The 114113-nt window shown below is 63.7% G+C and carries 107 protein-coding genes (1 of these 107 running past the window's edge); 35 read left to right on the forward strand and 72 right to left on the reverse strand.

The genetic code is table 11. The features are described from left to right. Positions 1–34: 34 nt before the first annotated feature. Both SAJA_RS00005 and SAJA_RS00010 read right to left on the reverse strand, forming a co-directional pair. A complete protein-coding gene (locus SAJA_RS00005) occupies positions 35–325 on the reverse strand; it encodes a hypothetical protein (RefSeq protein ID WP_123656603.1) in 291 nt (96 codons plus the stop codon). Between the two features lie 11 nt (positions 326–336). Then, a complete protein-coding gene (locus tag SAJA_RS00010) occupies positions 337–2637 on the reverse strand; it encodes an acyl-CoA dehydrogenase (RefSeq protein ID WP_123656604.1) in 2301 nt (766 codons plus the stop codon). A 256-nt stretch (positions 2638–2893) separates the two neighbouring features. On the opposite strand from SAJA_RS00010, the gene SAJA_RS00015 reads away from it, so the two are divergent. Then, a complete protein-coding gene (locus SAJA_RS00015) occupies positions 2894–3553 on the forward strand; it encodes a TetR/AcrR family transcriptional regulator (protein WP_123656605.1) in 660 nt (219 codons plus the stop codon). Positions 3554–3575: 22 nt separating this feature from the next. Here the strand turns inward: SAJA_RS00015 and holB are convergent, their stop codons facing one another. The 9 genes from holB to fabD form a co-directional block, all read right to left on the reverse strand. Continuing rightward, the gene (gene holB, locus SAJA_RS00020) at positions 3576–4565 is read right to left on the reverse strand and encodes a DNA polymerase III subunit delta' (protein ID WP_123656606.1); all 990 of its coding nucleotides are present in this window, start codon (positions 4563–4565) and stop codon (positions 3576–3578) included. Next, positions 4562–5200, reverse strand: coding sequence for a dTMP kinase (gene tmk, locus SAJA_RS00025; RefSeq protein ID WP_123656607.1), 639 nt, complete (start codon positions 5198–5200; stop codon positions 4562–4564). The genes holB and tmk overlap by 4 nt, the downstream gene beginning before the upstream one ends. After that, entirely contained in the window at positions 5200–6204 is a 1005-nt protein-coding gene (mltG, locus tag SAJA_RS00030) for an endolytic transglycosylase MltG (RefSeq protein ID WP_123656608.1), read from the reverse strand. The genes tmk and mltG overlap by 1 nt, the downstream gene beginning before the upstream one ends. A gap of 21 nt (positions 6205–6225) precedes the next feature. Next, a complete protein-coding gene (gene pabC / locus SAJA_RS00035; protein WP_123656609.1) occupies positions 6226–7041 on the reverse strand; it encodes an aminodeoxychorismate lyase in 816 nt (271 codons plus the stop codon). Then, a complete protein-coding gene (locus SAJA_RS00040) occupies positions 7034–8437 on the reverse strand; it encodes an aminodeoxychorismate synthase component I (protein WP_245963177.1) in 1404 nt (467 codons plus the stop codon). Before SAJA_RS00040 ends, pabC begins: the two co-directional genes overlap by 8 nt. After that, complete coding sequence (gene fabF / locus SAJA_RS00045) at positions 8434–9675, reverse strand: beta-ketoacyl-ACP synthase II (RefSeq protein WP_123656610.1); 1242 nt, start codon at positions 9673–9675, stop codon at positions 8434–8436. The genes SAJA_RS00040 and fabF overlap by 4 nt, the downstream gene beginning before the upstream one ends. A gap of 100 nt (positions 9676–9775) precedes the next feature. Next, positions 9776–10015, reverse strand: coding sequence for an acyl carrier protein (gene acpP, locus SAJA_RS00050; protein ID WP_006912784.1), 240 nt, complete (start codon positions 10013–10015; stop codon positions 9776–9778). Between the two features lie 97 nt (positions 10016–10112). Then, complete coding sequence (gene fabG, locus SAJA_RS00055; RefSeq protein ID WP_123656611.1) at positions 10113–10862, reverse strand: 3-oxoacyl-ACP reductase FabG; 750 nt, start codon at positions 10860–10862, stop codon at positions 10113–10115. A 39-nt stretch (positions 10863–10901) separates the two neighbouring features. Then, positions 10902–11855, reverse strand: a complete 954-nt coding sequence (gene fabD, locus SAJA_RS00060) for an ACP S-malonyltransferase (protein WP_123656612.1) — start codon at positions 11853–11855, stop codon at positions 10902–10904. A 128-nt stretch (positions 11856–11983) separates the two neighbouring features. Here fabD and SAJA_RS00065 point away from each other — a divergent pair, with 128 nt between their 5' ends. From SAJA_RS00065 to SAJA_RS00085, 5 genes are all read left to right on the forward strand, one after another. Beyond that, positions 11984–12451 (forward strand): NUDIX domain-containing protein, encoded by a 468-nt coding sequence (locus SAJA_RS00065; protein WP_123656613.1) that lies wholly within the window; start codon positions 11984–11986, stop codon positions 12449–12451. Further along, a complete protein-coding gene (gene mnmA, locus SAJA_RS00070; protein ID WP_123656614.1) occupies positions 12448–13605 on the forward strand; it encodes a tRNA 2-thiouridine(34) synthase MnmA in 1158 nt (385 codons plus the stop codon). The genes SAJA_RS00065 and mnmA overlap by 4 nt, the downstream gene beginning before the upstream one ends. Further along, the gene (locus tag SAJA_RS00075; RefSeq protein WP_123656615.1) at positions 13602–14204 is read left to right on the forward strand and encodes a DUF489 family protein; all 603 of its coding nucleotides are present in this window, start codon (positions 13602–13604) and stop codon (positions 14202–14204) included. Before mnmA ends, SAJA_RS00075 begins: the two co-directional genes overlap by 4 nt. 148 nt (positions 14205–14352) lie before the next feature. Beyond that, positions 14353–17091: an aconitate hydratase AcnA gene (gene acnA / locus SAJA_RS00080; RefSeq protein ID WP_123656616.1), complete on the forward strand. Its 2739-nt coding sequence runs from the start codon at positions 14353–14355 to the stop codon at positions 17089–17091. Between the two features lie 118 nt (positions 17092–17209). Then, positions 17210–17509, forward strand: a complete 300-nt coding sequence (locus SAJA_RS00085; protein ID WP_123656617.1) for a hypothetical protein — start codon at positions 17210–17212, stop codon at positions 17507–17509. 105 nt (positions 17510–17614) lie between these two features. Here the strand turns inward: SAJA_RS00085 and SAJA_RS00090 are convergent, their stop codons facing one another. Beyond that, positions 17615–19087, reverse strand: a complete 1473-nt coding sequence (locus SAJA_RS00090; RefSeq protein ID WP_123656618.1) for an AMP nucleosidase — start codon at positions 19085–19087, stop codon at positions 17615–17617. Positions 19088–19217: 130 nt separating this feature from the next. On the opposite strand from SAJA_RS00090, the gene SAJA_RS00095 reads away from it, so the two are divergent. Continuing rightward, on the forward strand, positions 19218–19610 hold the full coding sequence (locus SAJA_RS00095; RefSeq protein WP_123656619.1) for an EF-hand domain-containing protein: 393 nt from the start codon (positions 19218–19220) through the stop codon (positions 19608–19610). A gap of 3 nt (positions 19611–19613) precedes the next feature. On the opposite strand, the gene SAJA_RS00100 is transcribed toward SAJA_RS00095, so the two are convergent. Continuing rightward, positions 19614–20675 (reverse strand): dipeptidase, encoded by a 1062-nt coding sequence (locus SAJA_RS00100; RefSeq protein ID WP_123656620.1) that lies wholly within the window; start codon positions 20673–20675, stop codon positions 19614–19616. Positions 20676–20809: 134 nt separating this feature from the next. Here SAJA_RS00100 and SAJA_RS00105 point away from each other — a divergent pair, with 134 nt between their 5' ends. Genes SAJA_RS00105 through SAJA_RS00115 form a run of 3 tightly spaced genes read left to right on the forward strand, consistent with a single transcriptional unit; the run spans position 20810 to position 26273 of the window. Beyond that, entirely contained in the window at positions 20810–21688 is an 879-nt protein-coding gene (locus SAJA_RS00105) for a hypothetical protein (protein WP_123656621.1), read from the forward strand. A 2-nt stretch (positions 21689–21690) separates the two neighbouring features. Then, positions 21691–23139: a Y-family DNA polymerase gene (locus SAJA_RS00110; RefSeq protein ID WP_123656622.1), complete on the forward strand. Its 1449-nt coding sequence runs from the start codon at positions 21691–21693 to the stop codon at positions 23137–23139. 2 nt (positions 23140–23141) lie between these two features. After that, positions 23142–26273: an error-prone DNA polymerase gene (locus tag SAJA_RS00115; RefSeq protein WP_123656623.1), complete on the forward strand. Its 3132-nt coding sequence runs from the start codon at positions 23142–23144 to the stop codon at positions 26271–26273. A 15-nt stretch (positions 26274–26288) separates the two neighbouring features. On the opposite strand, the gene SAJA_RS00120 is transcribed toward SAJA_RS00115, so the two are convergent. Further along, complete coding sequence (locus tag SAJA_RS00120; RefSeq protein WP_123656624.1) at positions 26289–27119, reverse strand: aldo/keto reductase; 831 nt, start codon at positions 27117–27119, stop codon at positions 26289–26291. A 98-nt stretch (positions 27120–27217) separates the two neighbouring features. On the opposite strand from SAJA_RS00120, the gene SAJA_RS00125 reads away from it, so the two are divergent. The 4 genes from SAJA_RS00125 to SAJA_RS00140 are packed head-to-tail and all read left to right on the forward strand — an operon-like array spanning position 27218 to position 29657. After that, a complete protein-coding gene (locus SAJA_RS00125; RefSeq protein ID WP_123656625.1) occupies positions 27218–27535 on the forward strand; it encodes an MGMT family protein in 318 nt (105 codons plus the stop codon). A gap of 54 nt (positions 27536–27589) precedes the next feature. Continuing rightward, positions 27590–28147: a DUF421 domain-containing protein gene (locus SAJA_RS00130; protein WP_123656626.1), complete on the forward strand. Its 558-nt coding sequence runs from the start codon at positions 27590–27592 to the stop codon at positions 28145–28147. Positions 28148–28199: 52 nt separating this feature from the next. Beyond that, entirely contained in the window at positions 28200–28565 is a 366-nt protein-coding gene (locus tag SAJA_RS00135) for a putative quinol monooxygenase (RefSeq protein ID WP_123656627.1), read from the forward strand. Between the two features lie 36 nt (positions 28566–28601). Then, positions 28602–29657, forward strand: a complete 1056-nt coding sequence (locus SAJA_RS00140) for an alpha/beta hydrolase (protein ID WP_123656628.1) — start codon at positions 28602–28604, stop codon at positions 29655–29657. 44 nt (positions 29658–29701) lie between these two features. Here SAJA_RS00140 and SAJA_RS00145 read toward each other — a convergent pair whose 3' ends face one another. Both SAJA_RS00145 and SAJA_RS00150 read right to left on the reverse strand, forming a co-directional pair. Further along, positions 29702–30151, reverse strand: coding sequence for an EF-hand domain-containing protein (locus SAJA_RS00145; protein ID WP_184999674.1), 450 nt, complete (start codon positions 30149–30151; stop codon positions 29702–29704). 22 nt (positions 30152–30173) lie between these two features. Further along, on the reverse strand, positions 30174–32114 hold the full coding sequence (locus SAJA_RS00150; protein WP_123656630.1) for a metallophosphoesterase family protein: 1941 nt from the start codon (positions 32112–32114) through the stop codon (positions 30174–30176). A 144-nt stretch (positions 32115–32258) separates the two neighbouring features. Here SAJA_RS00150 and SAJA_RS00155 point away from each other — a divergent pair, with 144 nt between their 5' ends. Beyond that, complete coding sequence (locus tag SAJA_RS00155) at positions 32259–33554, forward strand: Nramp family divalent metal transporter (protein WP_123656631.1); 1296 nt, start codon at positions 32259–32261, stop codon at positions 33552–33554. Here SAJA_RS00155 and SAJA_RS00160 read toward each other — a convergent pair. Further along, a complete protein-coding gene (locus tag SAJA_RS00160) occupies positions 33551–34774 on the reverse strand; it encodes an MFS transporter (RefSeq protein ID WP_123656632.1) in 1224 nt (407 codons plus the stop codon). The genes SAJA_RS00155 and SAJA_RS00160 overlap by 4 nt on opposite strands. A gap of 136 nt (positions 34775–34910) precedes the next feature. Here SAJA_RS00160 and typA point away from each other — a divergent pair, with 136 nt between their 5' ends. From typA to SAJA_RS00185, 5 genes are all read left to right on the forward strand, one after another. Further along, positions 34911–36740, forward strand: a complete 1830-nt coding sequence (gene typA, locus SAJA_RS00165; RefSeq protein WP_123656633.1) for a translational GTPase TypA — start codon at positions 34911–34913, stop codon at positions 36738–36740. A 370-nt stretch (positions 36741–37110) separates the two neighbouring features. Then, positions 37111–38733 (forward strand): GNAT family N-acetyltransferase, encoded by a 1623-nt coding sequence (locus SAJA_RS00170; protein ID WP_123656634.1) that lies wholly within the window; start codon positions 37111–37113, stop codon positions 38731–38733. Between the two features lie 2 nt (positions 38734–38735). Further along, positions 38736–39491: an SIR2 family NAD-dependent protein deacylase gene (locus SAJA_RS00175; protein ID WP_245963178.1), complete on the forward strand. Its 756-nt coding sequence runs from the start codon at positions 38736–38738 to the stop codon at positions 39489–39491. A gap of 365 nt (positions 39492–39856) precedes the next feature. Beyond that, a complete protein-coding gene (locus SAJA_RS00180; RefSeq protein ID WP_123656636.1) occupies positions 39857–41320 on the forward strand; it encodes an NfeD family protein in 1464 nt (487 codons plus the stop codon). Positions 41321–41334: 14 nt separating this feature from the next. Next, positions 41335–42105, forward strand: coding sequence for a slipin family protein (locus tag SAJA_RS00185; protein WP_123656637.1), 771 nt, complete (start codon positions 41335–41337; stop codon positions 42103–42105). On the opposite strand, the gene SAJA_RS00190 is transcribed toward SAJA_RS00185, so the two are convergent. Together SAJA_RS00190 and SAJA_RS00195 are read right to left on the reverse strand one after the other, a co-directional pair. After that, complete coding sequence (locus SAJA_RS00190; RefSeq protein ID WP_123656638.1) at positions 42102–42734, reverse strand: CoA pyrophosphatase; 633 nt, start codon at positions 42732–42734, stop codon at positions 42102–42104. The two genes, SAJA_RS00185 and SAJA_RS00190, sit on opposite strands and share 4 nt — an antisense overlap. Further along, complete coding sequence (locus SAJA_RS00195; protein WP_123656639.1) at positions 42727–43065, reverse strand: type 1 pili tip component; 339 nt, start codon at positions 43063–43065, stop codon at positions 42727–42729. Before SAJA_RS00195 ends, SAJA_RS00190 begins: the two co-directional genes overlap by 8 nt. Positions 43066–43204: 139 nt before the next feature. Here SAJA_RS00195 and SAJA_RS00200 point away from each other — a divergent pair, with 139 nt between their 5' ends. The 3 genes from SAJA_RS00200 (at position 43205) to SAJA_RS00210 (ending at position 44627) form a co-directional block, all read left to right on the forward strand. Continuing rightward, positions 43205–43465: a hypothetical protein gene (locus SAJA_RS00200; RefSeq protein ID WP_123656640.1), complete on the forward strand. Its 261-nt coding sequence runs from the start codon at positions 43205–43207 to the stop codon at positions 43463–43465. 90 nt (positions 43466–43555) lie between these two features. Continuing rightward, positions 43556–43876 carry an SCP2 sterol-binding domain-containing protein gene (locus tag SAJA_RS00205; protein ID WP_123656641.1) on the forward strand — a complete coding sequence of 107 codons (321 nt, stop codon included), beginning with the start codon at positions 43556–43558 and terminating at the stop codon, positions 43874–43876. Between the two features lie 4 nt (positions 43877–43880). Next, entirely contained in the window at positions 43881–44627 is a 747-nt protein-coding gene (locus SAJA_RS00210; protein WP_184999675.1) for a class I SAM-dependent methyltransferase, read from the forward strand. Here SAJA_RS00210 and SAJA_RS00215 read toward each other — a convergent pair. From SAJA_RS00215 to SAJA_RS00295, 17 genes are all read right to left on the reverse strand, one after another. Next, positions 44616–45146 carry a gamma carbonic anhydrase family protein gene (locus SAJA_RS00215; protein WP_184999676.1) on the reverse strand — a complete coding sequence of 177 codons (531 nt, stop codon included), beginning with the start codon at positions 45144–45146 and terminating at the stop codon, positions 44616–44618. The genes SAJA_RS00210 and SAJA_RS00215 overlap by 12 nt on opposite strands. Before the next feature lie 12 nt (positions 45147–45158). Beyond that, on the reverse strand, positions 45159–45821 hold the full coding sequence (gene tsaB, locus SAJA_RS00220; protein WP_123656643.1) for a tRNA (adenosine(37)-N6)-threonylcarbamoyltransferase complex dimerization subunit type 1 TsaB: 663 nt from the start codon (positions 45819–45821) through the stop codon (positions 45159–45161). Then, a complete protein-coding gene (gene yoaA, locus SAJA_RS00225; RefSeq protein ID WP_123656644.1) occupies positions 45818–47746 on the reverse strand; it encodes a DNA repair helicase YoaA in 1929 nt (642 codons plus the stop codon). The genes tsaB and yoaA overlap by 4 nt, the downstream gene beginning before the upstream one ends. Further along, positions 47743–48351 (reverse strand): tetratricopeptide repeat protein, encoded by a 609-nt coding sequence (locus tag SAJA_RS00230; RefSeq protein ID WP_123656645.1) that lies wholly within the window; start codon positions 48349–48351, stop codon positions 47743–47745. Before SAJA_RS00230 ends, yoaA begins: the two co-directional genes overlap by 4 nt. Before the next feature lie 11 nt (positions 48352–48362). Next, on the reverse strand, positions 48363–50807 hold the full coding sequence (gene mrcB, locus SAJA_RS00235; protein WP_123656646.1) for a penicillin-binding protein 1B: 2445 nt from the start codon (positions 50805–50807) through the stop codon (positions 48363–48365). Between the two features lie 78 nt (positions 50808–50885). Next, entirely contained in the window at positions 50886–51629 is a 744-nt protein-coding gene (gene phoU / locus SAJA_RS00240) for a phosphate signaling complex protein PhoU (RefSeq protein ID WP_123656647.1), read from the reverse strand. A 22-nt stretch (positions 51630–51651) separates the two neighbouring features. Beyond that, positions 51652–52554 (reverse strand): phosphate ABC transporter ATP-binding protein PstB, encoded by a 903-nt coding sequence (pstB, locus tag SAJA_RS00245; RefSeq protein ID WP_245963179.1) that lies wholly within the window; start codon positions 52552–52554, stop codon positions 51652–51654. A 9-nt stretch (positions 52555–52563) separates the two neighbouring features. Next, a complete protein-coding gene (gene pstA, locus SAJA_RS00250) occupies positions 52564–53397 on the reverse strand; it encodes a phosphate ABC transporter permease PstA (protein WP_123656648.1) in 834 nt (277 codons plus the stop codon). Between the two features lie 10 nt (positions 53398–53407). Further along, the gene (pstC, locus tag SAJA_RS00255; RefSeq protein ID WP_123656837.1) at positions 53408–54373 is read right to left on the reverse strand and encodes a phosphate ABC transporter permease subunit PstC; all 966 of its coding nucleotides are present in this window, start codon (positions 54371–54373) and stop codon (positions 53408–53410) included. Between the two features lie 126 nt (positions 54374–54499). Next, positions 54500–55558: a phosphate ABC transporter substrate-binding protein PstS gene (gene pstS / locus SAJA_RS00260; protein ID WP_123656649.1), complete on the reverse strand. Its 1059-nt coding sequence runs from the start codon at positions 55556–55558 to the stop codon at positions 54500–54502. Positions 55559–55840: 282 nt separating this feature from the next. Further along, the gene (locus SAJA_RS00265; protein WP_123656650.1) at positions 55841–57238 is read right to left on the reverse strand and encodes a putative porin; all 1398 of its coding nucleotides are present in this window, start codon (positions 57236–57238) and stop codon (positions 55841–55843) included. Positions 57239–57373: 135 nt separating this feature from the next. Next, positions 57374–58711, reverse strand: coding sequence for a phosphate regulon sensor histidine kinase PhoR (gene phoR, locus SAJA_RS00270; protein ID WP_123656651.1), 1338 nt, complete (start codon positions 58709–58711; stop codon positions 57374–57376). Between the two features lie 60 nt (positions 58712–58771). After that, a complete protein-coding gene (gene phoB / locus SAJA_RS00275; protein WP_123656652.1) occupies positions 58772–59467 on the reverse strand; it encodes a phosphate regulon transcriptional regulator PhoB in 696 nt (231 codons plus the stop codon). 75 nt (positions 59468–59542) lie between these two features. Next, a complete protein-coding gene (gene pepN / locus SAJA_RS00280; protein ID WP_123656653.1) occupies positions 59543–62152 on the reverse strand; it encodes an aminopeptidase N in 2610 nt (869 codons plus the stop codon). 34 nt (positions 62153–62186) lie between these two features. Further along, positions 62187–63308, reverse strand: a complete 1122-nt coding sequence (locus tag SAJA_RS00285) for a beta-ketoacyl-ACP synthase III (RefSeq protein ID WP_123656654.1) — start codon at positions 63306–63308, stop codon at positions 62187–62189. 76 nt (positions 63309–63384) lie between these two features. Further along, positions 63385–64800: an alpha/beta hydrolase family protein gene (locus SAJA_RS00290; protein WP_123656655.1), complete on the reverse strand. Its 1416-nt coding sequence runs from the start codon at positions 64798–64800 to the stop codon at positions 63385–63387. A gap of 26 nt (positions 64801–64826) precedes the next feature. Further along, positions 64827–65117 (reverse strand): hypothetical protein, encoded by a 291-nt coding sequence (locus SAJA_RS00295; RefSeq protein ID WP_123656656.1) that lies wholly within the window; start codon positions 65115–65117, stop codon positions 64827–64829. A gap of 72 nt (positions 65118–65189) precedes the next feature. Here SAJA_RS00295 and SAJA_RS00300 point away from each other — a divergent pair, with 72 nt between their 5' ends. Next, positions 65190–65711, forward strand: coding sequence for an alpha/beta fold hydrolase (locus SAJA_RS00300; RefSeq protein ID WP_245963180.1), 522 nt, complete (start codon positions 65190–65192; stop codon positions 65709–65711). Between the two features lie 278 nt (positions 65712–65989). Here SAJA_RS00300 and SAJA_RS00305 read toward each other — a convergent pair whose 3' ends face one another. Then, positions 65990–67033, reverse strand: a complete 1044-nt coding sequence (locus SAJA_RS00305; RefSeq protein WP_123656657.1) for a quinone-dependent dihydroorotate dehydrogenase — start codon at positions 67031–67033, stop codon at positions 65990–65992. Positions 67034–67128: 95 nt separating this feature from the next. Here SAJA_RS00305 and dusA point away from each other — a divergent pair, with 95 nt between their 5' ends. From dusA to SAJA_RS00320, 3 genes are all read left to right on the forward strand, one after another. Next, the gene (gene dusA, locus SAJA_RS00310) at positions 67129–68154 is read left to right on the forward strand and encodes a tRNA dihydrouridine(20/20a) synthase DusA (RefSeq protein WP_123656658.1); all 1026 of its coding nucleotides are present in this window, start codon (positions 67129–67131) and stop codon (positions 68152–68154) included. 84 nt (positions 68155–68238) lie between these two features. Next, positions 68239–68724 (forward strand): peptidylprolyl isomerase, encoded by a 486-nt coding sequence (locus SAJA_RS00315; RefSeq protein WP_123656659.1) that lies wholly within the window; start codon positions 68239–68241, stop codon positions 68722–68724. Positions 68725–68738: 14 nt separating this feature from the next. Next, positions 68739–69563 carry a UDP-2,3-diacylglucosamine diphosphatase gene (locus SAJA_RS00320; protein ID WP_184999677.1) on the forward strand — a complete coding sequence of 275 codons (825 nt, stop codon included), beginning with the start codon at positions 68739–68741 and terminating at the stop codon, positions 69561–69563. A 624-nt stretch (positions 69564–70187) separates the two neighbouring features. Here the strand turns inward: SAJA_RS00320 and SAJA_RS00325 are convergent. The 16 genes from SAJA_RS00325 to leuC all read right to left on the reverse strand — a co-directional run bounded on the left by SAJA_RS00325 (position 70188) and on the right by leuC (position 87450). Then, positions 70188–70994: a ferritin-like domain-containing protein gene (locus SAJA_RS00325; protein WP_123656661.1), complete on the reverse strand. Its 807-nt coding sequence runs from the start codon at positions 70992–70994 to the stop codon at positions 70188–70190. Then, complete coding sequence (locus SAJA_RS00330) at positions 70991–72196, reverse strand: O-succinylhomoserine sulfhydrylase (protein ID WP_123656662.1); 1206 nt, start codon at positions 72194–72196, stop codon at positions 70991–70993. The genes SAJA_RS00325 and SAJA_RS00330 overlap by 4 nt, the downstream gene beginning before the upstream one ends. 210 nt (positions 72197–72406) lie before the next feature. Continuing rightward, positions 72407–73918: an amidophosphoribosyltransferase gene (gene purF / locus SAJA_RS00335; RefSeq protein ID WP_123656663.1), complete on the reverse strand. Its 1512-nt coding sequence runs from the start codon at positions 73916–73918 to the stop codon at positions 72407–72409. A gap of 36 nt (positions 73919–73954) precedes the next feature. After that, the gene (locus tag SAJA_RS00340) at positions 73955–74500 is read right to left on the reverse strand and encodes a CvpA family protein (RefSeq protein WP_123656664.1); all 546 of its coding nucleotides are present in this window, start codon (positions 74498–74500) and stop codon (positions 73955–73957) included. 102 nt (positions 74501–74602) lie between these two features. Continuing rightward, a complete protein-coding gene (locus SAJA_RS00345) occupies positions 74603–75430 on the reverse strand; it encodes an SPOR domain-containing protein (RefSeq protein WP_123656665.1) in 828 nt (275 codons plus the stop codon). Further along, positions 75427–76677: a bifunctional tetrahydrofolate synthase/dihydrofolate synthase gene (folC, locus tag SAJA_RS00350; RefSeq protein ID WP_123656666.1), complete on the reverse strand. Its 1251-nt coding sequence runs from the start codon at positions 76675–76677 to the stop codon at positions 75427–75429. Before folC ends, SAJA_RS00345 begins: the two co-directional genes overlap by 4 nt. Next, a complete protein-coding gene (gene accD / locus SAJA_RS00355) occupies positions 76674–77648 on the reverse strand; it encodes an acetyl-CoA carboxylase, carboxyltransferase subunit beta (RefSeq protein WP_123656667.1) in 975 nt (324 codons plus the stop codon). Before accD ends, folC begins: the two co-directional genes overlap by 4 nt. Next, on the reverse strand, positions 77645–78526 hold the full coding sequence (gene trpA / locus SAJA_RS00360; protein WP_123656668.1) for a tryptophan synthase subunit alpha: 882 nt from the start codon (positions 78524–78526) through the stop codon (positions 77645–77647). The genes accD and trpA overlap by 4 nt, the downstream gene beginning before the upstream one ends. Then, positions 78523–79779: a tryptophan synthase subunit beta gene (trpB, locus tag SAJA_RS00365; RefSeq protein WP_123656669.1), complete on the reverse strand. Its 1257-nt coding sequence runs from the start codon at positions 79777–79779 to the stop codon at positions 78523–78525. Before trpB ends, trpA begins: the two co-directional genes overlap by 4 nt. Further along, positions 79776–80408, reverse strand: coding sequence for a phosphoribosylanthranilate isomerase (locus tag SAJA_RS00370; RefSeq protein WP_123656670.1), 633 nt, complete (start codon positions 80406–80408; stop codon positions 79776–79778). Before SAJA_RS00370 ends, trpB begins: the two co-directional genes overlap by 4 nt. Before the next feature lie 45 nt (positions 80409–80453). Next, positions 80454–81257 carry a tRNA pseudouridine(38-40) synthase TruA gene (gene truA, locus SAJA_RS00375; RefSeq protein ID WP_123656671.1) on the reverse strand — a complete coding sequence of 268 codons (804 nt, stop codon included), beginning with the start codon at positions 81255–81257 and terminating at the stop codon, positions 80454–80456. A gap of 3 nt (positions 81258–81260) precedes the next feature. Further along, positions 81261–83114 (reverse strand): motility hub landmark protein FimV, encoded by a 1854-nt coding sequence (locus tag SAJA_RS00380; protein ID WP_123656672.1) that lies wholly within the window; start codon positions 83112–83114, stop codon positions 81261–81263. 72 nt (positions 83115–83186) lie between these two features. Beyond that, a complete protein-coding gene (gene leuB / locus SAJA_RS00385; RefSeq protein ID WP_123656673.1) occupies positions 83187–84263 on the reverse strand; it encodes a 3-isopropylmalate dehydrogenase in 1077 nt (358 codons plus the stop codon). A 340-nt stretch (positions 84264–84603) separates the two neighbouring features. Next, positions 84604–85248 (reverse strand): 3-isopropylmalate dehydratase small subunit, encoded by a 645-nt coding sequence (gene leuD, locus SAJA_RS00390; RefSeq protein ID WP_123656674.1) that lies wholly within the window; start codon positions 85246–85248, stop codon positions 84604–84606. Positions 85249–85252: 4 nt separating this feature from the next. Next, complete coding sequence (locus tag SAJA_RS00395; protein WP_123656675.1) at positions 85253–86044, reverse strand: class I SAM-dependent methyltransferase; 792 nt, start codon at positions 86042–86044, stop codon at positions 85253–85255. Next, entirely contained in the window at positions 86041–87450 is a 1410-nt protein-coding gene (leuC, locus tag SAJA_RS00400) for a 3-isopropylmalate dehydratase large subunit (protein ID WP_123656676.1), read from the reverse strand. The genes SAJA_RS00395 and leuC overlap by 4 nt, the downstream gene beginning before the upstream one ends. Positions 87451–87566: 116 nt before the next feature. Between leuC and SAJA_RS00405 the strand changes: the two genes are divergently transcribed. Continuing rightward, entirely contained in the window at positions 87567–88472 is a 906-nt protein-coding gene (locus SAJA_RS00405) for a LysR family transcriptional regulator (protein WP_123656677.1), read from the forward strand. A 218-nt stretch (positions 88473–88690) separates the two neighbouring features. Here SAJA_RS00405 and SAJA_RS00410 read toward each other — a convergent pair whose 3' ends face one another. Genes SAJA_RS00410 through prmB form a run of 3 tightly spaced genes read right to left on the reverse strand, consistent with a single transcriptional unit; the run spans position 88691 to position 91646 of the window. Beyond that, the gene (locus SAJA_RS00410; protein ID WP_123656678.1) at positions 88691–89605 is read right to left on the reverse strand and encodes a nuclear transport factor 2 family protein; all 915 of its coding nucleotides are present in this window, start codon (positions 89603–89605) and stop codon (positions 88691–88693) included. After that, positions 89605–90705: a chorismate synthase gene (gene aroC, locus SAJA_RS00415; protein WP_123656679.1), complete on the reverse strand. Its 1101-nt coding sequence runs from the start codon at positions 90703–90705 to the stop codon at positions 89605–89607. Before aroC ends, SAJA_RS00410 begins: the two co-directional genes overlap by 1 nt. A 2-nt stretch (positions 90706–90707) precedes the next feature. Further along, complete coding sequence (gene prmB, locus SAJA_RS00420) at positions 90708–91646, reverse strand: 50S ribosomal protein L3 N(5)-glutamine methyltransferase (RefSeq protein WP_245963182.1); 939 nt, start codon at positions 91644–91646, stop codon at positions 90708–90710. Between the two features lie 130 nt (positions 91647–91776). Here prmB and asd point away from each other — a divergent pair, with 130 nt between their 5' ends. Next, positions 91777–92652, forward strand: a complete 876-nt coding sequence (gene asd / locus SAJA_RS00425; protein ID WP_123656680.1) for an archaetidylserine decarboxylase — start codon at positions 91777–91779, stop codon at positions 92650–92652. 8 nt (positions 92653–92660) lie between these two features. On the opposite strand, the gene SAJA_RS00430 is transcribed toward asd, so the two are convergent. Together SAJA_RS00430 and efp are read right to left on the reverse strand one after the other, a co-directional pair. Then, complete coding sequence (locus tag SAJA_RS00430) at positions 92661–93602, reverse strand: EF-P lysine aminoacylase GenX (RefSeq protein ID WP_123656681.1); 942 nt, start codon at positions 93600–93602, stop codon at positions 92661–92663. Between the two features lie 7 nt (positions 93603–93609). Further along, entirely contained in the window at positions 93610–94182 is a 573-nt protein-coding gene (efp, locus tag SAJA_RS00435; protein ID WP_123656682.1) for an elongation factor P, read from the reverse strand. Positions 94183–94259: 77 nt separating this feature from the next. Here efp and epmB point away from each other — a divergent pair, with 77 nt between their 5' ends. Next, positions 94260–95303, forward strand: coding sequence for an EF-P beta-lysylation protein EpmB (gene epmB, locus SAJA_RS00440; protein ID WP_123656683.1), 1044 nt, complete (start codon positions 94260–94262; stop codon positions 95301–95303). An 882-nt stretch (positions 95304–96185) separates the two neighbouring features. On the opposite strand, the gene lolD is transcribed toward epmB, so the two are convergent. Together lolD and SAJA_RS00450 are read right to left on the reverse strand one after the other, a co-directional pair. Continuing rightward, positions 96186–96899, reverse strand: coding sequence for a lipoprotein-releasing ABC transporter ATP-binding protein LolD (lolD, locus tag SAJA_RS00445; RefSeq protein ID WP_123656684.1), 714 nt, complete (start codon positions 96897–96899; stop codon positions 96186–96188). Then, positions 96892–98142 carry a lipoprotein-releasing ABC transporter permease subunit gene (locus SAJA_RS00450; protein WP_123656685.1) on the reverse strand — a complete coding sequence of 417 codons (1251 nt, stop codon included), beginning with the start codon at positions 98140–98142 and terminating at the stop codon, positions 96892–96894. Before SAJA_RS00450 ends, lolD begins: the two co-directional genes overlap by 8 nt. A 129-nt stretch (positions 98143–98271) precedes the next feature. On the opposite strand from SAJA_RS00450, the gene SAJA_RS00455 reads away from it, so the two are divergent. The 5 genes from SAJA_RS00455 (at position 98272) to SAJA_RS00475 (ending at position 104463) form a co-directional block, all read left to right on the forward strand. Continuing rightward, the gene (locus tag SAJA_RS00455) at positions 98272–99309 is read left to right on the forward strand and encodes an agmatine deiminase family protein (protein ID WP_123656686.1); all 1038 of its coding nucleotides are present in this window, start codon (positions 98272–98274) and stop codon (positions 99307–99309) included. Positions 99310–99323: 14 nt separating this feature from the next. Beyond that, positions 99324–100190: a carbon-nitrogen hydrolase gene (locus SAJA_RS00460; protein ID WP_148070946.1), complete on the forward strand. Its 867-nt coding sequence runs from the start codon at positions 99324–99326 to the stop codon at positions 100188–100190. 84 nt (positions 100191–100274) lie between these two features. Further along, entirely contained in the window at positions 100275–103745 is a 3471-nt protein-coding gene (gene mfd, locus SAJA_RS00465) for a transcription-repair coupling factor (protein ID WP_123656688.1), read from the forward strand. 56 nt (positions 103746–103801) lie between these two features. Further along, positions 103802–104035, forward strand: coding sequence for a hypothetical protein (locus SAJA_RS00470; protein WP_123656689.1), 234 nt, complete (start codon positions 103802–103804; stop codon positions 104033–104035). Beyond that, on the forward strand, positions 104032–104463 hold the full coding sequence (locus SAJA_RS00475) for a type II toxin-antitoxin system VapC family toxin (RefSeq protein WP_123656690.1): 432 nt from the start codon (positions 104032–104034) through the stop codon (positions 104461–104463). Before SAJA_RS00470 ends, SAJA_RS00475 begins: the two co-directional genes overlap by 4 nt. A 17-nt stretch (positions 104464–104480) precedes the next feature. On the opposite strand, the gene SAJA_RS00480 is transcribed toward SAJA_RS00475, so the two are convergent. The 12 genes from SAJA_RS00480 to rnc form a co-directional block, all read right to left on the reverse strand. Beyond that, the gene (locus SAJA_RS00480) at positions 104481–105227 is read right to left on the reverse strand and encodes an S-methyl-5'-thioinosine phosphorylase (protein ID WP_123656691.1); all 747 of its coding nucleotides are present in this window, start codon (positions 105225–105227) and stop codon (positions 104481–104483) included. Position 105228: 1 nt separating this feature from the next. Beyond that, a complete protein-coding gene (locus SAJA_RS00485; RefSeq protein ID WP_123656692.1) occupies positions 105229–105819 on the reverse strand; it encodes a hypoxanthine-guanine phosphoribosyltransferase in 591 nt (196 codons plus the stop codon). Further along, positions 105819–107102, reverse strand: coding sequence for a mechanosensitive ion channel family protein (locus tag SAJA_RS00490; protein WP_123656693.1), 1284 nt, complete (start codon positions 107100–107102; stop codon positions 105819–105821). Before SAJA_RS00490 ends, SAJA_RS00485 begins: the two co-directional genes overlap by 1 nt. Continuing rightward, the gene (gene nagZ / locus SAJA_RS00495; protein ID WP_123656694.1) at positions 107099–108127 is read right to left on the reverse strand and encodes a beta-N-acetylhexosaminidase; all 1029 of its coding nucleotides are present in this window, start codon (positions 108125–108127) and stop codon (positions 107099–107101) included. The genes SAJA_RS00490 and nagZ overlap by 4 nt, the downstream gene beginning before the upstream one ends. Further along, positions 108124–108609, reverse strand: coding sequence for a CYTH domain-containing protein (locus SAJA_RS00500; protein WP_123656695.1), 486 nt, complete (start codon positions 108607–108609; stop codon positions 108124–108126). The genes nagZ and SAJA_RS00500 overlap by 4 nt, the downstream gene beginning before the upstream one ends. Then, positions 108609–109943 (reverse strand): 23S rRNA (uracil(1939)-C(5))-methyltransferase RlmD, encoded by a 1335-nt coding sequence (gene rlmD / locus SAJA_RS00505; RefSeq protein WP_123656696.1) that lies wholly within the window; start codon positions 109941–109943, stop codon positions 108609–108611. Before rlmD ends, SAJA_RS00500 begins: the two co-directional genes overlap by 1 nt. Continuing rightward, a complete protein-coding gene (locus tag SAJA_RS00510) occupies positions 109940–110584 on the reverse strand; it encodes a hypothetical protein (RefSeq protein WP_123656697.1) in 645 nt (214 codons plus the stop codon). The genes rlmD and SAJA_RS00510 overlap by 4 nt, the downstream gene beginning before the upstream one ends. Beyond that, positions 110581–111480, reverse strand: a complete 900-nt coding sequence (cysM, locus tag SAJA_RS00515) for a cysteine synthase CysM (protein WP_123656698.1) — start codon at positions 111478–111480, stop codon at positions 110581–110583. Before cysM ends, SAJA_RS00510 begins: the two co-directional genes overlap by 4 nt. Positions 111481–111553: 73 nt before the next feature. Continuing rightward, on the reverse strand, positions 111554–112318 hold the full coding sequence (locus SAJA_RS00520) for a pyridoxine 5'-phosphate synthase (protein WP_184999679.1): 765 nt from the start codon (positions 112316–112318) through the stop codon (positions 111554–111556). Continuing rightward, complete coding sequence (recO, locus tag SAJA_RS00525; protein ID WP_184999680.1) at positions 112318–113055, reverse strand: DNA repair protein RecO; 738 nt, start codon at positions 113053–113055, stop codon at positions 112318–112320. Before recO ends, SAJA_RS00520 begins: the two co-directional genes overlap by 1 nt. Before the next feature lie 63 nt (positions 113056–113118). Further along, positions 113119–114024, reverse strand: coding sequence for a GTPase Era (era, locus tag SAJA_RS00530; RefSeq protein ID WP_123656700.1), 906 nt, complete (start codon positions 114022–114024; stop codon positions 113119–113121). After that, positions 114021–114113, reverse strand: partial view of a ribonuclease III gene (gene rnc, locus SAJA_RS00535; RefSeq protein WP_123656701.1) — the 3' portion only. It continues 615 nt past the right edge of the window; only the last 93 of its 708 coding nucleotides appear in the window; its start codon lies beyond the right edge, outside the window; it ends in the stop codon at positions 114021–114023. Before rnc ends, era begins: the two co-directional genes overlap by 4 nt.

A 114113-nucleotide genomic window follows, 5' to 3' on the forward strand; every position in this document is an offset into this window, starting at 1 on the left:
ATCAGCCTCAGATCGCTCGGTGAGCCGCTTGGTTTCAGTCGGGCGAGATGGTATCTAGGGCGTTCGCGGATAAAAAGTTGGAGCGAGCGTTTGCGGTCTTTTCGAAGGCGTCCGAAGCGCGGTCAAGAGCGAAACCACAAAAGCCGTGGCGCCACGGTCTGATAAACGAAACCGTGCTCAACCCGCCATCTGGGTCATCTGCGTAACTCTGCGGATAGTCCGGAAAGAACGAAGCCAACACGCCACAAGACGCCTTCATGACCTTGCTCATTATCGGCAGACACAAAAAAGCCGGCACGATGATCGTGCCGGCTCGAACGGTCATGGTGCCTGCGGTCAGTCGTTGGCAGCTCGGGCCAATGCGGGTTCAGCCATCGTCTCATCATCGTTGGCGTCTTCTGAGCCGAAACGGGTCTTGACCGGAATATCGCTTAAGCTGTCCAGGTAGTAATCGTCCTTGTCGAACACATCGACCTGAATCGCGTCCAGCCGGGCTTTTTCGGCGCGCTTGATCTGCTCGGCCTCGTCGTTCGTCACGATGCCGGCCTTCACGGCCTCGGGCACGGCCTCGAGCAGGTTGGCGGCCTTGATCTGCTTCTTGTGCAGGGCCTTCTTGATCTTGAACGTCGGTGCCTGTGCCTCGCAGACCAGGCGCCAGGCGTGGAGCAGACGCCCCATGCCGGGCGACTCTGGCAAGGGCGAGCCCAGGCCGCCCAGAGCGATACGCTGGTACTGCTCGCCGGGTGACTGGATTGCTGCGGCCGCCGCGCGGTCTTCGCTGTCGCTCGGGCCGTTCGACAACGGGTTGATGCGCAGGAAGAAACGGCCCGGATATTTCAGGATCCAGCCGATCGGGCCACCGAAGTTGCCGTAGATGCCGTCAAAGGCCTGCTGGATCTGTAACAGACTGTATTTCATGGCCCAGTGAACGACCGGCAGGTCCTCCTTGCGCGCGCCCTCGGCCTGAAAACGGCGCAGAGTGGTGATCGAGAACACCATCCAGGACAGCGCATCGGCAAAGCGGCCCGACAGCTTGCCGCGCTGCTTGAGCTTGCCGCCGACGAAGAACATGGCCAGGTCGGTCAGAAAAGCGAAACGCGAGGAGGCCCAGCCCAGTTTCTTGAAGTAGCGCGCTGTCTCGTCGTCCACCGGTGCCTTGACCGTTGCCCCACGGGTGATGCCGCGCACGATACCGCGGCCGAAATTGGTGACGCTGTGACGCATCCATCCGAGAATGGCTTTTCGAAACGCATCGACGTCGTCGTTCTGCACGGCTTCCAGTGTGGGCAGCGCATACGGATGGCATCGCACCGCCCCCTGGCCGAAGATCATCAGCGTGCGGGTCAGGATGTTCGCGCCTTCAACGGTGACCGCCACCGGCGCGCTCTTGTAACCATCGCCCAGGATATTGTTCGGGCCCTGCATGACGCCGGCGCCGGCCATCACGTCCATGCCGTCGATGAGACAGGATTGGCCAAGTTCGGTCGTCTGCTGCTTCAGAATCGCCGATATCACCGGCGGATGATGGCCGCGATCCACGCCGGCACAGACATAGATGCGCGAGGATTCCATGATGTAGGCTAAGGCTGTCGTGCGTGCGATCTTGGCGCTCACGCCTTCCATCAGGCCGACCGGGATATTGAACTGCTCGCGCACGATGCTGTACGGGCCGACCGCCGATGCTGCGGCCTTGGCTGAAGCCACGCCGCCGGCCGGCAGAGACACCGCGCGCCCGCCGCCGAGCTGCTCCATGAGCATGCGCCAGCCCTGGCCGGCCATGTCGGGGCCGCCGATGATGTGATCGACCGGGGCCACCACGTCTTCGCCGAAGATCGGGCCGTTGTCGAACGCGCCGATCGGCAGGTGATGATCGCCCAGATACAGGCCGTCCATGCCTTTTTCCAGCAGAATGACCGAGATGCCGGGCAGCTCGCCCTTGCCCAGTAGGTTGTCCGGATCATGCAGCTGACAGGCCAGGCTGACCAGATTGGCTATAGGCGCCAGCGTGATATAGCGTTTGGCGAAGTTCAGTTTGACCTTGATCTCGCCGTCTTCGTCCTTGAAGACACGGCCTTCAGCCTTGATCGAGGCCGCATCGGAACCGGCTGTGGGCTCGGTCAGGCCGAAACAGGGCACCAGCTCGCCCGTGGCCAGACGCGGCAGGTAATGGTCCTTCTGCTGCTCCGTGCCATAGGCGATCAACAGTTCGGCCGCGCCCAGCGTGTTGGGGATGACGATCAGCGTACCGACCGGGCCCAGCTGCGAGGTCTTCATCATCACCGAGCTGCGGCCCAGCGTGGAGAAGCCCGACCCCCCGTATTCCTTGGGGATGATCAGCCCGAAAAAGCCTTTTTCGCGCAGGAACGACCAAGTGTCGTCGTCGATACGCCGGGTATTGCGAAGTTTCCAGCTGTCCACGCGATGCAGAAGCTCTTCGACCGGCCCATCCAGAAACGCCTGCTCCTCGCTGGACAGCGCCGGGTAGGCTTCACCCATCATGGATTGGAAATCAGGGTTACCGGAAAAGAATTCGCCGTCGATCCAGACCGAGCCGGCCTCGAGTGCCTGGCGCTCCGTGTCGGAAATACGCGGCAGAATCTGTGCGTCCTTGATGTACTTGAGTGTGCGAGCGAACATTGACAACCTCCAGGCGGACCGGGACGTATGAACGGTGTGCAGCGGTTTTTACAGCACGTAAAAACGAAACACGCTTTCATTCAGATTACGCCGCCTCGTCGCCGAGGCCAAGAACAATAGAAATTACCCTTTGTTCATTGCCCGTCGTGCCGGCGAGTTATATCGCGTGCAATTATCGTGTTGTTTAAACGTCGTATGAGCGCCGCCCTCGAATTGCTAGATTCTCGCGTCAACGCGTAACGAACATTACTCTGCGATGCATCGCCCTGCCCTGAACAGCCAAGAACGAGAAGCCGTGCTCACGGCGATTGATCCCGATACGCGCAACCGTATCGAGCAGGCGGCGCGCGAGCTTTTCGCCGGCCGTGAGTTTCATCGGGTCAAGCTCATTGATATCGCACGCAATGCCCGGATCAGTCTGCAGACGCTCTACAAATACTACGGCAACAAGGAAAACGTACTGTTCGCCAGCCTGGAGACCTGGCTGGCAACGCTGGCCCAGCGCATGCTGGATCATCTACAGGGCATCGAGAATTATCGTGATCGGCTGCGCAAGGTGTTCTGGGTGCTGCTGGATTACTTCGAGCGCAACCCGGAAGTCGCACAGATCATTCTGAGTTCGGTCTATCTCAACACCTGGCGTGACGACGACACGTTTCGCCAACCCGAACTGATGTCGGTGTTTCTGGACGTGATTCGTGAAGGCCGGGCAGCCGGTGTGCTGACGACCGAGGTTAACGAGGTCGAGATCTCGGATTTCATCTGGGGCGTGGCCAATCGCAATGTCGCGATGTGGCTGATGCGCGGCCGGCGCGACAGCCTGGCTGATAAATCCGGCGCGCTATTCGATATGTTGTGGCGGGCGATCGCCAGCGAGGCCGTGCTGGCCCGGCGTTACGGCGGGCCAGCCAACTGACACGCTGTCTCCGGATGCCTTGCTACGCCGATGAAATACCGGCGACGCGCTGGCCCAGGTCGATGAACAGCGCTTCCAGCGTCAGCTGCCAGTCGGCGTTGGTATCCACGCGACGCCCGACAGTGGTCACGCTCTGACTCCAGGCTGACAGGTGAGCCGCCCCCAATCGACGAGCGACGTCTTCGGCTGCCGGGTCGAGCCCCGTGGCCGGCGCCGCACCGACGGCCAGACTCATCAGATCGTTAGTCCGGCGATATAGCCAAGCGGTCCAGGCCGCGCGATCAGCATCGGCGGCCCGTTCGGCCACGGTGATCGGGTTGGCCCGGCGTTGCAGCAGTTTGCAGAGGTCAGCGTCCCAGGCCTGTTGCCGGCCGCGCGCCTCGCCGGCCTCGGCACGGGTCAGCAGCATCGGGGCCCGCAGGCGATCCGAGCTTTCCTGATCGTGTGCAATGCCCTGTGCCTCGAGCCAGGCCCGTGCCATGTCGGGTTCAGCGGCAGGCAGGCGCCAGAGCTGGCAACGGCTACGAATGGTCGGCAACAGCGCGGACAGGCGATCGGTCACGAGCAGGATATGACAGCCGGCCGGCGGCTCTTCCAGTGTCTTGAGCAGGCTGTTGGCCGCACTGGGGGTCAAGGCATCGGCCGGATCGATCCAGCCAATACGCCCGGCATCGTACTGCGGCGTCAGATGCAGCGCATGGGCAAAGCGTCTGACCTGCTCGACCTTGATCTTTTTACCCGTATCCTCGGGCACGAGTCGCGAAATATCCGGATGCGTGGCGGCCAGGCGTTGGCGACAGGCCGCACAACGCCCACAGGCATCGCGATTGTCATCCGGGGCGCGACATAACAAGGCGGCCACCACGCGTTCGGCAAACACACGCTTGCCGATGCCCGGCGGGCCACAGACAAGCAGGCCGTGCGCCACGCGCGCATCGCCCAGGGCGCGACGCATGGGCGCCCACATCGCGTCGTGCCACGGCAGGCGCGGATCCAGGCTCGTATCACTCATCGGTCAAGCCAGGCCATGATTCGTGTCGTGAGCGTATCGCTCAAGGCATCACGCGGCTGGGTGGCATCGATGATGGCATAGCGCTCCGGCGCCTGTGCCGCGCGTGATAGATACGCCTGTCGCACGGTGTCATGAAACTGGCGTGCCTCGGTGTCAAAGCGGTTGCCCTTGCCACGCTCGGCCGCACGCGCCAGGCCCACGTCGACGGGCAGATCCAGCAAGAGCACGCCGTCCGGACGCCGCTGTTTCTGCACGAGACGCTCGAGTGCCGTCACGGCCTCGTCGCCGAGCCCGCGGGCCGCGCCCTGATAGGCAAAGCTGGCATCGGTGAAACGATCACAGAGCACGATCTGGCCGTCTGCCAGCGCCGGCTCGATGACCTCAGCCAGATGGGCGGCGCGGGCCGCGAACATCAACAACAGTTCGCTCATCGCCGGCATGGGCAGGCCATGATCCCCCATCAGTACGCCGCGGATAGCTTCACCCAGCCTCGTGCCGCCGGGTTCGCGCGTGGTGTGCACTGGGTACCCCGCGGCCTGTAACCGCTCGGCCACGGCCTGTATCTGTGTGGATTTGCCGGCGCCCTCCCCGCCTTCAAAGCAGAACAGCCCGCCGGGGCCGTGGGTGTCGGGCATCACGAGCCTCCCAGTTGATATTTCTGCACGGCGCGATTATGCGCGGCCAGGGTTGCCGAAAAAACATGCGAGCCGTCTCCGCGCGCCACGAAATACAGCGCATCGCCGTCGGCCGGGTGCAGCGCGGCCTTGATCGAGGCCCGCGAGGGCATGGCAATCGGCGTCGGCGGCAGCCCTTTGCGGGTATAGGTGTTATAGGGCGTGTCGCGCCTGAGATCGGACTTGTGAATGTTGCCGTCATAATCGGCAATGCCATAGATCACGCTGGGGTCCGACTGCAGGCGCATGCCTTGAGTCAGGCGCCGGCTGTAGACTCCGGCGATGCGCTCACGCTCGTCGCCTTTAGCGGTTTCTTTTTCGATGATCGAGGCCAGTGTTAGCGCCTCGTAAGGGGTATCGACGACGGTATCTTCGGCCCGTTCTGCCCAGGATTTGGCCAGAAACGTCTGCATGGTGTTGTAGGCTCGCTTCAAGAACGCGATATCGCTCGTGCCGCGCGGAAACATATAGGTATCGGGCATGAAACGCCCTTCGGGATCCTCGCCGGGGTGGCCCAGTGCTTTCATGATCTCGGCCGGGCTGTCGTCGGCCAGTTGATGATCGATCGCAGCGTCGGCGGCAACCGCGGCCACGATATCGGAGAACCGCCAGCCCTCGACCAGCGTCAGTCGGCGCTGGCGGATACGCCCGGACACCAGCTGGTGCAACAGGGTGGCCGGCTTCTGAGCGGCCGGCACGAGATATTCGCCGCTTTTGATACGGGTGGCCTGACCCGTCAGACGGGCATAGAGCGCCAGATATCGCATATCACGCCCATGGCGCACCACGCCCTGGGCCTTGAGCTTGGCGGTCAGTTTCGTGAACGAAGTCCCCGGCGTGATCTCGATCAACTCCGGCTCGGCGTTGGCTAGAGGCTGTTCGAAAAACCGATAAAGATCGGCACCGACGAGGCCCGCGGCCAGTACCAGACACACCGAAAGAATCGCGATAAGGCGTTTGAACAAGCGATGTGCTCCGTCAGACAATCAAGCGGTGGCCGCGAGCCATGCGGCGGCCCGGCGCGCCATGGCCGGGCTGTGTTCGAATCGATTCTCACCGATGCGTGACACGGCAATCGCCCCGCCGATCGAGTTGCAGGCAATGGCCGCGCAGAAGTCGGCGATGCTTGCCGCATGGATATCGACTTCGACCACAGGCCGGCCGGCTTGTTCCGCGGCCTGCATCAAACGCGCCCGAGTCGCGCCAGCGATGCCACAGCGCGCCAAGCCCGGCGTATGCCATAAGCCGGCCGGGTCCATGAACAACAGGTTACGCATGGTCGTGGCAACGAGCCGGCCCTGGGTGTCGGTCATCGCCAGATCCGGGGCCGCACTGGCCCCGGCTTCGCGCCGTGCCCAGACCTGTTCCAGCCGGTTCAGATGTTTCACGCCGGCAAACAGCGGCTGGCAGGCCAGACGCGTGGCCGCGATATCCAGCGCCAGGGTGTCCGGCGGGGTTGGCATTCCCGGGGTAAAGGCGATGATCACCCGCGGACGGGCCGGCACGGGCGGCGTGTAACCGCGCCCGCCGCTGCCGCGCGTGACGGTGATCTTGGCCACACCGGTGTCACCGGCCTCGATCAGCTGGCCGAGTTCGGCATCAAGCCAGGCGGCTGATGGCCCCCGGATATCGAGGGCGGCGCAATCGTGTGCCAAACGCTCGTATTGAAAGACCCGAGCCACGACCTGGCCGTTGTCGATGGCCAGGGTGCGAAAAACACCGTCGCCATAAGCCAGGCCGCGATCATCGGCCGCCACGAACGTCTGGGCCTGCCCGTCGATGCGCAGACGCGGCTCAGGCATAAGACGTGCCGTTGCGATCGACAAATGCCCGCAGCACGCCGGTCGCCTTGTGGCGGGTTTCCTCGAGCTCGGCCTCGGGGATCGAGTCCGCCACGATGCCGGCACCGGTACGCAGCACCAGCGCCTGGCCCGACTGGGTGAGCGAGCGAATCACGATATTGGTATCCAGACGCCCACAGCGCGATAGATAGCCGAACGAGCCGGTATAAGCGCCGCGTCCGGTAGCCTCGAGCTCGCCGATGATCTCCATGCAGCGCACCTTGGGGCAGCCCGTGATCGTGCCCCCGGGAAACACGGCCCGCAACGCCGCGCCCGGGCCAATATCCGGCTGCAGGCGCCCAAAAACGTTGGACACGATATGGTGTACGTGGGCATAGGATTCCACGGTCATCAGTTCGTCGACGGCGACCGTGCCCGGCTGACAGACGCGGCCGAGATCGTTTCGCACCAGATCGATGAGCATGACGTGCTCGGCGCGCTCTTTCGGGTGCGCAATCAGCTCATCGCTGCTGCGGCTGTCGTGGGTCGGATCGCTCGTGTCGTATCGTCGCCGCGTGCCGGCGATCGGCCGTACGCTGGCTCGGCCGTCGCTGATCTGCAACAGCCGCTCCGGCGAGGAGCTGATCAAGGCCGCGCCGCGCCATTGCATGAGCCCGGAAAACGGCGCCGGGTTGGCCGCACGCAGTGCCCGATAGATTGTCGCCGGCGACGTCTCGGCCAATAGCCGACCGTGCCAGGCGCGGGCCAGGTTGGTCTGGAATACATCACCGGCCGCGATGTAATCGCGTGCCCGGTTCACGGCCGCCAGGTATTGCTCGGCCGGGTCCTCCTGCCAATCGATGGCTGGTGGTTTGTTTTCCGGCCCGGGCCGTGAATCATCGGTGACCTGGCCGGCAAGGGCCTCGCCCCGGGCACGCGCATCGCCTTCGACCACGATATGAATCTGGCCGGCCGCGCGGTCGTGGATCAATCCGGCCGTACATCGCACGGCCAGGGCATGAGGCAAGGGATCATCGGCATCGACGGGCAAGCGCAGACGTGGCTCGACCCCGGTGGCCATTTCATAACCCAGATAGATGAACCAGCCGCCGATGAAGGCCAGTTCCGGCACCGGGGTCTCGGTATAGGCGGCAGCTTGTGCGTCCAGCCAATCGAAGAAAGCCGGGGCATCCGCCAGATCCTCGATCTCGATCGACGAGGCGGGGTCAGGATCGGCGAGCAGGATGTCGTAGCGCGACTGGGCAGCCGCCCCCGCGCTGGATTCCATGAGAAACGGAAAGACGGCCGGGTCGTTCTCGGCCAGCCGGTCCAGGCTGATACAGCGGGAAGCATCCAGCGTCAGCCATGTCAGTACATGGTCCTGACGCCGGATCCGGCAATCCTGAGGGTGGGTCACACGTAGCGTTTGAAGATCAGGGATCCGTTGGTGCCGCCAAAGCCGAAAGAGTTGGACAGTGCGGCATCGATGGTCATCTTGCGTGCTTCATGTGGCACGTAATCGAGATTGCAGCCTTCGGCCGGTGTGTCCAGATTGATGGTCGGCGGCGCCACCTGATCACGGATGGCCAGCAGCGTGAAGATCGCCTCGGCCGCACCCGCGGCCCCCAGCATGTGGCCGGTCATCGATTTGGTCGAGCTGACGGCCACGTTCTTGGCGCCCGCACCCAGCACCGCCTCGATCGACTGGCTTTCGGACACGTCGCCGGCCTGGGTGGATGTGCCGTGGGCGTTGACGTATTGAATATCCGCGCCGGTCAGGCCGGCGTTGGTCAATGCCCGCTCCATGCAATGACGCGCGCCGCGCCCGCTGGGCATGGTGATGTGATGCGCATCGCCGCTCATGCCGAAGCCCACGACTTCGCCGTAGATCTTGGCCCCGCGCGCTTCGGCAGAGTCCAGATCCTCAAGCATGAGCACGCCTGCGCCGTCGGACAGCACGAAGCCGTCGCGATCGACATCCCACGGGCGGCTGGCGCGCTGCGGGTCGTCGTTGCGAGTTGATAGCGCCTTCGCCGAGCAGAACCCGGCCAGGCCGATGGGGTTGACCGCCATCTCGCAGCCGCCGGCCAGCATGGCATCGGCATCGCCGCCGGCGATCATGCGTGCGGCCAGCCCGATGTTATGCACACCGGTGGTACAGGCCGAAACAGCCGCGATGTTGGGCCCATGCAGATTCAGCTGTATGGATACCGCGCCTGCGGCCATGTTGGCGATACTGCTGGGAATGAAGAAGGGCGAGACCTTCTTCGGGTTGTAATCGGACTCGTGAAAGGCCGCACAGGTCTTCAGGATCGTGCCGATCCCCCCGATGCCCGAGCCCACGGCCACGCCGACGCGATCGTTATACTCGTCGGAGAGCTCGAGCCCGCTGTCGGCCAGCGCCTGAGTCGACGCCGCCACACCGTAGTGCACGAACGGATCGAAGCGTTTGGCTTCCTTGGCCGACATGTAATCGGTGACGTCGAAGTCACGGATCGGCCCGCCGAAACGCGTCGGATAAGCCGACGTATCGAACGAATCGATCGTTGAAATACCGCTGCGGCCGGCCAGTATGCCTGCCCAGGTATTCTCGACATCATTGGCCAGCGGCGAGACCATGCCAAGGCCGGTTACTACTACGCGACGCTGATTCAACGACGCCCCCTGTCAGAAAAGAAGGCCGCCCAAGCGGCGGCGGCAGAGATCCAGCCGGCCGTCGTTATCGACGGCCGAGCGTCACAGATCGCAGGACGGATCAGCCTTCGGCGTGCGACTTGATGTAGTCCACGGCGTCTTTGACGTTCACGATCTTCTCGGCTTCCTCGTCGGGAATATCGATCTCGAACTCTTCTTCCAGCGCCATGACCAGCTCGACCGTGTCCAGCGAATCGGCACCCAGATCGTCGACGAACGAGGCCTCCGAGGTGACCTGATCTTCGCTCACCGACAGCTGCTCGGCGATGATTTTCTGCACTCGTTCTTCCACGCTACTCATGGGATCTCTCCTGTTGCTTGGTCTTACGTTGCTTGACGCGACTATCCGCCCTCGCAGATCGCGCGCCATTCTAGGGAAAAAGGGGGCGTTTCGCCAGCTAGGCGCCCATGTACAGGCCGCCGTTGATAGAAAGCGTCTCGCCGGTAATATACCCGGCTTGCGGCGAGGCGAGAAACGCAGCCGCGGCCGCGATGTCATCGACGCTGCCCAGCCGGCCCAGCGGGATCTGCTCGAGCATCGACTTCTTGGTGTCCTCGAGCAGGTCACGGGTCATATCGGTCTCGATAAAACCGGGGGCAATAGCGTTGACCGTGATCGCACGTGAGCCGACCTCGCGCGCCATGGATCGGGTGAACCCGAGCAGCCCGGCCTTGGCCGCGCTGTAGTTCACCTGGCCGGCGTTGCCCATCAGGCCGACAACCGAACTGATATTGATGATGCGCCCGCCACGGGCTTTCATCATGCCCTTGAGCGCGGCTTTGGAGACACGAAACACGCCAGACAGGTTAGCATCGATCACGGCCTGCCAGTCATCGTCTTTCATGCGCAGCATCAGCGTATCGCGCGTGATGGCCGCGTTGTTGACCACGATCGTGGGCGCGCCGAATTCCTGACCGATTGTCTTGATCAAGGCTTCAACCGATGCCCCGTCGGTCACGTCCAGCGCGCGCCCGGCCCCGCCATGGACGCCCAGGCGATCATTGATGGCGTTTGCCCCGTCGTCGCTCGTGGCCGTGCCGATGACCGTCGCCCCGTCGGCGGCCAGCCGATCCGCGATAGCGGCGCCGATGCCCCGACTTGCCCCGGTGACGAGCGCGACCTGGCCGGCGAGTGTGTTCTCGGACATACGATTAAGACTCGTTCTGGATGAATAGGCCGTGCGGCGCTAGCCGGTCACGCGGGTGATCGTGGCGGCCATGTCCTCGGCCTCGGATAACGCCACGCTGTCGATCGTCTTGTCGATGCGCTTGTTCAGGCCAGTCAGCACCTTGCCCGGGCCGCATTCAACAAAGGTATCGCAACCGGCGTTTTTGATGTGACGCACCGTGTCGGCCCAGTAGACCGAGCCAGCCAACTGGGCAACAAGCGCCTTGCGGATGCCTTGTAAATCTTCGCGCGGGCGAGCATCCACGTTGTGATACACCGGCAACCGCGGCTCGCGCAGCGGAATATCTTCCAGATGGGCGGCCAGACGCTCGGCGGCCGGACGCATCAGGCTGCAGTGCGACGGCACGCTCACCGCCAGCGGTTTGACGAGTTTGGCGCCTTTTTCCTTGGCGATTTCTCCGGCACGCGTCACCGCATCGGCGTGGCCGGCGATCACGACCTGCATGGGCGCATTGAAATTGGCCGCCGAAACCTTGAGGCCCTTATCGGCCAGCTCGTCGCTGGCGGCCTGACAGGCGGCCACGACATCGTCATCCGACAGGCCGATGATGGCCGCCATGGCGCCCTGCCCGGCTTCGACCGCGCCCTGCATGGCCTGCCCGCGCAGACGGGTCAGGCGTAGCGCATCGCCGAAATCCATGGCGCCAGCGACCACCAACGCACTGTATTCGCCCAGGCTGTGCCCGGCCAGATGCGTGGGCATCGGCCCGCCGGCCTGTTGCCAGAACCGCCAGTACGCGATGCTGGCCGCCACCAGTGCAGGCTGCGTGTATTCGGTCTTGCCGAGCGTTTCTGCCGGCCCGTTATCGATAACCTCGGCCAGATCGAGGCCCAGGGCCTCGTTGGCTTCGGCCAGAGTCTCGTCGACCACGGCGTGCTGTTGTTTCGCAGCCGTCAGCATGCCGACCGACTGTGCTCCCTGCCCGGGAAAGATCATCGCAAAACGCGACATAGGATCGAACGGGTCGATGTATGAAGTCCGGCGCATGATACCCGGCCGATATGCGCTTGGCCATGTGAATTTGGAAACCCCCGCGTTCGCACGATTGACGGCGTGGGCCTACACTTTTGCCCTGCAATATGAGTAAGCGAGGCCCAGGCATGGTGCATGTCGAGCTGACCGTGGCCGCGATCGTGGCCGACGGCCCGCGTTATCTGGTCATCGAGGAAGCCATCAGCGGCCGTTACGTCATCAACCAGCCGGCCGGCCACGTCGAGCCGGGCGAGACCATTATCGAGGCCGCGGTACGAGAAACCCGCGAAGAAAGCGCCTGGGGTTTCGTGCCCGACGGGCTCGTCGGGCTCTATTACTGGCCGCATGCCGACGGGCGTACCACCCTGCGCGTGGCGATCGCCGGCCATGTGACCGATCATGATCCCCGACAGGCGCTGGATGCCCCGGTCGTGGCTGCGCACTGGTTGATGCGCCGCGAACTGGCCCAAGATTATGCGATGCGTAGCCCGCTCGTGCTGCGCGCCATCGATGACTACGAACGCCGCTCGCCTATGCCGCTGGATTATCTGCATCACATCGAGAACGCGCCGTGAGTGCCCCGGCCGGAGCCGCCCCCGCGGATACCCGGGTGATCGTTGGCCTGTCCGGCGGCGTGGATTCGTCCGTGGCCGCCTTGCAGCTGGTCGAGGCCGGTTATCAGGTCGAAGGCCTGTTCATGTTCAACTGGGGCGAGGATGAGGCCGGGCGGTGCCAGGCTGCCGATGATTTCGATGATGCGGCCGAGGTCTGTCAGGCGCTGGATATTCCGCTCCATCGCGCTGATTTCTCCGCCGAATACAAGACACGGGTGTTTCAGTATTTTCTGGACAGCTACGCCGCGGGGCGCACGCCCAACCCGGACGTGCTGTGCAACCGCGAGATCAAGTTCGATGCCTTTATGCATCACGCCGAACGCCTGGGCGCGGATCTGATCGCAACCGGTCATTACGCGCGCATGGATCACACGGGCGACACACCCAGGCTGTTGCGTGGGCGGGATCCGAACAAGGACCAGTCTTATTTTTTGGCAGCGGTTCCGATCGCCGCACTCGCGCATACGTTGTTCCCGGTCGGCGAGATCGAAAAGACCGATGTACGCGCCATGGCCAAGGCCGCCGGGCTGCCGATTCACGACAAGCCCGACAGCACGGGCGTGTGCTTCATCGGCGAGCGGGATTTCGAAGGCTTTCTCCGCCAGTATCTGTCCGGGCGCGCCGGGCCGGTACGCGTATCCGGTGGGCCGCTGGATGGCCGCGTGATCGCCGAGCACGCCGGGCTGATCTATTACACCATCGGCCAGCGACGCGGCCTGGGGCTGGGCGGCGTGGCCGGCGCCGCGGCCGCGCCCTGGTATGTCGTGGACAAGGACCTGGCAAGCGATACGCTCTGGGTCAGCCAGGACACCCATCACGCCGCACTCGAACAGACACAGCTCGTGGCCGGGCCGGCACACTGGCTGATCGAGCCGCCAGCGCAGCCCTTTCGCTGCGAGGCCCAGGTGCGCTATCGCCAGGCCGCGATCGATTGTCAGGCGACGCCGCTCGCCGATGGCCGGATCGAGGTGGTTTTTGATCGCCCGCCGCGTGCCATCACGCCCGGGCAGTATGTCGTGCTCTATGACGGCGCGCATTGTCTTGGCAGCGCAGAGATCAGTCATGCCGGCGCTGCGGCCCGGGCAGAACCCACAACTTCGGAATCGATTGCATGAATCAAGGCCCCAACCTGCAGGATCAGGCCTATGCCCTGGCCGGCGTGGCACAGTTCGCGCGTTATGCGCATGACACGGCCCAGGACGGTCAGGATCTGCCGGTACGCTTCGAGCGCGCCCTGCATGCGATCTTCTGTACCGATCCCGATCAGGCGCTTGATGTGTTTGAAAACCGACACGAACTGGCCGATGGCATCGCTTATCTCAAACCCCAGCTGGCCGGGCAGCGGCCGGACGACAAAAGTGCGCAGGTCGCGCGTTATATCGGCCAGATATTGAAGCTTGCAGGCCGGCTGCGACAGGACGAGCAGGCCCTGGGGCGTATTCGCGGTGCGATCGATCGCGCCCGGCTGGCCGAAAGTGCCGACGTGGCCGAGATTCTGGATACGGCCTATCGCGAGACCATCAGTCCGATGCGGCCTCAGATCATGCTCCAGGGGCATCCGAGTTATCTGAAGAACGAGTATCTGCAGCGACGGATCCGTACACAGCTGCTGGCCGCCATTCGTGCCGGCGTGCTTTGGCGCCAGTGCGGCGGCGGTTTCGTGTCGCTGTTTCTGCGGCGCAAGGCGCTGCTGGCCGGGCTCGAGGGCGGCTGAATAAAACAGCAGGCCAAACTGCAAATCATTCTTTTCGTAACAGCGCGTCCGCCCTGCAGCCATCGTGTTCAAACGCTATACTGCAGCCCGCGACTTACAGACCGGCGCGCACACAAGCGACTATTTACCGGCTCAGGAGATAAGGTTCATGACCGACAGCTTTGGGACCCGTACCAATTTCACGGCAGGCGATCGTAGTTTTGACTACTTCAGCCTGCCGACCCTCGAAAAACAGTTTCCCAACGTGGCCAAGCTGCCCTACGCGCAGAAGATCCTGTTGGAAAACCTGCTGCGTCACGAAGATGGCAGCAACGTGACCAAGGCCGATATCGAGGCCATGGCCAACTGGGACGCCAAGGCCGAGCCGGAAACCGAGATCGCCTTCACCCCGGCTCGCGTCGTGCTGCAGGATTTCACCGGCGTGCCGGCGGTGGTCGATCTGGCGGCCATGCGCGACGCCATGAAAAATCTGGGCGGCAGCCCCGACAAGATCAACCCGCTGTCGCCGGCCGAGCTGGTCATCGACCACTCGGTCATGGTCGACGAATACGGCACCGACAAGGCTTTCGATCTGAACGCCAAGCTGGAGTTCAACCGCAACAAGGAGCGCTATGCGTTCCTGCGCTGGGGCCAGGGGGCGTTCGATAACTTCAAGGTGGTGCCGCCGGATACCGGCATCGTCCACCAGGTCAACCTGGAATATCTGGCCCGTGTGGTCTTCGGCAACGAAGACAAGAATCTGGCCTATCCGGACACGCTGGTCGGCACCGACTCGCACACCACCATGATCAACGGCGTAGGCGTGCTCGGTTGGGGTGTGGGCGGTATCGAGGCCGAGGCCGCGATGCTCGGTCAGCCGATCACCATGCTCATCCCGCAGGTGGTGGGCTTCAAGCTCTCCGGTAAGCTGGCCGAAGGCACCACCGCCACCGATCTGGTGCTCACGGTCACCGAAATGCTGCGCGCCAAGGGCGTGGTCGGCAAATTCGTCGAATTCTTCGGCGATGGCCTGGAAGATCTGGCCCTGGCCGATCGTGCGACGATCGCCAATATGGCGCCGGAATACGGTGCCACCTGTGGCATCTTCCCGGTTGACGAAGAAACGCTTCGTTATATGGAGTTGACGGGTCGTCCGCAGGAACAGCTCGATCTGACCCGCGAATACGCCAAGGCCCAGGGCCTGTGGCGCGAGAAAGGCCAGCCGGACGCCAACTATACGGATGTACTGGAACTGGATCTTTCCACCGTACAGCCCTCGCTGGCCGGGCCGAAGCGCCCGCAGGATCGCGTGTTGCTGTCCGACATGCAGGAGACCTATCAGCGCGAAGTCAAGCCGTTCATGAAGAGCCGCGCCGAAAAGGCCGGCAAGTCCATGGAAGAATCCAAGATGCAGAGCGAGTCCGGCATCGCCTCGGACAGCATCGATGGGCCGATCCACGCGCCGGTGTCGTACAAGGACGCCGAGTTCGACCTGCACGACGGCTCGGTGGTCATCGCCGCGATCACCTCCTGCACCAACACCTCCAACCCGGCCGTGATGCTGGCCGCTGGCCTGGTCGCGCGTAACGCGGTGGCTAAAGGCATGCAGGTCAAGCCCTGGGTCAAGACCTCGCTGGCACCGGGCTCCAAGGTGGTCACCGAGTATCTGGAAAAAGCCGGCCTGGACGATGATCTGGATTCCTTGGGCTTCCAGCTCGTGGGCTATGGCTGCACCACTTGTATCGGTAACTCGGGCCCGCTGCCCGAGCCGATCGGTAACGCCGTGCGCGAGCACGATCTGAACGTGGCCTCGGTCCTGTCGGGTAACCGCAACTTCGAGGGCCGCGTGCACGGCGACGTGCGCATGAACTTCCTGGCCAGCCCGCCGCTGGTCGTGGCCTATGCGCTGGCCGGCACCATCGACATCAACCTCACGCAGGATGCGCTGGGCACCGACAGTGAAGGCAACGAGGTTCACTTGAAGGATCTGTGGCCGTCGCAGAAAGAGATCTACGACACCATCGGTTCCTCGCTGAACTCCGAGATGTTCAAGGACTCTTACGGCGACGTGTTCGCTGGCGACGAGCGCTGGCAGAACCTGGACGTGCCCGAGGGCGAGATCTACGAGTGGGATACCGATTCCACTTATGTCCAGAACCCGCCCTACTTTGAAGGCATGACCGTCGATGTCGACGACATCCCGACGATCAAGGGCGCACGCTGCCTGGCCAAACTCGGGGATTCGATCACCACCGATCATATCTCCCCGGCCGGTGCCATCACCCAGGATTCGCCCGCGGGCCAGTATCTGCAGGAACAAGGCGTCAAGCCGTCGGACTTCAATAGCTACGGCTCGCGTCGTGGCAACCACGAAGTCATGATGCGCGGCACGTTCGCCAACGTACGCCTGCGCAATCAGCTGGCTCCGGGCACCGAAGGCGGTTGGACGCAGTATCAGCCGGAAGGTCGTGAGATGTTCATCTACGACGCGGCCATGAAATACAAGGACGAAGGCACGCCGCTGGTGATCATCGCCGGCAAGGAATACGGCACCGGCTCCTCGCGTGACTGGGCGGCCAAGGGCACTCTGCTGCTGGGCGTGAAGACCGTGATCGCCGAATCCTTCGAGCGGATTCATCGCTCCAACCTCGTTGGCATGGGCGTGTTGCCCCTGCAGTTCAACGAGGGTGATTCGCACGAGTCTCTGGGCCTGGACGGTACCGAAACCTATGACATCGACGGCCTGTCCGCCGGTGCCAAGTCGGTACACATCACGGCCACCCAGGAATCGGGCGAGACGATCGACTTCGATGCCCGCGTACGCATCGATACGCCCAAGGAATGGGACTACTACCAGAACGGCGGCATTCTGCACTACGTGCTGCGCCAGCTGGCCCAGGCAGCTTAACGCTGCCACGACAATCGCTCGGCGCTATCGTCGAGCGGTTTCGTCGTCTGAATCCGGCTTCTTTGACGAGAAGCCGGATTTTTTATGGGAGAAAACCGTGCATGGAAAGCGTGATGCAATGCCGCTTCGTTATCGGCGGCGCAACAAGGAACGTATCAAGGAAGAGATCGGCACGCTTCGGCTGGTGCTGGTAGCGGCGATCGGTATCGATGCCACGTTGATCGGGCAGCTTTTTAAAGCGTTCAGATCAAGCGACGCCGACCCGGCGCGCTACGACAGTCTCTGGTCGTTCGTCTCGGTCTGGTTCTTTTCTTTTGAAACGCTGATCGTGCTGGCTGTTGAAATTGCGCTTCTTGCAACTGTTGTATTATCGTTACGAATAAGATCGTTGTTGCAACAACTGGAGGGTATTACATGATCATCTATCCGATAATCGGTATTGCCAGCATGACCGGCGCCTTCATTTATGTCGCCTACAAGTGGACACACTGACCGGGCACAGGCTCTTTTTCACGCAAGGCGTTTAACGAAACGCCGGCTCGTCAAACGAGCGCAGCTTGCGGGAATGCAGATCGGGCAGCCCACCCTCGCGCAGCAAGCGAATCGTCTCCAGCCCGATCGTCAAGTGCTGGGCCACCCGCGTGCGATAAAACGCATTGGCCATGCTGCGCAGCTTGAGCTCGCCGTGCATGGGTTTGTCAGAGACGCATAACAACGTGCCGTAAGGCACGCGCAGGCGAAAGCCGTTGGTCGCAATCGCGGCACTTTCCATATCCACCGCAATCGCCCGTGACTGTGAAAACCGCTCATAGAGTTCGTCGAAACGAAACTCCCAGTTGCGGTTGTCGGTGCTGGCGACCGTGCCGGTGCGCAGGCGATCCTTCATCTCTCGGCTCGATAAACCCGTGACGTTGGTCACGGCATCTTCCAGTGCCAGTTGTACCTCGGCGATCGGCGGAATCGGCACCCAGGTGGGCAGATCCTGATCGAGCACGTGGTCTTCGCGGACATAGCCGTGGGCCAGCACGTAATCGCCCAACTGCTGTGAGCGACGCAGCCCGCCACAATGGCCGATCATCAACCAGCAATGCGGGCGCAGCACGGCCAGATGATCGGTGATGGTCTTGGCGTTCGACGGCCCCATGCCGATATTGATCAAGGTGACACCCAGACCGTCCTCGCGCACCAGGTGATAGGCCGGCATCGGCGGCAGATGCCGCGGCGTCTGGCCATCCGTGACCAGCCCTGTGCCGTCGGGCCGGCCCGTGATCGTGTCGCCGGGTGCCACGAACCCGGTATAGGCGTTGTCCCGGCCGAGCTCTTTGTCGGCATGTTCGCTGAAATCATCGACATAGCGCTGATAGTTCGTCAGCAGTACAAATCCCTGAAAATAAGCCGGATCGGTGCCCGTGTAGTGCCCCAGGCGCTGCAAGGCCAGATCGGTGCGGGGAGCGTCGAAAAGCGCCAGCGGGAACGGATGGCCGCGGCGTGTTCGATGCGTGCTGTTGGCGATACTGTCGTCGATATCGGCCAGATTGGGCAGAAAGAACGCCTGTTCCATGGCGCGCAGATCATCGGGCTCGAGATCGGCCGTGGCCGATTCGATCACGAACGGCAAGGGAATCGGCTGGCCGCTCAGGCCCACGTGGATCGGCCCGCCGTGGTTGTCGAGCAGCAGCGTCAACTGTTCCAGCAGGTAGTCTTGGAACAGATCCGGCCGGGTCACGGTCGTGCCGTGCACCCCGCTCTTGCGCAGTGATCCATAGGTGGGCCGTGCATTGGCTGTCAGCCGATCGGCCGTAATTTCAATGCCCACATACGGATAGAATGCCTCCGGCATGGGTTCGGGCGTTTTCTCGCCGGCCATGAACCGGCGATGACGCTCGCGAATACTGTCGCAGGCCCGCTGATAGAGCGCTTCGATATGCGCCAACGCCTGCTCGGCGTGTTCAAAGGCTTTGAGCTGCGAGGCGTTGCCATGGCCGGTGCCGGGCATATCGATATCCTTGTGGCGAAAAAGCACGCCGTCTGATTCTACGTTTGAACACGGTCGCTGTCCGGCTCGGTTCAGCTTGGGCTGGCATGATCACACCATCGTGTTCTGTCATCTTTTATAGGAGTCGGCGATGCGCGATCCGTTCATGACTCTCGGCCTATCGGCCCTGATTGTCTTATCTGCAGGGACAGCGGCAATCGCTGCACCGGATCAGGCCGCCGACCAGGGCTCGATCACGGTCCGTACCCTGTTCGATCAGCTCGATCGTAACGGTGATGCGCTGCTCAGCCGCGACGAGCTGGCGGCCAACCCGGCGATCGCTGATGCTTATGACTCGTTCGATACGACATCGACGATTCAACAGCCGGCAGAAAACACGCGTCCGGGCGGTATCACGTATGCCCAGTTCGCCGCCGGCATGGAAGCGGCCGGCCAGAGCGGTGCCTTTGGCCCGGCGGTCAGCGGCGGCCAACGCTATCTGGAATACCCTGACGGCAGCCGCCAGCCGTTACCTGCCAAATAGCGCTCATTCGCCCCAGGTGGCTTCGAGCACGCGCAGCCAGTTGTCCTGAGACAGGCGCGCGATAAGTGAATCGTCATACCCGCGTGCCTGCATGGCTTCTATCAGACGCGGGAGATCGGCGGCATCAGCCACCGGCGTGGCGTGGATACCGTCGAAATCCGAGCCCAGGCCAACATGATCGGCGCCCATGACGCCGATCATGTGATCGATATGATCGAGCATCACCGCGATCGGCGTGGCCTCGTTCAATGCCCCGTCGGGCCGCAGGAAATAAGAGCCGAAATTCAAGCCCACGATGCCGCCCGAATCGGCGACGGCACGTAGCTGCTCGTCAGTGAGATTCCGGGCATGCGGACACAGCGCATGGGCATTGGAATGGCTGGCTACCAGTGGGGCCGTGGACAGGCGGGCCGTGTCCCAGAAGCCTTTTTCATTCAGATGCGATAGATCGAGCACGATGCCGTAATCGTTGCAGGCGGTGACCAGCGACTTGCCGGCCCGCGTCAGGCCCGGGCCGGTATCCGGCGATGACGGAAACTTGAACGGCACGCCGTGGCCAAACACGGTCGGCCGGCTCCAGACCGGGCCGATCGAGCGCAAGCCCGCGGCATACAACCCGTCCAGAGCCCGCAGATCGGCATCCACGGGCTCTGCCCCCTCCAGATGCAACACGGCCGCAATAGCGCCCACATGTTGTGCCGCGCGAATATCGGCCACCGTGCGACAGACCCGCAGGTGCTCTGGACAAGCCCGCTCGATACGATGCAATAAACCGATCATATCCAGCGCCGGCGGCAGCGCCCGGCTTTGATCCATCTGGGCGGGTACGGGCACCTCATAACCGCCCTGGATGCGATGAAAGCCGCGTCGATCGGCTTCGGGCGAGGGAATGAACACTGCGAACAGCCCGCCGACAAAGCCGCCGGCCTGCATCCGCGGCCAATCCAGATGCCCGCCATCGCGGCCTTCGATGAACAGCCGGACAGCCTCGTCGGGGGCGTGTTGTGCCAGCCGCAGCAACAGATCGTTGTGGCCATCGAAGATGGCAGTCGCAGATAACGTCATCTGCGCATGATAGCGCGCAGTGCCTATGTTTGGCCGCCTGTCTTCAGATCGAGAATATTGTCGTGTCAGCGGCTTGGCCGCGTACAACCAGACAGGGCTGGCCAGTCGGTTTTTTACTGTATATAAATACAGTCATGAAAGACGACGCGACGACCTCCTCTCCACAGACCACCGCCAAAATCGAGGCGGACTGGCAACGACTGGGTGTTCATCGCGCCAGTCAGGCTGCGCGCCCGATCACCTGGTCCACCGGGCTGGCCGCGCTGGATCGTATCCTGCCGGGCCAGGGCTATCCGCTGGCCAGCGTCACCGAATGGCTGATCGAGCGTTCTGGCATGGGCGAGCTGAGCCTGTTATTGGCGGGCCTGGGCCCGCGACTGCAAGCCAACCCCAGCCAGCGCCTGGTACTGGTCAACCCGCCCTATGCGCTCAACGCGCCGGCACTGGACGCCGCCACCATCGATCGCGGGCGTATGCCGGTGCTGCGATGCACCACGCCGGCCGAGGCGATCTGGAGCATCGAACAACTGGCCGCCGCCGGCGGTTTCGTCGGCTTCGTGCTCTGGGAGGATCAGCTGGAGATGACCGATCTGCGCCGGCTGCAGCTGGCCAGTGAAAAAGCCGGGTGTCCGGTGTTCGTCTATCGTCATATGCCCTGTGCGCGCCAACGCTCGCCGGCGGCACTTCGTCTGGTGCTGACCCAGCGTGCCGGGCAACAACGTATCGAGGTCTTGAAATGCCGTGGCCCGGGCGGGGCCCGCAGTCGGGGACTCACGCTCGGGCGCGACCGGCCTTGGCAACAGACCCGCCCGAAGCAGGCTTTTCGTCTCGGACGAATTCAGCAGGCACCCAGTGACAACGAGGCAACGATTGGCACGGCCACGCCGTCGCGGCCGGTATCACTACGGCCATTAAAAGCCTCGAAACCACATCATAAAACTGATTTAACCTATTGTTATAAAAATATAAAAAACAAAAACAGAAAACCCAAGACCTTTCTCTATCCGGATTGATCATGTGGTTGGCCCTGCGTTTCGTTCATTGGCCGTTGGATGCAAGACGTGATGACGAGGCCACGCATGCGCGGGTTGTCGTCGCCGCGCAACGACAGCGTCAACGTATCGTGGCGGCCTGCCCCGAGGCGTTATCTGCAGGCATACGTCTTGGCATGGATTTGGCTGATGCCCGCCTACGACGGGCCGATATCGAGGTCTTCCAGCGCAGGATCGCCCCCGAGCGGGCGGCCCTGGCCCGGCTGGCCGGCTGGGCCTGGGGGTATAGCAACGAGGTGCACTGGGCGATCGCTGATGACCACATCGAGTGCAGCCGCTTGGTGCTGGAGATCGGCGCCAGTTTGAAGCTCTTTCACGGGCGCCAGCGGCTGTTGTCATCGATCGAACAAGACCTGTCCGGGTTTGCTTATCGCTACCAGGCAGGCCTGGGCACGAGCCCACAAGCCGCACTGGCGTTTGCACGCGCCGAGCCGGCCATTCGACAAGATGGCGTATTGGGCGACCTGCCGATTCATTGCCTGTGTCTGGCCAACGAGGCCGAACAGACGCTGGCCGCGAGCGGTATCACGCATACCGATGCCCTACTGGCCTTGCCGCCGGCTGCCTTGGCACGGCGTTTCGGTCGGAGCGTGCTCGATGCGTTGGAGCGGCTACAGGGACAGCGCCCGCACGGATTGTCGTTGTATGACCTGCCGCCGCGTTATGACACGCGCCATGAGCTGTTCGGCGCAATCGACAATACCCAGGGTTTGGTTTTCGTCCTGCGCCGTGTCTTCGAGGAAGTGGCTGTCTTTCTGAGCGGCGCAGACAGCGCGATTCAGACCCTGCGTTTGACGCTTATTCACGAAGACGAGCAGACAACAAAGCTTGTGCTCAAGCTGTCGGCGCCGTCTCACGATGCCCGGCATCTCGAACGTGTCGCCCACGAGCGCCTGTCGCAAGTCTCGCTCACGGCCCCGGTATTGGCCATCGGACTAACCAGTGACCGCCTGCGGCGCTCGGCACACGATCAACGTCGGCTCTGGGCGATGCAGGCCGAATCCTCTGAGGCAGCCTGGCCGGGTGTGCTCGATCGCATACGCGCACGGCTTGGGCATGAGGCCGTGGGCTGGATCCATGCACGGGCCGATCATCGCCCGGACCGCGGTTCTTATCATGCCGACCGGCCGGCTGATGCCGAGGCCGCAGACCGGATCGCGACAGACCAGACATCGGCGCCGCGCCCGATCTGGTTGCTCGATGTGCCCGAACGCGTTGGCGCAGACGAGGCCCGGTGTTTTCGTTGGATCAGCGGCCCGGAGCGTATCGAAAGCGGTTGGTGGGACGGCGGCCAGCGTCGAGATTATTACCGCGTGCTGGATGACACGGGGCGCCTGCTCTGGATCTTTCGTGATTTGGGTGTCGCCAGCGCCGATGCGCCCGATTACTACGTGCACGGCTTGTTCGGCTAGTCATGGAATATTCTGATCCAATACATGAAGATGATTACGCAGAGCTTTGTTGTGTCAGTAATTTTTCTTTTCATCGCGGTGCCTCTCATCCCGAGGAGCTGATCACCCAAGCGGCCGCACTCGGCTATCGGGCACTGGCATTGACCGACGAATGCAGTCTGGCCGGTGCGGTACGCGCCTGGATGGCCGCCGAAAAACACCACATGAAGCTGATTCTGGGCAGCCGCTTTACGTTGCAAGAAGACGTCACGCTCATCGCGCTCGCACGAAATCGCGAGGGTTATACCCAGCTGTGTCGCTTGATCACGGCGGCCCGCCGGGCCAGCGATAAAGGCGGTTATCGACTGTCGTTGGCCGATCTGGCGGGCCACGATCTGTCGTGTTGTTGGCTGCTGGTGCTGCCGGCCTATGCACAGGCCCCGCCGCCGGCGCTGCATGCGCTGCTGGCCGATCTGGTATGTCGCTACCCGCGATCGGTGCGGCTGGCACTGGCTTTGCATCGCGGCCCGTTGGATGCTCTTCACGTGGAACGCCTGTCAAAGCTGCGTCGTCACTACGGCGTGCCTATTGTGGCCGTGGGTGATGTGCACATGCATTGTCGCTCGCGCCTGGTGCTGCAGAACGTGTTCACGGCACTTCGACGACACACCACGGTGGCGGCGGCCGGCACGGCGCTGGCCCCCAACGGCGAGCGTTATCTGCGCCCGCGTGCCGACCTGGCCTTGCTCTACCCGGCCAAGATGCGTGCGGCGAGTTGTCGGATCGCCGATGACTGCGTATTCGATCTGCGCGAGATCGAATACGACTATCCGGCCGAGCTGGTGCCGGCCGGGCACACATCGGCCTCGCATCTTCGTAAACTGGTTGAAAAAGGCGCTATAAAGCGTTGGTCCAATGGGGTTTTGGCCAAGGTGCGCGAACAGATCGAGAAAGAGCTGGCGCTCATCGATGCCATGGGCTACCCGCATTATTTTCTGACCGTGCACGATATCGTTCGTGAAGCCCGGGCCCGGGGCATTCTGTGTCAGGGCCGCGGTTCGTCGGCCAATTCCGTGGTCTGTTATTGCCTGGGCATCACTGAGGTCGATCCGGGCCGGCACGAGCTGCTGTTCGAGCGCTTCATTTCCGAGTCGCGCAACGAGCCGCCGGATATCGACGTCGATTTCGAGCACTCCCGGCGTGAAGAGATCATCCAGTACATCTATGCCAAGTACGGGCGTGGTCGGGCAGCCCTTGCGGCCACGGTGATCCGGTATCGCCCGCGTAGTGCCATGCGTGATGTGGGCCGGGCGCTGGGCCTGTCGGCCGATCAGATCGATGTCGTCGCCGGTGAGCTTTCACGCCGGGCGGATGACGGCACCATCGCTGAGCAGTTGGCCGAGCGCGGCGTGCGTCTGGATGCGCGCCTGCTGCATCGCATGTTGGGGCTCGTGGACACCTTGATGGGGTTTCCGCGGCATTTATCCCAGCACGTTGGCGGGTTCGTGCTCAGCCAGCGCCCGCTGGAAGAGCTGGTGCCGGTCGAAAACGCGGCCATGCCCGATCGCACGATCATCCAGTGGGACAAGGACGATCTCGAAGCCGTGGGGCTGATGAAGATCGACGTGCTGGCGCTGGGCATGCTCTCTTGTATTCGGCGCTGTTTCGATCTCATCGCCGGGCATACCGGACGCCTGCTCAGCATGGCCGGTATACCGGCCAAGGACAGTGCGACTTACGCCATGATTCAGGCTGCCGACACGATCGGCGTGTTCCAGATCGAATCCCGGGCCCAGATGACCATGCTGCCGCGCCTGAAACCCGCACGGTTTTTCGATCTGGTGGTCGAGGTGGCTATCGTGCGCCCCGGCCCGATTCAGGGCGGCATGGTGCACCCCTATCTCAAGGCGCGTGAAAATCCGGCCCAGGTGAGCTATCCCAGCGAGGCGCTGCGCGGGGTGTTGGCCCGCACGCTCGGCGTGCCGATCTTCCAGGAACAGGTGATGAAGATCGCGATGGTGGCCGCCGATTTCACTGGCGACGAGGCCAACGGCTTGCGTAAATCGATGGCCGCCTGGAAGAAAGACGGCGGCCTGGAGCCCTGGCGCGAGCGGCTAAAATCCGGCATGCGCGCCAACGGCTACGACGAGAGCTTTGCTGATCGCATCTTCGAGCAGATCAAGGGCTTTGGTAGCTACGGTTTCCCCGAGTCGCATGCCGTAAGTTTTGCACTGCTGGTCTATGTCTCGGCCTATCTGAAATGTCATTACCCGGCCGCTTTTGCTGCGGCCCTGCTCAACAGCCAGCCCATGGGTTTCTATGCGCCGGCCCAGATCGTGGCGGATGCCCGGGCCCACGGGGTGGCCGTGCGGGCGGCCGACGTGCGCTATTCTGAGGTTGAGTCACGCCTGGAATCCCGTCCGGGCGAAGCGGCCCATCCTGACAGACGTGCGGCGTTACGGCTGGGGTTAGACCGGGTCAAGGGCCTATCCGAGGCGGCGGCCACGCGGATTGTGGCTGCGCGCCGCGAGCGTGGGTTTGTCGATATTGCTGATCTGGTTACACGCGGCGCTCTGGATAAGCGGGCACGCGATGCGCTGGCCCGGGCCGATGCGCTAGCCGGCCTGGCCGGCGATCGTCATCGGGCCCAATGGCAGATCGCAGCGGCCGCGGTACACAACGATCTGTTTGCCGATATACAACCCGTCGAGGACGATGTCGCCCTGCCAGCCCCGGCCGAGGGCGCAGATATCACCGCCGACTACAACAGCACGGGGCTTACACTCAGACGCCATCCGGTCGCCCTCATGCGCGCCGAGCTTGCGCGTCTTGGCGTGATGTCGGGCGCGGCGTTCAAACGCTTGAATCACGAGGCCACGGCCCACGTGGCCGGTATTGTGACCATGCGCCAACGCCCGGGCAGCGCCAAGGGCGTGACGTTCGTCACGCTCGAGGACGAAACGGCCACGGTCAACGTCATCGTGCGCCGGGACGTGCTGGCACAATTCCGCGTGGCCGTACTGTCGGCGCGCCTGCTACGCGTCGTAGGCGTAATGCAGCGCGCCGGTGCGGTCACGCATTGCCTGGCCCATGAAATCGTTGACGAGACCGCGCGCCTGGGCACACTACAGACACGCTCGCGAGATTTTCATTGATGGCGCTGTGGTCTTTTAATAGATCTGCAACGGCTCCGGCCCGCTGGGCGGGGCGAACAGATCATCGAGTTCAGCCAGGTCCTCGGCGTCCAGCTGCCAATGTGCACTCTCGGCGTTCTCGGCCACCCGCTCGGGCGTTGCCGATTTCGGAATCGGCAGCACGTGATCATGCGCCAGTAACCAGGCCAGACAGACCTGGGCGCTCGTCATGTCGCGCGCGCGGGCAAAACGCGCCAAGGCGTCGTTAGCCAACAACGCCCCGCCGTCGAAGGGTGAATAGGCCATCGTCACGCGTTGGTTTTCGGCCATCCAGTCCAATAGATCCCACTCGATGCCGCGCTGATCCAGGTTATAGAGCACTTGATTGACTTGCATGGCACGCCCGCCGGCCGCCGTGAAGGCCCGGCAATCAGCGGTATCGAGATTGCTCACGCCGTATTGACGGATCTTGCCCTGGGCCATGAGGCGCTCGAATGCTGCAATGGTCTGTTCAAACGGCGTGGCGCCCGGCCAATGCAATAGATACAGATCGATCCAGTCGGTGCCCAGACGTTTCAGGCTGGCCTCGCAGGCTGCGATTGTGGCCTCGAACCCGGCGTTGGACGGCAAGACCTTGCTCACCAGATAGACTTCATCGCGGCGCCCGGCGATCGCCTCGCCCACAAGCGACTCGGCCCGGCCCTGGCCATACATTTCGGCCGTGTCGATAAGCGTCATACCGCGATCGATCCCCTCACGCAGGGCTGCGATCTCCTGATCCTTGTGCGCGGGTGCATCGCCCATATGCCACGTGCCCTGGCCTACACAAGCCACTTCGTCGCCGCCGGGCATTCGAATATGCTTCATGAAACTCTCGATACCACAAACTACAAAGACATGAGTCTGATGATCTCCGCCGTTGCTGACAACGCGATGCGCCACCTCTTCGCACCGGCTGATTGGCTATGAGTGGGGAGCGTTTTGCTGAACGCGTGCATGCGCTGGTTGCTCGTATTCCCTCGGGGAACGTGGCCACCTACGGGGACCTGGCTGCCTATGCCGGCCGCCCGCGGGCCGCGCGGCAAGCCGGCTATGCCATGCATCGTTGCCCGCCCGGCCTGCCCTGGCATCGAGTGATCAATGCCCAGGGCCGGCTCTCCGTGGCGGCGGGCAGCACGGCCTGGCTGACCCAGCGCCGCCGGCTGGAAGAAGAAGGTGTGGTGTTCATGGGCGGGCGTATCGAACTGGCGCGCTATCGATGGGCCGGCCCGAACGAGGATTGATCGCTGGCGCACGGCTTAGGGCATGATGAGGGCTTCTTTCTCGCGAGCGCTTTGATGATCGATATCTCCTGGCTGACGGCCAACCCCAGCAACCTCGTCGACATGCTCGTATCCGCACTGGGTATCTATATCGCGCTGCTGGTGTGTACGAGACTGGCCGGGCTGCGCAGTTTTTCCAAGATGTCGAGCTTCGATTTCGCGATCACCGTGGCCTTCGGCTCGATCATGGCCTCGACGCTGCTGGCCAAAAGCCCGGCCCTGATTACCGGTGTGGCGGGACTGGTAACGCTGTTTCTCGTCCAGAGCGCGACTGCGTTCGCCCGGCGCAAGAGTTATCGCATTGAGCGGCTTGTAGGCAATGAGCCGATGGTTCTGATGGCCGGCCCTGAACTGCTGGCCGAAAATCTCAACAGCGCGCGGGTCACCGTCGACGATATCCGGGGCAAGCTGCGCCAGGCGGGGGTGACGCATCGTGACCAGGTGCGTGCGGTGATCATGGAAAGCACCGGCGATATCTCGGTGCTGACCAAGGACTCGCCGATGGAGGCCTGGCTGCTCGATCACGTTCGTGACGGCGACAAGGTATTGGCGGCCGAGCGTAAAAACGACTGAGCCCGGTTGTCTGCGGTAGGATCAAGTTTCTGTTTTATTCAGGATTACCGACATGGACGCACCCACCGATAGCGGCGTCTCGTTCGCGCCTTATTTCGATATTCCATCTGCCAACCGTGCGGCTTTCGAGGCGCTGGTCGAAGAGTTCGTGGCCACCACGCGCCAGGAAGCGGGTTGTCTGTATTACGGCTTCTGTTTCAAGGGCGATCAGGCGATGTGTCGCGAAGGCTATGCCAACGCGGATGCGTTTCTGGCCCATCTGGATAACGTCGGCACGCTGTTCGCCAAGGCCCAGGAGATTGCGACGGTCACCCGCATGGAGATGCACGGCCCGGCCGCCGAACTCGACAAACTACGTCAGCCGCTGGCCGATCTCGACATCGATTATTTCATTCTGGAAACGGGCTTTCGCGCATAACCACGGCCCGCGCGTCATATAAGGGGGAGCAAGACGATGAGTGGATTTCAACAACGCCTGGAAAGCCTGGGGGCCCGGGCACTGCTTGGCCTGCCGGAAAGCCTGCTGCGCCCGCTGGCCGGCCCGCCGATCGAAAAAGACGGTCAGACGCTGGATCTTCAGTGTCAGATGCTGCTCAAGATCATGAAAACCCGCGGCGTGGCCCTGGGCGGTGGCGAAGTGGACACCGCGCGTCGCGTCATGACCGAACAATCCGGCACGCTGGGCCCGCGAGTGCCGGCCGATATCGAGGTGCGAGAGCTATCGCTGGCCGGCGATGGCCTGCCGGCTATCGGTGCCCGCTTCTATCGGCCGGATGATGCCAACCGGCACCTGCCGGCCATCGTGTTCCTGCACGGCGGCGGTTTCGTGGTCGGCGATCTGGAATCCCACGACGCCGTGTGTCGTGCGCTGGCTCATCATGCCTGTTGTGGCGTGGTGGCCGTTGATTATCGTCTGGCCCCGGAGTCCCCCGCGCCGGCCGCCTCTCAGGATGCCGTGGCTGCATTCCGCACCGTCGTCGACCAGGCCGAAGCCCTCGGCCTGGATGCCGATCGCCTGGCGGTGGCGGGCGACAGCGCCGGCGGTAATCTGGCCGCCGTCGTCGCCCAGCAGACCAAGAACGACGTGCATGCGCCCTGCTATCAGGCGCTGTTCTATCCGGTCGTCGATTTCGAGGTCGACCATCCGTCGAAGGATATGTTCGCCGAAGGTTATTTCCTCGAAAAAGCCTCCATGAACTGGTTCGAGGGCCATTATGTGCCCGCCGGCGTGGACAAGAAGGATCCGGCCATCTCGCCGCTCTACGGTGATCTGGCCGGCGTGGCGCCGGCGTTGATACAGACCGGCGGCTTCGATCCGCTGCGCGATGAGGGCGAGGCCTATGCCAAAGCGCTGCAAGACGCCGGCGTTGCGGTCACGATGGAACGTGAGCCGGGCTTGATTCATGGCTATCTGAATCTCGCCGGCGGTGTCCGCCAGGCCGACAAGGCCTTGCAACAGGCGGCTTCGTATATCCGCACGGCGCTGCACGCCGAAAAACCGACCGAGTGAACCGAGCGCGCCGATGCGCTCACACGCATCGGCGCCCTAGCGGCTTAACCGCCGAGCTCTGCCTGTGCTTCGTCGACTTCCTGAAAACTCTTGCGCAGTTCCTGCTGCGAGATCTTACCGTCGTGGTTGGCATCCAGGCGGTCGAAATACGGCGAGACCGCATCCCGGTATTCCGGGGGCGTGATGCTGGCATCGCCGTCCCGGTCGATCTGGTCGAACCAACGGCTCACCACCTGCTTGCGACGGGCGATATCGGCCTGGCTGGCGTCTTCGGGCGCACCGGGTTGGCCGGCATCGAATTCGTCGCGGCTGAGCTTGCCGTTGCCGTTATCGTCCAGGCGCTCGAACGAGGCGTTCTGGGCATCCATCGCCTCTTGCCGGCTGATCGCACCGTCGCCGTTTTCATCGGCACTGGTCAGCGGAGCAGCCCATACGCTCGCGCTGTAACAGGCGCCAAGCAGCACGAGCGCGCGTGCTACGTGTTTTGAGGACATACCATCTCCTGTCGGTTGGAAATCATGTTTCGACGTCGTCGGTGCGCTCAAAGCGTACGTCATGTCCGTCGGCGCCGATCTGAACGATCGTTGTCGGCCGGCCACGGGCATCGAAGTTCACATAGCCCATGCCGGATTGGTTGAGTAGACGACCGGTGTCGCCGCGACCCATCGGCCGGCGCGGCGAGACCCGCAGGCGTCGCCGCTTGGTGAATACGTTCAGCGGCGAATACGGCGCGTACAGCCAGCGATTGAGTCGATCGAACCAGGCCAGAAGCGTGGCCGGGAATTCGTTTTTCACCCCGGACGACACGATCTGCCAGATCCGCTGACGCGTGGGCATATGACGCAGCACCACGTCATAGACAAACGAGTAATGCACGTCACCCGACAGAATAGTGAAGTTTTCCGGCGTGCGCCGATGCGACAGGATCTGCAGCATCGCCACGGCCGCGCCGCGATGGGCCATCCAGTTTTCAGCGTCCACCATCAAGGGCTTGCCGAAGAACGTGAAGATCTTCTGGATGTTCTCGATCAGTTTGACGCCGAACACCGGGGCCGCCGAGACGATGATCGCGCTCTCGCGCCCGGTCAGCACGTTCTGCATATCGATCAGTGTTTCCCAGTCCATCAGCCCCGATGGCCGGTGGGTCTTTTGCGTACGTCGCCAGCGGTGCATGCGGGTATCCAGAACGACCACGGCGGGTTCAGTGTCCAGCGTAAAGTGCCACTGATCGAATGCCAGCAACGCATCGATCGCCTGATCCTGTGTTGTCGCATCGGGGTTATAGCAATACGCCTGCAGGGGCTGGCCGAGCGTTTCGGCGAATCGAGCCGGTGTGTTCATCCATCCCTGGCACAGCGTATAGCCGATCAATGCGTTGCCGATGATGCGCCGGGAAAACGGATGCCCGTAGGCGGCATCCTCCCAGTCGCCGGTCAGATTCCAGTCGTCGGTAATGTCATGATCGTCGAAGATCATCGCGGTGGGCACGTTGGCCAACAGCCGTCGTGCCGGGCCCAGTTCGGCCACGAACGCGTCAATCAGAGGGGCTTCGGCCGCCCAGCGCTCGGCCTGTTCATCATCCAGCGGCGGGCGGGTATAAGTGATGTGTCGCCAGGGCACGTCCGACCAGGTCAGCAGATACATGGCGATCACTTCGGCCAACGTGATCAGGTGATTGCCCGAGGAGGCCGAGGTGAAAACCGGCTTGTCGGTACCGCCGAAGAACCGCTCGCGTAGCGCGTGGTTGTCTTTTTCATGGGGCAACAGGGCGTCGCGTCGGCCATAGGTGTCGTCGCTGGCATAGAGCGCGGCACTATCGGGCACGGTGGCCCCTTCAAGCGTTTCCCCATAGAGGCCGTAGTGCGCGATCGCGGCGTGGATAGCACGTAACAGTGGCGTGGCCACGTCGTCGGCATAAATCTGGTCGCCGGTCAGCAAGAGCAGATCCGGCCAGTCGGCGCTCGTGTCGCGCCGCGCGGCCGCCCAGGCATCGGCGGCTGCCATGCCGTCCCGCGAGGCGTGGTGCGGACGACGACAAGAGCCGTGCAACACATGGGCCAGGCGCGAGCGAATGATGAAACACGGCCGCGCCTCACCCGGATAGGCCAGCCCCGGCTCGGCCGCCACCAGCGACCGATGCTCGGCGCCGACCCGCAGGTCATAGCCGATCGGCGTGTCCAGGGGCAGATCGGCGATTCCGGCCGCGGCCAGATCGATATCGATCATCTGGATGATCGCCCGGTCGCCCACGGGAAAACTCTGGCGAAACGCCATCGTGTCCAGACGGGCCGACACGGGCGCGTTCGAGGCGCCGGCCTTGTCGTCGGTATACAAACACAGCTCGATCGCGACATCGGCCTCGGTGACCAGCCATAGACCGATCCGCGTCGGCGATACGCGACGCAGGATCGGCCCCGCGATCACGCCGTGCGTCTTTTGATGGGGTTTATCGTTCATTACGCCCGATTATAACGATCGTTGACCGCGTCATACGTGACGCACACCTTGCAAGATGACACGCGGCGCGCTTAATCTAAGCCTCGGCTAACATTTGTTGTCGATGGTTATTTTGCGTTTATTTCTTTTCCAAGCGGTTGCCTCATGAGCGATGCCTCTTCCAACTCGGATTTTCTGCCCGGCGAGAACGCAACACAGCGCGCCGCCGCGGCGGCTCTGGATGGCCGACAGAAAGGATTGAAGCGTTTCTTGCCGTTTCTGGGGCCGGCGTTCATCGCCGCCGTGGCCTATATCGATCCGGGCAACTTCGCGACCAATATCCAGGCCGGGTCGACCTATGGCTATACATTGCTCTGGGTGGTGCTGGTCTCCAACATCATGGCCGTGCTCATCCAGTCCATGTCAGCCAAGCTGGGTATCGCCACGGGCAAGAACCTGCCGGAAGTCTCGCGTGAGCGTTTTGCAAAGCCGGTGACCATCGGGCTTTGGCTACAGGCCGAGTTCATCGCGATCGCCACCGACCTGGCCGAGTTCATCGGCGGTGCGCTGGGCTTGTATCTGTTGTTCGGCATTCCGCTGTTTCCCGCCGCTGTGATCACGGGCATTGCCTCGTTCGTATTGCTGGAACTGCAGCGCCGCGGCTTTCGTTGGCTGGAAGCCGGTATCGGCGTACTGGTGGGGGTGGTCGTGGTCTCGTTCGCTTACGAGGTCTATATCGCCGATCCAGATGGCAGCCAGCTGCTCCACGGGCTGTTCGTGCCCACGCTGGACGGCGCCGACAGCCTGCTGCTGGCCGCCGGTATCCTAGGGGCCACCGTCATGCCCCACGTGATCTATCTGCATTCGGCGCTCATGCAGCGGCGCGTGGTCGGGCGTAATGAGGCCGAGCGTCGCAAGATCTTTCATTTCGAAATGGCCGATATTCTCATCGCCATGACCATCGCCGGCGTGATCAACGGTGCCATGCTGGTGATGGCCGCTGGCCTGTTCTTCGATTCCACCGCGGTGATCTCGACGCTCGAGGGCGCCTTCGCCCATTTGAACACCGAGGCGGGCTCGCTGGCCGCGATTCTCTTCGGTGTGGGGCTTCTGGCCAGCGGTTTTTCAAGCTCGTCGGTGGGCACCATGAGCGGCCAGATCATCATGTCGGGCTATATCGACCGCCAGATTCCGCTTGTCCTGCGGCGGCTGATCACCATGGCCCCGGCGCTCGGCGTGCTGGCGCTGGGCGTGGATCCCACCACCGCCCTGGTCATGAGCCAGGTCGTGCTGTCCTTCGGTATTCCGTTCGCGCTGATCCCGCTGCTGATCTTCTGCTCCGACCCGACGTTGATGGGGTCGTTGGTCAACCGGCGGATCACCACCTGGCTGGCCTGGGCGGTTGCGACATTGATCATCGCCCTCAACGTGTTCCTGCTCACCCGGATCCTGTTCGGCTAACCGGCATCGACACGGCGCTGCCACCCGGCCAGGCGAAGGGTGGCGGCCAGTGCGGCCACCAACACCACGGCGACCATCGCCGTAACCCCGGCCCAGGCCGAATGCGCCCAGAACAGGCCGCCCAGTGCCCCGATCAGGCTGGAACCCAGGTAGTAGCCCAGCAGATAGAGCCCGGCGGCATGGCCCTTGCCGTGCTCGGCCAGCAGGCCGACCCAGCCGCTGGCCGTGGAGTGCCCGGCAAAGAAGCCGATCGTCAAAAGCCCGATGCCAATGACCACGGCCATGATCGAATCCGGCCACATCACGGCGAGCCCCACGCCCATCAACAGCACGCCGGCCAGCAACACCGGCGGCCGGCCCGCGCGATCGGCCACCCGCCCGGCCATGGCCGAGGTGAACACGCCGAATATATAGATCGTGAACACGGCCCCGATCGCGCCCTGGCCGAGTGAAAACGGCGGCTCGGCCAACCGATAGGCAATATAGTTATAGACCGAAACAAACGCGCCCATGAAGGTGAAGCCACAGAAAAACACCCATGGCAGCGCGCGGTGGCGCACATGCGCGGCCACCGGCCCGGCGTGTTCGCGAATCGACAGCCCTTTTTGAGCGATGAAATTGCGCGAGTTGGGCAACAGCACAATGAATACCACCGCGGCGACAAGTCCGATCGCCCCCAGGGTCGCCATGGCAACCCGCCAACCGGCGATATCGGCGACGAAACCGGCGATCACGCGCCCACCCATGCCCCCGATGGCCGTGCCCGCGATATACAGCCCCGTGGCGGTGCCCAGATCGGCGGGCTTGATCTCTTCGGAGAGATACGCGATGGCCAGTGCCGGCACGCCGCCCAGGGCGAAACCCTCCAGCGCACGGGCCACCAGCAGGCTGTTCCAGCCCGGTGCGGCGGCCGCCACCAGCGACAGCAGCGCCGAGGCAATCAACGAGCCCATCATGATCTTCTTGCGATCGATGGCACCGGACATCAGGCCGGCCGCGAACAGCGTGAAGGCCAGCACCCCGGTCGTCACCGAAAGCGACAGGCTGGACACCGCCGCCGATACACCGAAGGCATCCGAGAACAGCGGCATGAGCGGCTGTACCGAATACATCGACGAGAACGTCGCGAACCCGGCGGCAAACAGCGCAAGATTGGCTTTTTTATACTCGCCGGAGCCACGTTCGAGATAACGCGGGCCCCGGGAAGACACATCGCTCATGATGGCGCGGCCTTTGGCAGACAGGGGTTGCGCGCGCAATCATAAAACGCGTTTGCACGATTTACGACTTTCGGCTAGCCGCGGGCGTCGCAATGCCTGATAATGCCGCGTTTTCGCAAACGCCTCGGCCCATTACATGATCGAAAATCTTCGCAATATCGCGATCATCGCCCACGTTGACCACGGCAAGACGACGCTTGTCGACTGTCTGCTACGCCAGTCGGGCACTTTTGACGCGCGCGACGACGTGGCCGACCGGATCATGGATTCGAACGATCTGGAAAAAGAGCGTGGCATCACGATCACCTCGAAGAACACCGCCATCGAATGGCGTGATCCGGACGAGGACAAGGTCTATCACATCAACATCGTGGATACGCCCGGTCACGCCGATTTCGGTGGTGAGGTGGAGCGCGTGCTGTCGATGGTGGACTCGGTGCTGCTGCTGGTCGATGCGGTCGACGGGCCGATGCCGCAGACGCGTTTCGTGACCGAAAAAGCCTTCGAGCTGGGTTTGAAGCCCATCGTGGTCATCAACAAGATCGACCGTGACGGCGCGCGCCCCGACTGGGTATTGAACGAAACCTTCGATCTGTTTGATTCCCTGGGCGCCAGCGACGAGCAGCTGGATTTCCCGGTGGTCTATGCCTCGGCGCTCGGCGGCTATGCCGGCATGGATGAAAGCGTGCGCGAGGGCGACATGTTGCCCCTGTTCCGCACCATCACCGAGCGTGTCGCCCCGCCGCCGGTGAACCTGGAAGGCGCTTTCCAGATGCAGATCACCACGTTGGACTACAACTCCTTCGTTGGCCAGATCGGCATCGGCCGTATCGCCCGCGGCACGGTCAAGCCCGGCATGCAGATCAGCATCGTCGACCGCGAGGGCGACAAACGAAACGCCAAGATCGCCGGCGTGTTCGGGTTTCTGGGCTTGAACCGCGTCGAGGTCGAGTCGGCCCAGGCCGGTGATATCGTGGCCCTGACGGGCATGAACGATCTGGACATCTCCGATACGCTTTGCGACCCGGCCCAGCCGGAAGGCCTGCCCCGCCTGACGGTCGACGAGCCGACCATGAGCATGACGTTCGAGGTCAACAAGTCGCCCATGGCCGGCAAGGAAGGCGATTACCTGACCTCGCGCCAGATCCGTGAGCGTCTGAACCGCGAGCTGAAGTCCAACGTGGCGCTGCGCGTGGAAGCCGGCGGCGACGCCGACAAGTTCAAGGTGTCCGGGCGTGGCCTGCTGCATCTGTCGGTACTGCTGGAAACCATGCGCCGTGAAGGCTACGAGCTGTCGGTTTCGCGCCCGGAAGTCGTGACCCGTGAGGTCGACGGCGAGCTTCAGGAGCCCTACGAACTGCTGATGTGCGATATCCAGGACGACGACCAGGGCTCGGTGATCGACAACCTGCAACAGCGTCGTGGCCAGCTGCAGAACATGGTGCCGGACGGCAAGGGCCGTACGCGGCTCGAGTTCGTGATCCCCTCGCGTGGCCTGATCGGCTTCCAGACCGAGTTCATGAGCCTGACCTCGGGCACGGGCATCGTCACCCACGTGTTCGATCACTACGGCAAGATTGGCGGCACCGATATCGGCCAGCGCCAGAAAGGCGTGCTGATCGCCAACGCCAACGGCAAGGCCGTGGGCTTTGCGATCTTCAACCTGCAGGATCGCGGCAAGATGATGATCGCGCCCAACGACGAGATCTACGAAGGCATGGTCGTGGGTATCCACTCGCGCGAGAACGATCTGACCGTCAACGTACAGAAAGCCAAGCAGCTGACCAACGTGCGCGCGGCCGGCACCGACGAGAACATCCAGCTCGTCCCGCCGATCCGCATGACGCTGGAACAGGCGCTGGAATTCATCAACGACGACGAACTGGTCGAAGTCACGCCCGGCACCATCCGCGTGCGCAAGCGCTATCTGACCGAAACCGATCGCAAGCGCGCGTCCAAGGGCTGATTGAAGCTGACCTAGGAACAATCCGCCGATGTACGCCGATGGCCGCTGATGAAAACGAGTGATCGTGTTCGTCGGCGGCCATTACATCGGCTGGATTTATGGGCTGTATGCCCTCGTTCGTTTGGAAGTGTCCGCGAATAAACGCAAATAAGCGCGAATGAATACAGACAGTCATCCATCAGGTGACATAGCTCGAAAATCGGGGAAGTGTCTGGTTTTCAGCCCGCGCGTTGTCTGCTTGTATTTTTAATCGGCGCACATCGGTGTTCATCGCCGGATTGTTCTTCCTTATTCGCGTGTATTTGCGTTCATTTGCGGACTGGTAAAAGACCCATCTCCGGTTCCGCTAGCCCCATAGCAAGGTGTTTTCATGGCGCCACAGAACTCTCGTTCTCGTTTGATCGTTCGTACAGCCAAGCTGTCGGATATTCCGGCCATCAACCGCGTCGTGCAGCGCACGTATCCGAAGATGGACGATTACTCGTTCGACGAGCTGCGCGGCCAGATCAACAACTTTCCCGACGGCCAGCTGGTGGCGGTCTATGAAGACGAGGTCGTGGGGTATTGCGCGACGATCTGTCTGCCCGAGGAACAGGTCATGGGCCAGCACAGCTGGGCCCAGATTTCGGGTAACGGCTATGGCTCGACCCACGATATCGACGGCGACTATCTCTATGGCTATGAGATCTGCGTGGATCCGGACGCCCGCGGCCTGCGCATCGGGCGCCGGCTGTATCGCGAGCGCGAGGCTCTGGCGGTCAAGCTCGGGCTGAAAGGCATTGTCTTCGTCGGCCGTATTCCCGGCCTGCGCCGGCGCTACAAGCAGTTCGGCTCGGCCCAGGCCTATGTCGAAGCCGTGGCCGACAAGTCGATTCGCGATCGTGTTCTGTCGTTCCAGCTCTCCCAGGGTTATGAGCTGCTGGGCGTGATGAAAGGGTATCTACCCGATGATCGCGACTCGATGGGTTACGGCGCGCATCTGATCTGGCGCAACCCGGAATACAAGTATCGCGAAGATGTGGTCGGCGATTCCCACGTGCATCTGCAACGCCGCAATACCGTGCGTATCGCCACGGTGCAATACATGCAACGGGCGGTGGACTCTTTCGACGAGTTTGCCCAGATCGTGACTTACTTCGTGCGCGAAACCGCCGACGCCAAGTCTGATTTCGTGGTCTTTCCCGAGCTGTTCACGGTGCAGCTGCTCTCGATCAAGAACGAAGAGCTGCGACACCGCGCGGCGATCTGGCGCCTGGCGGATTTCACCGACGATTTCCGTGAGCTGATGGCGGATCTGGCCGTACGCTTCAATATCAACATCATCGCCGGCTCCACGCCGACGGTGGTGGGCGAAGAGCTGCAGAACATCGCCTATGTCTATCTGCGCGATGGCTCGGAGCACCTGCAGCCCAAGATTCACCCCACCCCGGGCGAGCGCCACTACTGGAACATCGAGGGCGGCTCTTCGCTCAACGCCATCGAGACCGACTGCGGCCCGATCGGCGTGCTGGTCTGCTATGACAGCGAGTTTCCCGAGCTTTCGCGGCATCTGGCGGATCAGGGCATCAATATCCTGTTCGTGCCGTTTTCCACCGAGGACCGGGCCGGCTACCTGCGCGTGCGTTATTCAGCCCATGCGCGCGCGGTGGAAAACCAGATCTACGTGGCCACCTCGGGCAACACGGGCAACCTGCCGCGCGTGCACGCCATGGATCTGCACTACGCACAGTCGGGGATCTTCACGCCCTGTGATTTCGCCTTCGCGCGTGACGGCATCGCCGCGGACACCACGGCCAACGCCGAGCAGGTAGCCATTGCCGATGTTCGGCTGGATACCTTGCATGAGGCACGCACCTCGGGCAGCGTGCAGAACATGCTCGATCGACGTCATGATCTGTATCGCGTGCAATGGAAGCCGCGCCGTCCCAAGAGCACGGGCGCCAGCACGACCGGCGCCAAGCCGGGTGGCGCCCGCTCCACGACCAAGTCCTAGACGTGTCCGACGACGACGACTACAACCTGGCGCTTGACCAGGCCGGCGAGGCCTTGTCGTGCGCGGGCCGCGTCGTCGTCTTGAGCGGCGCCGGCATATCGGCCGAATCCGGTGTGCCGACGTTTCGCGAGGCACAGACCGGGTTGTGGGCGCGTTTCTCCCCCGCTGACCTGGCCTCGCCCGAAGCGTTTGCCAAGGATCCCGAGCGCATCTGGGCCTGGTATCACTGGCGGCGCACGCTCATCGCCCGCGGCGGGCCCAACGCCGGACATCACGCGTTGGCGCAGCTTGCTGAAATAAAATCGCTTCAGACCATCACTCAGAACGTCGACGGTCTGCACCAGGCCGCCGGCAGCCGGCGCGTGGCCGAGCTGCACGGCAATATCTGGCGCGAGCGCTGCAGTGAATGCGACCACGCCCGGCTCGTGCCGATGGCCGAGGCCCAGGGCGATGCACCGGTGCGGTGTCGTGACTGCGGGGCGATGATGCGCCCTGCCATCGTCTGGTTCGGCGAAATGCTGCCCCAGACGGCCCTGGTCGCGGCCGATGCAGCCCTGGCCGAGGCCGATTGCGTGATCGTTGTGGGCACCTCGAATCAGGTTTACCCGGCGGCCGCTCTGGTGGATACGGCCGTGGCGGGCGCGACCCCGGTCATCGAGATCAATCCGCAAGAAACACCGGTGTCCCAGCATGTCGATCATCGGCTGGCGGCCTCGGCCAGTCGTGCCCTGCCCGATCTGGTGGCCCGGCTGAGCTAGGGGCTGTTGCCGTTTCGTACGAGTCCGCGCCAAGCGCTGTTTTACGGCAAGACGAGGCGTAGCACGCGCCGCGCAGTCATTCTGCGCCAGTGGGCTAGAACGCTGTATTGCCGACGTGTCGTAAATTCTAGGGCGCTTGTCCCGAAGGGTTGGGCCCAAAATCTGGCCATGCCGCTGGCTCACCTTGATCGGGGCACAGCCAGAGCCGCGGCTCGCGCCTTGCCTGGCCAGATTTTGGGCGCCAACGCGGCGCTCGTACGAAACGGCAACAGCCCCTAGTCCGGGCGCCCACAAGCGCCTATGCTCGAGGACATGCAACGGTCATGTCTGTTCTCCACGATTGAGTGCCCGGCGCGGATTTGTGCATGGCTGCATCCGCGGCGGCCTCGGCTGCGTTGTTTCTAGGTATGCACGCCGTTATCTCATACCGGCTTCGATACGCGCTTGTGCTGTGTATCGCAGCACTTTGCGCCATCGCCACGGCGTCGCTGGCACAAGAGGATGGCGCGCGCAGCACGGTGCCCGAGATCGCCCTCGATGGTTCGGTCGGCCCGGCCACGGCCGATTTCGTGATCGATGAGATCGAGGCGGCCAACGCGCGCCATGCCCCGTTCGTGATCTTGCGTATCGATACGCCCGGTGGCCTGTCGTCGTCCATGCGCGAGATCGTGCAGTCGATTCTGGCGTCATCCATCCCGGTCATCGGCTATGTTGCCCCGGAAGGCGCGCGTGCCGCGAGTGCGGGCACTTATATCCTGTTGGCCACCCACGTTGCCGCCATGGCGCCGGCAACCACCCTGGGAGCAGCGACGCCGATCAATATCGGCGGCGCCAGCGCCGAGCCCGCCGATAACAACAGCGATGACGGCCCTGACACGACCCAGGACGGCGACACGGCCATATCTCAAACGAGCGAGCCGGATCTCGGTAACGCCGAAACCAAGCGCCGCAAGCAGGTCAACGATGCGGTGGCTTATATCCGCAGCCTGGCCGAGCGGCGCGGGCGCAACGCCGATTGGGCCGCCTCGGCGGTACGCTCGGCGGCCACGCTGGGTGCAGACGAAGCCCGTGAGAAAAACGTCGTCGATCTTGTCGCGGCCAGCCAGCGCGATCTTCTGGCCGCCCTGGATGGCCGCACGGTTGCCACGGCCAGCGGTGAGGTAACGCTTGCAACGGCCGACACCCGCGTACGCCCGATCACCCCGGACTGGCGCACGCGCGTGCTCTCGGTCGTCACGGATCCGACGGTGGCTTATCTGTTGTTCATGATCGGGCTGGTGGGGCTGGCCGCCGAGGCCTTGAACCCGGGGGCGGCGATTCCGGGCGTGGTCGGCGCCATCAGCCTCATCACGGCATTCTATGCCTTCAACATGATGCCGGTGGATCTGACCGGGGCCGCCCTGATCGCGCTGGGCGTATTGCTGGTCGTGGCCGAGGCGTTTGTACCAAGTTTCGGCGCACTGGGCCTGGGCGGGGTCGCGGCCCTGCTGTTCGGCTCGTTGATGCTCACCGACACGCCGGGCTATGACGTGTCACTGACGGTGATCATCACCATCGCGCTGGCCGCTGTGCTCATTCTGGCCACGATCGTCTGGCAGTTCCGGCGCGCCCGTCATACGCGGATAGAGACCGGGCACGAAGGGCTTGTGGGCCGCCACTGCACGGCACGCCACGATTTCGAACACCAGGGCCGCGTCTGGCTGCACGGTGAGTCCTGGCGTGCCGAGACCGATACCCCGGTCATTGAAAATCAGAGCCTTGTCGTCACCCGCGTAACCGGGCTGACGGTGCACGTGCGTGCGTTGGACACGCTCGAAACTTCTCGCTGATGCCGGAGCCTTTCATGGTGCTCAATATTGTCATTGCCGTCGTGGTGTTGTTGGTGATCTTCGTCTTCGCCTCGATCAAGATCCTGCCGGAGTACGAGCGCGGGGTGATGTTCACGCTGGGCCGTAACACCGGCACGAAAGGGCCGGGGCTGTTCATCGTCATCCCCTTCATTCAGAAGATGCTCAAGATCGATATGCGCGTGACGGTCATGGACGTGCCGACACAGGACGTCATCTCGCGCGATAACGTCTCGGTTCAGGTCAATGCCGTGGTCTATTTCCGGGTCATCGAGGCACAGAAAGCGATCGTCGAGGTCGAAAACTACTATGCCGCGGTCAGCCAGCTGTCGCAGACCACCCTGCGCAGCGTGCTGGGCCAACACGAGCTGGACGACATGCTGGCCGCACGCGACAAGCTCAACGCTGATATCGAGGAGATTCTCGATCGCCAGACCGATGCCTGGGGCATCAAGGTGGCCAACGTCGAGATCAAGCAGGTCGAGCTGGACGAGTCGATGACCCGGGCGATCGCCCGTCAGGCCGAGGCCGAACGCTCGCGGCGCGCCAAGATCATCAACGCCGAAGGTGAGTTGCAGGCTGCAGAAAACCTGCGCGAGGCGGCCAAGCAACTCTCGCAGGAACCCCAGGCCATGCAGCTGCGGTATCTACAGACCCTGCTGGACATGGGCTCCAACGAAAACGCCACCATCGTCTTCCCGCTGCCGATGGATCTGATCGAGCCCTTGTTGAAAGCCACCAAGCGGGCCAACGGCGACGCCGATTAGCCGATTTCCGCTTCTGTGGCGATCGTGAACGAGCGGGCCTCGAGTGCGGCGCTGGCGCGTGCCAGCGTGACCAGCATCGAGGCTGTCGCCCCCCAGACATGATGCCCGGCGTGATCGATACTATAGATTCGATACGTCTGGCCATTCCGCTCGATACGCTGAAACCGATAGGCCGGACCGTAGAGCGCCCGGGCCAATGGCAACTCGATGAGCTGGCTGGCCTCGACGCCGTCGGCGGCGATGACGGCCTCAGCGGCCACACGGGCCACGACGGGCCGGATCGAAAACCCGGTTACCGTCGTATAGTCCGGCAACTCGCCCAGAATATCGATTGCCTGTCTGGCCAGCCCGATCTCCTCGAACGCCTCACGACAGGCGGCGTCCTGCGGCGAGGCGTCGAAGGCCTCGATACGCCCACCGGGAAAACTGATCTGACCCGGATGATGACGCAGTGCGGTACTGCGCTGCGTCAGGATGATCGTCGGCTCGGGCGTATCGCGTATCCCGATCAAAACCGCGGCGTGCTTGAGCATGGCGGCCGGCGCGCCCCGACGGGCATCGCGCTCGGCAAGATCGCCGACGTGGCTGTGGTCACAGGCCGCTGCCAGACGGGCCGGCCAGTCACGCATCCGGCGTATCGTTTTTCATCGCGTCGACGTTCTGTCGTGTCAGCGCCTGAAAGCGTGGCGTCAGGCCGGCATCGGCATACATCGGATCGCCGTGCTCATCGTAGCCACTGATCTGATCGCTGGGCTGGTAGGCAAACGATTGGTTGAGCTCATCCAGGGCCGAGGCCAGCAGATCGGTGATCACGCGCTCGGCCGACAGGCCGGGAAACATCTGGGTCAACGCCTCAATCTTGGCCGCGTCGTAGAGCGGCAGGCGGATTTCATAGGCATTGGGCGCGCGCTGCTCGCCGGCGCTCGATTGCCACTGGGATACCAGTTCCTTGATTTTCATGGCTTTGTTGGGCGTTCATGTGATCGGCACGAGCTTACGATAAACCATCCAGCCGGCCCAGACACGCGCATGGCACAGGCGTTGACCGGTCCGGGGCACGCTGCTAGCTTCTGCCACCCGATACCCCGAAAGGCTCGTTATGGCAAAGACACAAAAGACCTGGAGTCTCAAGGAAATCGACCAGGCCCGCGGTGACAACAAGGGGACCGCGTTCCTGGCGTTCAAGCAGCTCAAGGACAGCTTCGACGAGGGGCGTGACTTCCACTACCTGAGTGCGGCCGAAGACGGCGCCGAAATCGAGAAGCTACGCAGCGCCGATCGTATCTATGCCACAACGGTCAACGCGATCCTGCTGACGGAAAACGGATATTCGGCCGTCGTGGATTATCTGGACGGCTGATACCGCAGGCGCTGCTGGAAAAGATGGCCGGCATCTTGCACTATTACGCGTTCGTTAACGGCCTGCCCCATCCTCGATGAACGACCCGCGATGAACGATGCGCACGATCTGCTGACCCGCCTGCCGCTGTGTTTCATGCCCGAGGTGGCCGGTGACCTGTCGATGACGGCCCAGTACATGACCCGTCAGCCGGTCTATATCGTGATCGAGGACGGCCATTGCCAGGCACATGAAGGCCTGGCCGATGCCCCGGACGTGACGTTACGTATCCGAGACGATCATCTAATCAAGCTGATGACCGGGCGCATGCGCGGCATAACGGCTTTTTTGACCGGCAAGATCAAGGTCGAGGGCAACTATATATTGGCCCAGCGTCTACAACAGGTCTTCGATCCCAAGCGGATCACCTGAGCCCGTGACGGCTGTTACCTGGTGGATTGCCGAAACGACGGCCGTGGGCGATGACGAAGCATTGGCTCGTGACCACCAGATCGCCGTGCGGCGAACCCCGCCGTCCACCGGGTTGTATCTGGCACGCGACCAGGGCCGGCTCGGCCTTCACCGCGCCGACGGGCCTCGCACCTACCCGCTGATCTGTGACCTGGCCGCTGTGGCCGCCGAGCGCGCTCCCGGCGCTCGCCAGTCGCCGCTGGCCAAGGCCTGTGGCTTGACGCGCCCAACGGCCATGCATGTGTGTGATGCCACCGCCGGCCTCGGCCGCGACAGCGTGATGCTGGCCTGGCTGGGGGCGAGCGTCACGCCGCTGGAACGCCATCCGGTCATCTATCTACTGCTGCATGACGCCTGGCAGCGCCTACATGCAGGCTCGTCTTATCCCGAGTGGGTCGATCGGCTTGGCGCCCCGCAATCGGTGGACGCGGGCCAGTGGCTGGCCGGCCGGCCGGTGGCGCCGATCGATACGATCTATATGGATCCGATGTTCGCCGCGGCACGGCGCAAGGCACAACCGCAGAAGGCCCTGGCCTGGCTGGGCGAACTGGCCGGCCCGGATATGGATGCCGACGACTTGTTGGCCGCGGCACGTCAAACCGCGGCCAAGCGCGTGGTCGTCAAACAACATGCGCGCGGTACCCCCCTGGCGCCGCCCAGCCACCAGGTCAAGGCCAAGGCGGTGCGCTTTGATGTTTATCTAATCGGCTAACGCTTCTAGCCCACGGGCAAAGCGCCGCCCGTTTTCGACGTAGTGACGTGCCGAGCGCGTAAGGCCGGCGATTTCCTCGTCGGTAAGCTCGCGCTTGACGCGGCCGGGCGCGCCGATGACCAGGCTGTTATCGGGAATGATCTTGCCCTCGGGAATCAACGCGCCGGCGCCGATCAGACAGTTCTTGCCGATGGTCGCGCCGTTGAGAACGACGGCCTGAATACCGATCAGGCTGTTGGCATCGATCGTACAGCCGTGCAGCATCGCCTGGTGGCCAACCGTGACCCCCGGCCCGATATCCAGCGGATAGCCGGGGTCGGTATGCAACACCGCGCTTTCCTGAATATTGCTCTCATCACCGACGCTGATGCGTTCCTGATCGCCCCGCAGCACGGCGTTGAACCAGATGCTGGCCGCGCGGCCAAGACGAACACGCCCGATGACCTGGGCCGAATCGGCCACGAAATAATCCTCCGGGGCCACGAGCTCCGGGGCAACCTCATCCAATCGATACAACACGGCGATACCTCGTTAACGCATGGCGGCGGGCTTGCGCGCGACATCATCCCGAACATACACCGGCACGGCCTGATCGGGCGATACCGCCTCGCCGCGGGCTGCTGCCGCCGCCGCCAGGTGGGCGACATTACGTGCGTGCGGATAGATCAGTTCAGAATCGATCGTGATATCCAGCAACGCCCAGCCGTTGCCGGCACGTATGACGTCGCCGGCAGGCTCGACGGCCAGATCCTGGGGAGCAATGACGCGCTCGGGCGTCTCCGGGGCATCCAGCGCGTCGCGTGCAAACGTTGCGGTGTAAATTTCGCCCATGCGTGCGTCCTGCACGATCTGGGCACGTGCGGCGTCCGGCTGGCCGGCAAAGGCACGCGCGGCCAGCGCGGCCAGCGTGGATACCGGCACGACCGGGCGCGACGCGCCGATCGCCAGACCCTGTACCAGTCCGGCCGCGATACGCAGCCCGGTGAACGCGCCCGGGCCACGGGCAAAGGCCAGCGCCTGGAGATCGGTCAACCACAGGCCGTGTCGATCCAGCAACGTCTGGGCAAGCGGCAACAGTTTGTTGGCATGTTCGCGCGGGGCGATCTCGAAACAGGCATCGTCGATGGCTCGCTGTCGATCATAGAGCGCGACCGACAAGGCTTCGGTGGAAGCATCAAAGGCCAGTATCGTCATGACGAGTTCGCCAGTGCGTCGGGTGCCAGTTGGGCCACGAACTCACAGGCGATGGCGCGTTTTCGGGTCAGCGCCATCGGCGGCAGGCTGGCCCGTACCAGGCCGCCATAGCGGGCCGTGAACAGCCGTGGGTCACAGATCGCCAGCACGCCGCGATCCTCGGCATCGCGTATCAACCGGCCCACGCCCTGTTTCAGCGTGATCACGGCCTGGGGGAGCTGATAATCCATGAACGGGTTGTCGCCGGCCGCCTTCATCGCCGAGAACCGCGCGGCCAGCACCGGATCGGCCGGCGAGGCGAACGGCAGCTTGTCGATGATGACCAGGCGCAACCCCCGCCCGCGTACATCCACGCCTTCCCAGAAACTGCTGGTGGCCACCAGTACCGCGTTCTCGTCGGCCCGGAAATCCGCCAGCAGCGATGCCCGGCTGGCCTGGCCCTGCACCAGCGGCGAAAAACCGGCATCGACCAGTGCCTGGCCATAGCTGCGCACGGCCCGGTAACTGGTACACAACACGAACGCCCCGCCGTCGGCGGCGTTGACGAGCGCCACGATTTCGTTGACCACGGCCGCATCGAAATCCGGCGAGGCCGGTGCCGGCATGCCCTGAGGCCCGTAGAGCAGCGCGTTGTCTTCGTAGGCGAACGGACTCGGCAGAATACGCTCTTCGGCCTCGTAGACGCCCAGGCGGTTACAGAAGTACGACAACGAATCCTTGACCGAGAGCGTTGCCGAGGTGAAAACCCAGGCGCCGGGCATGGTGTTCATCGCCCGTGCAAACGGCGAGGCCACATCCAGCGGGGTGCTGTGCCAGATCCAGCCCGAACCGCGTATTTCCAGCCAGCTGACACGTTCGCCGTCGTTGTCGACGGTCACGGTGTCCAGCTGGGTGGCGAGCTCGTCGGCCCGCTTGGCCAGGTTCTGCATGCCCTCGCTGCGCGAGGCCACGGCATCGAAGCCCTGTGTGACCGCGGCCAGCGCCTGGATGAGCGTATCCCGCGCGGCAATGCGCTCAGGCGTGGCCAGTTCCTGCCAGCTCTGGGTCTGGGCGCCGCCGGCCAGACTATCCGTCCAGGCGCGGTCGGCCTGCGACAGATCATCGATCTGGGCACGCCGGTCGGGCATATCACCCCCCAGCGCATCGAGCTCGGCGCGCGCATCGCGCACCAGATCGCGTAGCTGGCGAGAAGAGATCGCCTGGCCGAAGAAACGCCCGGCAATGTCAGGCAGCTTGTGTGCCTCGTCGAGAATGATGGCATCAGCCCCGGGCAGCACTTCGCCAAAACCGGACTCGCGTAGTGTGAGATCTGCGAACAGCAGATAGTGGTTGGCAATGACCAGATCGGCGGCCTGGGCCTCGCGTCGGGCGTGCAGTACCCAGCATTTGTCGTACAGCGGGCACTCGGTGCCCAGGCAGTTATCCGTGGTCGAGGTGATACGCGGCCAGATCGGATCACCGTCGCTGGGATCGCCGAACTCGCCGATATCCCCGGTCTGGGTGGTCTTGGCCCACTCGCGTACCGCACGAATGCGCGGCGCGGAATACATGTCCATCGCGCCTTCGGCGACTTCGAGACGGTGCAGGCACAGATAATTGGCCCGGCCCTTGAGCACGGTCACATGAAACCCGCGCCCGAGAATGGTCTGAGCCAGGGGCACATCCTTGTCGGCCAGCTGTGATTGCAGATAGCGCGTGGCCGTGGAGACGATCGTCTTGCGGCGTGATGCCAGTGCGGGCAATAGATAGGCCAGTGTCTTGCCGGTGCCGGTGCCCGCCTCAACGACGAGACGCGCCCCGTCGTCGATGGTGCGCGCCACGGCTGCGGCCATATCGGCCTGGCCCGGACGCGGTCGATAGCCCGGCAGGGCCTCGGCCAGCGCGGTATCGTCAGTGAACAGTGCAGCCCCGTCGGCTGCCGTCATTGCGAATACTGGGCGGTCGAGCGCTCGTAGTTCACGGCCTTGCTGCTGGCCGCACTGGCGCCTTTGGCATCGCCGGCGGTCTTGCGGGCCTCGGCGATGAGTTTCCAGTTGTCGGCTTCAACGAACGGGTTGTCACCGGCCACGCTGTTGGATTTTTGGGCCAGCTGCTCGGCCTGCCCTGCCTGGCCCTGGGCCAGGCGAACCGCGGCAAGACGCTGATAGATGAACGCGTTGCGCGGCTCGAGATCCAGCGCGCGTTCCAGCGTGGCCGCGGCATCGTCCATATGTCCGCTGCCGGCCAGCGTATCCGCACGGCCCATCAGCGACATGACCGCCGGGCTGGAGACCGCCTCGGCGTGTTGTGGCGGCGCCTCCTTCGGCGGTGTGTCGGGCTGCCGGCTCTGGTTCTGGCGCGACGGGCTCGGACCGCCCCGATCTGCCGGCACCTGCGGCGGCGCCTGGCGCTGCGAGGGCGGCAAGGGCTGGGTCTGGCCCTGTTGCGGGGACGGCTGGCCCGGCGGCGTACGCGGCATGGTGTCCGGTGGCGCGCTGGCACAGCCAGCCATGACAAGCCCTAAAGCAGCGACGATTGATACGCGTTTCATGACGGTTCCGACTAGAAGATGCGCTCGAACCAGCTGCCCTGATCGTTATCCTGATCCCGTGGCGCGCGGCCACGGTTATCGGCCGGTTGGTTCTGCTGCGCGTTCACTCGCATGATATCCGTATCGCAGTTGAGCAGGCCCTGCGGTACGAATCCCTTGATGAACGGTACTTTTACCGCATTTGAGCAGCTTTGCCCATTGGCGAACCATTGATTCGGGTTATTTCCGGCCCCCTGATTGGCCGCATTGGGGTCAAAAATGAGTTGTAGCGGCACCTGCGCGATGCTGTCGGGCGGGGTATCGACGATACCGCGTGTATTGATATCGGCCATGATGTGCGACCAGATCGGAAGCGCGCCGGTCGCCCCGGTCAGCTTGGCCGGTTTGTTGTCGTCGCGCCCGACCCAGACCACACCAAGCCGGTTGCCGCCGAACCCGGCAAACCAGGCATCGCGCAGGTTGTTGGTGGTCCCGGTCTTGCCGGCCATGGTCTTGCTGCGATCAATGGTCGAATACATGCCGGCCCCGGTGCCGTGACGCGCGACCCGTTCCATCATCCAGGTCGTGATATAAGCCGGCCCGGCATCGACGGTCTGGGTGAGTTTGAGCGGATACCGGTTCAGCGGCTCGCCCTCGCGCGTGGTCACGTCCTTGATGGCTCGCAGCGGCGTGTAATACCCGCCGGTGGCGATCGTGTTGTAGATCTGGGCAACCTCGAGCGGTGACATCGATACCGAACCCAGCGCCAGCGAGGGCACGGCCGGGGCATCGCCCTCATAGCCGAGTTTGCCGAGCGTGTCGATGATGTTGGGGATACCCGCGGCAAGCGAAAGTCTGGAACTGGCGATATTCAGACTGTGCTCGAGGCCGTAATAAGCCGGCACGTTGTCACCGTGGCTGCGATTGGAGTAGTTGCCCGGCTGCCAAGTCTTGCCGGTGGCCAGTTTTACGCTCAGCGGGCTGTCGTCGAGCGGCGTGATCGGGTTGAACTTGGCCGGCTGCATCATCGCGGTCAGATAATCGACCGGTTTCATCAGCGAGCCGATCTGGCGCTTGGCTTCCAGCGCCCGGTTGAACCCGGCATAGCCCTGCTCGCGCCCGCCAACGAGCGCGAGCACGTTGCCGCCCTCGATGCTCGTCACGACAGCCGCGGATTCCAGCGTATCGGCCTTGATGCCCCGCTGTTTTTCCACGCGCGACAGGCCGTCGGCGATACGCCCCTCGGCCGCCGCCTGAACAGTGGGATCCAATGTGGTGAAGACCCGCAGGCCCTCCTCCGTGAGATCCTCGTCCTTGTACTGTCCCTTGAGCTGGCGTTTGACCAAATCGATGAAGGCCGGGTATTGAGTGTTACCGCGTGCCGCGGTGCCGGTCACGCCCAGATCGCTGGCCTTGGCGGCCTGCCAGGCGTCGTCTTTCAAAAAGCCGGCCTCGTGAAACATGTTGAGGACCAGATCGCGGCGCGTGCGGGCGCGATCGGGGTGACGCCGCGGGTCGTAGTAGCTGGGCCCCTTGACCATCGCCACCAGCAGCGCGATCTCGCTCGGCTGCAGCTCCTGGACCGGTTTCTGGAAATAGAAATAGCTGGCCAGGCCAAAGCCGTGAATCGCGCGTGAGCCATCCTGGCCGAGGTACACCTCGTTGAGATAGGCCTCGAGGATCTCCTCCTTGCTGTAATGAGCATCCAGCAGGATCGCCATCAGCGCTTCCTTGCCCTTGCGCGACAGGGTCTGCTGGTTATCCAGATAGAAGTTCTTGACCAGCTGCTGGGTCAGCGTCGAGCCGCCCTGCACGATCGCCCCGGCCTTGATGTCGGCAATGGCTGCACGCAGGATACCGCGCGGCGAGATGCCCCAGTTGCTCATGAAGTGGCGGTCTTCGACCGTGATCAGCCCGGCCGGCAACATGGGCGGCACCTCACCCAGTTTGACCAGGATACGATCGGTGCCCTTGTTGGGATAGATACTGCCGATCAACTGCGGATCGAGCCGGATCAGGGCCAGATCGCCCTCGCCGTCTGTCGCCTTGAGCGAGGACACACCGTTGGCATCAAAGCCCAGGCGCAGCTTGCGATCGGGCTGCGCGCCGTTCCAGAACTGGAAGTCCCGCGTGTGCAGAGCAAGCCCTGCCCCGCTTTCGTTATAGGTGCCGGCATCGTCGACGCTCGCCGCGCGGCGATAGCCCTGGCGCTGCAGGCGTGTGATCAGCTCTTTTTCGCTGACGTCTTGACCGGCGTAAAGCTCAAGCGGGCTGGCATACACCTTGGCCGGTAATTTCCAGCGCGTACCCTCGAACTTGGCCCGCACCTCGTGATCCAGATGCGCCATGTACAGCGCCAGCACGGCTGCGCCGGCGGTCGCGATAAGCAGCAGGTACGGCAGCAGGCGCCGTGTGAGACTACGACGCGGGCGGCCGCCTGAGGCAGCGGCGGTTTTCTTGTTTGATTGACGAGCCAAGACGACGATCCATGCGGGAGCACCGCGCAGATAGTATCAAAGCCTTCGACCGGGCCCGTCGTTGCGGCTAACGAACCGCTACTGGCCGGTTCGCGGTGAGATCGCCCGTGCGGCCTCTTTCTCGAGTTCTTCAATGCTCAGATGACGCACGTCACGCCCGCCCACGAGATACACCACGTATTCGCTGATGTTGGTCGCGTGGTCACCGATGCGCTCGAGCGCTTTCACCGACCACATCACATCCAGCATATGTTTAATGGTTCGCGGGTCTTCCATCATGAAGGTGATGCACTGGCGCATGACGCCCTCATATTCGCGATCGACCTCGGCGTCGTGCTGGGCCACGGCCAGTGCGGCCTCGGTATCCATGCGCGCGAACGCATCAAGGCTGTCACGCACCATCTGACGCACATGCCCGCCCAGCTGGCTGATCTGGCGAAACGCACTCGGCGGCCGGTCCTTGCCGGCCAGATGCACGGCCATGCGCCCGATCTTCTCGGCCTCGTCTCCGATGCGTTCGAGATCGGTGATGGTCTTGGCGATCGCCAGCACCAGGCGTAGATCGCCGGCCTGGGGCTGGCGCCGGGCCAGAATCTTGGTACAGGCCTCGTCGATGGCCACTTCCATGGTGTTGATCTTGTAATCACTACGGGCCACGTCCTCGCCCAGCGCGCTGTCGCCGTCGATGAGCGCCTTCACACCGTTGGCGATCTGCTGCTCGACCAGGCCGCCCATGGTCAGGACCTGCTCGCGCACGTCCTCGAGCTCGACGTCGAACTGTTTGGAGGTATGCCGCTCGATCTGTGTCTTTTCGTGTTCCATCGTATAAAAGCTCGTCTCGGGTTCAGCCGTAGCGACCGGTCAGATAATCCTCGGTGCGTTTTTCCCGCGGGTTGGTGAACAACGAATCGGTATCGGCGTACTCGATCACCTCACCCAGATGAAAGAACGCGGTATAGCCGGCCACACGCGCGGCCTGTTGCATGTTGTGGGTCACGATCACGATCGTGTATTCCTCACGCAGCTCGTGCACCAGCTCCTCGATCTTGAGCGTGGCCACCGGATCCAGCGCCGAGGCCGGCTCATCGAGCAGCAACACGTCCGGCTGTACGGCGATCGCCCGGGCGATACACAGGCGCTGCTGCTGCCCGCCGGACAAGGCGCTGCCGTTGGCCCGCAGCTTGTCCTTGACCTCATCCCACAGGGCCGCTTTTTTCAGCGACCACTCCACGCGCTCATCCATCTCGTGACGCTTGAGCTTTTCATACAGACGCACGCCGAAGGCGATGTTGTCGTAGATGCTCATGGGAAACGGCGTGGGCTTTTGGAAGACCATGCCGATCTTGGAACGAAGCACGTTCAGATCGATGCTTTTATCCAGCAGGTTCTGCCCGTCCATCTCGATCGAGCCAGTGGCGTAGTGGCCGGGATACAGCTCGAAGATACGGTTGAAGCAGCGCAGCAGCGTGGATTTGCCACAGCCGGACGGGCCGATGAAGGCCGTGACTTCGTTGTCGACGATATCCAGGTTGATGTCCTTCAGTGCCTGGAACTTGCCGTAGTTGAAGCCGAGATTCTCGACCTTGATCTTGCAGGGATTATCCTTGGCCACCACGCCCTGGCGGGGCGCCGAGGCCTCGGCCGGGGTTTCGCGCTTGGTCTGTTGTCGCCCGGTCGGCGAATGAGTATCGCGGGTCATAACGCTTGCGCCTGCTGGGTTGAGCGTGTCGGTGGTCGAAGAAGTCATGTCGCGCTCCTATTTGCTCGGCCGCAGTACCAGACGAACCAGCACGTTCAGCGCCAGGATCGTGAACGTGATCAAAAACGCACCCACCCAGGCCAGATGATGCCAATCCTCGTACGGCGAGAGCGCGAACTGGAAGATCATGATCGGCAGATTCGCGATCGGGCCCAGAACGTCGGTGCTGAAGAAATTGTTGTTGAGCGCGGTGAACAACAGCGGCGCGGTCTCGCCGGCGATCCGTGCGATGCCCAGAATCACGCCGGTGATGATGCCCGAGAGTGCGGCGCGATAGATGATCCGCGTGATGACCTTCCACCGCGGAATACCCAGGGCCGCGGCGGCCTCGCGCATCTGATCGGACACCAGACGCATCATGTTCTCGGTGATACGCACGTTCAGCGGAATCATGATCAGCGACAGCGCGATACCGCCGGCCAATGCCGAGAAATGCCCCATCGTGACCACGATCACCTCGTAGACGAACAGCCCGATGATGATCGAGGGGGCAGACAGCAGCACATCGTTGAAAAACCGCACCAGAGCAGCCAGCTTGCTGTTCCGGCCGTACTCGGCAAGATACGTGCCGGCAAATATGCCGATCGGCGCACCGATCAGCGTGCCGATCCCGGTCACGATCAGGCTGCCGACGATGGCATTGGACAATCCGCCGTCGTTACCCGGGGCCGGCGTGATCTCGGTGAACACCTCCCAGTCGATATAGCCGATGCCGTGCGAGATCAGGGTCCACAACAGCCAGACGAGCCAGAACAGCCCGAAGACCGTGGTGGCCACACACATGGCCATGTTGAACGTATTGATGGCCTTACGTTTTTGAAACAGCGTCATGGCGTTAGTCCTATTGCCCTTCCTGCGCGGACAGGCGCAGGAGCAGCAGGCGAGCCAGAATCAGCACGATCAACGTGATCACGAACAGCACCAGGCCGAGCGCAATCAGCGCCGAGGTATAGATTTCGCCGGTGGCCTCGGTGAACTCGTTGGCCAACGTCGCGGCGATACTGTTGCCCGGATAGAACAGACCGCCGGGGATGCTGTGTGCGTTGCCGATGACGAACGTCACGGCCATGGTTTCACCCAGCGCACGACCCAGGCCCAGCATGATCCCGCCGATCACGCCGGTCTTGGTATACGGCAGGATCACGCTACGGGCGACCTCCCAGGTCGTGGCGCCCAGCGCATAGGATGATTCCTTGAGCACGCCCGGCACCACCTCAAAAGTATCGCGCATCACCGCCGTGATGAACGGGATGATCATGATCGCCAGCACCATGCCGGCCGTGAAGATACCGATACCGATCGGCGGCCCGGAGAACAGATACCCCACCACCGGCCAGTCGCCCAGGGCGCTCGATAGCCAGGGCTGCACGTAGGTCGAGAGGAACGGCGCGAAGACGAAAAGCCCCCACATGCCGTAAATGATGCTGGGAATGGCCGCCAGCAGCTCCACGGCCGTGCTGATGGGCTGGCGCATCCATACGGGGGCCAGTTCGGTGACGAACAGTGCGATCCCAAAGCTCACCGGCACGGCGATCACCATGGCAAGCGCCGAGCTGGCCAGCGTGCCGAAAATCGCCACGGCCGCGCCGTATTCGTCGGTGACCGGATTCCAGTCCATGCTGGTCACGAACGCCGGACCGAACTTGGTCAGCGCCGGCCAGGCGCCGACCACGAGTGCTGCCGCAATACCGCCGATCAGGGCCAGCACGATCAGCGCGGATGTCGCGGTCACGCCGTGAAAGACACGATCGCCGATCGCGCTCACGGTTTTCTTTCGGGGCGCGAGCGTCGCGTCGGCGTCGCCCATGGTCGTCTGGCTCAAATCACACCTCGAAGAATGGCAGCCGTCTTGTACCAGCCCGCGCGAGAGGCTCGGGCTCGTACAAGACGGCCGGCATATGCCGGCCGTCGAACGATCGTTTGAATCGTCAGTTTATTTGTTCACCGGCCAGATCGCCTGACCGTTCTTGCCCTTGATCTGCTCGTGCCACTTGTCCTGCACCAGCTTGACCACGTTTTCCGGCATCGGCACATAGTCGAGCTGATCGGCCATGTCGTCGCCGTTGGCATAGGCCCAGTCAAAGAACTTCAGTGCGGCCTGGGCCGCCTGCGGGTTCTTGGCATCCTTGTACATCAGGATGAAACTGGCACCGGTGATCGGCCAGCTGTCGGCCCCCGGCTGATCGGTCAACACCTCGTAAAAGCCCGGCGCGTTGTCCCAATCGGCGTTGGCGGCGGCGGCCTGGAAGTTGGCCGAGGTCGGCTCGACGACATTGCCGTCCTTGTTCTTCAGCGACACATAGGTCATGTCGTTCTGCAGCGCATAGGCATATTCGACATAGCCGATCGAGTTCTTGATGCGATCCACGTAGGAGGCCACCCCCTGATTGCCCTTGCCGCCCACGCCGGTCGGCCAGGCAACGGCCTTGGCATGGCCCGGGCCGTTGGCCCAGACGTCGCTGGTCTTGCTCAGGTAGCTGGTGAAGATCCAGGTCGTGCCCGAGCCGTCCGAGCGATGCACGACCGTGATCTGTTGGTCCGGCAGGTCGAGATCCGGGTTCATCTTCTTGATGGCCGGGTCGTTCCAGTTCGTGATCTTGCCGGCATAAATCGCGCCCATGGTCTTGCCATCGAGCTTGAGCTGGCCGGCATCCACGCCGGCGATACGGACAACCGGCACCACGCCGCCCATGACCATGGGAAACTGCATCAGGCCGGCCTGATCGAGCTCTTCTTTCTTGAGCGGCGCATCCGAGGCACCGAAATCGACCGTTTTGGCCTTGATCTGCTTGATGCCACCACCGGAGCCGATGGCCTGGTAGTTCATCTGTACGCCTGTCTTTTCGTTGTAGGCCTGCGCCCACTTGGAATAGACCGGGTACGGGAAGGTCGCGCCCGCGCCGCTGATCTTGTCAACGGCCGCGCCGGCGCTTGTCGTGAACGACAATACGGCAGCCGCGGCGATCAATGTGTTCTTGAAATCGATTCTCACGAATATCTCCTTGGTGTCATGCCCGGGCAGCCTCTAAGCCCCCGATTCGTTCGCCCGATCACGTTAGTGCCAAGCTGTGACACACGGGTGACAGCCGCCTGGATGCCCGACCGTGCCGACGAACCCGTCGGCCGGCGCATCCAGTGCGATTGCTTGGTGTGAGCGTATGTCGTTTTTGTGACAACCACGTTACAAGCCTCGTGCGAAGCCGTTGCTCCGGTCGCGCGATCGGTCGTCGCCGGCCCGGCGCGGTGTCGCCACCGCCGACCGGGCCCATGGCGGTCAAAAACGGAAGTTGATATCGGCCTGGACCAGCTGGTCGTCCTGATCGAGCGATTTCCGCTCGGTGTTGTAGTAATCCAGATTGAACTCGATGGCCGTGTTCAAGGCATAGCCCATCTCGATCTCCGAGCCTTTCATGTCGGTTGCGCCGTGGTCACGGTCAGAGTCGGGGAAAACATCGGGCACCACGTTGGCATCCAGATCACCGAAGATGTACTTGAAGGCAAACTTGTCATAGGCCAGCTTGCTGCCGATGGCATAGCCGGTGTCTTCATTGATGCCCGAATGCACGTTGCGCACGTATTCGGAAAATATCGACGCCTTGCCGTGATCGCCGAAGCTGGCCCCCACCTCGCCGTCCACGTCCACGACCTGGAACTGGTTCGTGGTGTTGGTGCCGGCCGCGTAATCCGGGTCGAACGTGCCCGGCTGGGCGGTGTTCTGGTAGCCGTAGTAGGAACCGGCCAGGCTGGCGAAATATTTCCCGGCATGTACGTGCTGGCCGAGCTGGCCGTAGTAAAGATAGGGGTCACTGCTGTTGGCGGCGAACTCTTGCAGGATCCAGACGCCGGAGTTGGCGAAGGTGGCCCCGTTGGGTTCTTCAAAGCTGTAATGCACCGAGGCGCCTTCGGGATTGATATCACCGTCCCAGATGAGGTCGTCGGTCAGCCACAGATAATCGCCGAACCGGAACTTCCCGCCCACGGCCTCCAACGAGTCGGTGAACTGATACTGGGCATAGGCATAGTTCAGGCGGATCGGTTTCGAGCTGAAATCATCGCCGAAGGTCTGGTTGGTCGAGCGCGGGTCGTCGCCGCCACTGGCGATGCCGCCGCCGATCTCCAGCTTGTCGATCGGATCGGTGATCACCCCCAGGCGATACCGCAGCCGCCCGCGATGGCGCCCCACGTTGTTGCCGGCCAGGTTCTCGCGCGCGTTGTCGTCGTCATACTCGTAGCGCAGCCGCAGGTCACCGCTGAGATGCACCTTCGAGGCCCAGTCAAAGGTATCCAGCTTGTCGTTGATCTTGTCTTCGAAACTCTTTTCGCGCTCGACCAGACGTTTCACGTTTTCTGGCGGCACGAACTGGTTCGTGGCCGTGTTGGGTAGAACAACGGAATTGCCGCCGCGCCTGCGCTGTTCGTTGACCTGAAGATCCGGCTGCGCGTCGTCGCGTTGATTGGCCGGCGCCGTGTTTTTTGCGGCAGCCAGCTGCTCGTACTGAGACTGGCTGATGCTGCCGTTGTCGCGCATGATCTTGATCAGCTGCATGAGCCGGTCGTCGGCCGCCAGCACCGACGGGCTATAAGCCGCTGTGACCCCAACGATCAGCCCGGCCACGGCCATGCCCAAGCGCCCACGGCGTCGGCCGATATTCCCCTCGTACCACTGTTTCATCGATTAACCCTTTCAGTGCGGTATGAATGGTTCGATTCATGTGCCATGCACACGATCGAAACCCGCCGCAACGCTATCGATGAAAGATGTCAGTTCGGTGATGCGTTGATGACAGCTGTATGACGCCCTTGCGAGCTAAGCCGCGTCCTCGATGATCAGGCGGCTGTGTGGAAAGCGGGCGCTGAACGTCGAGCCGGCGCCCGGCTCGCTGTCGATGATCAGCTCGCTCTCGTGATGCTCCAGGCTGTGTTTGACGATCGCCAGGCCCAGCCCGGTGCCGCCATCGCTCGCCTTGCGTCCACTATCCACGCGATAGAACCGTTCGGTGAGCCGCGGGATATGCTCCGGGGCAATACCCGGCCCGTTGTCTGCAACCGACAACAAGGCCCCGCCTGCTTCGGCCTGCCAGGCAATTCGAATCGTCGACGCCGCCGGCGAATAACGCGCCGCGTTGGCCGCCAGGTTGGCGATCACGCTCTCCAACTCGCTGGCGCGACCATAGAGGTTCAGCCCCGGCTGCAGATCCAGCTCGAAGACATGATCCCGTGCCTCGTGGCGTTTCAAACCGTCCACCACCTGCCGGATCATCTCACCGATATCGATGGCTTCCTGTCGTTGATGCATGCCTTCGGCTTCCAGGCGGGCCAGGCGCAGCAGGCTGTCGATGATACGACCCATGCGCTGGGACTGGGCACTCATCTCACGAAGCGGGCGTTGCCAGGCCGCAAGCGCCCCGCTCTCCCCGGCGTCCTCGTTCATGATTTCCAGATACCCGCGCAGCACGGTCAGCGGGGTGCGCAGTTCGTGCGAGGCGTTGGCCACGAAATCACGCCGCGTGGATTCCAGGCGTTTCTGGTCACTCACGTCGCGGGCGACCAATAAACGCTGGCCGTCGCCGTAGGGCACGATCCGCAAGAGCACCGTGTTGGCCTCGTTGGCCGGTGCCGGGATCTCGAGCTCGGCCATCGTGCCGTCGAGTGCAGCCGAGACCATGAACTCGCCGAAGCGCGGATGCCGAATGAGATTGACGATGCGTTGGCCGTTATCCTGGCCGGCCCGCAACGCCAGGATCACGGCGGCGGCCTGATTAAACCAGACGATACGACCACGCCCGTCGATGACCACCGCGCCGTCGGGCAAGGCCGCCGTAGAGGCCTGAAATTCCGAGACGATATCCTTGAGCCGGCGTTTGCGACGACGGTTACGCTGTTTCAGGCGATAGAGCTCGGTATAGATCTCCTGCCATACGCCCAGGCCTTCGCGCGGCTCGATTCGTGGCTTGGCCAGCCATCGATGAAGCTGATAGGCAAACAGCAGATGCCCGGCGGTATAAATAGACAGGCCTGCCAGCAGCGCCCAAGCGATCTGACCGATGAAAAAACCGATGATCGCCCAAAGCCCGAGCCATACCGATAAACGCAAGAGCGCCAGGCTCCAGGTGCGGCGGACTTCGCCGGCCGGGGCATTCATCATGCGGGGTCATCCTTGGAGAGGCGCACGCTGGGTGATTTCCGACGGCCCGGCGTTACTGGCTTATAGCGACTTGCTGGAGAATCGATAGCCGCTGCCACGCACGGTCTGAATGAATTTGTCGAAACCGTGCGGCGCCAGGGCCTTGCGCAGGCGCCGGATATGTACATCGACCGTGCGTTCTTCGACGTAGACATTCTGGCCCCACACGCGATCGAGCATCTGCTCGCGAGAATACACGCGCTCGGGATTGCTCATGAAAAACCGCAGCAGGCGATACTCGGTCGGCCCCAGGCGCACGGCATCCGCCCCGGCGCTCACCCGCTGGCTGGCGGCGTCCAGCGACAGGCCGTCAAGCTCCAGACATTCATCCTCGCCCCCGGGCAGGCTGCGCCGTAACACGGCCCGCACGCGGGCAATAAGCTCCGAAGATGAAAACGGCTTGGTGACGTAATCATCGGCGCCGATGTTGAGCCCGCGCACGCGATCGTCTTCATCCACGCGCGCCGTCACCATGATGATGGCCACGTTCTGGGTCAGCTCGTCACGGCGCCACTCCCGGGCCAGTTCGGCCCCGGACATACCCGGGAGCATCCAGTCCAACAGGACCAGATCCGGCAGATGATCGGCTATCGCCAGCCGCGCGGACTGGGCGTCTTCGGCTTCGGCTACGCTGAAATCAGCGCGCTCCAGGGCGAAGCGGATCATATCCCGGATCGGGGCTTCGTCTTCGACGATCAGCACATGTTTCTGTTGCATGACGGTAATGGCTATCTGCGTCAAACCACTCGATGTCGAACCTTATGAAATTTGTGTGACACATCCGTGACAGCATCAATTGGGCGCATCGGCCAGTCCGCTGGCCACGATCTCTCGTGTGTTATCGGATAGCTCGGCGCCGTCCAGACGTGATAGCCCGGCGCGCATGCCCTGGCCATAACGCGCGTCGTAGCGTTGCCACGGGGCGATCAAGCCGGCCAGCGCGGCCGCCATCTGTGGGTTGAAGGCATCGATACGCAGGATTTCATCGACCAGCAACGCATACCCGGCCCCGTCAGCACGATGAAAAGCAGGCGCATTGCCCCGCACGAGTCCGCCGAGCAGCGCGCGCAGTCGGTTCGGGTTGGTGAAATCGAAAGCCGGGTCCTGCAATAAAGCCCGGGCCTGGGCCACGGCATCGATATCCGGCGCGCTGACCTGCAGCCGCAGCCATTTGTCCATCACCAGCGGCTCGTTGGCGAAACGCCGGGCAAAATCACCCAGCAACCGGTCGCGTGTTGCCCCGGGGCAGTACTGCAACGCACCCAGTGCTGCCATGCGATCCGTCATGTTGTCGGCCTCGTCATAGACCGTTCGGCACCAGGCCTCGATACCCTCGACGCCGGTTTCTGCCAGATAGCCCAGGGCCAGCGCGAAGACCGCGCGGCGCCCGGCCGCGTCCTGGTCGAAGACATAAGTGCTGCGCGGGGCATGGGCAGTGGCCAGGGCCGTCAGTTCTTCTTCAAAACGGCTGCCGATCTGTTGTCTAACGGCCCGACGCGCGCCGTCGATGGCCGCCACGTCGATCCGCTCGAAGGCTTCACCGATCTGTATGGTGCTCGGCAGGGTGAGCATTTCGGCCAGCAGCGCGCGATCGGCAGGCCAGTCAGCCAGTAGTCGGGTAATGGCCTGACTTAGCCCATCGCCCAAGCCAGGCAATGCATGATCCGCCCGAATGGCGTCGACACAAGCCAGCAGATGCGTCATGTAGAGCGACTGGGCCGCATCCCAGCGCGAGACCGGGTCACTGTCGTGGGCCATGAGACACACCAGATCGCGCTCTGTCGTGTCCTGGGTCAGTTTGACCGGGGCGCTGAGCCCGCGCAGTGCCGAGACGACGGCCGGCTCGGGCACGTCCTTGTACACGATCTTTTTTCGAGCGTGGTTCAGCCGCACGAGCTGCGGGGGCACCTGCTGGCTGCCGGCCGTGTCGAATACGGCCAGGCTGATCGGGATATCAAAGACCGGCTTGTTGGGCTGGCCGGGCGTGGCCGGCGTGCTCTGTGACAACGTCAGCGTCAGCGTGTTGTTCTCGTGCTGCTGGCTGATAGCCACACGCGGCGTGCCGGCATGGCTGTACCAGTGCCGGAACTGGGCCAGATCCAGGCCTGTGGTTTCTTCCATGGCCACGACGAAATCCTCGATCGTCACGGCCTGGCCGTCGTGCTTGTGCAGATAGTGCTTGACCGCGTCGGTGAACGCCTCGCGCCCGGCCATCTGCGCGATCATGCGGATCAACTCGGCGCCTTTTTCATACACCGTGATGGTGTAGAAGTTGTTCATCTCGATATACGAGTCCGGGCGAACCGGGTGGGCACGCGGGCCGCCGTCCTCGGGGAATTGGATATCCCGGATCATGCGCACCTGTTCGATACGAGTGACCCCGGGCGAGCCGTGATCAATGGCGAACTGATGTTCACGGTAGACCGTCAGGCCCTCTTTCAAGGACAGCTGGAACCAGTCGCGACAGGTCACGCGATTACCGGTGTAGTTATGAAAATACTCGTGGGCCACGACATCGCGCACGCGCGCGAAATCGCCGTCGGTGGCGGTTTCCGGATGGGCGAAAACACAGGCCGTATTGAAGATGTTCAGGCCCTTGTTCTCCATCGCCCCCATGTTGAAGCTGCCCACGGCCACGATGAAGAACTGATCGAGATCGTATTCCAGGTCGTAGGTGGCCTCGTCCCAGGCCATGGCTTTCTTGAGCGCATCGAGCGCGTGATGACACTGGGGCTCGTTGCCGTGCTCGGTGAATACGGCCAGCGCGACCTCGCGTCCGCTGGCGGTCGTATAGGTATCACGAATCACGCCCAGATCACCGGCGACCAGTGCGAACAGATAACAGGGCTTGGCGAACGGATCCTCGTAGATCGCGTAATGACGCCCCGGCTGGGCCATGCCGGCTTGTGTGCAGTTGCCGTTGGATAACAGCACCGGGTAGCGCGCGGCATCGGCCTCTATGCGCGTGGTGAAGCGTGCCATCACATCGGGGCGGTCAGGGAAATACGTGATACGAGAAAACCCGGTGGCCTCGCACTGGGTGCAAAGAATCGCGCCCGAGCGATACAGCCCTTCCAGCGACAGATTCGTTTCCGGGTCAAGCTCGGTCACGATCGTCAGCTCGAAGACAGACGGCAGATTATCGAGCCAGAGAGCGGTATCGGTCAGCTCGTAGGCATCGTGGGCCAGATCGGCGCCGTCGATCGCGACACGCACCAGGCGCATGCCGCGCCCGTCCAGGCGCCAGGGCCCCGCCGGCCCGGCCACATTACGCGCCACCGCGAGCTGTGCGGTGACCTGCGTGTTGTTCTCCTGAATATCGAAATCCAGGGCTACCGTATCCACGAGATAGGCCGGCGGCCGGTAGTCCAGCCGGTACTGTCGCTGCGGCTGATCCGTCATAGCATGCTCTGTCGAAGGGTTTGAAAGACTGGCGTTACCGACGCTTCAAGATCACGCTGCCGGCCGAGTAGCCGGCGCCGAAGCCGGCCATCACGCCGATCTCGCCGGCGGCCAGATCGGCGGCGTACTTGTGCAGCACGATGACCGGAGAGGCCGAACTGGTGTTGCCATACTCGGCAAACACGCCCGGCAGTTCGTGGCTTTCGGCGCTGCGACCCAGTACGCGTTTGGCGATCAGCGTGTTCATGTTGATATTGGCCTGATGCAGCCACAGCCGCCTGACATCCTCGGCGGCCAGGCCGTGCTCGGCCAGGTGATCGATGATCATCTCGGCGACCATCGGGCCTACGTCCTTGAATACGCGCCGCCCGTTCTGGACGAACAGCCGGTCGGCGTCGCTGCGGGTCTCGGTTTCCGAGCGGTTCAAGAAGCCGAAGTTGTTACGGATATTGTTCGAGAACTTCGTCTGCAGATGCGTGCCCAGCACGTCAAAGCCCTGCCCGGGCCGCACGTCATCGGCGTGTTCGAGCAGTGCAGCGGTACATACGTCACCGAAGATGAAATGACTGTCGCGATCCCGAAAATTCAGGTGCGCGGTACAGATTTCCGGGTTGACCATCAGCACGCGCCGCGCGGTACCGGCGCGGATCATGTCGGCGCCGGTCTGGATACCGAAGGCCGCCGAGGCACAGGCCACGTTCAGATCGAAACCGAACGCCCCACCGCCGAGATATTCCTGCACCTCGACCGCCAATGCCGGATACGGCCGCGGCAGATTGGAACAGGCCACGAGGATCGCATCGACTTCATCGGCGCGCCGCCCCGCGCTTTTCAGACAATCGTCGATTGCGGCCAGGGCCATCTCGCACTGGATCGACGGCTCGTCGTTGCCGCGCGTTCTAATCTGCGGGTGCATGACGTCCGGATCCAGGATCCCGGCCTTGTCCACCACATAGCGGGATTCGATACCCGACGCCTTGGTGATGAATTCGGCGTTCGAATGCGACAGCGGTGCCTTCTGCCCGGCTGCGATCTCGTCGGCGTGTGCCGCGTTGTAACGATCGACATAAGCGTTGAACGAGACCACGAGCTCTTCGTTGGATATCGACTCGGGCGGGTTGTACAGCCCTGTGGCCGACAGTACGACTTGATTCACGCTGATGCTCCTCGTTCGGCTAATTCTTGTGCGGGCGTCATTCTGGCCCGGCCCTCTCGGACCGACAATAGCGCGATCAAGCGCTCATGCCGGTTTCACGCAGCGCGCGGTCGATGAACGGCACGACGTTTTGCTCGTGTCGAACCGACAGATGCGAGCCGTCATACCATTGCATATGACATTCATCCCAGTGACGCCAGAGCGCCGACGGCTGCTCGGGCGAGATCAGCTGATCGGCCGTGGCGGCAAAAATATAGCGCCGCTCGCGCGGCACCCGGCACGGCATGGCCAGCGGCGAGACCGCGCCCATGCGCGCGTTGACCGAATCCACCGACAAGCCACATGCCTCCAGATAGTCGGCGTGCGCGGTGGGCAAGTGTTGCCACAGCGTGGCCGGGATATCGGTCATCGGGATACCGGCGATCACGCAGGCCAGATCCGGCTCGAAGCAGGACAACAGCGCGGCGTGATAGCCGCCCAGCGAATAACCCAGCACGCCGATCCGAGCGTCTGGATCCTGCTCGCGAATCCAGGCGATACAGCTGCGCAGATCACACAGCGCCTGGGCCTGGGCATGCACCAGATCACCCAGCGGGCCGTCGAGAAACCGCCCACCGGTCAGAAACGTGGCGCGTCGCGGCCCGTGTAGCGGCAGAATCGGCATCATCAGGTTCATGCCCATGCGGCCATGCAGCTTGGGCACGTCGAACAGCTGAAAATCGATCGCCCCATGCCCCATGCGGTAGCCGTGTACGCAGAGCAGCCAGGGCTGGCCGGCGGTTTTGTCGCTGCGTACCACGCGGGCACGCATCAGGCGATTGGCCTTGTGATCGGCCCAGCGTGTCGCGCCGGGCCAAGCGGTCTCCGGGGCATAGGCTGAAGGTGCGGTCAGCCATTCATACGCCACCCCGGCCGTCTTGGCGTGCTTGATACGCGGGGCTTCGCCAAAGACACGCGGGGTGGCGTGCATCGCGGCCGGCCGCTCCAGCCAGCCGTCGCGCGCGGCCAGATCGCCCCAGGCGCGCAGCTCGGCCACATCCTGGTTCACGGCCTTGCCGCGCGGGACACGGGCACAGTTGACGAAAAAACCCAGCAAGGCGCCATCGCCGGCCACCTTGTTGATCAGTGCCAGTTTGCGGGTTGGCGGCTCGATGCCCGGTGGCACCGGATGCTGTACCCGCAGCGCCCAGCCCGCGATCAGATACGTCGCGATCCCGCCGGCCAGAAGGACGACAAACACCAGCCAGCCCACCCAATAGCCAACGATCAGCGCGAGCAGTGCACTCACCGGGCCGGTCAGAGCCATGTGATAAAGCAGCTGTCGATCGCCGGCGTAGAGGAACTGCCCGGACCCGGTCGCGATGAGCACGACCCCCGGCACGGTGCCGACAATCGCGACCCACCAGGGCGCGGTCCAGCAGCTGGCAAGCCAGACGATGCCCACCGCGAGCACCACGATGGCCGATTTGAAGCGCCGCGGCTGCCAGCGCATCGGCGACGGATCGGGTAAAGACTGCATCAACGAAGTACCAGGCCGTAGATTAGGGACGCAATCACCGCCAGCAGCAACGTGGCCTCGCCGGCCCAGAGTGCCGGGTGTCTGCGCTCGAACAGCCAGCTTGCACCCAAAGCGATCAAGAACACCACCAGACCCAACTCGGTCGCGGTGACGATATCGTCCCAACCGGATGGATCCGCACCCGGCCCGGCGTGGCCGATGCCCGCGGCCAGACACAGCGCCCCGCCGATCAGCGTGGCCACCAGCGCCAGCCCCGCGATAAGACGGTTGAACACGCGCAGAACAGTCAAACAGGCTCCCGGCCACTTAATGACAGCAGCTGGCATAGTAGACGCAAATTTTTATCAAGCCCAAGCACCGCGATGTCCGATCACTATATGCAGCCGGCCGTCGTCTTCTCACACGGCAAGGAAAGCGGGCCGTGGGGGTCAAAGATCACACGGCTGGCCAAAAGCGCCGAAGCGCTCGGCTATCGCGTGGCCTCGATCGATTATCAAGGTGAGGATGATCCGGCCGCGCGTCTCGACAGGCTGTTGGCCCATAATCCACAGGGCACGCCGCTGGTGCTGGTCGGCTCGTCCATGGGCGGTTATGTGAGCGCGATGGCGGCCGCCCGGCTCAACCCGACCGCCCTGTTTCTCATGGCACCCGCACTGTATATGGACGGCTACCCCGGGGATCCGGCCGGCTGCCCGCGCGATACCGAAATCGTGCACGGCTGGGACGACGATATCGTGCCGCTGGCGTCCAGCCTTGCCTTTGCCAAACGCCGTCGTGCCCGCCTGCATCTCGTGGCCGACGGCCACCGGCTGGCCGAATCGCTGGATTTCATTGACGCACTCTTCCGTGCCCAGCTTTTGCGCGTGCGCCCGGTCGACGATTGATGGCCGGTCGAAAAAATTGTCCGCGAATGAACGCGAATATGCGCAAATGAATACAGGCGGTTATCCGCAGATTGACGCCGATGTACGCAGATGAAAAGAGGAAGGTTCGCAGGCGGATAGATGACGTAACGCTGTGCCCGAAGCGTTACAGACCGATCGAGAAACAAGGCGGGTATTGGAAATCAACGCTTTGTCGCCATGCCGGACGACAGCTTTCACGCTTGTCTTTCCAATCTTCTCTTCTGTTATCCGCTTTCAATCCGCGGATTATCGTCGTCTCATTTGCCGACCGTCTTCTTTTGATGCGAGGCGTCACGCGCCGCGATGGCCTGGGCGGCCTCGCCCACCAGGCCTGGGCCGCGATAGATGAGCCCGGTATAGAGCTGTACCGCGCGGGCGCCGGCGGCGATCTTGGCCGCGGCGTCGGCCCCGCTCATGATGCCGCCCACGCCGATGATCGGGATATCGTCTCCCAGGCGCTCATAAAGCGCGGCGATCACCTTGTTCGAGGCCTCGCGCACCGGGCGGCCGGATACGCCGCCGGCCTCATCGCGCCAGCGCAGCGCCAATCCGTCGCGCGCGGTCGTGGTGTTGGTCGCAATCACGCCGTCGATGGCGTGTCGGCGCAGCCGGGCCACGATGGCATCCAGGCCGGCGGCGTCCAGATCCGGAGCAATCTTGACCGCCAGCGGGACGTAGCGCTTGCGGGTCTCGCACAGCCGGTTGCGCTCGGCGACGATCGCGCCCAGCAGGCTGTCCAGTGCATCGCCGGCCTGCCAGTCACGCAGGCCGGCGGTATTGGGCGACGAGATATTGATCGTCACGTAGTGTGCCTGGTCATAGACCATCGACAACGCCGTGGTGTAATCGCTGACCGCACGTTCGGGCGGCGTGGCCTTGTTCTTGCCGATATTGATGCCGATCAGGCCGTCGTAGCGCGCTCCAGCCACGTTCTTGACCAGCGCCGTCGCCCCGGCGTTGTTGAAGCCGAAACGATTGAGCAGCGCGCGCTGCTCGGGCAGGCGAAACAGCCGCGGCCGGTCGTTGCCGGGCTGCGGCACCGGCGTGACCGTGCCGACTTCGATGAAGCCGAACCCCATCGCGGCCAGGCCATCGATATGGGCCGCGTTCTTGTCCAGGCCTGCTGCAAGACCAACCGGATTGGCCAGCTCAAGCCCCATCACGGACACCGGGCAGGCCGCCACGCGCGTCCCGTAAAGCGCATGCGTCACCGGGCGCGCCCGATCAGCCAGCGCCAGCGTTCGCTCGTGTGCCCGCTCGGCGTCCATGGCAAACAGCGCGGGGCGAAGCAACGAATACATAGACAACACGGCCGGGAAAAAACACGCCTATTGTGACGCCTTGCCCGGGCCAGCGCACGGCTGAATCCAAAGCTGCGCGATGCGATAATACGGCGATGAGCTTACACGCCACGCAACGCGATATTCCCGCCGGTGCCCGCCTGTCGGTCGCGCCGATGATGGCCTGGACAACGCCGGCACAGCGCTATTTCATGCGCCGGCTGACCCGCCATGCGCTGCTGTACACCGAAATGGTCACGACCAAGGCGCTGATCCACGGCGATACCGAGCGCTTTCTGCGGTTTCATCCCGACGAGCATCCCATCGCCCTGCAGCTGGGCGGTTCCGAGCCCGGCGAGATGGCCCATTGCGCCAGGCTGGCCGAACAGGCCGGGTTTGATGAGGTCAATATCAATGTCGGCTGCCCGTCGGATCGGGTTCAGAACGGCGCTTTTGGGGCCTGCCTGATGGCCGAGCCCGCGCTGGTTGCCGATTGCGTGGCGGCGATGAAGGCAGCGGTAGATATTCCGGTCACGGTCAAGACACGAATCGGTATCGATCACCAGGACAGCTATGGGTTCCTGGCTGATTTCACGCACCGGATACATGCCGCCGGCGCCCAGCGCCTGATCGTGCATGCGCGCAAGGCCTGGCTGTCGGGCCTGTCGCCCAAGGAAAACCGGGATATTCCGCCGCTGGACTATGCGCGGGTGCACCGCCTGGCTGCGGATTTCCCCGACCTGCCCATCAGCATCAACGGTGGCTTCGTCGATCTGGCGGCCAGCCAGGCACAGCTGGTTCATGTCGACGGTGTGATGATCGGGCGCGAGGCTTACAAGAACCCCTACATCATGGCCGATGTCGACAGACAGTTCTTCGGCACGGCCACGCCGCGCGTGACGCGTCATGAGGCGGTGGCGGCCATGCGCGGCTATATCGCTGATCACCTGGCCGCCGGTGGCGCGCTACGCGATATCACGCATCATATGCTGGGCCTGTTTCACGGCCAGCCGGGCGGGCGTCGATGGCGACGGACGCTATCCGAGCAGGGCAACCAGGCCGGTGCCGGGCTTGACGTGCTGGACGCGGCCCTGGCGGCGGTTACGCCAGAACAACCCGCCGAGACGGCCGCCGCCGGCTGAGCTGGCGATCATCGAGGCGCCAGACATAGGCAACAGCGGCTGCCTGTCGCACAATACGCCCCGCTCATCCTTCAGGACAGATTCATGGTCATCTTTCATACCAACCTCGGCGATATCCATATCGAGGTCGACGAAACCAATGCCCCGATCACGGCCGAGAACTTTCTGGCCTATGTGCGTGACGGTTTCTATGACGGGGTGATCTTCCATCGCGTGATCGCCGGGTTCGTGGTTCAGGGCGGCGGCTTCGACGGCGACTTCAACCAGAAACAGACACGCGCGCCGATCAAGAACGAATCCAGCAACGGGCTGGAAAATCGTCGCGGCGCGCTGTCGATGGCCCGCACCCAGGATCCGAATTCGGCCACTGCCCAGTTCTTCATCAATCTGGCCGACAACGAGCAGCTCGACGGCATGGGCGCACGCCCCGGCTATGCCGTGTTTGCCCATGTCACCGAGGGCATGGACGTGGTTGACGCGATCGCTGCCAAGCCGACAGGCGCAGTCGGGCCGTTTCGCCAGGACGTGCCGCAGGACACGGTCGTCATCGAATCGGCCGACGTCCGATAGTCAGCGATAGCCCGTTGACTGCTCCGTCGCACAGGCCAGAGGCCAGCCCGTGGCCTGACACCACGCACCTGCTGGCTGACGTGCACCTGACCGGTGACGACACGCCGGCCGCGCGTCGGCTCGCCGGTTATCTGGCCGGCCCGGCCCGTGAGGCCGCGGCGGTTTATATCCTGGGCGATCTGTTTGATGTCTGGGTCGGCGACGATGTCAGTTTTGAGGCCCACCAAGGCACACTGGACGCCCTGGCCGCGCTGAGTGCGGCCCGCGTGCCGCTGTATTTTCAGCGCGGCAATCGTGATTTCGCCGTCGGCACCCGGTTTTTTGCCCATACCGGCGCCCGGCCCCTGGCCGATCCGGTGGTGCACCGGATCGCCGGCCAGCCTGTCCTTCTGGCCCACGGCGATATCTTCTGTAGCGACGACCTTGCCCATCAGAAGTTCCGGCGGCGCTATACCAATGCAATCTGGCGGGCCCGCATGCTCAGGATGCCCGCGGGGCTGCGACGGATGATCGCCCGCAAGGCCCGCGCCCGCTCGCAGGCCAGCAAGCAGCGCAAGGCCGCCGATATCATGGATGTGAATATCGACACCGTGACCCGTTGGGCACAAGACACAGAAACGTTTCGAATCGTTCACGGTCACGTGCACAAACCGGCCGATCATCGCCACGCCAACGTGCATCGACACGTACTGGCCGACTGGCGCCCGGATCAGGCCGAAATCCTGACGCTCAGCCGATCAACCATCAGGCGCCGCGCGCTGGATGACGATGGGCGCTTCTTGGACGAATCGGGTCGGGAGAATGATTCGTCTGATTCGTCCGCGAATGAACGCGAATAGACGCAAATAAAAAGAAGGCAATCCGCAGATTAACGCCGATGGACGCTGATTAAGAAGACGATTATGTCCAGGCGGATAGGCCGTCGAGTCGTTGCGCGACCGCGTTACAGAATGAACAGAGAGATCGACGATTTTTTGAAAAAAAAACGTCCGGCGAGATGATCCAGTAGGTTGCTGGCGTCTTTTGTCGCCCTCTTCTTTTATCCGTCTTTAGTCGGTGTCAATTTGCGGACAGGAACTTCTTCCGGGCCGCAATGACTCGCAGGCTGCAGCGCCCGCAAGCCAATCTGCGTCATCTGCGCCACGAGGCTGTCTCTTTTGACGTCGTCCGCAAATGAACGCGAATTAGCGCAAATGAATACAGACGGTCATCCGCAGATTGTCCAGATTTCACGGATCAAAAACGGTTAGATAAACCGGCCCGTAAGCCAAGAATCTGTGCCGTCTGCGACCTATCTTCTTCTTTATTCGCGCTTTTTGGCGTTCATTTGCGGACAGGATCTTTTTCCGGGCAGCGACGACTCGCTGGCTGACGCGCCCGTAAGCAAATCTGCGTCATCTGCGAAATCTGCGGATTGTCTGCTTTTCCATTGCGGTTCATTCGCGGACGATCGTTCAAACCCGCTAACGCCGAGAGCGCCCGGCATCGCGTTCGGTCAACTCGTCGATTTCCGGCTCGGAGAATTTGGCCTCGCGACGGGCCTCGAGGTTGTAGGGCCCCGGCGGGCCGCCGTTCATGTATTCGTCGAGCAGGGCGAAGAATGTGGTATCCGGGTCCAGCCCCCGCGGTTCGGCCAGGTAACGAAACCAGCGGGTGCCGATCTCGACGTGGGGTACTTCTTCTTCCAGGATCTGTTCGAAGATCGCCACGCTCTCGTGGTCGCCGACCTGTTTGAGTTTTTGGATCATGCCGGGCGTCACATCCAGCCCCCGGGCTTCCAGCACGCGCGGCACCAACGCCATGCGCACCATCGGGTCGTGCGCGGTCTTGACCGCCATCTCCCACAGGCCGTCGTGGGCATCGAAATCACCGTAGGTGAAACCGAAATCGGCCAGGCGGGTGTTGAGCATGTCGAAGTGACGTGATTCGTCGGCGGCCATCGACAGCCAGTCGGCGTAGTAGGCTGCGGGCATGCCGCGATAGCGATAGGCCGCATCGAGCCCCAGGTTGATCGCGTTGAACTCGATATGCGCGATGGCATGGATCAAGGCCGCACGGCCTGTTTCCGATCCCAGCCCGCGGCGCGCCACCTTGGACGGATGCACCAGCGCCGGTCGCTTGGGCCGACCGGGCACCGGCACGGCCACGCCTTCACCGCTTGATGCGGCCATGCCGCTGGAATCCGCGGCATGCAGTTCGCGTGTGACCCGGCATTTCTCGGCCGGGTCACAAGTCATGAGCGCGGCATGGATATCGTCGGGCTGCATCATCGACCCAGGCCTCGGGCCAGATCGGCCTTGATATCTTCGATGTTCTCCAGCCCGACAGAAACACGCACCAGTCCCTCGCGGATGCCGGCCCGCTCGCGATCGGCCGGCGAGATCCGGCTGTGCGTGGTCGATGCCGGGTGCACGATGGTCGTTCGGGTATCGCCCAGATTGGCCGTGATCGACAACATCTCGGTGGCATTGATCAGCGCGAAGGCGGCCTCGCGCCCACCGGCCAGGTCGAAGGAGACGATACCGCCGAAGCCGCCCGGCTGTTGGCGCTTGGCCAGCTCGTGCTGGCTGTGCGAGGCCAGCCCCGGATAATAGACCTTGGCGATGCCTGGCTGGTTTTCGAGCCACTCGGCCAGCGTCATCGCGGCCCGGCAATGCGCCTGCATGCGCACTTCCAGGGTTTCCAGCGCCTTGTAGAAGATCCAGGCGTTGAACGGGCTCATGCTGGGCCCGCAGGTCCGCAGGAATCGAAAGACCTGGTCGCCCACCACATCGGCATCACCGACGACCGCACCGCCAAGTGCTCTGCCCTGGCCGTCGATATACTTCGTGGCCGAGTGGGTCACGATATGTGCGCCCTGCTCCAGCGGGCGCTGCAAGGCCGGCGTACAGAAACAGTTATCGACCACCAGCCAGGCCCCGTGATCCTCGGCCAGCTGGCCGAGAGCCGCCATGTCCACGATCTCGGTCAGCGGGTTGGAGGGGGTCTCGACGAAAAGCATCTTCGTCGCCGGCGTAACCGCCGCGCGCCAGGCATCGACATCATCCGGGGCGACATAGCTCGTGCTGATGCCGAGCTTGGCCAGATAATTGTTGAAAAGCCCGATCGTGGAGCCGAACAGCGTATGCGAGGCCACGATATGATCGCCGGCCGATAACGTCGCCAGGCAGGTGGCCAGAATCGCGGCCATGCCCGAGCCTGTGGACACGCTGCACTCACCGCCTTCCATGGCCGCCAGGCGCTTGTTGAAGGCATCGACCGTGGGATTGGTGAAGCGCGCATAGATATTGCCCGGCTCATCACCGGAAAAACGCGCCGCACAGGCCTCGGCCGAGTCGAACACGAAGCTCGAGGTCATATAGATCGCGCTGCTGTGCTCGCCCTCGTGGGTGCGATGCGTGCCGGCACGCACGCCTTTCGTGGCGGTGCCCCACTCGGCGTTCCAGCTCGGTTCAAAGTCGCTGTCGCTCATCGTTGTCGTCCTCTTGGCCATCCCGGGCACAAACAAAAACGCCTGCGAAAGCCGCAGGCGAGCAACATGTCAGACCCGTTTAGCGGCATTTCGACCGTCCATGATGGACAATCCGCGCCCGCAAGCTGTTTCAAATCGGCGCATTGACGGAAGATATGGGCGGGGGCTTTCATGTCGAGCAAACAAGCCCCCGCAGGGTCTTACTACGGGTCAACTGTCGTTATGGATCTCCAGAACCGCATTATCCTTGCGGCGCCGCTCTTCCTTGTTTTCGTCCGAGCGCGAGGTTTCCAGGGCCTGCAGGTACTCGGGTGAGACATCCGGGGTGATATAGCGCCCGGTGAACACAGAATCCTCGTATTCCTGGATCGCCTCGTTGCCCAGCCCCACGGCCCGTTTCAAGTCCGCCAGGTCCTGATAGATCAGCCGGTCGGCGCCGATCACCGAGCAGATCTCTTCATCGCTGTGCCCGTGGGCAACCAGCTCGGAGGCACTGGGCATATCGATGCCGTAGACGTTGGGATAACGCACCGGCGGTGCCGCGGAGGCGAAATACACCTTGTTGGCCCCGGCATCGCGCGCCATGTCGATGATCTGTCGCGACGTGGTGCCGCGCACGATCGAATCGTCGACCAGCAGTACGTTCTTGCCCGCAAACTCGAGATCGATCGGGTTGAGCTTCTTGCGCACCGATTTAACCCGCTGCTGCTGGCCGGGCATGATGAAGGTCCGCCCGATATAACGGTTCTTGATGAAACCCTCGCGGTATTTCACGTCGAGCTGATTGGCCAGCTCCACGGCCGCGGTACGGCTGGTCGAGGGGATCGGGATCACCACGTCGATATCGTGATCGGGCCACTCACGCTGGATCTTCTCGGCCAGGAACGTGCCCATGCGCAGCCGCGCCTTGTAGACATAGACGTTATCGATGACCGAATCCGGGCGCGCGAGATAGACGTACTCAAAGATACACGGCGAATGCACCGGATTATCGGCACACTGCTGGACCTGAATCTGGCCGTCGAGCGTGATGACCACAGCCTCGCCCGGCTCGATATCGCCGATTCGCTCAAAGCCCAGGGCATCGAGTGCGACCGACTCGGAGGCGATCATGTAGTCCGTGCCGTCTTCGGTTACGCGCTTGCCGTAGACCACCGGGCGGATGCCGTTGGGATCGCGAAAACCCACCAGGCCATAGCCCGTGATGAGGGCGGTGGCCGCATAACCGCCGCGGCAGCGCCGATGCACGGCCGATACGGCCTTGAAGATATCGTCCGGTGCCAGTTCCAGGCGCTCGCTGAGCATCAGCTCGTGGGCGAAGACGTTGAGCAGGATTTCCGTGTCCGAATCCGTGTTCAGATGCCGTCGATCCGAGCGGTACAGCTCTTTGGCCAGCGTTTCTGCATTGGTGAGGTTGCCGTTATGCGACAGGCAGATCCCATAGGGCGTATTCACATAAAACGGCTGGGCCTCGGCGGATGAATCCACGCCGGCCGTGGGGTATCGCACATGGCCCACGCCGGCGTTGCCGACCAGCCGTAGCATGTGATCGGTGCGAAACACGTCGCGCACCAGGCCGTTTTCCTTGCGCAGATACAGCCGGCCGTTTTCGGTGGTCACGATACCCGCGGCATCCTGGCCGCGATGCTGAAGTACCGTCAGGGCGTCGTAGATGTCTTGATTGACCGGGGAGGTCGAGACCATCCCAACAATGCCGCACATAAGCGAGTCGCTCGGTTGAGTAAGACGAGGGTCGTGTCAGTTGATCGATGCGCTGGCGGGATTGCCATCGCCGGCTGCACCATCGGTGGCGTCCGGAAACGTGATTGCGCCGGCGACATTGGGCGGCAGATACCCGCGGGCCCAGATTGCGCCGTGTTCCAGCTTGGCGATGAAGATCGAGTTCTGCCACCAGGCATCCCGAGGAACCGAGGTCACGCCGGCCAGCATCACGAGCAGCACGAGTACAGCCACGCCCCGGGCCACGCCGAAGGCAATGCCCAGCACTCGATCGGTGCCCGCCAGGCCGGTACCCGAAACAAGTTGGCCCAGGAAGTAATTGAGGATCGCACCCACGATCAGTACACCGATGAAGACCGCGGCGAACGCCACGACCAGGCGCGCCGAATCCATGTCGATCCAGTCGACGAGAAGCGTCTCGACCGTCGGGGCAAAACGAAAGGCGACGAAAAAAGCCACGATCCAGGTTGCCAGCCCCAGCACCTCGCGCAGAAAACCGCGAAAGAAGCCGATGATCGCCGATAGCACGACGACGATCGCGATGATGACATCGATCCAGATCATGACGGCTCGTTGTAACCCCGTGAGACCGCGATCATACCAGAGCCGCGCGTCTCGGGATCATGCGGGACAGCCCTGAACGCTGTCCCGCGACCACACTGATGGTTAAGGCAGATTTCGCACCAGCCCGTTGCGGCCTTGCTGCGAAAGCTTGTCCGCGGCATCGCGTGCTTGGCCCTCGTTGGAAAACGGACCGATGTTCACGCGATACAGCGTGCGGCCGTTGATCGTGGCCGGCGTGTAGGAGGCCGAGAAACGGCCGCCCAACGAACGCGCCAGGTCTGCGGCGTTGGATTGCTTGGAGAAACTGCCCACCTGCACAACCCAACCGCTGATGCTGTTGCGCTGGCCGGCGCTCGAACTCGACGTGTTGCTGCTCGAGGTCGTGTCGCGCTGACTGGCACGGCCTTGGGTCGAGGCGCCGTAATCGCTGCCCGATTGTGACGAGCGCTGCGGGGCCGGCTCGGGCTCGGGCGCCGGTGTGGGCTCCCGCTCAGGTTCCGGCTCGCGCGACTGCTGCGGCTCTGACGTACGCTGCGACTGGCTGGCACGCGGCGCCTCGTCGTCGGCCGGCGCGTTGCCAGCGTCGTCGCTCGCCTCGTTGTCAGCGTCATTCTGGCGGCCGGCGACCGGCGGCGTTTCGAAGCTTTCGTCGTCGGCCTGATCGGTATCGGCGCTGTCATCGCGCTGGGGCGAAACCGCTTCGGGCATATCCGGCGTGTCGTTCGCGTCGGTCTCGTCTTCGCCCTGGTTATCGCCTTGTGACTCCGACTGGGTCTGACCATCGGGATCCACGGTATAGACACGCATATCGCCCGACTTGTCGGCCTCGTTGTTGCCGCCCATGCACTGCGACAGCAGCACCGGCACGAGCACGCCGATGGCGATGATGATCACGACGCCGATCAGGCGTTTTTTCATTACGTCATTCATGTCATTGGATCCCGAACCTGGGCCACCGTATAGAAAGAACCACAGACCACAATACAGTCGGCCGCGTCAGCCACCGACCGCGCGGCCGCCAAACCTGCTGCCGGACTGGCAAAACCGGCCTGTTCATTGCCCTGGCCAAGCCGTGAGCCAAGCTCGGCCGCGCTTGCCCCACGCGGCGTCACACCGGACAGATCCACCGGATACCACTGATCGACGTGTGGCGCCAGCATCGCCCCGATCTTTTCGATCGGCTTGTCGACGAGCATGCCGATCACCAGATGTACCCGGTCAAACGCCCGGTCGGTCAGCGTCTCGATCAGTCGCGCGATGGCGGCTTCATTATGACCGACATCATAAACGATGGCGGGCGACGACATGTGCCATTCTCGTCGTCCGGGCAACCGCCGCTGGGCGTGTGCCGCCCGTGCGATATCCGCAGCACTCACCGACAGACCCAGCCGATGCACGAGCGCCACGCTGGCGGCCATGTTGTCATCGAGCACGTCGGCCTCGACGGCGGCCGCCACGGCCTGCTGGCCGTCGCGGATCCGCCACTGCCCGTCCACGCGCCGGATATCGAATGCTTCGCCGATGGGTTCAAAGCAGGCACCGATCGTCGCCGCCTGCGCGGCGAGACTGGCCGGCCGGTCCCGCTCGCTGCAGAGCGCCGGCTTGTCGGCCCGATAAATACCGGCTTTCTCGGTGCCGATCGCCTCGCGGGTATCGCCCAGCCAGTCGGTATGATCCAGGCCAATAGACACCACGAGCGCGATATCGGCATCCACGATATTCACCGCATCGAGACGTCCGCCCAGGCCGACCTCAAGGATCGCGATATCCACGCCGGCACGCTTGAACAGCCACAGGGCCGCGAGCGTGCCCCATTCGAAAAACGTCAGCCGGGTATCACCGCGCACGGCTTCGATCGCCGTGAACGCAGCGATGAAATCGGCATCGCTGGCGGGTGCGCCGTCGACGGTCACGCGCTCGTTATAGCGCCAAAGATGCGGCGAGGTATAGCAGCCCACCCGGGCGCGCGAGCCGATCAGCCCGGCGGTCAGAGCCACGCAACTGCCCTTGCCGTTGGTGCCGCCGATCACCACCGACTGCCGCGCCGGGCAACGAAGGCCCAGCGCATCGGCCACGCGCCCGACCCGATCCAGGCCCAGCTCGATCTCGCTCGGATGCGCGGCCAGCTGGGCGTCGAGCCAGGCACCGAGCGTTGCCTGCCCGGCTGGCGTGTTCAAGAGGTGCCGGACTCCGTGGGCGCGGACGGTGTCTCGGCTTGGGCCGACGCCTCGGCTGCGGGCGCGCTATCGACCGTGTCGCCGACCGGTGCATCGTCTGCGGCGGCCAGCGTTGGCGCCTGATGGGTAAACATCGAGACCACACCGTGAATACGATCGCGCAGCTGTTCGCGCTCGACGATCATGTCGATCGCGCCGTGCTCTAGCAGGAACTCGCTGCGCTGAAAGCCTTCTGGCAAGGTCTGTTTCACGGTCTGCTCGATCACGCGCGGGCCGGCAAAACCAACCAGCGCCTCGGGCTCGGCCACGTTGATATCGCCCAGCATGGCGAAACTGGCCGCCACGCCGCCCATTGTCGGGTGGGTGAGCACCGAGACGAACGGCAGGCCGCGATCGGCCAGGCGTGACAGTGCGGCGCTGGTTTTGCCCATCTGCATGAGCGAGAACAGCCCTTCCTGCATGCGCGCGCCGCCCGAGGCCGAGAAGAACACGAACGGGGTTTCGCGCTCGATGGCTTCGTGTACACCGCGTACGAACGACTCGCCAACCACGCTGCCCATCGAGCCCCCCATGAACTTGAAATCCATGGCGCCGGCCACGATCGGCAGGGTCTTGAGCTGGCCGGCCATCATGACCACGGCCTCGCGTTCGCCCGAGTCTTTCTGTGCCGCAGACAGGCGATCGCGATATTTCTTGGAATCCCGAAACTTGAGCGGATCCTTGGGCTCAAGACCGGTGGCCAGCTCCTCGCGCGGGTCGGCGTCGAGAAACAGATCGAGGCGTTGCCGGGCGCGCAGCCGCTGATGGGCGTTGCATTTGGGACAGACATGCAACGTGCGCTCCATCTCGGCGGTGTAGAGCACTGCCCCACAGCTGCCGCATTTGGTCCACACGCCTTCCGGCACGCTGTTCTTGCTGCGCGGGCCGTCGCCCCGCATTTTCGACGGCATCAGTTTTTCGAGCCAGCTCACGCGTGTTCACCCTTTTCTGTCTGCTTGACCTTGCGCTTGTCGTCGCGCACGTCGATCGCCGCGCGCATGTCGCCCAGCGTACGCGACAACGCGCGGCGCGCGCCCGCTTCGTCGTCCAGATGCTCGGCGATCTGGCCGACCAGCACGCTGCCCACAACCACGCCGTCGGCAACATCGGATACGTCGGCTGCGTTGGCCGGCGTGCGCACGCCAAACCCCACGCCAACCGGCAGCTTGCTCGCCCGTCGGATCGGCGCGATCTGGCCGGCCAAGGCATCGGTATCCAGACTGGCCGACCCGGTCACACCCTTGAACGACACATAATAGATATAGCCGCCGGCGTTTTCGCAGATCATCTTGATCCGCGCTTCGCCGGTCGTCGGCGCGATCAGGCACACCGGCGACAGGTTGGCCGCCGTCAGGCTGGGCACGACCTCGGGTGCCTCCTCGGCCGTGAGATCGACGATCAGCACACCATCGACCCCGGATTCGGCCGCGCGAGCGGCAAAATCGTCCAGGCCCATCCGATCGATCGGGTTGTAGTAGCCCATCAGTACCACGGGCGTGGTGGCATCGTCTTCGCGAAAGCGGGCCACCATCGACAACACGTCGCGCAGGCTGGTGTTGTGCGCCAGCGCGCGCTCACAGGCTGCCTGGATCACCGGGCCGTCGGCCATGGGATCGGTGAACGGCACGCCCAGCTCGATCACATCCGCCCCGGCTTCGACCAATGCGTGCATGAAGCCCGGCGTGGCCGCCGGCTGCGGGTCGCCGGCGGTCAGGTAGGGGATCAGCGCCGTGCGCCCGGCGGCCTTGAGATCAGAAAAGCGCTGCGTCAAACGATTGACGGCGGGCTCGGTCGGTTCAACAACACTCAAAGCGTTTCTCCTGCGGCCTCGGCAACGCTTGCCATATCCTTGTCGCCCCGCCCGGACAGGTTCAACAGGATCGATTGCTCGGGCGACATCGTGGCGGCCAGGCGCTGGGCATAGGCGATGGCGTGGGCGGTTTCCAATGCGGGCATGACGCCCTCGATGCGCGTGCATTCGTGGAAGGCGGCGAGCGCTTCGGTGTCGGTCACGCTGACATAGTTCGCGCGGCCGATATCCTTGAGCCAGGCGTGCTCAGGGCCCACGCCGGGATAATCCAGCCCGGCCGATACCGAGTGCGTGCCCATGATCTGGCCGTTGTCATCCTGCATGAGATACGTGCGGTTGCCGTGTAACACGCCCGAGCGCCCGGCCGAGAGCGGCGCCGCGTGACGCCCGGATTCGATCCCGTCGCCGCCGGCCTCCACGCCGTAGATCTTGACCGAGTCGTCGTCCAGGAACGGATAGAACAGGCCGATGGCGTTCGAGCCGCCGCCAACACAGGCCACCAGCGCATCCGGCAGCTTGCCGGCACGCTCCAGCATCTGGCGGCGCGACTCGCGCCCGATCACGGCCTGGAAATCACGCACCATCGCCGGATACGGCGCCGGACCGGCCACGGTGCCGATGATATAGAAGGTGTCGTCGACGTTGGCCACCCAGTCACGAAGCGCCTCGTTCATCGCGTCCTTGAGCGTCTTCGAGCCGGACTCGACGGGGCGGACCTCAGCACCCAGCAGACGCATGCGATAGACGTTGGTGGCCTGACGACGCATGTCCTCACTGCCCATGAACACCACACACGTCAGGCCGAGGCGTGCCGCCACGGTGGCCGTGGCCACGCCGTGCTGGCCGGCGCCGGTTTCGGCGATGATGCGGGTCTTGCCCATGCGCACGGCCAGCATGGCCTGGCCGATACAGTTGTTGATCTTGTGCGCGCCGGTGTGATTCAGGTCTTCACGCTTGAACCAGATCTGGGCGCCGCCGGCTTTCTTGGACAGTCGCTCGGCGTGATAGATCGGCGTCGGCCGGCCCACGAAGTCAGCCATGTCGGCATCCAGCTGCGCCTTGAAGGCCGCATCTTTCTGGGCCTCGGCGTAGGCCTTGGCCAGCTCGTCCAGTGGCGCCATGAGGGTTTCGGCCACGAACCGGCCGCCGTAGGGCCCGAAATGACCGCGCAGATCGGGCGTGTCACGCCAGGCGTGCGCATTGGCACCGGCCGGGTTTTCAACAGAAGGGTTCGTGTTCTGGGTCGTACTCATGACTGACCTGCCTTGTCTACTGCGTTGATGAACGCGTGCATCTTGTCGGCCGACTTGCGGCCCGGGGCATCTTCGACCCCGCTACTGACATCCACGGCATACGGCGCCAGCGCGGCGATCGCCTGCCCGACGTTGCCGGGATGCAACCCGCCGGCCACCACGACCGGCAGGCCCACGGCCGACAGATCGATCTGCCAGTCGAAGGTCTCGCCCTGCCCGCCCGGCTGCCCGCGCCGATTGCCATCGAGCAGGAGCGCGGCCGCATCGTGGTAATCGTGGGCGGCCTGCAATACGGATGCGTCCGTCTCACCCATGGCAACCGCCTTCATGTAGGGCTTGCCGAACGAGCGACAGAACGCCGGCGTCTCGTCACCGTGGAACTGCAGCATATCCAGTGTTACCGATTCCACGACCTCACTGACCATTGTGGCGTCGTCGTTCATGAACAAGGCCACGCGGCTGACAAACGGGCCGATCGCCTGGCTGATCGATACGGCGCGCGCCGCATCCAGCCGCCGCCGACTGTTGTGCGCAAACACCAGCCCGAGCGCATCGGCCCCGGCTGCGACGGCCGCCCGGGCATCGTCGGCCGAGCACAGACCACAGATCTTGGTGCGCACGTGTGTCATGGCGTCAATTACTCGAAGCGTTTCATCGCCGGTTGGGCGACGATTCTACCAGCCCGCGGGCCCGACCGCCGGCCCCGGCAGATCGGTATCCGGCGGATAGCTGACATGGCGCAACGACAACCCTGCGGCTGGCGCGGTCATGCCAGCCCGACGACGATCGCGGCCAGCCAGCAGCCGGGCGGTCCAGGCCGGATCGGCCTCGCCGCGGCCGATCACAGCCAGCGTGCCCACGATATTTCTGACCATATGGTGCAAGAACGCATTGGCCCGAATATCCAGGCGCAGCCAATCGCCCTCGCGGATCACCGAAATCTGTTGCACGTCGCGCACGGGGCTCTTGGCCTGGCAGCCGGCCGCACGAAACGCGCTGAAGTCATCTCGCCCCAACAGATGGACGGCCCCGGCCGCCATGGCCTCGTGATCGAGTCGGTGATGCACGTGCCAGGCCCGGTTGCGCCATAGCGCCGAGGGCGCCTCGCGATCGGTGAGCCAGTAACGATAACTGCGTGCTGTGGCCTGAAACCGGGCATGAAACGTCTCGGGCACCGGCACGAACCACTGCGGGGCGATATCGTCCGGCAGATAACGGTTGGTGCCGAGCAGCCAGCTGCGTGCTCGCCGGTCGGCATCGGTGTCGAAGTGCACGATCTGGCCCTGGGCATGTACGCCGGTGTCGGTACGGCCGCTGCACACCACGCGGATCGGGCGATCGGCGACCCGCGACAAGGCCGTCTCCAACGTGTCCTGGACGCTTGCCGCATGCGGCTGGCTCTGCCAGCCGTGGTAGGCGGTGCCGTCGTATTCGATACAGGCGGCCCAGCGTGTCACGGCGTTCATGGCGTCGTTCATCGGCTAGATTTCGCCTAACAGGCGTTCGGCGTGTTCACGCTGCGATTCATCACCACGGGCCTGGACGTCGAGCAAGAGCTCGCGGGCCGATTCCGGATCACTCATATCGATATACATACGGGCAAGATCAAGCCGGATACGGATGCTGTCATTGGTGGCCGCCGCGCCGGCGTCTGTACTGGAGGACGGCGTATCGTACAGATCGAAAGCCTCCGGATCGATCAGATCGACCGTGGGCTCACGAGCCTCGTGATCGGCCTTGCTGTCGCGCGGCGCAACTGGCGCGTCTCGCCCCGGCCCGGTACCGGCTGTCGCCGAACCGTCGAAAACCACCGTATCGCCCGGCGCGCCGCGATCGTGCCGGCGCTCGACCGGGCGGATCGTGGTCGGCTGGAAGGTCAGCCCCGGCACCGGACTCGATGTGTTGTCGCCGGCGTCCGAGCGCTCTGTCTCTTGCGGTGCCGGCGCGCGACTTTCAGGCGGCGGCGCGGCGGGCACGTCACGCGTCTCGACAGATCCCGCTGGCGGCGTATCGTCGACCGTGGCCCGTGATGACGGGGTGGCCCGATTGGTCGTGCCGGCCAACCAGGCGGGTTGTTCGGGCTCGGTTTGACGGGCCGAACGCGGTGCCGCCCTTGAGGCAGAGGCCCGCGTGCCGGCGGCGTCGTCTTGCATCATCGATAGGCTTTGCTTGTTCTTGTCGCGCTGGCGCAGCCAGAGCATGGCCAACAAGAACAGCACCAGGATAATCACGAGGTTACGCGGGCGCAGCAGGCCCGGGCCGGCGTCGCGGCGTACCGGCGCCGTGGCTGGCGGCGGCGTGCTTGCCGACGTTTGAGCCGGCGCGTCCGTGCGAGACGGCTCCGGCGGCGTATTCGCAAATGGTGCAGCCCGCGCGGCGGGTGCCGCCGTCTCTGGCCACGGGGTATCGCTTTCGATGATCAGCGTGCCGAAGGCCGCGCCCGGCGCGTCGACAGCCCCCGCGGTTTCGGCGGCGCCGCGGTTCGACGTCACGGTTTGTGGCGTGCCGGTGTCCGGGAGCGTGGCCATCGCCTCCGGTGGTGGCGGGGCCTCGCCGGTCGCAGCCACCGCGGGCGCGGTCTCGTGCGGCGCATCTGTTGTCGGCGTTTCAAGGCCGGTTTGGGCACGCTGGCGCGAGACGGCCTTGATCGTGGCGTCGTCGGGCACACTCAGGCGTGCGCCCTGGCGCAACGACGACGGCCCGGCAGCAAGCGCTTCCGGGTTGGCCTTGTAGATCGCCCAGGCTGTCTGCGCTGCGCTGGCCCCGGGCGGCTGGTAACGGCCGGCGATGCGCCAGAGCGTGTCACCGGCACGTACCGAATAGGCGGCCGGCATCTCGGCTCGTTCGGCCGGGCGAGTTGTACGTTCAGCAGGCGTGGCCGCGGGCCCTGTCGCCGGCGTTGTACTATCGGCCGGATCGAGAAACGCGGTGTACTCGTGCAGCGCGCCGCCCGAAGCCGTATCCACGCGAACCACGAAAGAAAAGAACGGCTCGTTGATCGGCCGGGCGCTGTCGATACGCACCTGAAGCTGATCGCCACCCTCGGCGCCGGTTGCAAAACGCAGCCGATCGATGAAGGCCGGCCGCGGGATACCGAGCTGCTCGAAGCGCTCGGTCGAGGCCATGCCGATATTCAGTGATTCATCCGGCCCAACCTGGCGTAGCTCGAACGTGGCAGCAAACGGCTCGCCCAGCGCCGAGTTCACCTGTATTCCAGAAAACGACAGTGCGTGGGCTAAACCCGGCAGGCCAGCCAACAACAGCACAGCCGCGCCCAAGATATTGTGCCAACGCCAGATGCCGCCCGCCCCTTGGTGGCCTGCCCGATGCTGCATGTTCCCCCCCCCCCAAGCGGCTCGGTCCGGTGCCGCTGCGCCCCAGGCTGTCTTTATTATCAAATGCTTACATCAACGTAGCATATCGACGATCGCGCCTCCCATCTCTTGGGTGCTGGCGACCTGCGTCTCATCGTCCATGATGTCGCGGGTACGAAGTCCGCGATCGAGCACGGCGCCGACCGCGGTCTCGACCTTGTCAGCCAGGTCGCCGCGCTCGAGCGTATAGCGCAACATCATCGCCACCGAGAGGATCGTGGCCAGCGGGTTGGCCACGCCCTGTCCCGCGATATCGGGCGCGCTGCCGTGGACCGGCTCGTACATGCCACACCCCGCGGCATCCAGCGACGCTGAGGGCAGCATGCCGATCGAGCCGGTGAGCATGGCGGCCGTATCCGACAGGATGTCGCCGAACAGGTTGGTGGTCACGATCGTGTCGAACTGCTTGGGGGCCCGCACCAGCTGCATGGCGGCATTATCCACGTACATATGCGACAGCTCGACGTCCGGATACGCCGTGGCCAGCTCGTTCATCACGTCGCGCCAGAGCTGGGAGACATCCAGCACGTTGGCCTTGTCCACGCTGCACAGCCGCCCGCCGCGAGCCCGGGCGATCTCGAAGGCACGGCGGCCGATACGCACGATCTCGTCCTCGTCGTAGCGCATGGTGTTCCAGGCTTCGCGCCGGCCGGCATCGGTGGTGCCCTGGCCGGCCGGTTTGCCGAAATAGATGCCGCCGGTCAGCTCGCGCACGATCATGATATCCAGCCCGGCCACGATCTCTTTCTTGAGCGAGGAGGCATGGGCCAGCTGCGAGTAGAGAATCGCCGGGCGCAGATTGGCGAATAGCCCCAGCTCGGATCGAAGCCGCAACAGACCGGATTCCGGACGCTTGTCGCGCGGCTGGCTGTCCCATTTCGGCCCGCCGATCGCGCCGAACAGAATCGCATCGGCCTCGCGGGCTGCGGCCAGCGAGTCCTCGGGTAACGGATCACCCGCGCTGTCCACGGCCGCGCCGCCGACCAGCGCTTCGTCGAGCTCGATATCGAGCCCGTGATCGTGGGCCAGCACGTCCAGCACGCGCACCGCCTCGCGACAAATCTCGGGCCCGACCCCATCGCCGGGCATGACCAGAATACGTGACGTCATTGATGCGTCCTTTTAAGGAAAAATTCGTCCGCGAATGAACGCAAATTGAAAGTGAACAAGACGAAGACAATCCGCCGATGAACGCCGATTTCCGCCGATGAAGACAAGATCATCCGCAGATTCCACAGATTTAAAAGATAGCAAAGCGGATGGCTCAAGAGAGCGGCAACGACACAGGGCACGCCGTACTTCAACGCCAATCTGCTAAGTCTGCGGATGACCGTCTTCATTCATCGGCGGCCATCGGCGTTCATCGGCGGATTGTTTTTCTTGGTTGCGCTCATTCGCGTCTATTTGCGGACCGTCTCTATTGCGTTTCGCGCCTGAACAAAGCCTAGGGTCAAAGTTCGCGGAACAGCCACGGCTTCTGGTGCTTGCGCTCGGCCTCGAAGGCCCGGATCGCCTCGGCCTGTTTGAGCGTTTCGCCGATATGATCCAGGCCTTCGAGCATGCTGGCGCGGCGATGCGCGTCGACGGCAAAGCCATAGCTCGGCCCGTCGGCCTGGCTGATCAGTTGTTCGTTCAGGTCGATACGCAGGGTCAGGCCGGCCGGGTTGTTGGCGGCTTCAAACAGCGCGTCGACTTCGTCGTGGGCCAGCACGATCGGCAGGACACCGTTCTTGAAACAGTTGTTGTAGAAGATATCGGCAAAGCTCGGGGCGATAACGGCCCGGAAGCCGAAATTCTCGAGCGCCCAGACCGCATGCTCGCGCGAGGAGCCACAGCCGAAGTTCTCTCGCGTAAGCAGGATCGAGGCCCCGCGCCAGGGATCCTGATTCAACACGAAATCCGGGTTTTCGCGGCGCTGGCCGATATCCACGTCCAGCCCGCCGGCGTCCAGATACCGCATATCGTCGAACAGATACGGCCCGAAGCCGGTCTTGCGGATCGATTTCAGGTACTGCTTGGGAATGATGGCATCGGTATCGACGTTGGATTGATCAAGTGGCGCGACCAGGCCTTCGTGAATCGTGAATGCTTGCATGGGGTCAGTCCTGTTCGGGTTTGCGGGCGATCAGTCGCAGCCGCACATAAGGGGCATGCCAATGGCCGTTGGCATCAGCCAGTTCCGGGCGTAAACGCTCGACCACGTCACAGACATAGGCGTCGCGCTCGGCTCCGGCGGTAAACGCCATGACAAAAGGCCGGGCCAGCGTGGTCAGCCAGTCGGCCATGTCGCTGGGCAAATCAGTCGGGCGCTCGAAGCATTCGATCCGCTCGATGCTGAACCCAGCGTTTTCCAATCGATCGCGATAATCAGCTTCGGTCGGGAAAAACCACGGATCGAGCGCATCCGCGTCATGGCCCCGAGCTTCTGCCTCGGCGCGAAGCGCGGCCTGTATCGGGGCAATGTTGCCCGTCGCGCCGAACTCAGCCACGACACGCCCGCCCGGGCGCAGCACGGTCTTGATGCCGGCAATCACGGCATCGGGATCGTGTTTCATCCAGTGCAGCGCGGCATTGGAAAACACGGCGTCGTAGCCGGTGCCGGCCGTGCCCGTGGCCAGATCGTGGCCGTCGAGCACCATCGCGGGCACGCCTTGCTCACAGGCCGCGGCCACCATGGCCGGGCTGGCATCGACGCCGGTCACGGCCACGTCGCGTGCCAGCAGACGCAGGCTCATGGTGCCATCACCACAGCCCAGATCGAGCACGCGCTCGCCGGGGGGCGGTGCCAGCCAGTCGACCAGGTCAGCGGCCAGATCGACCACGAAGCCGGCATGCTGGCCGTAGTCGGCCGCCGACCAATCGCGATCGGCGTGTTCGGCCGACCGGCTCACGCGGTGACGTCCAGTTCGCGGATATCCACGAAATGACCGTAGACCGCGGCCGCGGCCACCATGGCCGGGCTGACGAGATGGCTGCGCCCGCCCTTGCCCTGGCGGCCCTCGAAGTTACGGTTCGAGGTCGAGGCACAGCGCTCGCCGGGCATGAGGTTGTCGTCATTCATGCCCAGACACATGGAGCAGCCGGCATCGCGCCATTCAAAGCCCGCGGCCTTGAAGATCGTGTCCAGGCCTTCTTTCTCGGCCTGAAGTTTCACCAGCCCTGAGCCGGGCACGACCATGGCCAGCTTGATGTTCGGCGCGATCTTGCGGCCCTCGAGGTACTTGGCGGCCACGCGCAGATCCTCGATCCGGGCGTTGGTACACGAACCCAGAAAGATCTTGTCGAGCATGATCTCGGTCATGGGCACGCCGGGCGTGAGATCCATGTAATCCAGCGCGCGTGTCCAGCCGTTGGCCTGGCTGGTGTCCCGGGCGTCTGTCGGGTTGGGCACGCGTGCGGTGATCGGCACGACCATTTCGGGCGAGGTGCCCCAGGTGACCTGCGGCGCGATCTCGCTGGCATCCAGCGTGACCACGCGATCATAATCAGCGTCATCGTCGGAGACGAGCGTGCGCCAGTAGGCCTCGGCGGTCTCCCAGTCACTGTCCTCGGGGGCATAGTTGCGCCCGCGCATGTAGTCGATGGTCTTGTCGTCCACCGCCACCATACCGGCGCGCGCGCCGGCCTCGATGGACATGTTGCACATGGTCATGCGCCCTTCCATCGACAGATCACGAATCGCCTGGCCGCCGTATTCCAAGACATAACCCGTGCCACCCGCGGTACCGATCTTGCCGATGATGGCCAGCATGATGTCCTTGCCCGAGATACCCGGCGCGGTCTGGCCGTCCACGCGTACCAGCATGGTCTTGGAGCGCGCCTGGGGCAGTGTCTGGGTGGCCAGTACGTGCTCGACCTCCGAGGTGCCGATCCCGAAGGCTAGCGCCCCGAAAGCGCCGTGAGTAGCGGTGTGTGAATCACCACAGACGATGGTCATGCCCGGCTGGGTCGCGCCCTGCTCGGGGCCGATGATATGCACGATGCCCTGGCGCGGGTCGCCCACGCCGAACAGACGCACACCGAAATCGTTGCAGTTGATCTGGAGTGCTTCGACCTGGGCCCGCGAAATCGGGTCGGCGATACCGCCGTCGCGATTGGCCGTGGGCACGTTGTGGTCAGGCACGGCGAGATTGGCGCTGACACGCCACAGGCCGCGATCGGCCAGGCGCAGGCCCTCGAACGCCTGGGGCGAGGTCACCTCATGCACCATGTGACGATCGATATACAGCAGCGCGTTGTCGCGGTCGGCGGTCACGCAGTGCTCGTTCCAGATTTTTTCGTACAGCGTCTGTGCCATGGGTGGGCTCCTGTGCCGGGCGTGTCGCGATCATAGGCTCGGGCTGTCGATGACTCAAATGAATCTTTATGCGCGCTCGATTCCAATTCGGAATGCATCGGGCCTAGAATAGGCCCATGCGCATCGATGCCTTGCAAGCCTTCGTGGCTATCGCCGAGACCGGCTCGTTCAACGAGGCCGCGGCCCGACTGCATCTGAGCCAGCCCGGTATCAGCAAGCGCGTGGCCGCACTCGAGGCGCGCCTGGGCTATCGGCTGCTGGATCGCGTGGCGCGCGGGGTGAGCCTGACCGAGGCCGGCCGTGCCTACCTGCCCTATGCCCGAGAGACGCTGGCCGCACTGGCCGACGGGGATCGCGCGCTTGCGAACCTGAACACGCGTATCGAGGGCGAGCTCTCGATCGCGCTGTCGCATCACGTGGCCATGCATCGCATGCCGCCGGTGCTGCGTGCTTATATCGCCGATTTCCCCGCGGTGGACCCACAGATCGTCTTCGAGGATTCAGAAGCAGCCTGTGAGCGGGTTGTGGCGGGCACGAGCGAACTCGCCGTGATCACCCTGCCGCGCATCGATCATCCGCGGCTCGTCACCACGCCGATCTGGCACGATCCGCTGGGGATCTATGTCAGCCCCGAGCACGAGCTGGCCGATGGACGGGCGCTGAGCGTCGACGAATTGGCACAGGTGCCCGCGGTTCTGCCCCCGGTGGAAAGCCATACCTACGCGATCCTGCGTGACGCCTTCGCAGCGCATCAGGCAGCGCCGCAGGCCCGCATGACCAGTCATTCGCTGGAGACATTGGCCATGCTGGCCGGGGTGGGTTTGGGCTGGACGATTCTGCCCAAGGCCATGCCACATGCGCTCTATGAGCCGCGCGTGCCGAAGCTCGTCATGTCGCGCACCCTCGGCGTGGTGCGCCACCCCCAGCGGCATCTTTCCAATGCGGCCCGGGCGCTTCTAGGGCGTATTGAGGTTTCATACGAGTCCGCGCCAAGCGCTGTTTTACGGCAAGACGAGGCGTAGCCCGCGCCGCGCAGTCATTCTGCGCTAGTGGGCTGGAACGCTGTATTGCCGTAAGACAGCGCTTGTCCCGAAGGGTTGGGCCGCCCATAAAAAATCGAAGATGGGCGCCCTGCGGCGTTGCGAGTCTTGATCGTGACACGCCACGATGCGGCGACTCGCGCCTTGCAGGACACGATTTGCGGACGCCAACGCGGGCTCGTATGAAACCTCAATACGCCCTAGCGCGTCTCGAGGCCGAGCGCTGAGGCGCGCTGGGACACCATCCGCCATTGGCCGTCCTCTTGCACGAATGACGCCGCGCGGCGGGCCACGCCCCCGGCATCGTCTGGCTGGCGATAGGTCGCACGCGCGCGACCGGGCGCATCGATGGCCACTTGTATATCGCGGATTGGCCCCGCGGGCTGCCCCGGCGCGTCGAAGATCTCGCGGGCGGCGCTCAGCCACTCGGCCCGGCTCTGGCCGTTGGCCGGCGTGAAATCATCGCTATAGCTGGCCAGCCAGGCCTGGAAATCGCGGTTCGCGCGGGCGGCGGCTCGGTCTCGCAGGACGTCTGCGATTGCGGCCTGAGGGCGCGATACGGCCGGGCTTTCGACAGCCGGGCGGCCGACGTCATCAAGTGCCGGCAGCATGTCGCCCAGCCGCGCGCGGCGCTCAGCCCCTTCGCTGCCGGCGGCCGTGTAAGCCCGTTGTGCCAGGGCCAGATACACATCCCCCAGGTTGCGTTTGATGGCCGTGTCGTCGGGGGCGAGCGTGCTGGCGTCTTCCAGGGCCGCCCGGGCGTCAGCCAGCTGGCCGGTGCGCGCAAGCAGCACGCCAAGATTGTTGGCGATGTCCGCACGCTCGGGGTACTCGGCCCGCAAGCGGCTGACAATCGACAGCGCGGCCGCGTTGGCGCCGGTTGCCGCCAGCGCGCTGGCCTTCAAAAACCGTGTCTGGGCCTCGTTGTCGTGTTCGGCCAGGCGTTGATCGGCACGCTGCACGGCCAGGCCGGCGTTGCCTGTCTCGAGTGCGGCATGAATCGATTCGATTGAGCCGCTTTCGACATTCTGGCCACTCTGGTCACCTTGGGCGACCGCGGGGCCGCTGGCCAGCAGCCCGGCGAGCAACACGAACCGCGCGCTGCGCGATCCCATCAATCGATCGTGCCGGGCACGGGCGACATGCCGGGCACCACGTCGGCATTCTGGCCGCGATGACGCAAGGCGTGATCGAGCAGCGTGATGGCCAGCATGGCTTCGGCGATCGGCGTGGCACGCAGGCCCACGCAGGGATCGTGGCGCCCGGTGGTATGCATCTCGGTGGCCTGGCCGGTGGTGGTCACGGTATCGCCGGGAATCGTGATGCTGGAGGTGGGCTTCAAGGCCATGCTCGCGTGGATCGTCTGGCCCGAGGATATGCCGCCCTGAATACCGCCCGAGTGGTTGGTCTTGAACCCGGCCGGCGTCATCTCGTCGCGGTGCGCCGAGCCGCGCATGGCCACCACGTCGAAGCCGTCGCCGATCTCCACGCCCTTGACCGCGTTGATGCTCATCAGCGCCTTGGCGATATCGGCATCCAGCCGGTCGAATACCGGCTCGCCCCAGCCGGCCGGCACACCGGCGGCCATGACCTCGATACGTGCGCCCACAGAGTCGCCGTCACGCCGGATCTGGTTGATATAATCTTCCAACTCGGGAATTCGGGCCGGCTCGGCACAGAAAAACGGGTTGGTACGTGCGGCGGCCGGGTCAGGGGCGCCCAGTTTGATGGTCCCGATCTGGGAAACATAGCCCGTTATATCGATACCGTAGCGATCCGCCAGCATCTTGCGCGCCACGGCCCCGGCGGCAACACGCACGGCTGTCTCGCGCGCCGAGGAGCGCCCGCCGCCGCGATAATCACGAAAGCCGTATTTCTGGTTATAGGCATAATCGGCGTGATTGGGCCGAAACACGTCCTTGATCTTGGAATAGTCGCGCGAGCGTTGGTCGGTGTTCTCGATGATGATCGCGATCGGCGTCCCGGTGGTCCGGCCTTCGAACACGCCGGAGACGATGCGTGCCTCGTCGGCCTCGCGGCGCTGGGTCACATAGCGCGAGGTGCCCGGCTTGCGCCGATCCAGATCGATCTGCAACAGGGCTTCGTCGATCTCGATGCCGGGCGGACAGCCGTCGATCACGCAGCCGATCGCCGCGCCGTGGGATTCGCCGAAAGAGGTGACGGTGAAATGCTGGCCCCAGGTATTACCGGCCATGGCTAGCCTGCCTCGTGCTGTGTGGCGACCCAGGCCGCCAGATCTTCGGCCTCGAGTGCGCCGATGCCCATGCCGCCCCGCTCCAGCTCGATCCAGGTGACCGGCAAATCCGGGTATTTTTCTTCCAGCAGATAGGCCGAGGCCCCGACCTCGATGATCAGCAGACCGTCCTCGGCCAGATAATGCGGCGCGCCGAACAGAATCTTTTCGACCAGATCCAGATCATCGGCATCGCCGTGGAAGGCAAAGCCCGGCTCGTGCTGAAACTCCGGATCCAGCCCGGAATACTCGTCTTTAGTCACGTACGGCGGGTTGGTGACGATCAGATCAAAGCGCTGCTGGGCCAGGCCGTCATAAATATCGGCTTTGACCAGCTCCAGCTGTGGGCCCACGTCGTGCTTGTCGCGGTTGATTTCGGCCACAGCCAGCGCATCATCGCTGGCGTCAGTTGCCACGACGCGCGCATCGGGAAAGGCCTCGGCACAGGCGATGGCGATTGCCCCGCCGCCGGTGCACAGATCCAGAATCGCCAGCGGCTCGCGATGACCCAGCCAGGGCTGGAAGCCGGCCTCGATCAGCTCGGCGATCGGCGACCGCGGGACGATCACGCGCTCGTCGACAAAGAATTCCAGCCCGGCGAACCAGGCCTTGCCGGTGATATAAGGCGCCGGCAGGCGGGTGTCGATACGGCGCTGGATGATCGCGATCGCGGCGCCGCGCTCGGCGTGTGTGAGCTGCGACGCCAGATAGGCGTCCGGCAGATGATGATCCAGGCCCAGGCTGTCCAACACCAGATGGGCGGCTTCATCGATCGCATTATCGCTGCCGTGACCATAAGACAGGTCAGCGGCCACGAAGCGCGAGGCGCCCCAACGGATATAATCGACGATTCGCGTGAGCGACGTGGTGACGTCGTCCATCGGGTCTGTTGCATCGGCCATGCGCGGTTCATCGCTTGTCGGATCAGCGCCGTAGGATAAACCACATTGATCGCTTTCGCGGACGCCCGGCGATTTCCTCGTCGCGGCCGAGCCGCCTACACTGCGTTTGCGCCAACCCATAACCTGCCTCATGCCCACTGCCCCAAACGCCAGCCCCGGCGATCGTCTTTTCGCGGGTCTGCTGTCCTGTCTGCCGACCCGGCTGATCTCGCACGGCGCGTTCTGGCTGGCCGACAACACCACCCCGTGGCTCAAGCGCGCGCTCATCGGCGCGTTCCTGAAAGGGTATCCGGCCGTTGATATGCAGGAAGCCGCCGAGCCCGACCCGGCCGCCTATGCCTCGTTCAATGCGTTTTTCACCCGTGCGCTGGCTGCCGGGCAACGCCCCGTGCCGGCAGCGGGTAATGCGCTGGCCTGCCCGGTCGACGGCCAGCTCGGTGCGTTTGGCGATATCGAATACGGACGGATCTTCCAGACCAAGGGCCTGGCCTATGATCTGGCGGAATTGCTGGCCGATCCCGATCTGGCCGCGCGGTTTGCCGGTGGGCGCTACGCCACGCTGTATCTGGCCCCACACGACTATCACCGCGTGCATATGCCGCTGGCCGGGCGGCTGCTATCGACGCGCTACGTGCCGGGCCGGCTGTTTGGCGTCAACCCACGCTGCGTGCGCGCCGTGCCGCGCCTGTTCACGCGAAACGAGCGCCTGGTGAGCGTATTCGAGACCGCGGCCGGGCCGATGGCCGTCGTGATGGTGGGGGCGTTCATCGTGGGCGGCATCCACGACGTGGCCACAGGCCGGATCTGCCCGCCGCACCGCCGGTCACCGCGGCGCACTGACTTTGATGACAAGGCTCCGGCCTATGCGCGCGGCGACGAAATGGGTCATTTCTGTCTGGGGTCGAGCGCTATTCTGGTCTTTGGCCGTGACGCGGTGGACTTCGCCCCCGAACTGGCCAGCGGCCAGGCCGTGCGCTTGAATCAATCGCTCGGCCGGCGCCGATAGATAGAAGCTCAGCGCGCCGGCCAGGCGAACGGAATGACCTCGGCCAGACGTGGCTTGCCCGTCAAGAGCGCCAATAACCGATCCACGCCCAGAGCGACACCGGCGCATTCGGGCAGGCCGGTGGCCATCGCGGCCAGGAGTCGCTCATCGATCGGTGGCTCGGCCTGGCCCTGCTCGATGCGCACGTCCTGTTCGCGCTGCATGCGTTGTCGTGCCAGCCGGGGATCGGTGAGCTCCTTCGCCCCGTTGGCCAGCTCGATGCCCTGCCAGAAACACTCGAAGCGCTGACCCACGCGTGCGTCATCGCCGTCGAGCGCGATGAGCACGGCGTCATCGGCCGGAAAATGGGTGACGATCTCTGGGCCCTGGGTCCCCAGGCGGGGCTGAACCACCAGGCCCATCAACAGATCGAGCCAGAAAACACGATCACCGCGGGCTTCGGGCGGCGTCACACCATGGGCATCGGCACACCGCTCGAGATCATCCAGCGAGGCTGTTAACGGGTCGAGGGCGAGCGTGTCGGTAAACACGGCGCGGTATGTCCGCTGGCGCCCCAACGCAGGCGCGCCGGCGGCGGCCAGCACCGTACCGAGCGTATCAACGGCATCCTGCATCGAGCCCCCGAGCTCATACCACTCGAGCATGGTGAACTCGGGGTTGTGCCAGCGCCCGACCTCGCCGGCCCGAAAGACATGGCCCAGCTGATAGAGCGAGCGCCGTGTCTCGACCAGCAGGCGTTTCAGCCCGTGCTCGGGCGACGGTACGAGATAGCCCGCCCCGCCCACGGCCAGACACTCAAGCGCGCGCTCGCACGGCGCGGCCGGCGACAACAGGGCCGTGTCGACCTCCAGCATGCCGCGGGCGGCCATTTCGTCGCGCAACGTGGCCAATAGGGCCGCGCGCTCGGCCAGCATTTCTGGCACAACACCGCTGGCGCCAGTCAGCGCCACGAGCCGATCAGCTCTCGCTGGCGCGCGAGACGTATTCGGCCTTGCGTGTATCCACTCTCAACAGCTCGCCTTCTTCGATGAACAACGGCACCTGAACCACGGCACCCGTTTCCAGCGTGGCCGGCTTGGTGCCGCCCGATGAGGTGTTGCCACGCACGCCCGGATCCGTCTGGGTGACCCGCGAGATGAGGAAGTTCGGCGCATCGACCTGTAGTGGCACCCCGTTCCAGAGCGTGACATCGCATTTGTCTTCGGCCTGGATCCACTTGGCCGCATCCCCAACCGCTGCCTCACTGGCCTGGTACTGCTCGAAGCTGGCCGGGTCCATGAAGTGATAGAACTCGCCGTCGTGATACAGAAACTGCAGATCCAGGTTGAATACGTCCGCGGCCTCGACGCTGTCGCCCGATTTGAAGGTGCGCTCTATGGTGCGGCCGGTCTTCAGGTTACGCACCTTCACGCGGCTGAACGCCTGGCCCTTGCCGGGTTTGACGAACTCGTTCTCGACGATGCTGTACGGGTCGCCGTCCAGAATGATCTTCAGACCGCCCTTGAACTGTTGCGTTGAATACTGCGCCATGGCTCGAACATCCTCATATGCTGTCGCGCCTGTCTCGGATCAGGCAGCGCGAATCGTGGAACGGGTAAAATAAGCCCATGGCGATGTCTCCACCCCAAGCGACTGGCCCGCACGTTGCGGCGCGCAGTCTATCGTATCCGGTCACGGGCTGGCAGCAGGCCATGCGCGAGGCGATCACCGACGTCGATACGCTGTTTCATACCCTGGCCCTGCCCGTGACCTACAAGCCGGCGGCCCGGCGCGCCGCCCAGCTGTTCGGGCTTCGCGTGCCGGCGGGCTACGCCGCGCGTATTCGAACCGGTGATATCGACGATCCGCTGCTGCGTCAGGTGTTGCCGCTTGGCGCCGAAACCGAGTCGAAACCCGGCTTTGGCGCAGATGCCGTGGGTGATCTGGCAAGTGACGCTGGCGACGGCCTCTTGCACAAGTATCACGGGCGCGCATTACTGATCACCACCGGGGCCTGCGCGGTGCACTGTCGCTATTGTTTCCGGCGCCATTTCGACTACGGCGCGCACCACGCCGGCGGCTCTCACCTGCGCGAGGCCCTGGCCCGTATCGCCGCCGATGACACCCTGGCCGAAATCATCCTGTCCGGCGGCGATCCGTTATCGCTGACCAACGAACGACTCACGGTGATTGGCAAGGCGCTGGACGCCACGCCCCACGTCGCGCGGATCCGCATGCATACGCGCACCGCGATCGTCCTGCCCGAGCGTATCGATGATGGCCTGATCGCCTGGGTGGCGGCCCGCCGCGCCCGTGTCGTCGTCGTCATCCACGTCAATCACGCCCAGGAGCTTGCGCCCGGCGTCGTCGAGCGTTTGACCGCCCTCAAGGCCGCCGGCGCGACATTGCTCAACCAAGCCGTGCTGCTGGCCGGCGTCAACGACGACCGCGACAGCCAGGTCGCGCTCAGCGAAGCTCTGTTCGCGGCCGGCGTCATGCCTTACTACCTGCATCTGCTGGATCGCGTGGCCGGCGTGCATCATTTCGAGGTCGACGAAACCCGGGCCGCGGCACTCATGCGATCCGTGGCCGCCGTATTGCCAGGCTATCTCGTGCCCAAGCTGGCCCGTGAACTGCCGGGCGACTCGGCCAAGCGTGTTGTTGGCGTTTGAGGGGTTGTTCTCTCGATCGGTCCGCCAATGGACGCGAGTGAGCGCGAATGTGGGGTTTGCGGCTCGCCGTGATTTGGCGTCCGGCCGCTATGTCACGGCGCGTTAGTCGTCTGCGACACAAGCGTGCGCGGGCCGCGGACCGCGCGCTCTTGTCGAGTCGTATGTCCTGGCGTGGCCGTTGCCTCGATGGACGCCATGGGCCAGGCGGTTTTGGGGTTTGAGGCTGCGTTCTTTTGTTTGTCCGCAAATGAACGCGAATCCACGCAAATATGGGCTTCGGGGGGCGCGGGGCGATGGCGTTTGAGAGCAGACGCCCGGGGCGTTGGCCGCTTGCGAAACGAAGGCTCGCGTGGGCCGCGGACCGGTCTGCTTTCATCGAGTGGCATGTCCTGGTTCGGTCGTTGCCTTAATAAACGCAAATAAGCGTTGCGGCATCTGCGTTCATCCGGTGACGGCGTGGCGTACGTTTGAAGTCCGGCAAGTTCCAAGAACAGGCCGTGGGCTCAGCCGTGCCTGAAACGACGAACCGTTCGCCTGTAGCAAGAGCAGCGCGACGACGCCGTATTCAGGCGCGCCACGAAACTCATATTCGCGTGGATTCGCGTTCATTTGCGGACAACAGTCTTCAAGAAAAAGACTCAGGCTCTCTGAACAACCAACAGCTATTGGCGTTCATCCAAAAACACACGCCGTGTATCCAGCGTAGGTCAGACGTCGAACAAAGCCTGCCGGCTCGAAACCCCTGAATTGCCAAGCCAGAAGGCGGCAACAAAAAGTGCGACGACGCCAAGCCCGGGCGTACCCCGAAGCCCAAATTTGCGCTCATTCGCGTTTATTTGCGGACAACAATCCTAAAGAACACAACTCGTGCCCTAGAAAGAACTAGCGAATGACAGAATCCGCGACGGTGGCCTTGTCGACCTGGGCCAGGTGGCCGTCGGTCAGGGTCCAGATCTCATCCATGCGCTGGGCCAGGCTGCGATCATGGGTCACCATGATCAGGCTGGTGTTGTGCTCGGCGTTGAGCTCGAGCATCAGGTCGAACACGCTGGCCGCGGTGCGATGATCGAGATTACCCGTGGGCTCGTCGGCCAGGATACAGGCCGGCTGGGTGACCAGGGCGCGCGCCACGGCCGCGCGTTGACGCTCGCCGCCGGAGAGTTCCGTGGGCTTGTGCTCCAGCCGATCGCCCAGCCCGACCTTGTCCAGCAGATCGCGGGCCCGAGCCAGCGCCTGTTTGTTCGAGCCGCGCCGGATGAGCAGCGGCATGGCCACGTTTTCGGCGGTGGTGAACTCGGGCAACAGATGATGGAACTGATAGATGAAGCCCATGCGCTCGTTGCGCAGGCGGCCTCGCGCGGCATCGGACAGGCGTGTCATGTCCTGGCCGGCGATCTCCACCGTGCCGCGGGTGGGCACGTCCAGCCCGCCAAGCAGATGCAACAAGGTGGATTTGCCCGAGCCGGAGGCACCGATCACGGCAATACGCGCCCCCGGGGTCACGTTCAGACTCACGTCCGAAAGCACCGTGATCGGCTCGCGTACCTCGGTGAAGGTTTTGGTCACGCCCTTGGCGGCCAGTACGTAATCACTCATAGCGCAGTGCCTCGGCCGGCTGGATTCTCGCGGCCCGCCAGGCCGGATACAGCGTGGACAGGAAGGCAAGGCCCAGCGCCAGCGCCGAGATCTGCCAGACGTCGTGCCAGTGCAGCTCGCCCTTCAGCTGGCTGATGTAATAGACGTCGGCCGAGAACAGGCTGGTATGCAGCACGCTCTCCACGAACGGCACGATATGCACCATGTTCACGGATAGCAGCACGCCCAGCACCACGCCGATGATCGTGCCGATCACGCCGATGAGCATGCCCTGGGTGATGAAGATCGTCATCACCGATCGCGGTTTCATGCCCAGCGTGCGCAGGATCGCGATATCGCCCTGCTTGTCGGTGACCACCATGACCAGCATGGATACGATATTGAAGGCCGCCACGGCGATGATGAGACTCAGGATGATGAACATCATGGTCTTTTCCGTGGCCACGGCGTGGAAGAAGTTGGCGTTCTGGCGGGTCCAGTCCGTCACGCGATAGCGATACGGCAGCGTGTTGGACAGCTCCTGGCTGACCTTCGGGGCGGCGAACAGATCATCCAGACGCAGCCGCAGGCCGGTCACGCCCGTGCCCATGTGATATAGCTTCTGGGCATCGCCGATCGACATCAGCACCATGCCGCTGTCGTACTCGTACATGCCGACCGAGAAGATCCCGCCGACGTGGAAGCGTCGAAAGCGCGGCACGATGCCGGCCGGGGTAACGGTGGCCTGGGGAATGAGGATATCCACATCGTCACCGACGCCCACCCCGAGCTGATTGGCCAGATCGACGCCGAGCACGATGTTGTACTTGCCGGGCACGAGCGAGTCGAACGAACCGGCCACCATATTGCCGGCCACATCGGATACGTCGGCTTCGAGCTTGGGATCCACGCCCCGCAGCAGCGTGCCGGAAATCGCACGCCCCGAACGCACCATGCCCTGGCCCGAGACATACGGCGCCGAGGCTTTGATCTCGCCGTTGCGCGAATCTACACGTTCGCGCAACGACTTCCAGTCTTCGACCGCGCCGTCGGCGGACTGTACTTCGACGTGCGCGGCCATGCCGAGAATACGGTCGCGCAGCTCCGACTCGAAGCCGTTCATGACGGACAAGACCGTAATCAAGAGCATCACGGCGAGCGCGATGCCACCCATCGATATCGCCGAGATGAACGATATGAAATGATTACGGCGCTTGGCGCGCGTGTAGCGCAGGCCGATATAGAGTTCGAGGGGTCTAAACATCGCCGCGCATTTAATCACAGTGGCCGGTCGGGGGATACGAACATTTCGGCGACGGCCTGTGCTGCAACCCGGTCGACGCGCCGGCGTATCCTGAATCGACCGGCCTGATAACGAGACATATCGATTGCAATGAGTACACCCTTCTGGCCCGCTGAATGGGCCCCGCAGGCGGCCATGCTCATGGTCTGGCCCCGCCGCGACGGCGACTGGGGCAACGGCCTGGTTGATGCCCGGAACACGCTGCAGGCCGCGATCAACGCGCTGGTGGCGCGCCAACCGGTCATTCTGGTCGCCCCGGATCCCGACGCTCGATATGACATCGGCCAGCGCCAGTCCGACGGCCGTCTGGCGCATGACGGTCTGTGTGTGGCCGAGGTGGCCGCCGACGATATCTGGGCCCGCGATACCGGCCCGATCACGGTGATCGTTGACGGCCAGCGCCGGTTTCTGGATTTTCGCTTCGACGGCTGGGGCGGCAAGTTTTCAGCCCGTGCCGACGACGCGCTCTGTGCCCAGCTCCATGCCGGCGGCTGGCTGGGCGCCGATCCGCTGGATCGTCTGGATATCGTGCTGGAAGGCGGCTCGGTCGAATCCAACGGCGCCGGTACGGTGCTAACAACCACGCGTTGTCTGCTTGCCGGCAAGCGTAACGCCGACCTGGATCAGGCCACGCTTGAAGACCGGCTGCGGGACACGCTGGGCGCCCATACCGTGCACTGGCTGGCGCACGGTGATCTGCTGGGCGACGATACCGATGGTCATATCGATACCCTCGTGCGCTTTGTCGACGAGACCACGCTTGTCTACCAGGCCTGTGACGACGAAACCGATGCCCACTACGAAGAACTGGCCGAATTGGCCCGTGCGTTGTCGGTGCTGACCCCGGCCGAGGGCGGCACTTATCGCCGGGTGGCGCTGCCGCTGCCCGCGCCGCAGTATGATCCCGACGACGGCCATCGCCTGCCCGCCGGCTATGCCAATTTCCTGATCGCCAACGGCTGTATTCTGATGCCCGTCTTTGCCGACCCGGCCGATGATATCGCGGCCGCCCGCCTGGCGGACTGTTTTCCCGATCGTCGGCTCATCCGTATCGACAGCCGCGCACTGATTCGCCAGCACGGCGGGCTGCACTGCGCGGCCATGCAGATACCGGCGCTGCCGATCTAATCAAGGAGTCGTTGGTGAAGATCGCGATCGCCCAATACGCCTGTGCACCCGAGGCCCACGTCAACCTGGCCACCGCCGAGCGCCATATCGCTGCCGCGGGTGCCGCCGGTGCCGTGCTTGTCATTCTGCCCGAGCTGCACAACACACCCTATTTCTGTCAAATCGAGGATCCAGCGCGCTTTGATCACGCCGAAGCCATCCCCGGGCCCTCGACCGAGCGTCTGGGCGCAGCCGCGGCGGCAGCCGGCGTGGTCGTGGTGGCCTCGTTGTTCGAGCGCCGGGCGCCCGGGCTGTATCACAACACGGCCGTGGTGCTGGATCGTGACGGCACGATCGCCGGGCGCTATCGAAAGATGCATATCCCCGATGATCCGGAATATTACGAAAAATATTATTTCACGCCGGGGGATCTGGGGTTCACGCCCATCGACACCTCGATCGGCCGGCTCGGCGTGATGGTCTGCTGGGACCAGTGGTATCCGGAAGGCGCGCGGCTGATGGCACTGGCCGGGGCCGAACTTCTGATCTATCCCTCCGCCATCGGCTGGGATGACGCGACCGACGACGCTGAAGAGCAGCAGCGCCAGCTGGGCGCCTGGCAGGGCGTACAGCGCGGGCATGCGATCGCCAACGGCCTGCCCGTGGCGGCCTCGAACCGTGTGGGCATCGAGGGCGAGGCCGATACCCAGATTCGCTTCTGGGGCCACAGCTTCGTTTATGGCTGCCAGGGCGAAACCCTGGCGCAAGGCGGCGAGACGGGCGAGCTGGTTGTCGCCGATATCGATATGCATCGTAGCGAGCAAGTCCGGCGTATCTGGCCGTTCCTGCGTGATCGGCGGATCGATGCGTTTGCCGATCTGACCCGCCGTTATCGCGACTGACCGTCTTCGGCATGGCCTGGGTCATGCCATAATCCGCGCGCTATGGCCGACACTCGATCGAAAACCGTCTTGTCCCGAACTGATATGCCCCGCCCGCTGGCGCCGCCGGCCACCGCGCCCGGCGCCAGCCAGCGCTGGCAGAACCTGCCGGGGGCGGCCGGCGCGCTCGCACTGGCTCATACGGCTGACGCGCGCCAGGGACTCACGGTCGCCGTGGTGGCCGACGAACACCGGGCCTATCGTCTGGAGGAAGAGCTGCGTTTCTTCGCCCCGGATGATCTGGCGATCCATCACTTTCCGGATTGGGAAACCCTGCCCTACGACGTGTTCTCGCCGCATGCGGATATCATCTCGCAGCGGCTGGGCCTGCTGGTCGAGCTGCCGCGAATGGGCCGGGCCATTGTCATCGTGGCCGCTGACACGCTGCTCCAGCCATTGCCGCCGCAATCGTTTGTCGCCGGCCGGGCCATGGCGTTCACCGCCGGCCAGCAGCTGGATTTTCATGCCCTGCGCGCCCAGCTGGAGGCTGCTGGCTATGCTGCGGTTTCTGAGGTGCGTACCCACGGCGAGTTCGCAGTGCGCGGTGCGGTGATGGATCTGTTTCCCACCGGCGCCGAGCAGCCCTATCGGCTGGATCTGTTCGACGACGAGATCGAGACCATCCGCGCCTTCGACCCGGAAACCCAGCGCTCGACCGACAAGATCGAGACCATCCGATTGTTGCCGGCGCGCGAATTCCCGTTGGACGAGGACGCGATCAAGGCGTTTCGCTCGCGCTATCGCCAGGCCTTCGACGGCGACCCCGGCGCCAGCGCGATCTATCGGGATGTCTCTCGCGGCGTGCCGCCGGGCGGCATCGAGTCGTACCTGCCGCTGTTTTTCGACGACACCGCCATGATCGGCGACTACCTGCCTGGTGATGCCTGTCTTATCGAGCTGGGCAACGTCAATCAGGCGCTGGATACGGCCTGGGCCGCCATCGCCGATCGCTACGAGCAGCGCCACGTCAACCCGGAGCGCCCGATCCTGGCGCCCGAGGTGGCCTTCGTTACCCCGGATACGCTCAAAACGCTGTTCGATGGCCATACCGCGGTGACAATCGCCGCCGATGACGACGGCCAGGGCCAGCGCTTTGACGCCGCCCGCGTGCCGAAACTCACCGGCGCGGACGTCGCGGCCACCGGCAAGGCGCTCAAGGAATTCTTCGAGACGTTCGACGGGCGCGTGTTGATCACCGGCGACTCGGCCGGCCGGCGCGAGGCCATGCGCGACTGGCTCACCCAGCTCGGCATGGCGCCGGCCCGCGCCGAGTCCTGGCACGATTTTCTGACCCAGAACAAGCGTATCGCCGTGACCACGGCGCCCCTGGAGGCCGGCTGCGTGCTGGCCGGCGACGGCCTGGCGATCATTGCCGAAAACGAGCTGACGGGCGCCCGCCCGCCGGCCAAACGCCGACGCCGGCGTGAAACCCGAGACCCGGAAACCGCGATTCGTGAGTTGACCGATCTGGCGCCCGGCGCGCCGGTCGTGCATCAGGACAACGGCGTGGGCCGCTATCAGGGGCTGATCAAGCTGGCCGCCGGTGGCGTCGAGAACGAGTTCGTCACCATCGCGTATGCCGGCGGCGATCTGCTCTATGTGCCGGTCGCGTCACTGCATCTGGTGCATCGGTTCACCGGCGGCGATGCCGATACCGCGCCGCTGCACAAGCTGGGCAACGAGCGCTGGTCCAAGGCGCGCAAGAAAGCCGCAGAAAAAGCCCGCGACACGGCCGCCGATCTGCTCGAGATCCAGGCCAAGCGAGCTTCGCGTCAGGGCGTTGCCATGAGCCCGGACGAAAACGATTATCAGACGTTCGCGGCCCAGTTCCCGTTCGAGGAAACGCCGGATCAGCAACGCGCGATCGACGAGGTGATGGCCGACCTGTCGCGCGCCAATCCCATGGATCGCGTGATCTGTGGCGATGTCGGCTTTGGCAAGACCGAGGTCGCGCTGCGCTCGGCGTTCGTGGCGATCTCCTCCGGCTATCAGGTGGCCGTATTGGTACCCACGACGCTTCTGGCCCAGCAGCATTATCAGAGTTTTTCGGATCGCTTTGCCGACTGGCCGGTGCGTGTTGGCGCCCTGTCGCGCCTGCGTACCGGCAAACAGCGCGAAACCATGCTCGAGGACATGGCCAACGGCAAGCTGGATATCGTCATCGGCACCCACCGCCTGCTCGGCAAGGACATCAAGTTCGAAAAGCTGGGCCTGCTGATCGTCGATGAAGAACACCGCTTTGGCGTGCGCCACAAGGAGCGCATCAAATCGTTGCGTGCCCAGGTGGATCTGCTCACGCTGACCGCCACACCGATTCCGCGCACGCTCAACATGAGCCTGACCGGCCTGCGCGATCTGTCGATCATCGCCACCGCCCCGGAGTCGCGCCTGGCTATCGAGACGTTCGTGTCGCGTTACGACGGCGTGCTGATCCAGGAAGCCGTGCGCCGCGAGATGCGCCGCGGCGGCCAGATCTATTACCTGCACAACAAGGTCAAGGACATCGAGCGCAAGGCCGCCGACCTGGCTGAATTATTGCCCGAGGCACGGATTCGTATCGCCCACGGCCAGATGCATGAGCGCGAGCTCGAAGACGTGATGCTGGATTTCTATCATCGCCGTTTCGATATCCTGCTCTGCACAACGATCGTGGAATCGGGCATCGACGTGCCCAGCGCCAACACCATCATCATCGACCGCGCTGATTCCTTTGGCCTGGCCCAGCTGCACCAGCTGCGTGGCCGCGTGGGCCGCTCGCATCATCGTGCCTATGCTTACCTGCTGACGCCGGAAGAATCGGCGATGACCGCGGATGCCCAGAAACGCCTGGAGGCGCTGGCCTCCTTGCATGACCTGGGCGCGGGCTTTGCCCTGGCGACCCATGATCTGGAGATCCGCGGCGCCGGCGAGCTGCTGGGCGAAGGCCAGTCCGGTCAGATCCAGGAGATCGGCTTCGATCTGTATCGCCAGATGCTCGACCGGGCCGTGGCCGCCTACAAGCGCGGTGAGGTGCCCGAGGCCGATGCCGACGCGCTCATGGGCGCCACCGAGGTCGAGCTGGGGGCCACGTCTCTGTTGCCCGAGGACTATATTCCCGACGTGCACATGCGTCTGGTGCTTTACAAACGTATCAGTGCCGCCAAGGACGCCGAGGCCCTGCGCAAGCTGAAGATCGAGCTGATCGATCGTTTCGGCCTGCTGCCGCCGCCGACCGAAACCCTGTTCGCAGCCACCGCGCTCAAGCTTCAGGCCGCGCCGCTGGCCATGGCCAAGATCGAGGGCGGCCCGGATGTCGGCCGGCTGCACTTCGGCAAGGCCAGCAAGGTGGATCCGGCCACGCTGATCACCCTGGTACAGGCTGACACCAAGGCTTATCGCTTGGAAGGTGATTCCAAACTCGTGTTCTTCCGCGACATGCCGGATGTTGAAACCCGGGTCGAGCGGATCGCCGAGCTGCTGGAAAAGCTCGGTGCCAAGCGAATCGCCCAGACCGAGAAGGTGCTCGAAACCTCTTGAGCCATCGTAGGCCCGGCGCTATTGTTGAATTATTCAACATACGCCGGAGCCCGGTCATGAGCACCGTCAACTACTCGGTTCCCGAAGACATCAAGGCCGCCTTCAACAAGACGTTCGAGGGCCAGAACAAGAGCGCGATAGTTGCCGAGCTGATGCGTAAAGCGGTTCAAGAGGCAGAGCGCAAGACTCGGCAGCGCGCGATTTTCGAGGAGATCGATGCCCGTCGGCGCGACAATCCGCCTGCCTCGTTGGATGAAATTCTGGCCACCCGTGATGCTATGCGCGAATGAATATCGTGCTCGACGCCAGTGTCGTGTTGAAGTGGTTGTTGCTAGGCGTACAACACGAAGACGAGCAAGACGATGCGGTGACGATTTGCGAGTACGCATTTACCGGAAAAGTCACGCTCTGCCAGCCTGTTCATTGGCTTGCTGAAGTCGGCGCCGGCATGGCACGGCTTGCACCGGATACGGCTGCCTATACCATCGGGCGCCTCGACCAGCTGCGTGTTCCGACGATCGAGCGAGCCACGATCTGGCGCCTGGCAACGACCCTTTCAGTTGATCTTCCGCATCACCTGTTCGATACGCTGTATCACGCCGTCGCTCTGGAAACCGATAGCGTTCTGATCACGGCCGATTATCGGTATCTGACCAAGGCGAGCCATCTCGGTGCCGTCGCCGGGCTGGCCGACTGGCGCGATGTCCTCGCTGAATAACGGCCGAGACGAAATACCTAAAGTGTGGGCACCACAGCCTGCAGCAAACGCTCGATATCGGCCATCGCCGCGGCCAGCGTGGCTTCGATTTCGGCGTGTATGGCCAGGCCGCCCGTGCGCCCGGCGGCCTTGTTGACCACGACCGCACAACAGCCATAGGCCAGACCGGCTTCGCGCGCGAGTGCGGCTTCGGGCATGCCCGTCATGCCCACGATATGACAGCCATCGCGATCCATGCGATCGATCTCGGCCGCGGTTTCCAGACGCGGGCCTTGTGTGATGCCGTGCACCCCGCCCTCCATCGCATCCAGACCCCGTCCCGCCGCGCTGTCGCTGAGCCGGCGGCGAAGCGTGCCGTCGTAGGGCTCGGTGAAATCGATATGGTCCAAGCCGTCGGTGGCCGGGTCATCATAGAAGGTATGCTTTCGCGCCCAGCTATAGTCGATGATCTGGTCCGGAATCACGATACGCCCGGGTGTGGCCTCGGCCGCGATGCCGCCCACGGCCGCGATCGCGATCACCCACTCACAGCCGGCAGCGGCCAGTGCGGCGATATTGGCGCGATAGTTGATGGCGTGCGGGGCGATCTTGTGGCCTGCGCCGTGGCGCATGAGAAAGACCACGTCCTGGCCGGCATACGCGCCGTGCACCAGCGGGCCCGAGGTCGGCCCGTAGCGTGTCTCGACGACCGCCGGCGGCGCGGCAGGCGCCACCCCGGCCAGATCGGCCAGCGCCGTACCGCCGATGATGCCGATACGACCCATCTCAGGCCGCGCCCTCGCCGGACGTGCCCGGCTGGCCGATGGCCCAAACACCGGGCAGCTGGCGATAATAACCCTTGTAGTCCATGCCGGCGCCAAAGACATAGCGGTCGGCCACGTGGCAGCCCACATAGTCGGCGTGGACACCGTTGGCGCGTCGGTCATGATCCTTGAGCAGCAGCATGGCCGTGCGCACCGAGGCCGCGCCCTGTGCCTTGATGGCCGCCAGGATAGCCGCCAGCGTATGGCCCTCGTCGAGAATATCGTCGACGATCAATACGTGTCGGTCGGCCAACCGCAGGCCGGGGCTGACTTTCCAGACCAGCTCGCCGCCCGAGGTCTCGCCCCGATAACGTGTGGCGTGCAGGTAGTCCAGCTCGAAGGGAAAGTGCAGGCGTTTGCCGAGTTCGGCCGTGGCCTGCAGCCCGCCCAGCATCACACAGATCACCACCGGGTCCAGCTCGGCCAGATCTGCGGTCACGGCATTGGCCATCCGGTCATAAGCGGCCCCGATCTCATCGGCCGGTATCAGGCAGTCGGCGCCGGCATAGACGCTCTGTGCTTCTTCATAGCGTTGTCGATCGAAACCGCTCATCAGGATCCTTGTTCGCCGGGGTTGTCCGGGCCCGCCTTGCCTCGGGCATGCGCACGCTCGCGGGCGACGGCCTCTCGTCGCTCGGATTGTACCTTTTGTGTATCAATGTCTTCTTCTTCGTCGCTATCGCTATCGCCCGCCTCGGCCTCGGCCGTCGGGCTCAATGGGGGCTCAGTCTGCGCCGATATCAGATCCTCGGGCAGCTCGATACGCTGCGTGGGCAGCGATACCACGGCACCGTGTTCGCGGATGGTGTCCTGGGCCCGCTGCAGCACGCTCTGTTTGATTGCCAGATACTCGGCCCAGTCAGTGGTTACGGTATAGCAATAGATCAGCAGATCCAGCGAGGAATCGCCGAAGGAATCGAGATAGGTAAGGATCACCTGCTGGGAGTCGATGGCGTCGTCGGTATCCAGCATTTCGCGGATCGCCGCCACGATATCCGGCACACGGGCCGCGTCTTCATAGCGCACCGAAATCTTTTCGTTGATCAGCCGGTGCGTCATGCGCGAGGGATTCTCCAGCGCCACGTTGGAGAACACGGCGTTGGGCACGTACAACGGGCGCATATCGAAACGACGCACGGTCGTCGCCCGCCAGCCGATGGCCTCCACCACGCCTTCGATATCGCGATCCGGCGAGCGTATCCAATCGCCCACCGAAAACGGCCGGTTCAAATAGACCGTCATGCCGCCAAAGATATTGGCCAGCACGTCGCGCGCGGCAAAGCCCACGGCGATCCCCCCCACGCCAGAAAACGCCAGCAGGCTGGACGGCGACACCCCGAACTGCTGAAGCAGCACCAGCATGCCGATGACCAGCACCACCGCACGCGCCAACTTGGCCAGGGCATCGGCACTGGTGTTGTCCAGATGCTTGTAGCGCGAGGTTGCCCGGACGAGCGCGTTCTTTTCCACCGAGCCGATCAGCCGGAACGCGAACCAGAGGAAAACCAGCGCGATCAGCACCCCGCGTATCGTGGGCACGTACTCGCGCCACGGATGATCCGCCGCGGTCCCGATACGAATCGCCAGCGTGATGCCACCGATCCACAGCAGCACCTGCAACGGGCCGTTCACACTGCGATAGAGCGCGTCGTCCCAGAGATTGCGCGTCGCCAGCACCTTGTCGTGCAGCAGACGCAGAACGATGCGCGTGGCGACGTCGAGCAGCGCGGTAATCGCGACGATCGCGACCAGATCGACCAACGTGCCCCACTCGTTCTTGAGCGACAGATACTGCGAGGCGAAGTCGCGATAAGCGGCGGTGACTTGATCGATCACGCCGTGGCCAGTCGATGCGCAAGCACGCGGGCGCGCTCGCGTCGCGCGTGATCTTCGAGGCGACGGGCGCGGCTGTGCTCAAGCCGCGTCGCAAACTGCTGGCGTCTTGTCTGGCCGGTCGCAAGACGATCGCTCACCGCATCAAGTGCTGTCAGCGCTGCCTCGCGATCGTTACAGACCGGCAGAAAATCACAGCCGGCGGTCAGGGCACGGCGCACGCGGGTAGCCACATCGCCGAAAGCAACGGCCCCGCCCATGCTCAGATCATCACAGAACACACAGCCGTCGAAGCCCAGGCGCTGGCGCAGAATCTCTTGAATCCAGACCGACGACAGGCTGGCCGGGCTGGCATCGATTGCCGGGTAGTGCACATGCGCCATCATGATCGAGGCGATGTCTTGATCGATGAGTGCCGCAAACGGCTGCCAATCCTCCGCCAGCGCTTCTGCGTCGCGCGTGTCCACGGGCAGCTCGGCGTGTGAATCGGCCGCCACCCACCCGTGGCCGGGAAAATGCTTGGCCGTGGCCAGGCTGCCCCCCTCGCGCAGGCCGCTGATGAACCCCGTCGTCAGCGCGATTACGGCATCGGTTTTATCTGAAAACGCACGGTGCCCGATCACGCTGGATTGGCCATAGTCCAGATCCGCGACCGGCGCCAGGGGCAGATCAATGCCGGCCTCGCCCAGTTCGCGGGCCATCAGCCAGCCGAGATCTGCTGCCGCGGCCACGGCATCGCCGGGCGCATCGTTGTAATACCGGCCGAGCGCGGCCATCGGTGGAATAGCCGTGAAACCCTCGCGGAATCGCTGGACTCGCCCGCCTTCGTAATCAGCCATGATCGGCAGATTGCTGCGTGCCTGACGAATTTCTTTCGTTAGTTCAATAAGTTGCGCACGACATTCAAAGTTGCGCGTGAACAGGATGACACCGCCCACGCCCGGCCGACACAACAGGTCGCGATCGTCTGCGGTCAGTGTGGTCCCGGCAACATCGACGATCAGCGGGCCGAGTGCGGCCTCACTCACGCCGTGGGCTCCGCCGGCCAGTCACGATACGGCGCAAACGCCAGCGCATGATTGTAGTAGCGCTTGTCATCGGTGATCTCTTGGCCCAGCCAGTCGGGCCGGGTAAAGGTTTCGTCGGCGGCTTCCAGCTCGATTTCGGCAACGATCAACGGGGCGTTGGCCCCTTCAAAGACATCGATCTCCCAGGTATGACCGTCGTGCTCGACCCAGTAGCGTGTCTTTTCGACCGGTTCTGTCAAACAGAGCGAGGCCAGCATCTCGCGGGCATCAGGCAGCGGAATCTCGTACTCGTATTCTGCGCGCGCGCTGCCGATGACCGCGGCCTTGATATTCAGATTGGCCGCCTCGTCCTCGATGCGTACCCGTACCGAGGCTCGGCCCGAATCGTTGAAATAGCCCTGGGCAAAGTGTTTCTGCTGGTAGGCGGCCTCGCGCCAGGCCTCACCGGCAACGAGAAACTTGCGCTCGATTTCTATAGCCACTACGTGTCCTTTCGTTCGAAGACCGCCATGGACTCGATATGTGCGGTGTGCGGAAACATATCCATCACCCCGGCGCCCGCCAGGCGGTACCCGTGCTCGTACACCAGGCGCTGGCCGTCGCGGGCCAGCGTCGCCGGGTGACAGGAACAATAGACGATGCGCGAGGGCGCACGCGCCGCGATCAGATCAATGACCTCGGCCGCCCCCGACCGCGGCGGGTCGATCAATACCTTGTCGACATGTGCCGGCAGCCAGGCCGGCGTATCGGCCGGCTCGAACAGATTATCGACGTGCGCCTGGATGTTCGTGCAGCCGTTGTGGGCCGCATTGGCCCGGGCGCGCTCGACCAGGCCGGCCTCACCTTCGACGGTGACCACATGCGCCGCTTGTCGAGCCAGCGGCACCGAAAAATTACCCAGCCCGGAGAACAGCTCAAGCACTGTATCGTCCGCTGTCACGTCCAGGGCCTCCAGGGCAGCATTCACCATCGCCCGGTTGATACCGGCGTGGATCTGGACGAAATCGTTGGGCAGAAAGAACAGGCGGGCGTCAAAGGCCGGCAGGTCGTAATACAGGGCAGCCGCGGCCTCGTCGATCGGCGCGATGGTGTTTTCATTACCGGGTTGCAGGTGGATCTGGAAGCCGTGCTCGTGGCCGAATGCCGCAAGAATCGCCAGATCGTCGGCCGTTGGTGCATCGAGCACTCGAAAGACAAGTGCCGTGGCGTTATCCGCGGCCGCCACCTCGATTTGCGGCACACGCTCGCGAATAGAGAGCCGGTCGATCATCCGCGCCAGGTCGAGCAGGCGATCGCCGATGTGGGGCACCAGCACTTCGCAGCGCGACAGCTCGGCGATGAAGGGCGCCCCGCGCTCGCGAAAGCCGACCAGCGTACCGCCTTTCTTGGGCACGTATTTCACACCCAGCCGGGCACGGCGACGATAGCCCCAGCGCTCGGCCACCAGCGGCGCCAGTACGCGCTCGGGTTCGATCTGGCCCACGCGGGCCAGCGCATTCATCAGCTGCGACTGCTTGAAGCCGAGCTGCGCCTCGACGCTGGCGTGCTGCAGCGCACAACCGCCACAAAGACCGAAATGACGACAGCGCGGCGTCACGCGCGCCGATGACGCTGAAAACAGCGTGGCCATCGCGGCTTCTTCGTACTGTTTCTTGATCTTCGTGGGCTGAAACAACACCTGCTCGCCGGGCAGCGTATCGGCCACGAAGATCGCCTTGCCGTCGACATGACCGACCCCACGCGCATTACTGGCCAGATCGGTGATCTCGACGACGCCATGTTCTTTTTTGCGGGCGCGCTTGCCTTTACCGCTCATGAGGGCTCCAACGCCGCCAGCTGTGTTTCCAGATCGGCGCGGCGTGCCGGATGCAGCCGGCGTGTAGCGTGTGCCAGGCGCCACCACAGGCGCGTGCGCGCCGAGGCCCGGGCAGCGATCGACCCGGGCGCGATCGCCGCCGGCACGTCGTGCGCGGCGAAGATCGCCCGACATTCGTCCTCGAAGGCACGATCGGGTGCAGGATGGTCGGCGGCCGTGGGCGCGACCCACCCGGCCAGACGATGCGTCGCGGCACCTGCAAGCGCGCGTGGCAGTTGGCGGTCCGTGGCGACGCAGCGGGCCAGAAGCGTGGCGACGTCATGCCCGTCCCAGTCGACCAGATCGGCGCGTGTCGCCGGCATGACATCCACCAGCGCATCGAGTAACGCGGATTCGCTGCCCAGGGCCTGGCGCGACAGATCGACGCGGCGAACGTGCCCGCGCTCGACGATCACCACACACAGCCGATCGATGGCGGCCAGGTGAGCCGGTAGATCCCACCGGCCCCAGCGCTGGGTATGCAGCTGCTCGACCGCCCGCGTGATCCCGGCATCATCTAGATCGTCGTAATCGGCCAGGCGCCGGGCGGCATCGATATCGAGCACCGCCTGGGCGGCGATCACCACAGTGGGGCGACTCACGGTTTATCGTAAACGCCCGTGGACAGATACCGATCGCCGCGATCACAGATGATCATGGCGATTGTGGCGTTCTCGACTTCCCGGGCCAGCGAGAGGGCGGCAAACACGCTGCCGCCGGAGGACGGGCCCGCGAAGATACCTTCCTCTTTGGCCAGGCGTTTCATGGTGGCCTCGGCATCGGCCTGCTCAACGTCGATGACCCGATCCACGCGCTCGGCCTCGAAGATCTCCGGCAGATACGCCTCGGGCCAGCGCCGAATACCGGGAATCTTGGATTCACCGGCCGGCTGTACGCCGACGATCTGAATATCCGGGTTCTTTTCCTTGAGATAACGCGAGCAACCCATGATGGTGCCCGTGGTGCCCATGGTGGCCACGAAATGCGTGATCCGGCCGCCGGTGGCGTTCCAGATCTCGGGCCCGGTGGTCTCGTAGTGCGCCCGCGGGTTATCCGGATTGGCGAACTGGTTGAGCAGCATGCCCTCGCCGGCATCGGCCATCTGCTGTGCCTGATCGCGCGCGCCTTCCATGCCGTCGCTTTCAGACACCGAGATGATTTCGGCACCGTAGGCCCGCATGGAGGCGCGCCGTTCCTCGCTCATGTTCTCGGGCATCAAGAGCTTCATCTTGAAGCCCTGCATGGCAGCCACCATGGCCAGCGCGATGCCTGTATTGCCCGAGGTCGCCTCGATCAACGTATCGCCCGGCTTGATGTCACCGCGCTCGGCGGCGCGAGTAATCATCGAGTACGCCGGCCGATCCTTGACCGACCCCGCGGGATTGTCGCCCTCGAGCTTGGCCAGCAGCGTATTGGACGAGCCGTTTCCGGCCAAGCGTTGCAGACGGACCAGCGGCGTATGGCCGACCTGATCATTGAGCGTTGGATAATCGTTCATGCGCGAAGTGTAGCAGCGAGATAAACGGTGTCGAGATGGATCGATTTCGGCGCGTTACAAAGCGATCGAAAGATCAGGCGATCTGGCGCCGCCCGGCTGCCATGGCCGCGCTCATCTCGGTGACGGCCGCATCAAGACCCACGAACACCGCCCGTGCGATCAGCGCGTGGCCGATATTGAGTTCCACGATCGGCGCGATCGCTGCGATCTCGGCCACGTTGTCGACATGCAGCCCGTGCCCGGCGTGCACCTCGAGACCCAGCGATTCGGCCTGCACGGCTGCCGCCATGATACGCGCAAGCTCGGCCTGGCGTGTCGTCGTATCGACGGCATCGGCATAGGCCCCGGTATGCAGTTCGATATGATGCGCCCCGGCGCGGGCCGCGGCCTCGATCTGATCCGTATCGGGGTCGATGAACAGCGCGGCCTGGATGCCGGCAGCTTGCAGACGGGCCAGCCCGTCAGCCACCCGCTGGCCCTGGCCGACGATATCCAGCCCGCCTTCGGTGGTCAGCTCCTCGCGCGACTCGGGCACGAGACAGCAATCGCGTGGCGCATGGCGCACCGCGATATCGAGCATCTCCTCAGTCAACGCCATTTCCAGATTCACCGGCATGTCGTCGCCGATGGCACACAGGCTCGCCACGTCGTGGTCCTGGATATGGCGGCGATCCTCACGCAGATGGATCGTGATGCTGGCGGCACCCGCGCCCATGGCCAGGCGTGCCGCGGTACCAACGTCCGGATAAGGCGTGCCCCGGGCCTGGCGCAGCGTGGCAACGTGATCGACGTTGACCCCGAGACGGATCGGGGGCGTGGGGGCAGCGATATCGGTCATCAGTGATCGTCCGTGCGCGGCAACGGTTGCCGGGTATCGGCAAACTGCTGCATGGCTTTGAGCGTAGCGACCGATTTTAACGGTTTGCTGCCCAGATGGGGGGCCAGCGCGGCCTGGAGCAGGTCACGCGCCTCGCGCAGGCGGGCGCGCTGTGTCAGCCGGCCTTCGGCAAGATCAATCAGTGTGGCGCCGGCCACGCTCGGTTCGTTGCTCGCGACCGTGGCCATCGGCCAGACACCGGATTCCGGCTCATAGCGATAGCGCGCATCGGCTTCGATGGGCGCATCGAGCGCGTCGTGCGTCAGGGTGAGGCCATAACCCAGTTCCTCGAGCAGATCCCGCTCGAAGAATCGCAGTGCCACGATGGCCGGGGCACCGCCGGCCATCGTCTGCAACAGGGCTTCGAAGGTGTCGAACAGCGGTGGGTGCGGATCGTCACGGGCAGTCAGGCGCATGATCAGCTCGCTGGCATAAAGCCCGCCCATCAACGTGTTGCCGGCCAGCGTATAGCGCGTGACGTAATTGATATCGCGCAGGGTATACAGCTCGCCCGTACCAGCCCACGACAGATCGAGGCGTGAAAACGGCTCGAGCAGGCCGCGCCAGCGCGATTTGGCACGCCGTGCGCCCTTGGCGGCCAGGCCCACGCGGCCATGCTCTCGTGTGAAGGCTTCCACGATGAAGCTGGTATCGCGCCAGGCACGTCGATGCAGCACCAGCGCCGGTTGCAGATCCACGCGCATCGCGCTTATGCCGCTCCGACGCCGGCCGGTCCCGGATGGTCGCTCATCACACCTGGATCAATGGCCCAGCTCGCGCACCGCGGCCTCGGAGTCGATCCAGTTGTCCCGAACCTTGACCCAGAGGCGCAGATCCACGCGATGATCCAGCCGGTGCACGAGATCCAGTCGCGCCGCACGCCCGATCTTCTTGAGCATCGCCCCGCCCTTGCCGATGACGATCGATTTGTGGTTATCCCGTGCGACCCAGATACAGGCATGAATCTCGAGCTGCTCCGGGCCGGACTCGAACGATTCGATCTCGATGGCCACCGAATACGGCAGTTCCTGCTGCAGAAACAGTGTGAGCTTTTCCCGCACCGCTTCCGCCGCCAGAAAGCGCATGTTGCGATCGGTGTACTCGTCTTCGGGAAAGAGATACGGCCCGTCGGGCATGCGCGAAGTCAGCTCGTGCATGAGGGCCGGCAGATTATCCCGGCGCTGGGCCGACAGGGGCACCACGAAATCGAAGGCGCGCTGGGTGCTGGCTTTTTCCATGAACGGCAGCAGTTCGGTCTTGTCCTTGAAGCGATCGGTCTTGTTGACGATCAGCCCGACCGGGCAAGGCAAGCGCGCAAGACGCGCCAGGGCGGCAGCATCCTCATCGCGCCATTGGCCGGCTTCGACCATGAACAACACAACATCGATGCCCGCCAGGCTGGCCACCGCGGTTTCGTTCATCACGCGGTTCAGCGCGGTCTTTTGCTGGCTGTGCATGCCCGGCGTGTCCACCAGCGCGATCTGGGTCTCGCCCTCGGTCAACACGCCGATGATGCGATGCCGGGTTGTCTGTGGCTTGGGCGTGACGATCGAGACCTTCTCGCCGACCAGCGCGTTGACCAGCGTGGATTTACCCACGTTGGGCCGGCCCACGAGGGCCACCATGCCGCTGCGGCGTTGTGTGTCCGGGGTTGAATCCTGGCTCATGAATCGGTCCTGGTAAGTACGGCCAGCATCTGGCGTGCGGCATCCTGTTCGGCCTTGCGACGGCCGGCGCCCTGCCCGTCCACGGCCTG

The sequence above is a fragment of the Salinisphaera japonica YTM-1 genome (genome assembly GCF_003788585.1).
In the GTDB taxonomy this organism is placed as follows: Bacteria; Pseudomonadota; Gammaproteobacteria; order Nevskiales; family Salinisphaeraceae; genus Salinisphaera; species Salinisphaera japonica.

What these genes read in the sequence shown, in the direction of transcription:
- SAJA_RS00005 (WP_123656603.1), bottom strand. Translation starts at nt 325, where the DNA reads ATGACCGTTCGAGCCGGCACGATCATCGTGCCGGCTTTTTTGTGTCTG.
- SAJA_RS00010 (WP_123656604.1), bottom strand. Translation starts at nt 2,637, where the DNA reads ATGTTCGCTCGCACACTCAAGTACATCAAGGACGCACAGATTCTGCCG.
- SAJA_RS00015 (WP_123656605.1), top strand. Translation starts at nt 2,894, where the DNA reads ATGCATCGCCCTGCCCTGAACAGCCAAGAACGAGAAGCCGTGCTCACG.
- holB (WP_123656606.1), bottom strand. Translation starts at nt 4,565, where the DNA reads ATGAGTGATACGAGCCTGGATCCGCGCCTGCCGTGGCACGACGCGATG.
- tmk (WP_123656607.1), bottom strand. Translation starts at nt 5,200, where the DNA reads ATGCCCGACACCCACGGCCCCGGCGGGCTGTTCTGCTTTGAAGGCGGG.
- pabC (WP_123656609.1), bottom strand. Translation starts at nt 7,041, where the DNA reads ATGCCTGAGCCGCGTCTGCGCATCGACGGGCAGGCCCAGACGTTCGTG.
- acpP (WP_006912784.1), bottom strand. Translation starts at nt 10,015, where the DNA reads ATGAGTAGCGTGGAAGAACGAGTGCAGAAAATCATCGCCGAGCAGCTG.
- fabG (WP_123656611.1), bottom strand. Translation starts at nt 10,862, where the DNA reads ATGTCCGAGAACACACTCGCCGGCCAGGTCGCGCTCGTCACCGGGGCA.
- fabD (WP_123656612.1), bottom strand. Translation starts at nt 11,855, where the DNA reads ATGTCGCGTTTTGCGATGATCTTTCCCGGGCAGGGAGCACAGTCGGTC.
- SAJA_RS00065 (WP_123656613.1), top strand. Translation starts at nt 11,984, where the DNA reads ATGAGTAAGCGAGGCCCAGGCATGGTGCATGTCGAGCTGACCGTGGCC.
- SAJA_RS00075 (WP_123656615.1), top strand. Translation starts at nt 13,602, where the DNA reads ATGAATCAAGGCCCCAACCTGCAGGATCAGGCCTATGCCCTGGCCGGC.
- acnA (WP_123656616.1), top strand. Translation starts at nt 14,353, where the DNA reads ATGACCGACAGCTTTGGGACCCGTACCAATTTCACGGCAGGCGATCGT.
- SAJA_RS00085 (WP_123656617.1), top strand. Translation starts at nt 17,210, where the DNA reads ATGCCGCTTCGTTATCGGCGGCGCAACAAGGAACGTATCAAGGAAGAG.
- SAJA_RS00090 (WP_123656618.1), bottom strand. Translation starts at nt 19,087, where the DNA reads ATGCCCGGCACCGGCCATGGCAACGCCTCGCAGCTCAAAGCCTTTGAA.
- SAJA_RS00095 (WP_123656619.1), top strand. Translation starts at nt 19,218, where the DNA reads ATGCGCGATCCGTTCATGACTCTCGGCCTATCGGCCCTGATTGTCTTA.
- SAJA_RS00100 (WP_123656620.1), bottom strand. Translation starts at nt 20,675, where the DNA reads ATGACGTTATCTGCGACTGCCATCTTCGATGGCCACAACGATCTGTTG.
- SAJA_RS00105 (WP_123656621.1), top strand. Translation starts at nt 20,810, where the DNA reads ATGAAAGACGACGCGACGACCTCCTCTCCACAGACCACCGCCAAAATC.
- SAJA_RS00110 (WP_123656622.1), top strand. Translation starts at nt 21,691, where the DNA reads ATGTGGTTGGCCCTGCGTTTCGTTCATTGGCCGTTGGATGCAAGACGT.
- SAJA_RS00115 (WP_123656623.1), top strand. Translation starts at nt 23,142, where the DNA reads ATGGAATATTCTGATCCAATACATGAAGATGATTACGCAGAGCTTTGT.
- SAJA_RS00120 (WP_123656624.1), bottom strand. Translation starts at nt 27,119, where the DNA reads ATGAAGCATATTCGAATGCCCGGCGGCGACGAAGTGGCTTGTGTAGGC.
- SAJA_RS00125 (WP_123656625.1), top strand. Translation starts at nt 27,218, where the DNA reads ATGAGTGGGGAGCGTTTTGCTGAACGCGTGCATGCGCTGGTTGCTCGT.
- SAJA_RS00130 (WP_123656626.1), top strand. Translation starts at nt 27,590, where the DNA reads ATGATCGATATCTCCTGGCTGACGGCCAACCCCAGCAACCTCGTCGAC.
- SAJA_RS00135 (WP_123656627.1), top strand. Translation starts at nt 28,200, where the DNA reads ATGGACGCACCCACCGATAGCGGCGTCTCGTTCGCGCCTTATTTCGAT.
- SAJA_RS00140 (WP_123656628.1), top strand. Translation starts at nt 28,602, where the DNA reads ATGAGTGGATTTCAACAACGCCTGGAAAGCCTGGGGGCCCGGGCACTG.
- SAJA_RS00145 (WP_184999674.1), bottom strand. Translation starts at nt 30,151, where the DNA reads ATGTCCTCAAAACACGTAGCACGCGCGCTCGTGCTGCTTGGCGCCTGT.
- SAJA_RS00150 (WP_123656630.1), bottom strand. Translation starts at nt 32,114, where the DNA reads ATGAACGATAAACCCCATCAAAAGACGCACGGCGTGATCGCGGGGCCG.
- SAJA_RS00155 (WP_123656631.1), top strand. Translation starts at nt 32,259, where the DNA reads ATGAGCGATGCCTCTTCCAACTCGGATTTTCTGCCCGGCGAGAACGCA.
- SAJA_RS00160 (WP_123656632.1), bottom strand. Translation starts at nt 34,774, where the DNA reads ATGAGCGATGTGTCTTCCCGGGGCCCGCGTTATCTCGAACGTGGCTCC.
- typA (WP_123656633.1), top strand. Translation starts at nt 34,911, where the DNA reads ATGATCGAAAATCTTCGCAATATCGCGATCATCGCCCACGTTGACCAC.
- SAJA_RS00170 (WP_123656634.1), top strand. Translation starts at nt 37,111, where the DNA reads ATGGCGCCACAGAACTCTCGTTCTCGTTTGATCGTTCGTACAGCCAAG.
- SAJA_RS00180 (WP_123656636.1), top strand. Translation starts at nt 39,857, where the DNA reads ATGGCTGCATCCGCGGCGGCCTCGGCTGCGTTGTTTCTAGGTATGCAC.
- SAJA_RS00185 (WP_123656637.1), top strand. Translation starts at nt 41,335, where the DNA reads ATGGTGCTCAATATTGTCATTGCCGTCGTGGTGTTGTTGGTGATCTTC.
- SAJA_RS00190 (WP_123656638.1), bottom strand. Translation starts at nt 42,734, where the DNA reads ATGCGTGACTGGCCGGCCCGTCTGGCAGCGGCCTGTGACCACAGCCAC.
- SAJA_RS00195 (WP_123656639.1), bottom strand. Translation starts at nt 43,065, where the DNA reads ATGAAAATCAAGGAACTGGTATCCCAGTGGCAATCGAGCGCCGGCGAG.
- SAJA_RS00200 (WP_123656640.1), top strand. Translation starts at nt 43,205, where the DNA reads ATGGCAAAGACACAAAAGACCTGGAGTCTCAAGGAAATCGACCAGGCC.
- SAJA_RS00205 (WP_123656641.1), top strand. Translation starts at nt 43,556, where the DNA reads ATGAACGATGCGCACGATCTGCTGACCCGCCTGCCGCTGTGTTTCATG.
- tsaB (WP_123656643.1), bottom strand. Translation starts at nt 45,821, where the DNA reads ATGACGATACTGGCCTTTGATGCTTCCACCGAAGCCTTGTCGGTCGCG.
- yoaA (WP_123656644.1), bottom strand. Translation starts at nt 47,746, where the DNA reads ATGACGGCAGCCGACGGGGCTGCACTGTTCACTGACGATACCGCGCTG.
- SAJA_RS00230 (WP_123656645.1), bottom strand. Translation starts at nt 48,351, where the DNA reads ATGAAACGCGTATCAATCGTCGCTGCTTTAGGGCTTGTCATGGCTGGC.
- phoU (WP_123656647.1), bottom strand. Translation starts at nt 51,629, where the DNA reads ATGGAACACGAAAAGACACAGATCGAGCGGCATACCTCCAAACAGTTC.
- pstB (WP_245963179.1), bottom strand. Translation starts at nt 52,554, where the DNA reads ATGACTTCTTCGACCACCGACACGCTCAACCCAGCAGGCGCAAGCGTT.
- pstA (WP_123656648.1), bottom strand. Translation starts at nt 53,397, where the DNA reads ATGACGCTGTTTCAAAAACGTAAGGCCATCAATACGTTCAACATGGCC.
- pstC (WP_123656837.1), bottom strand. Translation starts at nt 54,373, where the DNA reads ATGGGCGACGCCGACGCGACGCTCGCGCCCCGAAAGAAAACCGTGAGC.
- SAJA_RS00265 (WP_123656650.1), bottom strand. Translation starts at nt 57,238, where the DNA reads ATGAAACAGTGGTACGAGGGGAATATCGGCCGACGCCGTGGGCGCTTG.
- phoR (WP_123656651.1), bottom strand. Translation starts at nt 58,711, where the DNA reads ATGATGAATGCCCCGGCCGGCGAAGTCCGCCGCACCTGGAGCCTGGCG.
- phoB (WP_123656652.1), bottom strand. Translation starts at nt 59,467, where the DNA reads ATGCAACAGAAACATGTGCTGATCGTCGAAGACGAAGCCCCGATCCGG.
- pepN (WP_123656653.1), bottom strand. Translation starts at nt 62,152, where the DNA reads ATGACGGATCAGCCGCAGCGACAGTACCGGCTGGACTACCGGCCGCCG.
- SAJA_RS00290 (WP_123656655.1), bottom strand. Translation starts at nt 64,800, where the DNA reads ATGCGCTGGCAGCCGCGGCGCTTCAAATCGGCCATCGTGGTGCTCGCG.
- SAJA_RS00300 (WP_245963180.1), top strand. Translation starts at nt 65,190, where the DNA reads ATGTCCGATCACTATATGCAGCCGGCCGTCGTCTTCTCACACGGCAAG.
- SAJA_RS00305 (WP_123656657.1), bottom strand. Translation starts at nt 67,033, where the DNA reads ATGTATTCGTTGCTTCGCCCCGCGCTGTTTGCCATGGACGCCGAGCGG.
- dusA (WP_123656658.1), top strand. Translation starts at nt 67,129, where the DNA reads ATGAGCTTACACGCCACGCAACGCGATATTCCCGCCGGTGCCCGCCTG.
- SAJA_RS00315 (WP_123656659.1), top strand. Translation starts at nt 68,239, where the DNA reads ATGGTCATCTTTCATACCAACCTCGGCGATATCCATATCGAGGTCGAC.
- SAJA_RS00325 (WP_123656661.1), bottom strand. Translation starts at nt 70,994, where the DNA reads ATGATGCAGCCCGACGATATCCATGCCGCGCTCATGACTTGTGACCCG.
- SAJA_RS00330 (WP_123656662.1), bottom strand. Translation starts at nt 72,196, where the DNA reads ATGAGCGACAGCGACTTTGAACCGAGCTGGAACGCCGAGTGGGGCACC.
- purF (WP_123656663.1), bottom strand. Translation starts at nt 73,918, where the DNA reads ATGTGCGGCATTGTTGGGATGGTCTCGACCTCCCCGGTCAATCAAGAC.
- SAJA_RS00340 (WP_123656664.1), bottom strand. Translation starts at nt 74,500, where the DNA reads ATGATCTGGATCGATGTCATCATCGCGATCGTCGTCGTGCTATCGGCG.
- SAJA_RS00345 (WP_123656665.1), bottom strand. Translation starts at nt 75,430, where the DNA reads ATGAATGACGTAATGAAAAAACGCCTGATCGGCGTCGTGATCATCATC.
- trpB (WP_123656669.1), bottom strand. Translation starts at nt 79,779, where the DNA reads ATGAGTACGACCCAGAACACGAACCCTTCTGTTGAAAACCCGGCCGGT.
- SAJA_RS00370 (WP_123656670.1), bottom strand. Translation starts at nt 80,408, where the DNA reads ATGACACACGTGCGCACCAAGATCTGTGGTCTGTGCTCGGCCGACGAT.
- truA (WP_123656671.1), bottom strand. Translation starts at nt 81,257, where the DNA reads ATGAACGACGCCATGAACGCCGTGACACGCTGGGCCGCCTGTATCGAA.
- SAJA_RS00380 (WP_123656672.1), bottom strand. Translation starts at nt 83,114, where the DNA reads ATGCAGCATCGGGCAGGCCACCAAGGGGCGGGCGGCATCTGGCGTTGG.
- leuB (WP_123656673.1), bottom strand. Translation starts at nt 84,263, where the DNA reads ATGACGTCACGTATTCTGGTCATGCCCGGCGATGGGGTCGGGCCCGAG.
- leuD (WP_123656674.1), bottom strand. Translation starts at nt 85,248, where the DNA reads ATGCAAGCATTCACGATTCACGAAGGCCTGGTCGCGCCACTTGATCAA.
- leuC (WP_123656676.1), bottom strand. Translation starts at nt 87,450, where the DNA reads ATGGCACAGACGCTGTACGAAAAAATCTGGAACGAGCACTGCGTGACC.
- SAJA_RS00405 (WP_123656677.1), top strand. Translation starts at nt 87,567, where the DNA reads ATGCGCATCGATGCCTTGCAAGCCTTCGTGGCTATCGCCGAGACCGGC.
- SAJA_RS00410 (WP_123656678.1), bottom strand. Translation starts at nt 89,605, where the DNA reads ATGGGATCGCGCAGCGCGCGGTTCGTGTTGCTCGCCGGGCTGCTGGCC.
- aroC (WP_123656679.1), bottom strand. Translation starts at nt 90,705, where the DNA reads ATGGCCGGTAATACCTGGGGCCAGCATTTCACCGTCACCTCTTTCGGC.
- prmB (WP_245963182.1), bottom strand. Translation starts at nt 91,646, where the DNA reads ATGGCCGATGCAACAGACCCGATGGACGACGTCACCACGTCGCTCACG.
- asd (WP_123656680.1), top strand. Translation starts at nt 91,777, where the DNA reads ATGCCCACTGCCCCAAACGCCAGCCCCGGCGATCGTCTTTTCGCGGGT.
- efp (WP_123656682.1), bottom strand. Translation starts at nt 94,182, where the DNA reads ATGGCGCAGTATTCAACGCAACAGTTCAAGGGCGGTCTGAAGATCATT.
- epmB (WP_123656683.1), top strand. Translation starts at nt 94,260, where the DNA reads ATGGCGATGTCTCCACCCCAAGCGACTGGCCCGCACGTTGCGGCGCGC.
- lolD (WP_123656684.1), bottom strand. Translation starts at nt 96,899, where the DNA reads ATGAGTGATTACGTACTGGCCGCCAAGGGCGTGACCAAAACCTTCACC.
- SAJA_RS00450 (WP_123656685.1), bottom strand. Translation starts at nt 98,142, where the DNA reads ATGTTTAGACCCCTCGAACTCTATATCGGCCTGCGCTACACGCGCGCC.
- SAJA_RS00455 (WP_123656686.1), top strand. Translation starts at nt 98,272, where the DNA reads ATGAGTACACCCTTCTGGCCCGCTGAATGGGCCCCGCAGGCGGCCATG.
- mfd (WP_123656688.1), top strand. Translation starts at nt 100,275, where the DNA reads ATGCCCCGCCCGCTGGCGCCGCCGGCCACCGCGCCCGGCGCCAGCCAG.
- SAJA_RS00470 (WP_123656689.1), top strand. Translation starts at nt 103,802, where the DNA reads ATGAGCACCGTCAACTACTCGGTTCCCGAAGACATCAAGGCCGCCTTC.
- SAJA_RS00475 (WP_123656690.1), top strand. Translation starts at nt 104,032, where the DNA reads ATGAATATCGTGCTCGACGCCAGTGTCGTGTTGAAGTGGTTGTTGCTA.
- SAJA_RS00480 (WP_123656691.1), bottom strand. Translation starts at nt 105,227, where the DNA reads ATGGGTCGTATCGGCATCATCGGCGGTACGGCGCTGGCCGATCTGGCC.
- SAJA_RS00485 (WP_123656692.1), bottom strand. Translation starts at nt 105,819, where the DNA reads ATGAGCGGTTTCGATCGACAACGCTATGAAGAAGCACAGAGCGTCTAT.
- rlmD (WP_123656696.1), bottom strand. Translation starts at nt 109,943, where the DNA reads ATGAGCGGTAAAGGCAAGCGCGCCCGCAAAAAAGAACATGGCGTCGTC.
- cysM (WP_123656698.1), bottom strand. Translation starts at nt 111,480, where the DNA reads ATGAACGATTATCCAACGCTCAATGATCAGGTCGGCCATACGCCGCTG.
- SAJA_RS00520 (WP_184999679.1), bottom strand. Translation starts at nt 112,318, where the DNA reads ATGACCGATATCGCTGCCCCCACGCCCCCGATCCGTCTCGGGGTCAAC.
- era (WP_123656700.1), bottom strand. Translation starts at nt 114,024, where the DNA reads ATGAGCCAGGATTCAACCCCGGACACACAACGCCGCAGCGGCATGGTG.